The sequence below is a fragment of the Virgibacillus sp. W0181 genome, assembly GCF_051846915.1.
Taxonomy (GTDB): Bacteria; Bacillota; Bacilli; order Bacillales; family Amphibacillaceae; genus JBPYCR01.
Map to the genome: position 1 here is coordinate 57672 of NZ_JBPYCR010000002.1, position 115343 is coordinate 173014.

114 protein-coding genes and 1 other annotated feature (2 of these 115 cut by a window edge) are annotated in these 115343 nt (G+C 37.9%); of the genes, 14 read left to right on the forward strand and 100 right to left on the reverse strand.

The annotated features are described in order from the left end of the window. From sucC to smc, 16 genes are all read right to left on the reverse strand, one after another. Positions 1-894, reverse strand: partial view of an ADP-forming succinate--CoA ligase subunit beta gene (gene sucC, locus ACLIBG_RS01605; protein WP_439310956.1) — the 5' portion only. The gene continues 267 nt to the left of window position 1, outside the view; only the first 894 of its 1161 coding nucleotides appear in the window; its start codon is at positions 892-894; its stop codon lies off the left edge, out of view. Between the two features lie 94 nt (positions 895-988). Continuing rightward, positions 989-1267 (reverse strand): EscU/YscU/HrcU family type III secretion system export apparatus switch protein, encoded by a 279-nt coding sequence (locus ACLIBG_RS01610; protein WP_439310957.1) that lies wholly within the window; start codon positions 1265-1267, stop codon positions 989-991. Next, a complete protein-coding gene (locus ACLIBG_RS01615) occupies positions 1264-3018 on the reverse strand; it encodes a hypothetical protein (protein ID WP_439310958.1) in 1755 nt (584 codons plus the stop codon). Before ACLIBG_RS01615 ends, ACLIBG_RS01610 begins: the two co-directional genes overlap by 4 nt. Before the next feature lie 2 nt (positions 3019-3020). Next, positions 3021-3809, reverse strand: coding sequence for a ribonuclease HII (locus ACLIBG_RS01620; protein ID WP_439310959.1), 789 nt, complete (start codon positions 3807-3809; stop codon positions 3021-3023). 137 nt (positions 3810-3946) lie between these two features. Beyond that, positions 3947-4795, reverse strand: coding sequence for a ribosome biogenesis GTPase YlqF (gene ylqF, locus ACLIBG_RS01625; protein ID WP_439310960.1), 849 nt, complete (start codon positions 4793-4795; stop codon positions 3947-3949). A 9-nt stretch (positions 4796-4804) separates the two neighbouring features. Beyond that, positions 4805-5350, reverse strand: a complete 546-nt coding sequence (gene lepB, locus ACLIBG_RS01630) for a signal peptidase I (protein WP_439310961.1) — start codon at positions 5348-5350, stop codon at positions 4805-4807. Positions 5351-5516: 166 nt separating this feature from the next. Beyond that, entirely contained in the window at positions 5517-5861 is a 345-nt protein-coding gene (gene rplS / locus ACLIBG_RS01635; RefSeq protein ID WP_439310962.1) for a 50S ribosomal protein L19, read from the reverse strand. Between the two features lie 155 nt (positions 5862-6016). Further along, on the reverse strand, positions 6017-6760 hold the full coding sequence (trmD, locus tag ACLIBG_RS01640; protein ID WP_439310963.1) for a tRNA (guanosine(37)-N1)-methyltransferase TrmD: 744 nt from the start codon (positions 6758-6760) through the stop codon (positions 6017-6019). Beyond that, positions 6760-7263, reverse strand: a complete 504-nt coding sequence (gene rimM / locus ACLIBG_RS01645; protein WP_439310964.1) for a ribosome maturation factor RimM — start codon at positions 7261-7263, stop codon at positions 6760-6762. The genes trmD and rimM overlap by 1 nt, the downstream gene beginning before the upstream one ends. An 11-nt stretch (positions 7264-7274) precedes the next feature. After that, entirely contained in the window at positions 7275-7664 is a 390-nt protein-coding gene (locus ACLIBG_RS01650) for a YlqD family protein (protein WP_439310965.1), read from the reverse strand. Positions 7665-7800: 136 nt separating this feature from the next. Then, positions 7801-8028: a KH domain-containing protein gene (locus ACLIBG_RS01655; RefSeq protein WP_439310966.1), complete on the reverse strand. Its 228-nt coding sequence runs from the start codon at positions 8026-8028 to the stop codon at positions 7801-7803. A 14-nt stretch (positions 8029-8042) separates the two neighbouring features. After that, positions 8043-8315: a 30S ribosomal protein S16 gene (gene rpsP / locus ACLIBG_RS01660; protein ID WP_439310967.1), complete on the reverse strand. Its 273-nt coding sequence runs from the start codon at positions 8313-8315 to the stop codon at positions 8043-8045. Between the two features lie 79 nt (positions 8316-8394). Then, positions 8395-9738: a signal recognition particle protein gene (ffh, locus tag ACLIBG_RS01665; protein WP_439310968.1), complete on the reverse strand. Its 1344-nt coding sequence runs from the start codon at positions 9736-9738 to the stop codon at positions 8395-8397. A 13-nt stretch (positions 9739-9751) separates the two neighbouring features. Continuing rightward, positions 9752-10084 (reverse strand): putative DNA-binding protein, encoded by a 333-nt coding sequence (locus ACLIBG_RS01670; RefSeq protein WP_439311077.1) that lies wholly within the window; start codon positions 10082-10084, stop codon positions 9752-9754. 81 nt (positions 10085-10165) lie between these two features. Further along, entirely contained in the window at positions 10166-11164 is a 999-nt protein-coding gene (gene ftsY / locus ACLIBG_RS01675) for a signal recognition particle-docking protein FtsY (protein ID WP_439310969.1), read from the reverse strand. Positions 11165-11197: 33 nt separating this feature from the next. Then, positions 11198-14758 (reverse strand): chromosome segregation protein SMC, encoded by a 3561-nt coding sequence (gene smc, locus ACLIBG_RS01680; RefSeq protein ID WP_439310970.1) that lies wholly within the window; start codon positions 14756-14758, stop codon positions 11198-11200. Between the two features lie 536 nt (positions 14759-15294). Here smc and ACLIBG_RS01685 point away from each other — a divergent pair. After that, a complete protein-coding gene (locus ACLIBG_RS01685; protein WP_439310971.1) occupies positions 15295-15519 on the forward strand; it encodes a DUF1128 domain-containing protein in 225 nt (74 codons plus the stop codon). A 34-nt stretch (positions 15520-15553) separates the two neighbouring features. On the opposite strand, the gene rnc is transcribed toward ACLIBG_RS01685, so the two are convergent. From rnc to ACLIBG_RS01730, 9 genes are all read right to left on the reverse strand, one after another. Further along, on the reverse strand, positions 15554-16243 hold the full coding sequence (gene rnc / locus ACLIBG_RS01690) for a ribonuclease III (RefSeq protein WP_439310972.1): 690 nt from the start codon (positions 16241-16243) through the stop codon (positions 15554-15556). Positions 16244-16709: 466 nt separating this feature from the next. Then, positions 16710-16943, reverse strand: coding sequence for an acyl carrier protein (locus ACLIBG_RS01695; RefSeq protein WP_439310973.1), 234 nt, complete (start codon positions 16941-16943; stop codon positions 16710-16712). Positions 16944-17294: 351 nt separating this feature from the next. Continuing rightward, entirely contained in the window at positions 17295-18035 is a 741-nt protein-coding gene (gene fabG / locus ACLIBG_RS01700; protein WP_439310974.1) for a 3-oxoacyl-[acyl-carrier-protein] reductase, read from the reverse strand. Then, positions 18035-18970 (reverse strand): ACP S-malonyltransferase, encoded by a 936-nt coding sequence (gene fabD / locus ACLIBG_RS01705; protein ID WP_439310975.1) that lies wholly within the window; start codon positions 18968-18970, stop codon positions 18035-18037. The genes fabG and fabD overlap by 1 nt, the downstream gene beginning before the upstream one ends. 1 nt (position 18971) lies before the next feature. Further along, entirely contained in the window at positions 18972-19973 is a 1002-nt protein-coding gene (plsX, locus tag ACLIBG_RS01710) for a phosphate acyltransferase PlsX (RefSeq protein WP_439310976.1), read from the reverse strand. Positions 19974-19990: 17 nt separating this feature from the next. Further along, complete coding sequence (fapR, locus tag ACLIBG_RS01715; protein WP_439310977.1) at positions 19991-20551, reverse strand: transcription factor FapR; 561 nt, start codon at positions 20549-20551, stop codon at positions 19991-19993. An 82-nt stretch (positions 20552-20633) separates the two neighbouring features. Continuing rightward, positions 20634-22667, reverse strand: coding sequence for an ATP-dependent DNA helicase RecG (recG, locus tag ACLIBG_RS01720; protein ID WP_439310978.1), 2034 nt, complete (start codon positions 22665-22667; stop codon positions 20634-20636). Positions 22668-22827: 160 nt separating this feature from the next. Further along, positions 22828-24495: a DAK2 domain-containing protein gene (locus ACLIBG_RS01725; RefSeq protein WP_439310979.1), complete on the reverse strand. Its 1668-nt coding sequence runs from the start codon at positions 24493-24495 to the stop codon at positions 22828-22830. Between the two features lie 31 nt (positions 24496-24526). Continuing rightward, positions 24527-24889, reverse strand: coding sequence for an Asp23/Gls24 family envelope stress response protein (locus ACLIBG_RS01730; RefSeq protein WP_439310980.1), 363 nt, complete (start codon positions 24887-24889; stop codon positions 24527-24529). Between the two features lie 306 nt (positions 24890-25195). On the opposite strand from ACLIBG_RS01730, the gene rpmB reads away from it, so the two are divergent. Then, positions 25196-25384: a 50S ribosomal protein L28 gene (rpmB, locus tag ACLIBG_RS01735; protein ID WP_439310981.1), complete on the forward strand. Its 189-nt coding sequence runs from the start codon at positions 25196-25198 to the stop codon at positions 25382-25384. Positions 25385-25662: 278 nt separating this feature from the next. Here rpmB and spoVM read toward each other — a convergent pair whose 3' ends face one another. The 15 genes from spoVM to ACLIBG_RS01810 all read right to left on the reverse strand — a co-directional run bounded on the left by spoVM (position 25663) and on the right by ACLIBG_RS01810 (position 41783). Continuing rightward, positions 25663-25746 (reverse strand): stage V sporulation protein SpoVM, encoded by an 84-nt coding sequence (gene spoVM / locus ACLIBG_RS01740; RefSeq protein WP_439311078.1) that lies wholly within the window; start codon positions 25744-25746, stop codon positions 25663-25665. A 45-nt stretch (positions 25747-25791) separates the two neighbouring features. After that, on the reverse strand, positions 25792-26451 hold the full coding sequence (locus ACLIBG_RS01745) for a thiamine diphosphokinase (protein ID WP_439310982.1): 660 nt from the start codon (positions 26449-26451) through the stop codon (positions 25792-25794). Positions 26452-26456: 5 nt separating this feature from the next. Further along, entirely contained in the window at positions 26457-27119 is a 663-nt protein-coding gene (rpe, locus tag ACLIBG_RS01750) for a ribulose-phosphate 3-epimerase (RefSeq protein ID WP_439310983.1), read from the reverse strand. Beyond that, a complete protein-coding gene (gene rsgA, locus ACLIBG_RS01755) occupies positions 27119-28003 on the reverse strand; it encodes a ribosome small subunit-dependent GTPase A (protein WP_439310984.1) in 885 nt (294 codons plus the stop codon). The genes rpe and rsgA overlap by 1 nt, the downstream gene beginning before the upstream one ends. Continuing rightward, a complete protein-coding gene (gene pknB / locus ACLIBG_RS01760) occupies positions 28004-29965 on the reverse strand; it encodes a Stk1 family PASTA domain-containing Ser/Thr kinase (protein ID WP_439310985.1) in 1962 nt (653 codons plus the stop codon). An 11-nt stretch (positions 29966-29976) separates the two neighbouring features. Continuing rightward, the gene (locus ACLIBG_RS01765; protein WP_439310986.1) at positions 29977-30738 is read right to left on the reverse strand and encodes a Stp1/IreP family PP2C-type Ser/Thr phosphatase; all 762 of its coding nucleotides are present in this window, start codon (positions 30736-30738) and stop codon (positions 29977-29979) included. A gap of 82 nt (positions 30739-30820) precedes the next feature. Further along, positions 30821-32176 carry a 16S rRNA (cytosine(967)-C(5))-methyltransferase RsmB gene (gene rsmB / locus ACLIBG_RS01770; protein WP_439310987.1) on the reverse strand — a complete coding sequence of 452 codons (1356 nt, stop codon included), beginning with the start codon at positions 32174-32176 and terminating at the stop codon, positions 30821-30823. Further along, the gene (gene fmt, locus ACLIBG_RS01775; protein ID WP_439310988.1) at positions 32177-33115 is read right to left on the reverse strand and encodes a methionyl-tRNA formyltransferase; all 939 of its coding nucleotides are present in this window, start codon (positions 33113-33115) and stop codon (positions 32177-32179) included. Positions 33116-33129: 14 nt separating this feature from the next. Then, a complete protein-coding gene (gene priA / locus ACLIBG_RS01780) occupies positions 33130-35547 on the reverse strand; it encodes a primosomal protein N' (protein ID WP_439310989.1) in 2418 nt (805 codons plus the stop codon). Next, positions 35547-36755, reverse strand: a complete 1209-nt coding sequence (gene coaBC / locus ACLIBG_RS01785) for a bifunctional phosphopantothenoylcysteine decarboxylase/phosphopantothenate--cysteine ligase CoaBC (RefSeq protein ID WP_439310990.1) — start codon at positions 36753-36755, stop codon at positions 35547-35549. The genes priA and coaBC overlap by 1 nt, the downstream gene beginning before the upstream one ends. Before the next feature lie 189 nt (positions 36756-36944). Beyond that, positions 36945-37142 carry a DNA-directed RNA polymerase subunit omega gene (gene rpoZ, locus ACLIBG_RS01790; protein ID WP_439310991.1) on the reverse strand — a complete coding sequence of 66 codons (198 nt, stop codon included), beginning with the start codon at positions 37140-37142 and terminating at the stop codon, positions 36945-36947. Next, entirely contained in the window at positions 37123-37758 is a 636-nt protein-coding gene (gene gmk / locus ACLIBG_RS01795) for a guanylate kinase (protein ID WP_439310992.1), read from the reverse strand. The genes rpoZ and gmk overlap by 20 nt, the downstream gene beginning before the upstream one ends. A gap of 15 nt (positions 37759-37773) precedes the next feature. Further along, entirely contained in the window at positions 37774-38034 is a 261-nt protein-coding gene (gene remA / locus ACLIBG_RS01800) for an extracellular matrix/biofilm regulator RemA (RefSeq protein ID WP_439310993.1), read from the reverse strand. Between the two features lie 96 nt (positions 38035-38130). Then, positions 38131-39009, reverse strand: coding sequence for a YicC/YloC family endoribonuclease (locus ACLIBG_RS01805; RefSeq protein ID WP_439310994.1), 879 nt, complete (start codon positions 39007-39009; stop codon positions 38131-38133). A 104-nt stretch (positions 39010-39113) separates the two neighbouring features. Next, a complete protein-coding gene (locus ACLIBG_RS01810; RefSeq protein ID WP_439310995.1) occupies positions 39114-41783 on the reverse strand; it encodes a calcium-translocating P-type ATPase, SERCA-type in 2670 nt (889 codons plus the stop codon). Between the two features lie 130 nt (positions 41784-41913). Between ACLIBG_RS01810 and ACLIBG_RS01815 the strand changes: the two genes are divergently transcribed. Beyond that, complete coding sequence (locus ACLIBG_RS01815; protein ID WP_439310996.1) at positions 41914-43614, forward strand: Rqc2 family fibronectin-binding protein; 1701 nt, start codon at positions 41914-41916, stop codon at positions 43612-43614. A gap of 655 nt (positions 43615-44269) precedes the next feature. Here ACLIBG_RS01815 and ACLIBG_RS01820 read toward each other — a convergent pair. After that, entirely contained in the window at positions 44270-45130 is an 861-nt protein-coding gene (locus tag ACLIBG_RS01820; protein WP_439310997.1) for a LysR family transcriptional regulator, read from the reverse strand. 106 nt (positions 45131-45236) lie between these two features. On the opposite strand from ACLIBG_RS01820, the gene ACLIBG_RS01825 reads away from it, so the two are divergent. Next, a complete protein-coding gene (locus tag ACLIBG_RS01825; RefSeq protein WP_439310998.1) occupies positions 45237-46016 on the forward strand; it encodes a class I SAM-dependent methyltransferase in 780 nt (259 codons plus the stop codon). A gap of 28 nt (positions 46017-46044) precedes the next feature. Here ACLIBG_RS01825 and pyrE read toward each other — a convergent pair whose 3' ends face one another. The 35 genes from pyrE to ACLIBG_RS02000 all read right to left on the reverse strand — a co-directional run bounded on the left by pyrE (position 46045) and on the right by ACLIBG_RS02000 (position 83240). Continuing rightward, on the reverse strand, positions 46045-46659 hold the full coding sequence (gene pyrE / locus ACLIBG_RS01830; protein ID WP_439310999.1) for an orotate phosphoribosyltransferase: 615 nt from the start codon (positions 46657-46659) through the stop codon (positions 46045-46047). After that, a complete protein-coding gene (gene pyrF / locus ACLIBG_RS01835; protein WP_439311000.1) occupies positions 46643-47356 on the reverse strand; it encodes an orotidine-5'-phosphate decarboxylase in 714 nt (237 codons plus the stop codon). Before pyrF ends, pyrE begins: the two co-directional genes overlap by 17 nt. Then, positions 47328-48266, reverse strand: a complete 939-nt coding sequence (locus ACLIBG_RS01840; protein WP_439311001.1) for a dihydroorotate dehydrogenase — start codon at positions 48264-48266, stop codon at positions 47328-47330. Before ACLIBG_RS01840 ends, pyrF begins: the two co-directional genes overlap by 29 nt. Next, complete coding sequence (locus tag ACLIBG_RS01845) at positions 48266-49021, reverse strand: dihydroorotate dehydrogenase electron transfer subunit (RefSeq protein ID WP_439311002.1); 756 nt, start codon at positions 49019-49021, stop codon at positions 48266-48268. The genes ACLIBG_RS01840 and ACLIBG_RS01845 overlap by 1 nt, the downstream gene beginning before the upstream one ends. Before the next feature lie 69 nt (positions 49022-49090). After that, entirely contained in the window at positions 49091-50377 is a 1287-nt protein-coding gene (locus ACLIBG_RS01850) for a dihydroorotase (protein WP_439311003.1), read from the reverse strand. After that, entirely contained in the window at positions 50331-51257 is a 927-nt protein-coding gene (locus ACLIBG_RS01855) for an aspartate carbamoyltransferase catalytic subunit (protein ID WP_439311004.1), read from the reverse strand. Before ACLIBG_RS01855 ends, ACLIBG_RS01850 begins: the two co-directional genes overlap by 47 nt. 199 nt (positions 51258-51456) lie before the next feature. Further along, positions 51457-51996, reverse strand: coding sequence for a bifunctional pyr operon transcriptional regulator/uracil phosphoribosyltransferase PyrR (pyrR, locus tag ACLIBG_RS01860; RefSeq protein WP_439311005.1), 540 nt, complete (start codon positions 51994-51996; stop codon positions 51457-51459). A gap of 247 nt (positions 51997-52243) precedes the next feature. After that, positions 52244-53152: an RluA family pseudouridine synthase gene (locus ACLIBG_RS01865; RefSeq protein WP_439311006.1), complete on the reverse strand. Its 909-nt coding sequence runs from the start codon at positions 53150-53152 to the stop codon at positions 52244-52246. Continuing rightward, positions 53149-53616 (reverse strand): signal peptidase II, encoded by a 468-nt coding sequence (lspA, locus tag ACLIBG_RS01870; RefSeq protein WP_439311007.1) that lies wholly within the window; start codon positions 53614-53616, stop codon positions 53149-53151. Before lspA ends, ACLIBG_RS01865 begins: the two co-directional genes overlap by 4 nt. 295 nt (positions 53617-53911) lie before the next feature. Next, positions 53912-56668: an isoleucine--tRNA ligase gene (gene ileS, locus ACLIBG_RS01875; RefSeq protein ID WP_439311008.1), complete on the reverse strand. Its 2757-nt coding sequence runs from the start codon at positions 56666-56668 to the stop codon at positions 53912-53914. A gap of 74 nt (positions 56669-56742) precedes the next feature. Beyond that, positions 56743-56959: a binding site (T-box leader), on the reverse strand. Between the two features lie 108 nt (positions 56960-57067). Then, positions 57068-57571 carry a DivIVA domain-containing protein gene (locus ACLIBG_RS01880; protein WP_439311009.1) on the reverse strand — a complete coding sequence of 168 codons (504 nt, stop codon included), beginning with the start codon at positions 57569-57571 and terminating at the stop codon, positions 57068-57070. Between the two features lie 131 nt (positions 57572-57702). After that, complete coding sequence (locus ACLIBG_RS01885) at positions 57703-58482, reverse strand: RNA-binding protein (RefSeq protein WP_439311010.1); 780 nt, start codon at positions 58480-58482, stop codon at positions 57703-57705. A 12-nt stretch (positions 58483-58494) separates the two neighbouring features. Next, complete coding sequence (locus ACLIBG_RS01890; protein WP_439311011.1) at positions 58495-58758, reverse strand: YggT family protein; 264 nt, start codon at positions 58756-58758, stop codon at positions 58495-58497. A gap of 6 nt (positions 58759-58764) precedes the next feature. Further along, a complete protein-coding gene (locus tag ACLIBG_RS01895) occupies positions 58765-59190 on the reverse strand; it encodes a cell division protein SepF (protein ID WP_439311012.1) in 426 nt (141 codons plus the stop codon). Between the two features lie 15 nt (positions 59191-59205). Then, positions 59206-59880 (reverse strand): YggS family pyridoxal phosphate-dependent enzyme, encoded by a 675-nt coding sequence (locus tag ACLIBG_RS01900; protein ID WP_439311013.1) that lies wholly within the window; start codon positions 59878-59880, stop codon positions 59206-59208. 110 nt (positions 59881-59990) lie between these two features. Beyond that, the gene (locus ACLIBG_RS01905; RefSeq protein ID WP_439311014.1) at positions 59991-60251 is read right to left on the reverse strand and encodes a YlmC/YmxH family sporulation protein; all 261 of its coding nucleotides are present in this window, start codon (positions 60249-60251) and stop codon (positions 59991-59993) included. Positions 60252-60618: 367 nt separating this feature from the next. Continuing rightward, entirely contained in the window at positions 60619-61401 is a 783-nt protein-coding gene (gene sigG / locus ACLIBG_RS01910) for an RNA polymerase sporulation sigma factor SigG (RefSeq protein WP_439311015.1), read from the reverse strand. A gap of 142 nt (positions 61402-61543) precedes the next feature. After that, on the reverse strand, positions 61544-62263 hold the full coding sequence (gene sigE / locus ACLIBG_RS01915) for an RNA polymerase sporulation sigma factor SigE (RefSeq protein WP_439311016.1): 720 nt from the start codon (positions 62261-62263) through the stop codon (positions 61544-61546). Positions 62264-62295: 32 nt separating this feature from the next. Further along, a complete protein-coding gene (spoIIGA, locus tag ACLIBG_RS01920) occupies positions 62296-63204 on the reverse strand; it encodes a sigma-E processing peptidase SpoIIGA (protein ID WP_439311017.1) in 909 nt (302 codons plus the stop codon). 323 nt (positions 63205-63527) lie between these two features. Next, positions 63528-64655 carry a cell division protein FtsZ gene (ftsZ, locus tag ACLIBG_RS01925; protein WP_439311018.1) on the reverse strand — a complete coding sequence of 376 codons (1128 nt, stop codon included), beginning with the start codon at positions 64653-64655 and terminating at the stop codon, positions 63528-63530. Between the two features lie 73 nt (positions 64656-64728). Continuing rightward, positions 64729-66006, reverse strand: coding sequence for a cell division protein FtsA (gene ftsA / locus ACLIBG_RS01930; RefSeq protein ID WP_439311019.1), 1278 nt, complete (start codon positions 66004-66006; stop codon positions 64729-64731). A gap of 135 nt (positions 66007-66141) precedes the next feature. After that, positions 66142-66933, reverse strand: a complete 792-nt coding sequence (locus ACLIBG_RS01935; protein WP_439311020.1) for a cell division protein FtsQ/DivIB — start codon at positions 66931-66933, stop codon at positions 66142-66144. Between the two features lie 237 nt (positions 66934-67170). Next, complete coding sequence (gene spoVE / locus ACLIBG_RS01940; RefSeq protein WP_439311079.1) at positions 67171-68271, reverse strand: stage V sporulation protein E; 1101 nt, start codon at positions 68269-68271, stop codon at positions 67171-67173. An 80-nt stretch (positions 68272-68351) separates the two neighbouring features. Continuing rightward, positions 68352-69698, reverse strand: a complete 1347-nt coding sequence (murD, locus tag ACLIBG_RS01945; RefSeq protein WP_439311021.1) for a UDP-N-acetylmuramoyl-L-alanine--D-glutamate ligase — start codon at positions 69696-69698, stop codon at positions 68352-68354. Further along, positions 69695-70684, reverse strand: coding sequence for a phospho-N-acetylmuramoyl-pentapeptide-transferase (gene mraY, locus ACLIBG_RS01950; protein WP_439311022.1), 990 nt, complete (start codon positions 70682-70684; stop codon positions 69695-69697). Before mraY ends, murD begins: the two co-directional genes overlap by 4 nt. 53 nt (positions 70685-70737) lie before the next feature. Next, a complete protein-coding gene (locus ACLIBG_RS01955) occupies positions 70738-72093 on the reverse strand; it encodes a UDP-N-acetylmuramoyl-tripeptide--D-alanyl-D-alanine ligase (protein ID WP_439311023.1) in 1356 nt (451 codons plus the stop codon). Between the two features lie 2 nt (positions 72094-72095). Beyond that, positions 72096-73565 (reverse strand): UDP-N-acetylmuramoyl-L-alanyl-D-glutamate--2,6-diaminopimelate ligase, encoded by a 1470-nt coding sequence (locus ACLIBG_RS01960; RefSeq protein WP_439311024.1) that lies wholly within the window; start codon positions 73563-73565, stop codon positions 72096-72098. 66 nt (positions 73566-73631) lie between these two features. Further along, positions 73632-75575, reverse strand: coding sequence for a stage V sporulation protein D (locus tag ACLIBG_RS01965; RefSeq protein WP_439311025.1), 1944 nt, complete (start codon positions 75573-75575; stop codon positions 73632-73634). 92 nt (positions 75576-75667) lie between these two features. Continuing rightward, positions 75668-77860: a penicillin-binding transpeptidase domain-containing protein gene (locus ACLIBG_RS01970; RefSeq protein ID WP_439311026.1), complete on the reverse strand. Its 2193-nt coding sequence runs from the start codon at positions 77858-77860 to the stop codon at positions 75668-75670. Positions 77861-77876: 16 nt separating this feature from the next. After that, positions 77877-78251: a cell division protein FtsL gene (gene ftsL, locus ACLIBG_RS01975; protein WP_439311027.1), complete on the reverse strand. Its 375-nt coding sequence runs from the start codon at positions 78249-78251 to the stop codon at positions 77877-77879. After that, positions 78248-79228: a 16S rRNA (cytosine(1402)-N(4))-methyltransferase RsmH gene (gene rsmH, locus ACLIBG_RS01980; RefSeq protein ID WP_439311028.1), complete on the reverse strand. Its 981-nt coding sequence runs from the start codon at positions 79226-79228 to the stop codon at positions 78248-78250. Before rsmH ends, ftsL begins: the two co-directional genes overlap by 4 nt. Positions 79229-79420: 192 nt before the next feature. Then, the gene (mraZ, locus tag ACLIBG_RS01985; protein WP_439311029.1) at positions 79421-79852 is read right to left on the reverse strand and encodes a division/cell wall cluster transcriptional repressor MraZ; all 432 of its coding nucleotides are present in this window, start codon (positions 79850-79852) and stop codon (positions 79421-79423) included. A gap of 418 nt (positions 79853-80270) precedes the next feature. After that, positions 80271-81893 (reverse strand): bacillithiol biosynthesis cysteine-adding enzyme BshC, encoded by a 1623-nt coding sequence (gene bshC, locus ACLIBG_RS01990; RefSeq protein ID WP_439311030.1) that lies wholly within the window; start codon positions 81891-81893, stop codon positions 80271-80273. A gap of 89 nt (positions 81894-81982) precedes the next feature. After that, positions 81983-82363 (reverse strand): DUF3397 family protein, encoded by a 381-nt coding sequence (locus ACLIBG_RS01995; RefSeq protein ID WP_439311031.1) that lies wholly within the window; start codon positions 82361-82363, stop codon positions 81983-81985. Positions 82364-82367: 4 nt separating this feature from the next. Beyond that, positions 82368-83240: a 2-dehydropantoate 2-reductase gene (locus tag ACLIBG_RS02000; RefSeq protein ID WP_439311032.1), complete on the reverse strand. Its 873-nt coding sequence runs from the start codon at positions 83238-83240 to the stop codon at positions 82368-82370. A 328-nt stretch (positions 83241-83568) separates the two neighbouring features. On the opposite strand from ACLIBG_RS02000, the gene ACLIBG_RS02005 reads away from it, so the two are divergent. Beyond that, positions 83569-84042, forward strand: a complete 474-nt coding sequence (locus ACLIBG_RS02005; RefSeq protein ID WP_439311033.1) for an N-acetyltransferase — start codon at positions 83569-83571, stop codon at positions 84040-84042. Between the two features lie 507 nt (positions 84043-84549). Here ACLIBG_RS02005 and ACLIBG_RS02010 read toward each other — a convergent pair. The 3 genes from ACLIBG_RS02010 to ACLIBG_RS02020 all read right to left on the reverse strand — a co-directional run bounded on the left by ACLIBG_RS02010 (position 84550) and on the right by ACLIBG_RS02020 (position 86071). Then, on the reverse strand, positions 84550-85035 hold the full coding sequence (locus ACLIBG_RS02010; RefSeq protein WP_439311034.1) for an RsfA family transcriptional regulator: 486 nt from the start codon (positions 85033-85035) through the stop codon (positions 84550-84552). 271 nt (positions 85036-85306) lie between these two features. Continuing rightward, positions 85307-85483 (reverse strand): 50S ribosomal protein L32, encoded by a 177-nt coding sequence (gene rpmF, locus ACLIBG_RS02015; RefSeq protein ID WP_439311035.1) that lies wholly within the window; start codon positions 85481-85483, stop codon positions 85307-85309. A 36-nt stretch (positions 85484-85519) separates the two neighbouring features. Next, positions 85520-86071: a YceD family protein gene (locus ACLIBG_RS02020; protein ID WP_439311036.1), complete on the reverse strand. Its 552-nt coding sequence runs from the start codon at positions 86069-86071 to the stop codon at positions 85520-85522. A 198-nt stretch (positions 86072-86269) separates the two neighbouring features. Here ACLIBG_RS02020 and ACLIBG_RS02025 point away from each other — a divergent pair, with 198 nt between their 5' ends. Both ACLIBG_RS02025 and ACLIBG_RS02030 read left to right on the forward strand, forming a co-directional pair. Next, on the forward strand, positions 86270-87484 hold the full coding sequence (locus tag ACLIBG_RS02025; RefSeq protein ID WP_439311037.1) for a nucleotidyltransferase: 1215 nt from the start codon (positions 86270-86272) through the stop codon (positions 87482-87484). Positions 87485-87501: 17 nt separating this feature from the next. Next, positions 87502-87936 carry a hypothetical protein gene (locus ACLIBG_RS02030; RefSeq protein ID WP_439311038.1) on the forward strand — a complete coding sequence of 145 codons (435 nt, stop codon included), beginning with the start codon at positions 87502-87504 and terminating at the stop codon, positions 87934-87936. A 152-nt stretch (positions 87937-88088) separates the two neighbouring features. Here ACLIBG_RS02030 and ACLIBG_RS02035 read toward each other — a convergent pair whose 3' ends face one another. Then, a complete protein-coding gene (locus ACLIBG_RS02035; RefSeq protein WP_439311039.1) occupies positions 88089-89105 on the reverse strand; it encodes a SepM family pheromone-processing serine protease in 1017 nt (338 codons plus the stop codon). Positions 89106-89340: 235 nt separating this feature from the next. On the opposite strand from ACLIBG_RS02035, the gene ylbJ reads away from it, so the two are divergent. Further along, positions 89341-90555, forward strand: a complete 1215-nt coding sequence (ylbJ, locus tag ACLIBG_RS02040; protein ID WP_439311040.1) for a sporulation integral membrane protein YlbJ — start codon at positions 89341-89343, stop codon at positions 90553-90555. 67 nt (positions 90556-90622) lie between these two features. Here the strand turns inward: ylbJ and coaD are convergent, their stop codons facing one another. The 7 genes from coaD to ACLIBG_RS02075 form a co-directional block, all read right to left on the reverse strand. Next, on the reverse strand, positions 90623-91102 hold the full coding sequence (gene coaD / locus ACLIBG_RS02045) for a pantetheine-phosphate adenylyltransferase (protein WP_439311041.1): 480 nt from the start codon (positions 91100-91102) through the stop codon (positions 90623-90625). 13 nt (positions 91103-91115) lie between these two features. Then, positions 91116-91679, reverse strand: a complete 564-nt coding sequence (rsmD, locus tag ACLIBG_RS02050) for a 16S rRNA (guanine(966)-N(2))-methyltransferase RsmD (protein ID WP_439311042.1) — start codon at positions 91677-91679, stop codon at positions 91116-91118. A 249-nt stretch (positions 91680-91928) separates the two neighbouring features. Next, entirely contained in the window at positions 91929-92204 is a 276-nt protein-coding gene (locus tag ACLIBG_RS02055) for a YlbG family protein (protein WP_439311043.1), read from the reverse strand. 67 nt (positions 92205-92271) lie between these two features. Next, positions 92272-92721: a YlbF family regulator gene (locus ACLIBG_RS02060; protein WP_439311044.1), complete on the reverse strand. Its 450-nt coding sequence runs from the start codon at positions 92719-92721 to the stop codon at positions 92272-92274. A gap of 61 nt (positions 92722-92782) precedes the next feature. Next, positions 92783-93016, reverse strand: a complete 234-nt coding sequence (locus ACLIBG_RS02065; RefSeq protein ID WP_439311045.1) for a YlbE-like family protein — start codon at positions 93014-93016, stop codon at positions 92783-92785. A gap of 14 nt (positions 93017-93030) precedes the next feature. Beyond that, the gene (gene ylbD / locus ACLIBG_RS02070; RefSeq protein WP_439311046.1) at positions 93031-93423 is read right to left on the reverse strand and encodes a spore coat protein YlbD; all 393 of its coding nucleotides are present in this window, start codon (positions 93421-93423) and stop codon (positions 93031-93033) included. Between the two features lie 636 nt (positions 93424-94059). After that, entirely contained in the window at positions 94060-95127 is a 1068-nt protein-coding gene (locus ACLIBG_RS02075; protein WP_439311047.1) for a CAP domain-containing protein, read from the reverse strand. Between the two features lie 182 nt (positions 95128-95309). Here ACLIBG_RS02075 and ACLIBG_RS02080 point away from each other — a divergent pair, with 182 nt between their 5' ends. Both ACLIBG_RS02080 and ytvI read left to right on the forward strand, forming a co-directional pair. Then, positions 95310-95675 (forward strand): YugN family protein, encoded by a 366-nt coding sequence (locus ACLIBG_RS02080; protein WP_439311048.1) that lies wholly within the window; start codon positions 95310-95312, stop codon positions 95673-95675. Positions 95676-96269: 594 nt separating this feature from the next. Continuing rightward, positions 96270-97328, forward strand: coding sequence for a sporulation integral membrane protein YtvI (gene ytvI, locus ACLIBG_RS02085; RefSeq protein WP_439311049.1), 1059 nt, complete (start codon positions 96270-96272; stop codon positions 97326-97328). 116 nt (positions 97329-97444) lie between these two features. Here ytvI and ACLIBG_RS02090 read toward each other — a convergent pair whose 3' ends face one another. The 7 genes from ACLIBG_RS02090 to cyoE form a co-directional block, all read right to left on the reverse strand. Continuing rightward, positions 97445-97900, reverse strand: a complete 456-nt coding sequence (locus tag ACLIBG_RS02090; RefSeq protein WP_439311050.1) for a DUF420 domain-containing protein — start codon at positions 97898-97900, stop codon at positions 97445-97447. A gap of 142 nt (positions 97901-98042) precedes the next feature. After that, positions 98043-98945 carry a cytochrome c oxidase assembly factor CtaG gene (ctaG, locus tag ACLIBG_RS02095; protein WP_439311051.1) on the reverse strand — a complete coding sequence of 301 codons (903 nt, stop codon included), beginning with the start codon at positions 98943-98945 and terminating at the stop codon, positions 98043-98045. Between the two features lie 295 nt (positions 98946-99240). Beyond that, positions 99241-99561 (reverse strand): cytochrome c oxidase subunit IVB, encoded by a 321-nt coding sequence (gene ctaF, locus ACLIBG_RS02100; protein ID WP_439311052.1) that lies wholly within the window; start codon positions 99559-99561, stop codon positions 99241-99243. 3 nt (positions 99562-99564) lie between these two features. Further along, positions 99565-100185, reverse strand: a complete 621-nt coding sequence (locus tag ACLIBG_RS02105; protein ID WP_439311053.1) for a cytochrome (ubi)quinol oxidase subunit III — start codon at positions 100183-100185, stop codon at positions 99565-99567. 1 nt (position 100186) lies between these two features. After that, the gene (gene ctaD, locus ACLIBG_RS02110; RefSeq protein ID WP_439311054.1) at positions 100187-102052 is read right to left on the reverse strand and encodes a cytochrome c oxidase subunit I; all 1866 of its coding nucleotides are present in this window, start codon (positions 102050-102052) and stop codon (positions 100187-100189) included. Between the two features lie 41 nt (positions 102053-102093). Then, entirely contained in the window at positions 102094-103161 is a 1068-nt protein-coding gene (gene coxB, locus ACLIBG_RS02115; protein WP_439311055.1) for a cytochrome c oxidase subunit II, read from the reverse strand. Positions 103162-103221: 60 nt separating this feature from the next. Next, positions 103222-104157 carry a heme o synthase gene (gene cyoE, locus ACLIBG_RS02120; protein WP_439311056.1) on the reverse strand — a complete coding sequence of 312 codons (936 nt, stop codon included), beginning with the start codon at positions 104155-104157 and terminating at the stop codon, positions 103222-103224. Positions 104158-104895: 738 nt separating this feature from the next. Between cyoE and ACLIBG_RS02125 the strand changes: the two genes are divergently transcribed. Then, positions 104896-105816, forward strand: coding sequence for a COX15/CtaA family protein (locus ACLIBG_RS02125; protein WP_439311057.1), 921 nt, complete (start codon positions 104896-104898; stop codon positions 105814-105816). Between the two features lie 98 nt (positions 105817-105914). Here ACLIBG_RS02125 and ACLIBG_RS02130 read toward each other — a convergent pair whose 3' ends face one another. The 4 genes from ACLIBG_RS02130 to ACLIBG_RS02145 form a co-directional block, all read right to left on the reverse strand. Beyond that, positions 105915-106598, reverse strand: coding sequence for an RluA family pseudouridine synthase (locus tag ACLIBG_RS02130; protein ID WP_439311058.1), 684 nt, complete (start codon positions 106596-106598; stop codon positions 105915-105917). A gap of 189 nt (positions 106599-106787) precedes the next feature. Beyond that, positions 106788-110234, reverse strand: a complete 3447-nt coding sequence (gene pyc, locus ACLIBG_RS02135) for a pyruvate carboxylase (protein ID WP_439311059.1) — start codon at positions 110232-110234, stop codon at positions 106788-106790. After that, entirely contained in the window at positions 110228-111409 is a 1182-nt protein-coding gene (gene ftsW / locus ACLIBG_RS02140) for a putative lipid II flippase FtsW (RefSeq protein ID WP_439311060.1), read from the reverse strand. The genes pyc and ftsW overlap by 7 nt, the downstream gene beginning before the upstream one ends. 416 nt (positions 111410-111825) lie before the next feature. Then, entirely contained in the window at positions 111826-112095 is a 270-nt protein-coding gene (locus ACLIBG_RS02145; RefSeq protein WP_439311080.1) for a DUF1507 family protein, read from the reverse strand. Positions 112096-112318: 223 nt separating this feature from the next. Between ACLIBG_RS02145 and ACLIBG_RS02150 the strand changes: the two genes are divergently transcribed. Both ACLIBG_RS02150 and ACLIBG_RS02155 read left to right on the forward strand, forming a co-directional pair. Next, complete coding sequence (locus tag ACLIBG_RS02150) at positions 112319-112804, forward strand: hypothetical protein (protein WP_439311061.1); 486 nt, start codon at positions 112319-112321, stop codon at positions 112802-112804. 167 nt (positions 112805-112971) lie between these two features. Then, positions 112972-113562 carry a YhcN/YlaJ family sporulation lipoprotein gene (locus ACLIBG_RS02155; protein WP_439311062.1) on the forward strand — a complete coding sequence of 197 codons (591 nt, stop codon included), beginning with the start codon at positions 112972-112974 and terminating at the stop codon, positions 113560-113562. A gap of 102 nt (positions 113563-113664) precedes the next feature. Here the strand turns inward: ACLIBG_RS02155 and arcC are convergent, their stop codons facing one another. Further along, positions 113665-114615 (reverse strand): carbamate kinase, encoded by a 951-nt coding sequence (arcC, locus tag ACLIBG_RS02160; protein ID WP_439311063.1) that lies wholly within the window; start codon positions 114613-114615, stop codon positions 113665-113667. Between the two features lie 238 nt (positions 114616-114853). Next, positions 114854-115099: a hypothetical protein gene (locus tag ACLIBG_RS02165; RefSeq protein ID WP_439311064.1), complete on the reverse strand. Its 246-nt coding sequence runs from the start codon at positions 115097-115099 to the stop codon at positions 114854-114856. A gap of 139 nt (positions 115100-115238) precedes the next feature. On the opposite strand from ACLIBG_RS02165, the gene ACLIBG_RS02170 reads away from it, so the two are divergent. After that, a protein-coding gene (locus ACLIBG_RS02170; protein ID WP_439311065.1) for a YlaI family protein crosses the window boundary here: on the forward strand, positions 115239-115343 show its 5' portion. The gene runs 99 nt beyond the window's last position; the window shows 105 of its 204 coding nt (coding positions 1-105); the start codon lies at positions 115239-115241; its stop codon lies off the right edge, out of view.

Here is a 115343-nt window from a genome sequence, read left to right on the forward strand (position 1 = left end):
TACTTTTTCCGGTGTAGCATCTCCTCCAACATCCAAGAAATTAGAAGGATTACCACCGTGATATTTAATAATATCCATCGTTGCCATAGCGAGACCGGCCCCATTTACCATGCAACCGATATTTCCATCAAGTGAAATATAGCTTAAATCGTATTTAGACGCTTCAATTTCATTTCTATTTTCTTCATCCAAATCACGAAGCTCCAAAATCTCCTTTTGTCTGTGTAAAGCATTATCGTCAAAGTTCAGCTTCGTATCCAATGCGAGTACTTCACCATCACCAGTTGTTACTAGCGGGTTTATTTCTGCAATCATGCAATCTTTTTCGATAAATGCTTGATAAATGCCCATCATAATTTTCACAGCTTTTCCTACCATTTTATAAGGAATATTAATATTAAATGCCATTCTGCGAGCCTGGAACCCGGATAACCCTATTTCCGGATTAATTACTTCTTTAAAAATCTTCTCTGGTGTTGCTGCTGCTACTTCTTCTATTTCAGTTCCGCCTTCTTCTGAACCCATCATAACAATTCGGTTGATTTTACGATCCAGTACAAAACTTAAATAATATTCCTGGTCGATATCGCAGCCTTCTTCAACTAATAAACGTTTTACTTCTTTTCCTTCAGGACCTGTTTGAGGAGTTACTAATACTTTACCTAGAATTTCTTTTGCATACACACGAACTTCTTGCATGTTATTTGCAACTTTAACTCCTCCTGCCTTTCCTCTTCCACCTGCATGAATTTGTGCTTTTACTACGGCCACTGGACTGTTTAGTCCTTTTGCATATTCAACAGCTTCATCAACTGAATAAGCTACATGACCATCGGGAACCCTTACACCATATTCCCGTAGAATGTTCTTGCCTTGATACTCATGAATATTCATCCTTTATCCTCCGATCAAAATTGACTGCAAATTCTATTGTAATAAAAAAAAACAAATATAACAAAGAATAAGTAATAATTATCACTTTATATTACTATTTATTTTCAACTTCCATCGTTTTATCAAGTTGATAGACATAAGCAAAAACTTCTGCAACAGCTTGATAAAGTTCTTCCGGTATCGTTTCATTGATGTTTAATTCACTTAAGAGTTCTGCTAACGAGGGGTCTTCCACCATAGGAATTTTATTTTGTTCTGCCTTGTCCAAAATATTTTCTGCAATTAGTCCCTTTCCGGAAGCTACAACTTTTGGTGCAGCATTCCTTTCTGTGTCATAACGAAGAGCAGCAGCTTTTTTTCTATATTTATTCATATTCTGTAATCAACTCCCTTATAAGAATCCGGAGCACGCGTAACATCTAATGTTTTTTTGCTAGGCCTGTTTAACTCATGCAATGGCTTGACAGTTATATTTGACATTTGATAATCCAAGCTTTCCATTCCTTTTTTCAGTACAGATTGCAAACGTACATCCTCTTGCGTTAAATAATCATTAAAAATGGTCACTGTAACAAATCGCTTTTGGATACTCATATCTATTATTGTATCTTTTATCATATTTAATTCCAAAACAAAGAGAATACGACAGAAATTTGGATCGATTTTACCATCCGGTGTTTTTTTACTTTCAAACTCGAATTGTAAATCTTTATTTAACGAAAATTTTTCACCCGGAAGTAGTAGGCTTGCTTGAATAAAGTGGTTTGTTTCTTGTACAGAATCAATTTGAAGTCCATTTATAAAATGTAACAGCTGATGAGCACGATCATGGACAAGTGAATCGCTGTGCGGCAGCAATTGCATTAATATCGATTTAATCGGTGGATCGATCGCCTGTGTATCTGTTTGTGGTATTGTACGAGTTAAATGTACGACTTGTTTCATTAATGCTAAAAACTGGTCCTTTACAGTATTTGTGTCCATCTGCCCACTGGTTACGGATTGTACGTGTTCAATTTGTTTATATGTTTCTGTATTCGAGTACATTTGCAGCAAAGATAATAAGTTGCTATAGAGTGAAGGCTTGTTTTCGGTTATCGACAGCATGTGTTGCTGCTGGTACTGTGTAAGAATGGGTACAATATTATTTTTTATATTTTGATGCAAAGAAGAAAATTGTTGTTCGGAAATCATATTATTGTCATGCGCTTTACTTTTGAGTGTAACTCCCCATTGGGTGAGAATTTTTTTTGCTTCCTGTATTAATACAACCCTATTTTTATGTAAATGATTAATTTGTTCTAATGCAAAACGGGTGTTAAAAGAATGGGGGTAGGTACGTTCAGTTGAAAGTTGGTCGTTTAAAAACGGCTCCCAACTCGATTTCCAAGTAGAAAAGGTGATTTGCTGATTAATTGCCCCACTTGCCTTTAGTATTCGGAATAGTAACGTTTGACTAGATTCGGCATCTTGCTTTATTTGGTTTATGAATGCACGATCCATTGTGATAGGATCTGTAATTTGTTTAATTCCTTCTTTTAATTGGTTCATAAGTGGGGATGAATGTTGCGCTTTTTCAAGCTGGTGCAATAGACCGAGCAGCTGATCTGTAAAATTAGAGCCAGCTTTTATATGTAATGACTGAAATACAGCTTCTGTCATTGGCAGTTGATTAGCAACCATTTGCTTTAAAATAAAATGAACTTCGCTTCTACTTTTTTGACCCTTTAAGATATCCAACGCATTCATCAGTTGTTCTTTCGTAAATGGTATTCTTTCGTTTAGGAGCAATTGAACAAACTGCATATTAGCTTTTGTTGGCGGCAGATTCAATTGGTGTAGTATGTTTTTGACTGTTTCTTGTCCAACCTTTTTCGCTACTTCATGAAGTACTTTTAAATGAATGACATCATCCACTTTTTCAACTTGGAAAAAATACTTTTTCCCAATGGTCAATGCTGCCTCCAATTGGGCAGTTAATTTCATTGTACCGAGTTGAATACGCGCTTTGTTATTCGGATATAATTTTAAAATATTGCCTTGAATTATTTGTCCGGGACGCAATTTGTTTTGAGTATCATTCAATTTGACAGACTGCTTGTTTATCACATCATTAACACGCACAATTAGTCACCTCCCAAAGAGCGGCTGACAGCATCCCTAACAGGGGCAAAAGATCTACGGTGATAAGGGGTTGCTCCATGCTTTTTTAGCATGTCAATATGCTGTTTTGTCCCATAACCCATGTTAGACGAAAATTGATATTGCGGATACTCTTTACCGATCTTATTCATTAATTGATCGCGAGTTACTTTTGCTAATATACTGGCTGCTGCAATAGATATACTTTTTTGATCTCCCTTTATAATTGACTTGGATGGATATTGTAGCTTTTCCAGCTGAATTGCATCGAGTAAAACATAATCCGGTTGCGGATGAAGCTGTTTCAGTGCATGGTACATCGCATGCTTTGTCGCTTGAAGTATGTTCAGTTCATCAATTTTTTCATTACTGACCAATGATATACCATAACTGATCGCACGCTGTTTTATTTGTTTATAAAACGTAACGCGTTCTGAATGTTTTAATAACTTTGAATCGGTCAGTCCAATTAATTTAAAATCGCTTGGTAAAATAACAGCGGCAGCTACTACTGGTCCTGCAAGCGGGCCGCGACCAGCTTCATCAACCCCAGCAATCAATTCATAATTTTGTGCATAGCCTGATTGCTCATAACGAGTCATCGATACAAACATTTTCTCTGCTTCCTGTCGTGCTCGTTGCTTTTTTAAATATGTACGAACCAGTTGCTGCACACCTTTACGCTTGTCAGAACTCAATGTGTTCAGCATCTCCTCGGTTATTTCGGAGGTTTCAAATAATTCCTTCACTTGTGCGATCGACTTATGTTCCATCGTTTCACCTTACCTTCACTCTTTATATCGGTAATAAATGTGCTTTATCAATAATTTCATAGTTTATATGGGCGATTATATCAACCTTGAATAAAAAACAAAATAAAATAAGGGTATGCTTGGAATAAGCATACCTTTTAATTTGTTGTCGATTCTAATGTAATTCGGTCCAATTTTCCTGAGCGCAGATCACGGAGAATAATTTCAGCTACTTTATCCATATTGACATGCCCCCCACTTTCGAGCGCACCGCGTTGTTTTCCTATAGTGTTAAAAATTTCCCACATATCATCCATGTCATCCGCTACATGATAGCGATTATACAAATTTTGCGGATAATGCTCTTTCATATACTGAATGACAAAGGCAGCTATATCTTGAAGTGATAAGAGTTGATCTTTAATTGTTCCGATGGCTGCCAAACGCATTGCCACCTTTTGATCTTCAAATTTAGGCCATAAAATACCCGGGGTATCGAGTAATTCAAAATCTTTTTTTACTTTTATCCACGTCTGGTGTTTCGTAATCCCAGGACGGTCACCGATTTTCGCAATTTTTTTATTGACAAGCCGATTGATTAATGTTGACTTACCAACATTCGGAATTCCAACAATCATCGCTCGGATTGGACGCTGTAATATGCCTTTTCTATGGAGTTTTTCCATTTTTTCCTGCCCAATTTCCTTTACTTGCTGGATGATTTTCTGAATATCATTTTTATTATTCACATCTACTGCAATCGCCCGTTCGTTCCTCTTTCTAAAATAACTCAACCATTTTGTTGTTTCACTATTGTCAGCCAAATCATTTTTCATCAGAACAACCAGCTTGGGCTTATTTTGAGTGGCCTGTTGAAGCATTGGATTCTGTGATGAAAACGGTACACGAGCGTCAACAAGCTCCATCACCAAATCAACCAGCTTTAGTTTTTCTTCAACTTCCCTTTTCGCTTTTGCCATATGTCCGGGAAACCATTGTATCTTCATCATTTCACCCTATTCTTTTACCAGTTGGATTCGATCAAACGGCCAGTAAATCAGACTGGCTTTTCCTACAATTTGATCAATAGGAACAAGTCCTACACTCTCTCTCCTACTGTCAGTTGAGTTATTCCGATTATCCCCAAGGACGAAGACGTAACCATCTGGTATCGATTCATGTTGTCCAGGTAATAATTCCAATGTAAAATCATCTGTATGGATATTATTGTCTTCTATAAATTGTTCCTCTATCTCTTCCCCATTAATATATAACACATTATCCTTCATCATTACATGCTCTCCGGGGAGCCCGATGACCCGTTTAATAAAATCTTTTTCATCAGAAGCGTGAAAAACAACTACATCAAATCGTTCGGGTTCATTAAAGCGATAAATAAATTTATTCACAATGATTTGATCATGATCGTGTAATGTAGGCAGCATGGAAGGTCCATCTACAATGATTGGTGAAAATATAAACATCCGAATAATAAACGCTATGCCAAAAGCAATTAATAACGCTTTCAGCCAATCAATCCATTCTCTCTTCCGCATAGCCATCCATACTCCCTTGAAAGCTTTATCTTTGTACACTATTATCGTGGTTAATAACAGATAAAAATATAATAGGCTATTACCTTTTCCATATCAATTGAAACAAAAGAGCTTTGCATATGTATGCGAAGCTCTTAGTAAACGTCTTATAATCAAAATGTGTGTTGATGTATTAGCGGCGCTCTTTAATACGGGCAGCTTTACCGCGTAAGTTACGAAGGTAATACAATTTCGCACGACGAACAATACCGCGTCTTACTACTTCTATTTTTGCAACACGAGGTGAATGTATAGGGAATGTACGCTCCACACCTACACCGTAAGAAAGCTTTCTTACTGTAAATGTTTCACTGATTCCGCCATTTTGTCTCTTAATGACAACACCTTCAAAAACCTGAATTCTTTCACGTGATCCTTCAACAATTTTAGCGTGAACTTTTACCGTGTCACCGGCACGAAATTCAGGGTGATCGGTACGCAATTGGTCTTTTGTGATATCTGCAATTAATTTTTGCATTCGTTATTCCACTCCTTCCAAACCAATGTTCATATCATTTATGCGAAAGCGGAACATCGTTTATCCAGCTTAAACGAACTGTTTAAGCACAACAATAAATATATCATATTATATTCCAGAGCACAACTATAATTATTACTTCTGCCATGTATTTATTAATGGGTTTTCTTATCATTCATGAGTCCGTTCAGAAAATCCCTTTCCTTGTCAGATAAAGATACATTATTTAATAAATCTTTTCTCCGTTCCAATGTTCGTTTCAATGAAGCGGTTCTGCGCCAATCTCGTATTTTTGCATGGTCGCCCGACAATAGTACTTCTGGTACTTTCATTCCTCGAAAATCGGCTGGACGCGTATAATGTGGATGCTCCAGTAGTCCAGTGGAAAAAGAATCCGCCTGTGCCGAATCTGCATTACCAAGTGCTTCTGGCAACAGTCTTACTACACTATCTATGACAACCATAGCGCCCAGTTCTCCACCTGTTAAAATATAATCGCCAATCGAAATTTCATCCGTAACAATATGTTCACGAATACGTTCATCATACCCTTCATAGTGTCCGCATATAAAGATCAAATGCTCTTCTTTTTTCAGCTCTTCAGCTATTTTTTGTGTATATGTTTTCCCCTGTGGACACATTAAAATAACGCGTGGTTTTGTCTGACGCTTTTTTTTAATAGACTCTACGGCATCAAAAATCGGTTGTGGAGTTAAAACCATACCTGCCCCACCGCCATAAGGATAATCATCCACTTTATGGTGTTTATTCAACGTATAATCACGGAAGTTTGTCAACTCATAGCTAAATAATTCTTTTTCTTGTGCTCTTTTTAAAATAGACGTATTTAACGGATGTGCAAATACTTCCGGAAAAAGTGTAAGTATATCGACATGCATTACTCCAGCAATCCTTCCATCAATTCAATGGTTACTTTCTTATTGTCTACATCAACATGTTTAACGACATCTTCAATATAAGGAATTAACATTTCTTTTCCATCTTCTCCCTTTACGACCCATACATCATTTGCACCTGGTGAGAGAATGGAATCAATTTCTCCTAGTCTATCGCCACTTGTTGTCATTACTTGGCAGCCTATAATTTCATGGTAATAATACTCATTTTTTCCCAATTCATTTAATTGATCTGCTTTAACGTTTAAATAAAGCCCTTTAAACTGTTCGACATCGTTAATATTGTACAGGCCTTTAAATTGAAGTAAATCAAATTGTTTATGTGTACGATGCGTATCAATCGTGAGCGGGAATGTTTGTCCATCTTCTTTAAGGATATAAACAGTTTCCCCAGCAGCAAATCGTTCTTCAAAGTCAGTAATTCGTTTTACTTTTACTTCTCCTTTTATACCATGTGTATTTACTATTTTTCCTACTTTAAACATAGATTCACCTACTATTTGTCAATTCGGATAACGACGCCATCTTTTAGAATGATAGCTTTTTCACCCATCATTTCATCCCAATGTGATCCTATATTCACATCAACAATTGCTTCAACTTCTTTTTCAACAATTTCACTTCCTGATTCCAGCATATCCAATTGCTCGATCTTAAAGTCCAGCAATTTCATCTTTTCTTTTCGTTTTTTCACTTCTTGACGAAACCGATGGGCAACCTCTTGTTTTGATATGCCGTGTTTATTCTGGAGTTTACGTTGTTCAAACAATAGTTGCTGGCACTCTTGATCAAGTTGCATTTTAGTATCATAAAAATGCTTGTGCAGCTTTTGTTTGCTGTTTTCCGTTATAATTTGCTTAATCAATACTTTTTGAATGATTTTCACAAATAAGATTCACTCCCTGGTATGCATTTAATGAATATTACATGGATAGACGAAAAGGCGGAGGAATGGATCAGTAGATTTAAAATGAAGCAATTTTATTTGCAGAAAAAAATGAATAGGGGAACTAATCATTCCCCTACATGATGTCCAAAAACACGCGTTTGTTCGTAGTCGTTTTTGCAGCATATACTACCGTACGAACAGCTTTGGCAATGCGGCCATTTTTGCCAATGACCTTGCCTACATCATTTGGATTAACAGTAAGATGATAAACAATTTTTGTTTCTTCTTCTGTTTCTTTTATTTGAATATCTTCCGGATGATCAACAAGTGGTGTAATGATTGATTCAATAAGATCTTTCATATTATCACACTACTTTACTTTTGATTTTTTTCATCGTGGAATTTTTTCATGATGCCTTCTGTTGAAAAAAGATTACGAACAGTATCACTTGGTTTTGCACCCTTGGACATCCAGTTCAGTGCTTTTTCCTCATCTATTTTCACTTCTACCGGATTAACTACCGGATTATATGTCCCGATTTGTTCAATAGCACGTCCGTTACGAGGAAAACGCGAATCAGCAACAACGATGCGGTAAAAAGGGTTTCTTTTGGACCCCATACGTTTTAAGCGAATTTTAACAGCCATATTTCTTACACCTCCATCAATAAGATTACACAATTAAAAAGTTTAGCAGAAATTAATCTGCCTGTAAAGTATTTTTACATTACATGAATGGGAGTTTCATCCCTTTTCCTTTTTTGCCTTTTTGCATATTCGTCATTTGTTTCATCATTTTTTTCATATCGTCAAATTGTTTAAGCAATCTGTTTACTTTTGATACGGTTGTCCCGGAACCTTTGGCAATTCTTTTTTTACGACTGGCATTGATAATCGAAGGGTCCTGTCGTTCTTTTTTTGTCATGGACTGAATGATTGCTTCGACGTAAACAAGCTGACTTTCGTCAATTTGGGCATTTTTCAGCCCTTTCATTTTATTCGCACCGGGAATCATCCCCATTAAATCCTCTAGCGGACCCATGTTTTTAACTTGATCCATCTGCTCCAAAAAGTCATCAAATGTAAAGGACATCGTGCGCATCTTTTCTTCTAGTTCTTTTGCCTGTTTTTCATCCACGTTCGTCTGTGCTTTTTCAATAAGAGTTAACACATCACCCATCCCAAGTATTCTGGAGGCCATTCGTTCAGGATGGAAGGTTTCTAATTCATCCAGTTTCTCCCCCATACCGGCAAACTTGATAGGTGTGTCTGTCACAGATTTAATGGAAAGTGCTGCGCCTCCACGCGTATCTCCATCCAGCTTTGTCAAAACGACTCCGGATAATTCCAATTGTTCATTAAAGTTTTCGGCAACATTGACCGCATCCTGACCAGTCATCGCATCGACGACCAAATAGATTTCATCAGGATTAACTTTCCCCTTGATTTGCTGCAATTCATCCATCAATTCATCATCAACATGCAGACGCCCAGCTGTATCGACAATTACGTAATCGTGATGATCCTCTTTTGCTTTTTCAATTGCTTTTGCGGCGATTTCAACGGGACTTACATCAGTGCCCATGGAAAAAACAGGCATATCCAATTGCTCGCCAAGTGTCTCCAGCTGGTTTACTGCAGCAGGACGATATACATCACATGCGACAAGCAGAGGTGATCGATTATGTTGTTTCCTAAGCAAATTGGCCAGTTTTCCGGTCGTTGTTGTTTTCCCGGCCCCTTGTAAACCAACCATCATTATAACCGTTGGTGGACGAGAGGCAACGGCAATTTTACTTTGCTCCCCACCCATTAATTCGGTCAGTTCTTCTTTCACTATTTTTATTACTTGCTGCCCGGGTGTTAAGCTTTCTAATACATCCTGACCTACTGCTCTTTCTTTTATTTGCTTAATAAACTTTTTAACGACTTTAAAGTTGACATCAGCCTCAAGTAAGGCAAGTCGCACTTCACGTGCCATTGCATTAACATCTTGTTCATTCACTTTTCCTTTTCCGGTTATCTTTTTCATCGTATCTTGCAAACGATTGGAAAGTCCTTCAAACGCCATGGAAGATGTCCTCCTAACCCAGTTCTTTTAATTGTTCAATCCATTCAAGCATACGTTCATCTACGTTTTCATGAGATGCTCGTTTTTCCAGTTTATTTATAATTTCCAAACGTTGTTGAAACTTTTCGTATAAATGCAGGTTTTTTTCATAAGCTTCCAATATTTGTTCCGTACGTTTAATATTATCATATACTGCTTGTCTGGACACTTCCGAAACCTCTGAAATTTCACCGAGGGAATAGTCTTCAATATAATACAGTTCCATGTATTCCTTTTGTTTGGAAGTTAACAACTTTTCGTAAAAATCAAATAAGTAATTCATTCGATTCGTTTTCTCCAGCAATATGCCCACCTCTTGTTAAGGAAATTCCCTTTACAAATGATCATAACGAACGTACATTCAGATTGTCAAGAAAGGAATGAATCGTTAATTCTCTTCCAACATATCGGCAAATAATCCATACACGAACGCATGGGCATCAAATTTTTGTAAGTCGTTCACCTGCTCTCCAAGCCCGACAAGTTTAACCGGTATATTCAGCTCATTTCGAATCGCTAAAACGATCCCACCTTTTGCAGTCCCATCCAACTTCGTCAGTACGATTCCAGACACATCGGTAGCATCCCGGAATGTTTTCGCCTGATTAAGAGCGTTTTGTCCGGTAGTTGCATCCAAAACGAGTAGTACTTCATGTGGAGCTCCAGGCACTTCTCGTTCAATGATTCGGTTTATTTTAGCCAATTCATTCATTAAATTGACTTTGTTTTGCAATCTTCCGGCTGTATCACATATTAATACATCGGCATTTCGGGAACGTGCGGATTTAATACCATCAAAAATAACGGCGGCAGGGTCACTCCCCGCGCTTTGTTTAATCACTTCTACATCAGCACGTTTTCCCCATTCCTCCAACTGCTCAATAGCACCGGCACGGAATGTATCTCCGGCAGCAAGAACAACATGTTTCCCTTCTTCTTTTAACTGGTGTGCCAATTTACCAATAGACGTTGTCTTGCCGACCCCGTTCACTCCGACAACCAAAATAACAGTCAAGTCTTTTTCTTGAATATTCAACCCTTCCATCTGTTCGTCATCATCACCATAATATATTTCAACCAGCTTCTCGGATATTACATCTTTTATTTGTTCAGAATCTTTAATGTTTTGTCTTTTAACTTCCATTTTCAATTCGTCAATTAAATCCATTACAGTCATGACCCCAACATCACCTGCAATAAGCACTTCTTCCAGTTCTTCAAAAAAATCTTCGTCCACTTTACGGTAACGCGCAATCAAATCATTAATTTTACCGGAAAAAGAAGAGCGGGATTTTGTCATTCCATCTTTATATTTTTCAATCGTTGGGCTTTCATCTGCTGTTTCTTCACGAGAAAATTTATTTTTTAACTTTGCCAAAAAGCTCATCTTTCATAACTTCCTTTCATTCGCGCAATTGTTTTAAACGTTTATTAACTCTTCCGTTTCTTCCAATCGGACGGATACGAGACGAGAAACCCCCGATTCCTGCATCGTAACCCCGTATAATACATCGGCACTTTCCATCGTACCTTTACGGTGGGTGATGACAATGAATTGTGTTTTGTCACTATAAAGTTGGACATACTTTGCAAAGCGAACAACATTGGCTTCGTCAAGCGCAGCCTCTACTTCATCCAATATACAAAACGGTACAGGCCTCACACGTAATATGGCAAATAGTAATGCGATTGCTGTTAAGGCTCTTTCTCCACCTGATAAGAGACCGAGGGATTGCAGCTTTTTACCTGGTGGACGGGCAACAATTTCGACACCTGTATCCAGTATATTGCTCGGATCAGTCAATGTTAATTCTGCATGTCCTCCACCAAATAATTGATTAAATACAGTTGTGAACTCCGCTTTTATTTTTGTAAATGTAGCTGAAAATAGCTGCTCCATTTCTTCATCCATTTCGGAAATAACTGTAAATAATGTTTGTTTTGCCTCCATTAAGTCCTGCTGTTGGGTTGTTAAAAAAGTATAACGTTCGGAAATCCGATCGTATTCATCAATGGCTCCCAAATTTACCGTGCCCAATCTCTCAATAGACTTCTTCAATTGCTGAACATACTCTTTTTCCTCTTCAGGATTGGACGCTTTTGTAAATGTTTGCTGTGCTTTTTCATAAGTCATTTCATATTCCATCTGCAAATGAGATAATCGATTTTCCAATGCAACATCCAGTCGGTTTGCTCTCACTTCCTGCTGTTGTCTTGTTTGGAGTATCTGTTGATGTTGTTTACCGATAACTTTTAATTCGCTTTCTTTATCATGGATCCAGTCATTTCTTTTCGTTTGTTCTTCTCTTTGTAATTGAATTTGTTTTGTAAGACTGTCTTTTTCTAGCTTTCGATTGTCTATATTTTCATTGAGTTCTTCTTCAGTCTTTTCAGATTGATGCATGTTAATTAAATCGTTTAGATCTTTCGTATATGATTCGTGCTGCTCTTTTAATGCTGTTAACTGTTTTTCTAAAGCTATTGTCTTTTCATGTTGATGTCGGACACGTTCTTCTTGCTCAGCCAGCTCTATTCGTTTCATCTGATAAGTTTCCTGCAATTGTTCATGACTTTCTTTGAACTTCTCTTCCTGTTCTATTAAAGTATTAATCGTACTTTGGGTTGAAGTGAGCTTCTGTTCAATCGATTGCAATTCCGCCGCCAGCTCGTTTTCACGTTCAATCATTTTTTTGAAATTGCGTTCGAACTGCTGATGTTCCAAGTCAAAAACAGACAGACTATCATTCAAAGAAGCAATCTTTAATTCCATTTCTCTATAATTCGATTGAACTTGTTGCACCTTTTGCTGCATGTTGGAAAGGGTTTGTTCCTCTGCCTCAATTATTTCTTCTAATTTCTGAATATCTTCCTTTTCATCCTGGACAGCTGCTTCAAACTGTTTTGCCCTTTTTTCATAATCCATTAGCTTAGTCGTTAACTGCTGCAATTCTTTATCTCTTGTAAACAATGACTGGTTAGCTTTTTTTTGAGCACCTCCGGACATGGAGCCTCCAGGATTTACGACATCCCCATCCATTGTAACAATTCGATATTTTCGATTCGTTAAAGCGGCAACCTCATTGGCATCCTTCAATGTTTTAGCAACAATAATATGCCCCATTAAGTGCTCAACTAATTTTTCATATGCTGAAGATACAAGGTCAGATGCTATTCCAACTATTCCTTTATGCTCTTTTATCTTCATAGCCACATTCATGGGGAGAGACCGTTGTTTAATCGATGCAAGCGGTAAAAAGGTGGCACGTCCTTTTTTTTCCTTCTTTAACCATTGAATCGCCTTACGGGCAGCCTGATCATTTGTTACGACAATATGCTGTGATTGTGCGCCAAGTGCTGTGTCAATAGCTATTATGTACTGTTCAGGTACGTCAATCAGTTCAATGACCGCTCCATGAATATTTGTTAACCTTTGTGTTCTTCGTGCCTGGAGCACTTCTTTTACTCCGAAGAAAAATCCTTGAAAATCTGTTTTCATCTCTTCAAGCATTTCTTTTTTGGATTTGATTCTAGCGATTTGTTCATTTCCTTCGTGCAGCTTCGTTTGTGATTGTTGATAGTACACGCGTTTATTCGCTAAGTCGTTTTTAAAGTTCGTTATTTCAGTTTCTTTATCGATGAAATCTTTTTGAAGTATATCCAGTTCCGCTTTTAAATCCTTTTTAAACGCTTCTTTTCGTTCTATTTCAACTTCCAAATCATATGATTGCTTCCCTTGACCGGATTTTTTCATGTTCGATTGCTCTATTTCTTTCTGAAGGGAATGCTTCTCATTCCGTTTTACTGCTTGTTCATTCAAATACTCAATATAATCTGATTTCATATCTTCTATTTTATCTTTAATATTTTCTTGTTCTGTAGTTAATTTTAATTCCAGCTCGGCAATCGCTGATTTTGTGTCTTTCGTTTCGGTTCGCAATTTTTCGAGTTTAGCTTTTTCACTGTTCCATTCGCCTTCAACTTCCTCAATTCTTGTACGCGCATGACTTTGTTGAGTTTGGAGTTTTGCTTTATTTTCGGAATAATGCTTCAACCGCTCATGCAGCAACTTTTTATTTCCTTCCATTTGTTCGAGTTGTTGAGTTGTAATTAAGAGCGAAGATTGAAGTTCCGCTATATGTTCATCCTTTGCTTTTAATTTTTGACGTTCGTTTTCTACTTTCGCCTCCATTTTTTGGATGCTAGTTTTTAAATCGATTTCTTTCCATTTGTTCTCTTCCAATTCTTTTAATAAATTTTGCCATTCACTATGGAGTTGTTCGATTTCTGTAATCAAAAGACCTATTTCTTTTTGTTTTAACTGCTCTTTAAATCTTTTATATTCTTTTGCTGTAGATGCCTGTCTCTTCAGCGGCTCAATTTGCTTCTCTATTTCGTGCACGATATCCTCGATACGATGTAAATTTTCTTCTGTTTCTGCCAGCTTATATGTTGCTTTCTTTTTCCGCTGCTTATATTTCAAAACACCAGCCGCTTCTTCGAAAATAACGCGTCGTTCCTCTGCCTTGGAACTTAGTATCTCTTCCACTTTTCCTTGACTAATTATCGAAAATGCTTCCCTACCAAGCCCTGAGTCCAGGAATAAGTCAACAATGTCTTTTAATCGGCATGATTGTTTATTTATATAAAACTCGCTGTCTCCTGATCGATAGACTCTTCTTGTAACAGACACTTCTTTATAATCAAGCGGCAGCTGTTCATCCTGATTATCGAGAACGAGCGTCACTTCAGCATAGTTCAACGGTTTTCTAGTATCGCTCCCTTGGAAAATAATGTCTTCCATTTTTGCTCCACGCAAAGATTTCACTGATTGCTCTCCAAGCACCCAGCGGACAGCATCCGTTATGTTACTTTTACCACTTCCATTCGGACCTACGATCGCTGTAACGCCCGGAACAAACTCAACCCGAATCCGTTCGGCAAAAGATTTAAAACCTATACTTTCCAACCGTTTTAAATACATCATCATTCTCCTTAGAAAAGTGCAAGCGCCCATTTAGCAACATACAAACTTGAGCATTCCGAAATGAGATAAAGAAAACATGCCTCTGAAAAGGGGATACGTGAGTTGGGCGCAAAACCCGCTTTTAGTCGGCCCTTCTCAGGTACGAGCTGATGTTGACTTTCACCCAAGGGCATAAAGGGGACTAAGCCTTTCTCTAAAGTCAATCGGCAAGTCTTCTTTAAAACAGGGGAGGAATATGAAGTTTGGGACTGCGCTAAATGCTCGCCCACCAAAACCTATGCTAGTTGCTGGGCGATGGAGCTAGACAGCTACGCACCAAAAGTTTATACTTTCTTATCTCCTGAAAAAAGTGTATTTCGACCACGACCGCATAGTAGAAACTAAAATATACGACAGTAACTCTCTGAAAACACTTGGATTATTAACGAATCTATTTTATCATAAAGAGAGGTAAATGATAATATTCTGCCAATGCAAAAGGTATGCTTTTTGTGGAAGTCTTTACTGCAATAACTAAAGAAGAGGTGTAAAAGATGAATTTAGAAAACCCTAATTATGAAAACATGAAGTTTATTTTAGACGAATTATCAAACAGATTGGACGTAGCCAATCGTTCATTAATGGATCCACAAGATTACGATATGGATAAATATGAGGATCTAAAATATATGTATGAAATTATTTCTAAAAAAGGAAGCTTGAGCCCTGCAGAGACACAAGCTTTTATAAGCGAATTACGCGCCGTTCGTAAGGGATAGCAATTGTAGTACTTTTGGATCGAATACATAATTCTTATGATTCATCGCTATAACTGTCCAGCATTTTTTTTGCAGCCCTCTGTTCGGCCTCTTTTTTGGACCTTCCTCTTCCTTCTTTGAATGGATGATCTTTCACCTTTACACGAGAGATGAATTCTTTTTTGTGGGAAGGTCCACTTTCTTCAACAATCTCATATTCAATCGCGTAATCTTTCTGTTTTTGAACCAATTCTTGCAGTTGACTTTTGTAATCCATCGCATGCGAAAAAGCACCAGTATGAATGAGTGGAAAAACATGTGATTCGAGAAATTTTTGTGCTTGTTCATAGCCTTGATCCAAGTATAATGCACCAAGAAATGATTCAAACACATCTGCAAGCAGTGCGGGTCTTGTTCGTCCGCCTGTTTGCTCCTCTCCTTTTCCAAGCAGTATATAATCTCCAAAGTTTAAATGGACCGCAAAACCTACTAGCGATTCTTCACATACGATGGACGCTCGCAGTTTGGTCATTTCACCTTCCGACATCTTTTCATATTTTCGAAATAAATATTGCGATACAGCCAATTCCAGCACTGCATCTCCTAAAAATTCAAGTCGCTCATTATCAGAAAATATTTTGCCTCGATGCTCATTCACATAAGATGAATGTGTAAAAGCCTCTTCTAACAGCGTTTCATTTTTAAATGATAAATTCAGTTGTTGTTCTAATTGTTGAACATCCATAATCATGCCACCTTTTTTTCAACTCCTATATTAAAGAAAAGCGCAAGCGCCATGCCTAGAAACGTAGCGACTGGACTGAAGCAACTAAGATAAAGGAATCACGATGAGCACCGCGAATCGATGATGACTTATCGCAAGGCGCTGCAGGAAGTCGCCTAGTTTCTGGCGCTTAAGCTAGACAGCTATGCACAAAATTATATACATTCTTATCTTTTAAGAAAAGCGCAAGCGCCATGCCTAGAAACGTAGCGACTGCGCCAGCTCAAAGCTGGTGGTTCGATGTCGCCACGCAAAGTGGCGGTTTTAATCGAACATTCAAAAATACCTTGAGATAAAATTTTATGCTTTATGACCTTGTAAATGAAAAGTCTCGCTCGTGCGAGACTCTAGTCTATAGACAGTTGTCTAATTACATATTTTATGATTGACATGTTTAGCATCTTCGCTAAACGCTTACTTTATTAAATCAGGAGTTACTGTTTATGTACTCAACAGCATCACCAACTGTTTTAATTTGCTCAGCTTCTTCATCAGCAATTTCCATATCGAATTCATCTTCAAATTCCATTACAAGTTCCACAACATCTAATGAATCTGCGTCCAAATCTTCTGTGAATGACGCTTCCATTGTTACTTGAGACTCTTCTACATCAAGCTGTTCTACGATGATATTTTTTACTCGATCAAACACATCTGCCATAGTCGTTCACCTCCCTTCAAATAGTATAGAAGAATATGTTTTAAATTTCTAGCTATAACTTATAGTACGTGTTCAAAAAGGAGTATAAAAAGGACCAAGAAGTTCGAGACGGCGTAGTTTTGAGCATAAGGAAAGCTTCCTTGAATCCGCATCGCACGCAGGAAAAGTGTCTTCTTTTCCAAGGTACGAAATGTATGTATTTATATACAAGAGTGGCGAAAAAACAAGCCAACGAGATTCAACAGAGTGTGGTGATTTCGACGTTCGACATAGGACGTGTCGGTACTTAGTCGAAATTCCCCTTCATCAAGGTCAATTTTTTACCGGACTTTCTGAACACATCTTTTTATATTACATCACCATGCCGCCGTCAATATGGATCGTTTGTCCTGTAATATAATCAGAATCATTTGATGCAAGAAAACGAACAGCTTTTGCAATATCCTCTGCCGTTCCGAGCTTTTCAAGTGGAATAGCAGATAATATGGCTTCCTTTTGCTCAGTCGTTAACGCATCGGTCATATCGGTTGCAATAAACCCGGGCGCTACCGCATTTACTAAGATATTACGTGAAGCAAGTTCTTTTGCAGTAGATTTCGTTAATCCGATGACACCTGCTTTAGCAGCTACGTAATTAGCTTGTCCTGGGTTTCCACTTACCCCGACAATGGAGGCGACGTTAATAATTTTACCGCTTTTTTGTTTCATCATTTGCCGAGTAACGTTTTTAACGCAGAGAAAAACGCCTTTTAAATTCGTATTAATAACTTGATCAAATTCTTCTTCTTTCATTCGCATTAATAAGTTATCTTTCGTAATTCCAGCATTATTCACTAAAATATCGAGACTCCCAAATTGTTTGACTACTTCTTTCATCATTGCTTTTACGCTTGCTTCATCCGCAACATCTGCTTGTATGGCAAAAGCTTTACCGCCTAGTTGTTTGATTTCTTCTGCAACAGCTTCTGCTTTCTCTCTGTTGCCGGAATAGTTTACGGCAACATTTGCACCATTATCCGCTAACTCAAGCGCAATCGCTCTGCCAATTCCTCTGGAAGCCCCTGTTACAAGGGCATTTTTTCCTTGCAGCATTATTGATTATCCCCCTCATACCAAGAAATAAAATCTTGCATTGATTGCTCATCCTGTACTGCAAAGGTTTTTACTTTGCGATCAATTTTTTTCACAAGTCCACTTAATACTTTCCCGTTACCTACTTCAACGAATGCATCGATATCGGCATCCATCATTTTCCGTATCGACTCCTCAAATCGAACCGGTGAATACAGTTGCTTAATAAGTAAATCTTTGATTTCATCGCTATCCTTTACCGGAGCAGCAGTAACATTCGCATAAACAGGGATCGATGCATGGTGAAATGAAACATCTTGCAAATAAGCGAAAAACTTTTCACTCGCTTGTTTCATTAGACGGGAATGAAATGGCCCGCTTACGTTCAGAGGCAATACTCTTTTTGCGCCTGCTTCTTTTAATAGCTTTCTAGCCTCTTCAATTCCTTCTGTTGTGCCCGAAATAACAATTTGCCCAGGACAGTTCAAATTTGCTACATCAACGATTTCATCCGATTCTTTCAACGCAGCTTCGATTGCTTGCTGCGACAATCCCAATACCGCAGCCATCGTTCCTTTCCCTTTTGGAAAAGCTTTTTCCATAAGCTCGCCTCTGGTCGCCACTAATGGCAATGCTTCATCCAAAGAAATTGCATTCGCTGACACTAGCGCACTATACTCACCAAGGCTGTGCCCGAGCGTCATGACTGGTTTGACATATTGCTTAAGCAATAGATCTACCCCCATACTCGATAGCAGAAGAGCAGGCTGTGTATTGACTGTTTCGGTTAAAAGCTCTTTAGGACCTTCAAACATAATCTTTGTAAGATCCTTATTCAGTATTTCGTTTGCTTTTTCATACAGAGACCTAATTTCACTGTTTGTGTCATACAATTTTTTTGTCATCCCTACTGCCTGTGACCCTTGACCCGGGTACATAAATGCAACTCGTTTCATTTTACTCCTCCTTGTCCACGTCCATTGTCGCTATAGTCGATTCAATTGTTTCAGTCACTTTAAATTCAACCATATGTCGTGCTTGTTTAATCGCATTCTGAATCGCTCTTCGTTTCGAAGATCCATGCGCTTTAATGACCGGTGCCGATAATCCAAACAGGCCGGCTCCTCCATATTCTGAGTAATCTAATTGATTTTTTAACCCGATTAAATCATTTTTTACAAGACTAGCTGCAATTTTTGTTTTTACTGAATGCATAAATGTCTTTTTTAAGAGTGAAAAAACGTTCATTGCTGTTCCTTCGATTGTTTTCAGTGTAATATTACCGCTGAATCCATCAGTTACCACAACATCAGCTGCACCATTTAATAAATCTCTCGCCTCTACATTGCCGATAAAATTAATTGGTGCATTGTTTAATTGAATAAATGCTTTTTTTGTCAGTTGGTTCCCTTTCCCATCTTCTGTCCCTACGTTTAATAAGCCTACAGTCGGATTAGGGATAGACCGAACTTTTTCTGTATAAATTGAGCCCATGACGGCATATTGCACCAGGTGATGCGCATTCGCATCCACATTAGCGCCAACATCGAGTAATAAAAATCCTGTACCGTCAATTGTCGGTAATGTTGGACTGAGTGCTGGGCGATCAATACCTGGCGTTCTGCCAACTACAAATAAACCTGCACTCATTAATGCTCCTGTATTTCCGGCTGAAATACATGCGTCCGCACGGTTTTCTTTTACTTCTCTCGCCATTATGACGAGGGAAGCATTTTTTTTGCGACGTACCGCGCGAACCGGTTCGTCCTCTGCAGTAATTCGCTCATCCGTATGAATAATCGTTATATTGTTATCATTGGTTAAATAGGACTTGATTTGTTTTTCATCGCCGATCAGTGTAATCTTTATATCGTTAAATTGAGAAATGGCATCCATTGCACCTCGTACAACTTCCTTTGGTGCATGATCTCCTCCCATTGCATCAATTGCAATTCTCATTTGAACACTTCTCCTTTTCATTCGGTAGATCGGTACATTTGAAATAGTCCGGTAAATACGAGTTCGTGCTGAACAAAACTATTCACACGCACTTTCGTTAATCCTTTATCCGTTTTCCCTTCAACAACTGCTTTGGCAACAACCTGTTCCGATTCTTTCACTTGCCGCGTAAATTTGATGTCTACTTTGGCAGTAAGGGCCAATTCATCATTGATAACGGCTACAGCAAGTGAATTCGCCTGTGCAAACAGATGATGTCCCCGCGCAATTTTATTTCGAGAAAATACGTGTTCCGATTTGATCATCATGATGGAGATTGCTCGTTTATCCAACTCCAGATCAATAATTTCACCGATAACATCATCAATCGTCAATGCTCTTACCGTTTCATTCCAATGATTAGAAGCTACAGAACGAATCCGCGCCCGTAACTCAGGAATTGAAAGCTCCATTCGGTCTAATCGGATCGTCTGGATACTTACATTAAATTTTTTGGCCAAGTCATCATCTGTTATAAAAGGGGTTTGTTCAATGGTTTCTTGTAATAGTTGTTGACGTTCTTGTTTCGTTCTTTTCAACGCACGCACCATCCAAAAGTTTATGTTATGACTAGGTACTAATAGTAATATATATGAGTAAATTTCGATATGCAAGTATTTTTTAATCAAGCTTTTCAAAAATAGCTGGGTCATTTCTAAGCAAATTTAACAGTGGGATAAATTCTTCGTTTGCTTCCAGCAAGTTATTGCTTATAATTTCTTCTGCATCTTTTCGAGCTACTTCGAGCGCACGATAATCATGGATCATATCCGCAACTTTAAATTCCGGCAGTCCACTTTGCTTTTTCCCAAAGAAATCTCCCGGACCTCGTAATTGCAAGTCCTGTTCGGCCAACTCAAAACCATTAGCTGTTTCCGTCATAATCTTCATTCTTTCTTTACCAATTTCACCTTTAGGATCAGCAATTAGAATGCAATAGCTTTGTTTGTTGCCTCTCCCCACTCTTCCACGTAATTGGTGCAGTTGTGACAGTCCAAACCGTTCAGCATCATAAACAACCATAATCGTCGCATTCGGCACATTTACGCCAACTTCAATGACAGTCGTCGAAACAAGTATGTGAACTTCGTTATGCATAAATTGCTCCATTATCCGTTCTTTTTCTGCGGTTGGTAATCGACCGTGCATTAAACCTATTTTTATAGTAGAAGAATAATAGGCTTGGAGCTTTTCATATAATTCAACAGCATTTTGAATATCCATTTTGTCTGATTCTTCAATAAGCGGACAAACAACATAAGCCTGTTCCCCTTGTAGTATCTGTCTTTTTATAAACTCCAGCACCCGCTCCAACGTATTTTCTTTTGTCCAATACGTTTCAATCTTTTTTCTTCCGGAAGGCATTTCGTCAATGACTGACACATCCATATCCCCAAAAGCAGTAATTGCCAATGTTCGTGGAATTGGTGTTGCTGTCATAAATAACACATCCGGATACAACCCTTTATTTCGCAATACGCGTCGTTGCTCTACACCAAAGCGATGCTGCTCGTCTACAATGACAAAACCAAGATCAGCAAAAATGACATCATCCTGTATTAATGCATGCGTTCCAATTACTATATCGATTTCATGATTTTTAATAGCTGTTACAATTTCTTTTCTTTTCTTTCCTTTTATTGAGCCTGTCAATAAAACAATATTAGTACTTTCACCAAACGTTTCTGTAAGTGAATGAAAATGCTGTTCGGCCAAAATTTCTGTCGGAACCATTAAGGCACCCTGCTTTTTAGCCGTAACAGCCGCATAAAGGCATATGGCAGCAACAGCTGTCTTTCCTGATCCCACATCACCTTGCAGTAATCGATTCATACGTAAAGGGGAAATCATATCATCCAAAATTTGCTCTAATGCATTTTTCTGAGCGTTTGTTAACGTAAAAGGCAAGCGCTGAATAAATACATTTAACCTTTTTTCGTCGTAGTAGTGTGCATTTCCAGTTGATGCTTCCCGGTTTATTTTTCTTAATAATTGCATTTTCAATTGGAAAATTAAAAATTCTTCATATGTAAACCTTCTTCTGGCATGCTTCAACATACGTTTGTTTTCAGGCATGTGCATTGATTTTAAAGCGCTTTTTCGGTTTGGTAATTTGTATGCTTGTAAATAGTGAGTCGGAATAATTTCTTTAACTTGATCTACATATTGCTGCAAAGCTGTTTGTATTACTTTTCTTAACCGTTTGTTTGTAATCTTTCCCTTTAGGGAGTACACCGATTGAATCGCTTCATCACTTTTTGGTAATCCTTTACGATAGTAATTTATCGTTATTTGCAGCCGGTTCATATCCCACTTACCGCTTAACGTAACTGTATCTCCCTGATTTATGTGCTTTTTCGCAAAACTTCGATTAAACATTACTGCCTTAATAGCCACTTTTTCAACTTCAACCATGAACGTGAGTCGTGATTTTCTTTTTCCATAAAATTGAAGAGAAGGAGCATGAATGACTTTCCCTGCGATAGTTACTTGATCATCATGAATCAATTCACGAAGTGGCTTTATTTCATATGTATCATAACGAGATGGGAAATAAAACAGCAAATCATCAATTGTATATATATTTATCGCTTCTAGTTCTTCACTAAACTTTTCACCTACACCGGTTAACGTGTGGACAGGAGCATCTAACACTTTGCGTCACTCTCTCTTCTTCAACAATGTTTGCTTTCATTTAGTGTAGCATAAGGAAATTCGCAGAACAAAAACCATGGCACCAAATAAATAAAAGCAAATAAAGTAATGATCCATCGAAAATAAAAAAGCAATGATCGCCAGACCACCGCTTTTATACTTATTCAACTGATAAAATATAGGAATATATTGGTTGATTGCCATGATGAATTTCTATTTCAATCTCTTCAAAAGTTTCTTCCACATATTTTTTCAGTAATTCTAATTCTTCTGCTGTCACATCTTCTCCATATAAAACGGTTAGTATCTCATCTTCTTCACCAATCATGTCTTGTAGCAATAATTTCATTGTTTCCATTCTGTCCGGATCAGATGCTTTAATTTCCGAATCAGCTATTCCCATAAAATTCCCATTTTCAATCGTAATATCGCCGATTTTTGTATCCCGAATTGCGTATGTGACTTGTCCCGTTTTTACTAATTTTCCGGCGGCTTCCATTTCCTCCTTATTATCAGAAATATTCAGATCCGGATGAAAGGCTAATAGTGCACTAATGCCTTGAGGAATCGACTGCGTAGGTACAACTACAGCGTTCGTTTCAGCTAGATCGACTGCTTGTTCGGCTGCCATAACGATATTTTTATTGTTCGGTAAAACAATGACGTTTTCAGCATGAGCGTCTTTAATGGCATCCGCGATATCTTGCGTGCTCGGATTCATTGTCTGACCACCCTCGAGTACGATGGTTGCACCAATACTTTCAAACAATTCTTTAATGCCTGATCCTAGAGCAATTGTCACAATCCCATAATTTGCTTTCTCTACCGGCGCTTGCGCTTTTTTATGGTTATCTCCTACAATTGACGTGTGCTGTTCACGCATATTTTCAATGTCCATATTAATTAAACTTCCATAGCGCTGTCCAAGTGTCATGACATTTCCGGGATATTCAGTATGTATATGAACCTTTACTACTTCTTCATCTGACACAACTAATAAAGAATCGCCATGTTCACTTAATTCATTTCGAAACTGATTCTCATTAAAAGGATTATTATCTATTTTTTCTTCTTCAAATTTAACCATAAATTCTGTACAATACCCATACGTAATATCAGCTGTCTCCATAAAGTCCTGTGCTACTTTATGATGCTCTGCCTGAACGAGACTTTCCATTTCGACTGTATCCATCGCTTCTTTTGGTAATTCCTCGCCTTTTAAAACAGCTAGAAATCCTTCATATATCGTTACTAGGCCTTGTCCACCAGAATCAACGACCCCTACTTCTTTTAATACCGGTAGAAGCTCAGGTGTCCGTTTTAATGATTCTTTTGCTTCCATTACTATCTTATCCATTAACTGAACAAGATCTGTTTCGGTCTTGGCCACTTTGGAGGCTGTACTAGCTGCATCCTTTGCAACCGTCAGTATCGTTCCCTCTACAGGTTTCATAACCGCTTTATATGCTGTTTTCACGCCGGACTCAAATGCGTCTGCAAACTCTTTTGCATTAACAGCCTTCTTTCCTTCCAGCCCTTTAGCAAATCCACGAAAAATCTGTGACAAAATAACTCCTGAATTCCCTCGTGCACCCATCAATAATCCTTTACTGAAAGCTTGGGAAACGTCAGCGACATTGTTGCTATCCGCCTTTTTTACTTCATTCACACCGGATGTCATCGATAAGTTCATATTTGTACCTGTATCACCATCAGGCACGGGGAATACGTTTAATGCATCTATTTTCTTTGAATTATTTGATAAATGATGAGCACCTAATAATATCATTTGTATTAACTCCTGCCCATCCAACATACGTTTTGTCACTATACTTCCTCCTCATTGTCAACATAAATAGTTAATCATTTTCTACTCGGACTCCTTGAACATAAATGTTAACAGAATCAATTGTTAACCCGAGCGATTGCTTCAGCGTGTACTTCACTTGAGTTTGAACGTTATGAGCTACTTCAGAAATTCTGGTGCCATAGCTTACGATAATGTACATATCAATATGAAGTGTTGTTTCTTCCTGTCTTACGATAATCCCGCGTGAAAAATTTTCTTTTCTTAGTATTTCGGCAATACCATCCTTTATTTGACTTTTAGAAGCCATTCCTACAATACCGTAGCATTCTACAGCTGCTCCGCCGGCAATAGTAGCAATTACTTCATTCGTAATAGTTACTCGGCCGTCTTCTGTATAAAGTTCAATGGACATAAATATCCTCCTTTTATTCAAGAAATGGTTGTCGAACTATATTGTAATCGTAAAAATTTTGCCAATTAATAAGACACCAACAATTAGTGAATGCTTTTGATTTCTTCTGATCTTTGCTTAACAAACATTTTACTATATACATTTCATTTTTAAAAGCAGTCATATTATATCATTAATACAGACCATATAATACACTTCATATCAATATTTCTTTCCTTTCACTGCAGAAGTTATTGCAATCTGTGTATACGTATGATAAATTATATAAGTATTATATTGACACATGTTGGATTAGGAGGGATTTACATGGCTAGAAAATGTGTTATTACTGGACGCAAAACTGGAACTGGAAACCATCGTTCACACGCTATGAATTCCAATAAACGTAAATGGAAAGCAAATGTTCAAAAAGTTAGAATTATGGTTGACGGTAAGCCGAAGCGTGTTTATGTTTCTGCTCGAGCGCTTAAAAAAGGAAATATCGAACGCGTATAAACTTTTTGTAGACCAAAGACGGATGTGACTTTGGTCTTCATTTGTAAATAAGAACAGTCTTATATACGAATAAATCATGCTTTGACCATGTCATTTTGGAATTTAATTTGCCATACATGCAGCACATAACTGCACCGCAGAAATAGACGTCATTGGATGATGATGGAATCCAAATATAAAAAGCACCCTTTACTTTGGGGTGCCTTTTATATTATCGGGACATACGGATAAGCAAAAAGAATAATAACGATCATGAGTCCACTATGAATTACGTGCATTTATTTTTCCTTTTTAAAAACACCGATCACTACACGTACAAATCCGCCAATAAATCTTGGGAGTTTTATCGTATAAAATTTCATGAGTTCCCCCTCCTCTGCATACAAACAGCACAGTATTGGAATCGCTTATAAGGAAAAACCTGCATCACGACTCTTTATTACCAATAATATGCCTGCTTCATAATAAAAAGTACCACTTTTTGCAAGAAGCTTATTTGAAATGCAGCGGGTAGAGCCCCAGGAAATGTTTTTATTCTCTAATGGGTAATAAAAATCAGTTAATGTCAAGCCTTCTACAGATGATGAAAATGGCACAAATGATACATTTGGATACATTTCGCTCTGTACAACCGTATGCTCGCCCGGAAAAGTTAATTCGAGTTCATTAAATTTATCAACAATAATGCCTCTTACACCTTTGTTTACCAAGAAGTAAAGCAATTGTATATTAATAAGTTCATGATCGATTCGCCCGCCAGTTACACCGAACAAATAAATATTTTTCGGCTTTAAGTTCATAGCCTGGTCAATAGCGAGTTCCAAATCCGTTTTATCTTTTTCCACCGGATATAAACAAAAATCAGCAACTGCTTTTTTTATTTGCTGTTTTTCCTGTTCGTTAATGGAATCGAAGTCACCTATTGCATAATCGGCGTTTATGCCGTTTTCCACCAACGTTAATGCTCCACGATCTGCCCCAATCCATACGTCGACTTTATTTAAATATAAATCAATATTAGGCAATAATTGTTCCGGGCCATTGCCAACTACACCGATATTTACCATACCATCTACTCCATGTTTTTAGTTGCTGCTAAGATTTTACGAAGTGCTTGTTCGCGATTGGGTTGATTGAAAATCGCGCTGCCCGCAACGAGCACGTCTGCACCGGCTTCCGTACAAACCTTAGCCGTTTTTTCGTTAACACCGCCATCAACTTGTATTTCATATGAGTAATCATTCTCTTTTCTCAAATGGCTAAGCTCTTTTATTTTATGAATGGTTTCCTTTATAAACGATTGTCCACCAAATCCAGGGTTTACAGTCATTACTAAAACTAGATCAGCGGCAAATAATACTTCCTTAATCAAATGTACAGGTGTAGCAGGATTAATTACAATTCCTGCTTTTACGTCATGGCTTTTAATTAACTGAACAGTCCGGTGCAAATGAGGACATGTTTCTTGATGGACTGAAATAATGGAAGCCCCTGCATCAGCAAACATTGAAATGTACCGATCGGGATTTTCTATCATTAAATGAACATCCAGTGGTAAACTCGTTACCGGTTTAACAGCTTCTACAATAAGTGGACCAATCGTTATATTTGGTACAAAATGACCATCCATTACATCAATATGGATATAGTCAGCTCCAGCCCTTTCCACTTCTTTTATTTCCTCTCCCAGCCTGGAAAAATCAGCTGAAAGAATCGATGGGGCAATTTTAGTCATTATGAATACCTCGGCTTTCTTGATTGTATTTCTTTTAAAAAGTTTATATAGTGCTTATAACGTTCATTACTTATTCCCTCATCTTCGACAGCTTGCTTTACTGCACATTTTGGCTCTTTATCGTGCAGACAGCCTCTAAATTGGCACATTGGTGCTCTAGTTTCAATTTCGGGAAAACACATACCTAGTTCATTTGCTTCCACCTCTTTAAAATCCAATGAACTAAAACCTGGTGTATCAGCTACAAGTCCTCCATTAATCTCCACTAATTCGACATGGCGAGTTGTATGTTTCCCTCTTCCAAGACTTTTGGATATTTCGCCTGTTTTTATTAATAATGACGGTTTTAATGCATTCAGCAGCGATGATTTTCCAACACCAGATTGACCCGCAAATACAGTCACTTGGTCTAATAAAATTTCTTGCAGTATGGAAAGATTCTCTCTCTCCTTCGTCGATACAAGCTTAACCGTATAACCAATTTTTTCGTAAATATTTATATACTCTTTAACTCGGTTCAATTGATCTTCATTTGCTAAATCTTTTTTCGAAATTAGAATAATAGGCTTTAACTGCTTCGCTTCAATCAGGACAAGAAAACGGTCCAAAAGAATTGTACTAAAGTCCGGTTCCACTACAGAGGTGACGATGATTGCTTGGGTAATATTAGCAATAGGAGGCCGGATAAGTTCATTCGTTCTTGGCTCGATCTTAATAATATAACCTTCCTGCTCATTCGTTTGATCAAAGTGCACAAAATCGCCGACAAGAGGAGTAATCTTTTGCTTTCGAAATACTCCTCTACCTCTACATGTGAAAATTTGACCTTCACTTTTAACATCATAAAAGCCACTCAGCGCTCGGACTATTCTTCCTTCCTGCATTTATTCACCCTCTTCATAGGATACAGTATCATGAAGAAATACTTCATCATCCCGTATAACCTTATATTCTGCCTTTTTATTCTGTTCTATCGTTAACGTAATCGAATAATCTTTATCATTCGTAATTTCATCTTCTTTATAAACTTCTGTTACTTGATTATTCATGTCACCAATGTAAATAATTACCGTCTGTGGCACTTTTTCAGTACCGGATTCCTCATCTGTTTGACCATCATATGGGACGGTGAAGGAAACAGTATGTGATACAGGCGGTTTTTTCTCAGGCCCACTTGAAATATAAACATCAACAGAGGTACCTTCTTTCAACTGCGCATTAGCATCAGGAGAGTGCCTGATTACTTGTCCTTTTGGTACATCCTCCGAGTTTTCCTCATGCTTAGTCATTTTCAGCCCATGACTCGTTAAATAATCTTTAGCTTCACTTTCACTTAATCCTTTTAGATTATTTAATTGTATTAGCTCCGGCCCAGCACTTACCTCAAAAATAGCCTTCGTATCCCTTGGTACTACCTCTTTACCGGCAACGGGTTCAATTTGCGAAATAATCGTTCCTATTGGTTCATCAGAATACTTGTCGTAATCTATTACTTCAAAACCTTCGTCTGAAAGCATGCGTTCTACTTGTTTAAAGTCTTGTCCAGTATAGTCTTCAAAAGTAACGGTTTCTTCTCCTTCGCTTACAAACAAAGTAACCGTGGCCCCTTCTTTCACTGTTCGTCCAGCTTGGGGATTCGATTTCACGACGAGCCCTTCTTCCAGTTCTTCAGAAAAAATGGATTCTTGTTCTGTTTTTAGCTTTAATTTACTCAGTTCAGCAACGGCTTCTTCGTATTCCATTTCCACAACATCCGGTATTGTCACATCTTTTGGAGTTGTCATGATTAGTATAGAAATGGCAACAATCAATAATACTAATAGTGCTGCAAGCATAATAAGCCATTTTTTCCTTTTTCGTTTTTTCTTTTTTGGTTTATTATTTGTTTTATTTGCATCCGGCACTTTTTTTGTGTCATCATTTTGCTGAATAATAGTATCCTGTTGTTCGTCTGTCTGCAAAGATTGATTCGTAATGATAGGTATTGCTTTTGTTTCTTCTCCTTCTTCCACAGGAGGGGTAAAAACTTCTTCGTTCATACGGATTGGATCAAGTGCTGTAACTAACGCATTCTCCATTTCATATACATTGTTAAAACGATGAAAAGGGTCTTTCGTCGTTGCTTTCAAAACAATATTTTCGATGCTTTGAGGTATATTGGGATTGACCTGTCGAACAGAAGGCGTATCATTTTGCAAATGTTTTAAGGCAATCGATATCGGAGATTGTCCTGAAAAAGGTAGCCTTCCTGTAAGCAGTTCAAACAATACAATTCCGAGCGAATAAATATCCGATTTTTTCGTTGCGATACCACCCCTTGCTTGCTCAGGTGATAAATAATGCACAGAACCTAAAATGGCATTTGTTTGCGTAAGAGAGGTAGCACTTAACGCAACCGCAATCCCAAAATCGGTTACTTTAACGTTTCCAAAAGAATCCATTAATATATTTTGCGGTTTAATATCACGGTGCACAAGATCATTCGCATGCGCATGGGCAATTGCGGCCGTTATTTGTTTCATAATATCAATTGCTTCTTCTACATCAATTGCTCCGAAGCGTTGAATGTATTCCTTTAACGTTAGGCCATCGACATATTCCATCACCATATACAATATATGATCCTCTTCGCCGACATCATATATGTTCACTATATTAGGGTGGGACAAACTTGTCGCTGCCTGCGCCTCTCGGTCAAACCGCTGGATGAACTCTTCATCATTAGCATACTCTAGACGAAGAGCTTTTATAGCCACATCTCGGTCCAAAATGATGTCCCTGGCTAAATAAACGTTGGCCATCCCGCCTCCGCCTATTTTGGCTTTTATTCGATACCTTTCACTCAACAGGTGGCCTTCTAACATGAAGGTTCACCTGCTTCCTGTGCAGGCTGTCGAACGATAATAGCTAATGATATATTATCTTCTCCACCTCTTTCATTTGCCATATCGATCATGCTCTTCCCGACTTGTTCCATATTTTCCCCTGAAAGAATGAACTGGCACAATTCTTCATCATCTATTTTATTTGACAATCCATCTGAACATAACAACACTTTATTTTCTTCTTCCCAGCTAATTGTTTGAATATCAGCATCAACAATCTCTTCTGTTCCAAGCGCTTTCATTAATACATTTTTACGCGGATGTACTTCCGCATCATCTTTCGAGAGCTGTCCTGCACGTATCAATTCATTTACAAGGGAATGATCTTCGGTAATTTGATTAAAACCATGTTCGTTAAAAAGATAACAGCGGCTGTCCCCAATATGGGCAATTGTAATAAATTCATCAGTACAAATAGCGATAACAATTGTAGTGCCCATTCCTTCATATTCTTTTTTTTGAGCGGCACAATCAAAAATGGCATGATTTATTTCTTTAACCATATTTTGTAGCCATTCTTCGGCCAGTCCGGCGGAAGTTATTTCCTCAACTTTACCCCATTGCTCCTGAATCATGGAAATAGCCATCTTGCTAGCTACATCACCCGCCTGATGACCGCCCATCCCATCTGCAATTGTAGCGATAATTTGTTTGGTTCTATTATAAAAAATACCGCCCGCATCTTCGTTATGCTTCCGAACTCTTCCGCGATCCGTTAAAAATTGCCCCTGCATCTTTTCACCCCTTTAATATCCGAAACTTCTAAACCATTAGATAAGCGAACTACTCAATCATTTATAAAAATTTTATAATACTTCAGCAGTCGTGTTTATACTTAAGACGGGTAAGAAAAAAACCGTCTGACTGAAATGTTTGCGGGAAGAGTTGCAATCCATATTCACTCTGTCCTTCTGTATTTTTCAATGTATCAGGAAGATGATTAAAAAAAGCATTATCTACTTCAAAAGTAATATATCGCTTTAAAAAACGCTTCACTATTTGTTCATTTTCCTCCCGATCAACTGTACAGGTACTATAAATTAATCGTCCATCTTTTTTTAGTAATGGAGCGACAGCTTCTAATATTTCCAGTTGTATGATTGCTAGACGAGCAATATCCTGTTCACTTTTATTATACTTTACATCCGGTTTCCCCTGAATAACACCTAATCCCGAACAAGGCGCGTCTACAATAATACGATCAAAACTTTCTTTATCATGAATCGATTGTAACTGTCTGGCGTCACCTTGTTTTACGTTAATAATGGTTAATTCAAGTTTTGCTGCTCGTTCTTTGATGAGCTTCAATTTATTCTTATGTAAATCATACGCTTGGATCGTTCCCTCGTTCTCCATTATTTCAGCTGCATGAGTTGCTTTACCGCCCGGTGCACTGCATGCATCAAGCACGTTCATCCCTGGTTTTACATCAAGCATCTCGGCAACAAGCATGGAAGCTTGATCCTGAATTGTTAACAAACCATCCATAAACAATTGTGATTTTAATATATTTCCTCGTTCAATTATTATACCATGATTTGATAGTATGGAAGGTTTTATTTGATAACCTTCGTTTCTTAACGTTTCCATTGCTTGATCCCGGGAAATCCTTAGCTGCTGAACTCGCACGGCAGTCGGTTTATGCTGCAAATTTGCTTCACACATATTCTTTGTTGTATCAAAACCATAATACTGAATCCAGCGATTAACAAGCCATTCCGGGTGGCTAGTTTCGATGGAAAGTCGCTTCACCTTATCAGTTATTGTTGCAGGATCCGACACGCCTTTACGCTGCAGACTGCGCAACACACCATTTACCAGTGATGCGACACCTTTGTGCCCGCGTTGTTTGGCAATTTCAACTGATTCATTAATCACTGCATAATCAGGCACTTTATCCAAATAGACAATTTGATAAACAGACATTCTTAAAAGCATCCGCACCCAAGGTTCTAACTTTTTATTTTTTTGGACAAATGGTTCCAGATAAAAATCCAAAGTTAACTTTCTCTCCATCGTACCGTAAACAATCTCCGTAAATAGACCTTCATCCTTTGTAGCGATCTGTTTATTTTTAATTTCGTTACTAATCAAAAGATGGCTGTAGCCACCACCTTCTTCCATTCTTAAAAGCAAGTCCAGTATACTTTTTCTCAAATGATAATTACTCATTTAATCACCCAAAACCATTCCTATATGAATATAGTCGCCGTTTATAAATTCTGCAGCTGTCATCTTACTTTTTCCTTCCGGCTGTATTTCCGTTAGCCGTATTCCTTTATTATCTCCGCAGACGACAACAAAAGCTTGTTTATCAATAATTTCAACGATTTCTCCAGGCCTTTTTTGCGGATAGGTTGCCTCAGAGGGCTCGCCTTGCCATAATTTCAGACGTTTTCCCTGAAAGGTTGTAAACGCAACTGGCCATGGTCGCAAGCCTCTTATATGGTTATATATGTCCTCATTGCTTTGTGTCCAGTCTATTTTTTCTTTTTCACGCGTAATATTTGGAGCAAAAGTCACTTTTGCCTCATCTTGCTTCACCGGGGTTAATTGATTGGAAAATAATAAAGGAATCGTTTTATCCAGTAAAGCCGCACCGATTTTTGCAAGTTTATCATGTAGTGAAGATACATCGTCTGTCTTCTCAATTATTACCTTTTCTTGTGTTAATATATCCCCTGCATCTAATTTTTCTGCCATATACATAATTGTAATGCCTGTTTCTGTTTTCCCCTCTAAAATTGCATAATGAATTGGGGCACCTCCACGTAATTCTGGGAGCAAAGAAGCGTGAACATTAATACAACCAAATGTTGGGGCCTCAAGCAATGCACTTGGCAATAACTGACCATACGCCGCGGTTACTATGAGGTCAGCATCCAAAGCTTTTATTTTTTCATAATTGTCTTTTAACCGTTCTGGCTGAAAAACAGGAAGACCATGTTTTTCTGCCTCTACTTTTACCGGTGGTGGTGTTAGCGTTCTTTTTCTACCCTTTGGCCGATCTGGTTGAGTAACGACAAGCACAATTTCATATTCAGAACGGATAAGTGTTTGTAAAACGGGGACGGAAAAATCAGGTGTTCCCATAAAAATAATTCTTTTCATTTCTCCATTCCTTCCTACATCAGTTGATACGGTTGTACATCAACTGTAATTTGCAAATCATTTTTCCGAATCTCTTCTGCATAATGTTCCATAATTTTTTTAATAAAGGCTTTTAATCTAGGTTCATTTCGATACTTAATCATAAGCTGATAGCGATATTTATCTTTTATACGAGCTATCGGTGAAGGGGTTGGCCCTAAAATAACTGTATCTTTTTGTATGTGTTTCATCAATAATTTTGCAATTTCCTGTGCAGTCTGTATTACATAAACTTTATTCTCCTGCGCGATTGTGATTAATGTCAAAAATACGTATGGCGGATATCGGAACAGCTTTCTTGTCGCCATTTCCTTAAAGTAAAATGTATCATAATCATATTGACTTGCAAGTTGAACACTATAGTGATCTGGTGTATATGTTTGAATAACAACTTCTCCCACTAATTCATGCCTACCGGCTCGACCGCTTACTTGAGTAAGCAATTGAAACGTTTTTTCTGAAGAACGAAAATCAGGTAAATGAAGCATCGAATCAGCAGTCAGCACGCCAACTAGCGTAACATTTTCAAAATCGAGCCCTTTGGCAATCATTTGTGTACCAAGTAGAATGTTTCCTTTTTTGTTACCAAAATCACTCAGTAATCGTTCATGCGATCCTTTTCTTCGTGTTGTATCCACATCCATGCGGATCACTGTTGCTTCTGGGATGACGCTGGAGAGTGCTTCTTCCACACGTTGTGTTCCCGTTCCAAAAAAACGAATTAAATTACTCTCGCAGTTCGGGCATAATGATGGCATTGGCTCTTCATAAGCGCAATAGTGGCATTTTAATTGATGGTTATTTTTATGATAGGTTAACGCAATATCACAATGAGGACATTCTTGCACATGACCACAATCACGGCAAAGTGCAAATGTTGAATAGCCGCGCCGGTTTAACAATAAAACAATTTGTTCCCCATGACTAATCCGTTCCTTCATTTTCTCAACAAGTGTTCGTGAAAACATCGTGCGATTACCCGCATGAAGTTCTTGGCGCATATCGATCACTTCCACATGTGGCATTTCTTGTTGATTCGTTCGTTCGGACAATGTCACCAATTTATAAACACCTTTTCGCGCCCGAGCATTCGACTCCAAGGTCGGCGTCGCGCTGCCCAGAACAATAGGGCAATGGTGACTTTCCGCACGCTTTATCGCCACATCCCGAGCATGGTAGCGTGGGTTGTCTTCCTGTTTATAGGAAGTTTCATGTTCTTCATCCATAATAATGATACCGAGGTTTTCAAAAGGAGCAAAAATTGCAGACCTCGCTCCTACAACGACCTGTACTTCCTTTCTATGAATTCGCCGCCATTCATCATATTTTTCCCCCGGTGAAAGTGCGCTGTGCATGACAGCAACATTTGACCCAAACCTTCCTTTGAATCGCTTTACCATCTGTGGGGTTAACGATATTTCCGGCACAAGCACAATTGCTTCCTTACCTTTATTCAATACATCTTCAATGGATTGTAAATATACTTCCGTTTTACCGCTACCTGTTACACCGTGGAGCAAAAAAATATGGTGTTCATCTTTTGCTATACTGTCTTTTATTGGAGCAATAGCAATTGATTGCTCTTTGGTCAGTGACAGTTTCTCCGTTTTTGTAAATTCCCGGCCTTCATACGGATTGCGGTAAACCTCCTTTTTTTCTTTCGTAAGTAAAGACTTGTCCAAAAGGGATTTGATAACTGATTGGGATATATCCAATGTTTTCATTAACTGGCTTTGTTCGATGGAGACCGGATGAGTGATAAAAAACGAAAGTAGTTGTTTTTGCTTTGTTGCCTGGATTGCTAAATTCGCATATGCTTCTTCCAAAATGTGCATTTCTTTTGCAGGCTTGATCATTGTCAGATATTTTTTTGCAGCTCGCGATTTTACGAGGTAATTAATATAAATATCTCCATCCTGAATTGCTTGTTGCAGATGGCGATACTGATCATTTGCATCCGGTGCATCCGTCAACTCGTGATAATCAAGAACATCTCTGCCCGCAAATAGCTGTTCCAATTCATCGGATAACCGAGAATCTTTTAGTCGAACGATTTCTTTTTTATAAGAGGATTTCAGTGCTTGGGGAAGCATTGCTTGATATGCGGTTATATACAAACTGATCGTGTCATCAGCAAGCCATTTCCCTAGCTTTAATAATTCCGGCGTTAAAACAGGAGTTAAATCGAGTACTTCCAAAATTTCTTTTAAATTCTTATAGTCGGAATGATCTGTTGTTCCGATGACAAATCCGGTAATTTTTCTCGGACCAAAAGGAATGACAACACGCATTCCTGCTTTTAAAACGCCCCTGTATTCTAGTGGTATGGAATAATCATATGTTTGGTTCACCTGACTTGCAGGAACATCCACAATTACATTGGCAATGGTCATCAAGCATCACCTTGTTTTAAATCACGTACGATTAACTTCAACACTTGTTCGGCAACATCCTTTTTTGACGCTAAAGGGATTTCTGTATGATCTAGTGTTTTGTTAATGTAAGTTACAGCATTCGTGTCACCTGCAAAACCGACGCCATCCATTTTTACATTATTAACAATAATTGCATCCAAATTCTTTTTTTCTAGTTTTCCTATCGCACTTTCGATATGATTTTCGGTCTCAGCAGCAAAGCCTGCAAGAAATTGATGTTGTTTTTCTTCTCCTAGTGATTGCAGTATATCTTTTGTACGTATCATTTCTAAATGCATATCACCTGGCTGTTTTTTCATTTTTTCATCATATACGTTTTTTGGCCGATAATCAGCTACCGCTGCTGTTTTTACAACAATATCCGTTTTCGGAAAATAGTGATGCATCGCTTGATACATTTCTTCCGCAGTTGTAACATCGATTCTTTGTACGTTTGGGTGATGTATCACTAAATCAACTGGGCCGGATACTAACGTTACCTCAGCTCCAAGTTGTGCAGCCGCTTCAGCAAATGCGTATCCCATTTTCCCTGATGAACGATTCGTGAAGAACCGGACTGGATCCACTTTCTCTCGTGTAGGGCCTGCAGAAATTAATATTTTTTTTCCTACTAATAAAGAAGCCTGCTGTAAATGTTTTGAAACAGAGTCAATAATTGATTGCGGTTCTTCTAGCCGGCCTTTGCCAATCCAGCCACAAGCTAGATAACCTGCCTGTGGTTCAATAAAATAATTCCCTCGTTCGGTCAGTGTATTCATATTTTGTTTTACTGCCGGATGGTCATACATATTCACATTCATGGCTGGTGCAATATAAATCGGTGCTTTTGTTGCCAGTAATGTGGTTGTAAGCATATCATTTCCAATACCGTTGGCAAGCTTACCAATAAAGTTAGCCGTTGCTGGTGCGATCATGACAATATGTGCCCAATCGGCAAGTTCAATATGTGCAATATTTTCAGGATCCTTTTCATCAAATGTATCAGTGTAAACCGGGTTTCTCGATAATGCCTGGAACGTTAGGGGAGATACGAATTCCATCGCACTGTTCGTCATGATTACTTTTACATGAGCACCTTGCTGTACAAGCTTACTAGTTAAATCACAAGCTTTATAAGCAGCGATTCCACCGGTAACTCCTAAAACGACATTTTTATTATCTAGCATTTCATTTGCCCCTTTCCGGCTCTGCACCTAGATTTTGTTTAACTAATTTACGTTTTTTTGTTCCCTCGACAGAAAACCCTCGCGAAAACTACAACTGGCGAGGGTTTTTCCACACGTTTGGAAATTATAAAATTATTAACTTTATACAGAAAGGCAAGTCTAATAAAGCAATTGACTTTTTCCTTCTACTTATTCAGTTTCATCAACATACAATTTCCCAGCTAAAACTTCCTCAAGTGCCTTTCCAACAAATTTCAAAGAAGAAGAATCTTCAACTAACAAATTATCTTCTTCAAGCAATTGTCTTGCACGCTTTGCCGATAAGGTAACCAGTGTATATTTTGATTTAATTTTCTCCTGTAATGCATCAATCGAAGGTTCCAGCATTTAGTTCATCCTCCATTATTTTTTTATATTGTTTTTCTATACGTGCCCGCTTGCAATGTTCACTTTGAATAATTGATTGTACTTTTGTAACCGCCCGATCGACTTGGTCGTTAACGACGACATAGTCATAGGCACTCATCATGTCAATTTCTTTTTTAGCCTCTTTTAATCGGTTCAGTACTAATGTATTTGATTCCGTACCGCGATTAATAATGCGGTTTTTTAACTCATCTAGACTAGGTGGAAATAAAAAAATATATACCCCATCAGGGAAATTATCTTTTACTTGCAACGCTCCTTGTACTTCAATTTCCAGAAACACATCATTTCCTTGGGCAAGCTGCTGCTCAACATATGATCTGGGGGTCCCGTAATAATTATTGACATATTGTGCATATTCCAACAATTGATTCTGTTTGATTAAGTTTTTAAACTCCGTCTCGGTTTTATAGAAATAATCTACTCCATCCACCTCGCCAGGTCTTTTCTGTCTCGTTGTCATGGAAATGGAATATTTTAAATTTGTATCTTGTTCAAACAACTTCTGCCGCACTGTTCCTTTTCCAACACCGGACGGGCCGGAAAGAACGAACAAAATTCCTTTCTCATCAAACAAATTGTTTCCTCCTAATTATTCATCCGATATTTCTTCATGACTCATCACGCGTTGTCCGACTGTTTCCGGCTGAACGGCTGATAATACAACATGTCCGCTGTCAGTTATGATAACAGCCCTAGTCCGTCGTCCATATGTTGCATCGACTAATTTATTATCGTCTCTTGCTACGGTTATAATACGTTTGATCGGTGCTGATTCTGGTGAAACGATTGAAATAATACGATTTGCCGAAACAACATTTCCGAATCCTATATTGATTAATTGTAAACCCAAGCTGGTTCCCCCTTATTTTTTCTTTCTATAATTATTAATGTAATACGTCATTCATTATGTACATTATAGAGAATGTTTCATAGTAAATTCAAATATCTACTCAAGATTTTGGATTTGTTCTTTTATTTTTTCAATATTGCTCTTAATGGAAACAACTAAGTGACTTATTTTTGTATCTGTTGATTTGGCTCCAATCGTGTTCGTTTCACGTAACATTTCCTGCATAATAAAGTCAAGCTTTCTTCCGATTGGTTCTTCCCTTTCAATAATTTCCCAAAAATGTTCCAAGTGACCGAACAGTCTCGTCATTTCTTCAGTAATATCTCCTTTTTCAGATAAAACTGCAATTTCGTGCAGTAAAGACGTCTGGTCCATTGTAATCGTATTTTCAGCATAGTCATCGATTCGCTGCCTAACACGGTGTCGGTAGGCTTCTGCTGCATATATACGTCGTTCTTTAAGTAGTTCCCATTCTTTGTTGATCGAATTGGCCTGTGCTTTTATATCTTCTAAAAGAAACAAACCTTCTTTTTTTCTGGTAGTAATAACTTGCTCGCATGCTTGCTCAACACATTCAATTATCCTTTCTTCCACTATATCATATCGCTCTTCTGATTCTTTGATAGTCATTACTTCGGGAATTGATAGAAGCGATGCAATGGGAATATCGTCGGTTAATCCATACCGGTGTTTTACTTCTTCTAATTGTTCCATATACTGTGCCAGCAGATCCCAATCCGTTTGCACTGTCTTTTTAGTAAAGTTACTGTCTGTTCCAATATATACTTCAACTCGCCCTCTTTGAAAATAGCGCATAATCGTTTCTTTAATACGCGATTCCAAAAATAAAAATGCACGCGGCATTTTCGGTGCAAAGTCTAAATAGCGGTTATTTACAGTTTTTATTTCTACTGTAATTGCCGAGTGTTCAAAGAATGCAGATGAAAATCCGTATCCTGTCATACTCATTACCATTCCAATCACTCCATTAAAAATAATTATACCTTTAATAACAAAATATCTCTACAAAATAATACAGCTTTTCTCAAATTGGAGAAAAGCTGTGTTGATTAAACGAATCATTTGGATTTTCGTTGCTTTTTGTTCATGGGCCTTCCAAACACTACTGTCGGTAATGCAGCAAGTGCAAGAATAAAAATCCAATCCCACACATTGATGGCTGTTGTATGAAATACTGGTTGCAACGGTTCCCAATAAAGGACAACCAGCAGCAACACTAAGGAGGACAAAACGGCCATCACTAAATATATATTTTCAAAAGGATTACGGGAAAACACCCCATTTTCACTTCGGCAATCAAAAACATGAATTAATTGCGCCATTACAAGAGTTGAAAATGCCATTGTCTGTCCATACACTAAATTATCGGGATTGTCGTTATAGGCAACGACAAAAGCAATTAATGCTACGATTCCAATCAAAATACCTCGGGTTATAATTTTGACTCCCAACCCTCTCGCAAAAACACCTTCTTTTGGATTGCGCGGCCGGCGTTCCATTACGTCAGCTTCCGGTTTATCAAGCCCAAGAGCCATTGCTGGCAGACCGTCAGTGACGAGATTGACCCAAAGGATTTGTACAGGTACTAGCGGAAGGGGCATGGCCAAAATCATTGCAAACAACATAACGAGTATTTCTCCAACATTGGATGCCAATAGATAACGAATAAATTTACGGATATTGTCGTAAATATTTCTTCCCTCTTTAATAGCTGCCTTAATCGTCGCAAAATTATCATCCATTAATATTAAGGAAGATGCTTCTTTTGTAACGTCTGTGCCGCTTATACCCATACTTATTCCAATATCACTTGCTTTTATTGCAGGGGCATCATTTACTCCGTCACCAGTCATCGCTACCACATGTCCTTTGCTTTGTAATGACTGTACAATTTTCAATTTATGCTCCGGTGTTACACGCGCAAAAACATATACATCATCAATCACGTGATCAAGTTCCTGCCTGGTCATTTCATTCAAATCATTCCCAGCCAGAACGAGCCCTTTTTCCGGAAGTAAATTAATCTGCCTGGCAATCGCTCTTGCTGTTTCCTCATGATCACCGGTAATCATTACTGTTTTAATCCCTGCCTGCATACACTCCTTAATCGCAGATTTCACTTCTTTTCTCGGTGGGTCCATCATCCCATATAGTCCGACAAAGGTAAGATCTTTCTCCAAAAAAGCTGCATCGAGGGATTCCTCTTTGGAGACTGGCTTCATTGTAATCGCTATTGTACGATATGCCTTTTCCGCCATTCGTTTTACTGCACCTTCAATGGGACGTTTATCTGTTAATCGTGTTCTACCTTCTTCGTTTAATGCATATACACATCGCGGTAAAATAATTTCTGGTGCACCTTTTGTAATTAAAAAGCGCATATGATTTTCATCTTCTACTACAACACTCATTCGTTTTCGATTAGAATCAAAGGGGATTTCCTTAATTATTTTAAATTGCTGTTTAATTGCATGGGTGAATCCGATCTTCCGGCTTGCCACAAGCAATGCTCCATCAGTTGGATCCCCGTCTACTGAGTACTTGCCTTTTTTTACCTGTAAAGAGGCATGGTTGCACAGTTCACCGTACAACAACATTGTTTCTAAATTCGGATAACTTTTATTCAATGATTTATTGTTTAAATAAAATTCACCTTGTGTCGTATAACCTTCGCCAGTAACATGAATGTTTTTCCCATTCAAATAGATTTCTTTGACCGTCATTTGATTTTCCGTAATCGTTCCCGTCTTATCTGAACAAATTACCGAAGCACAGCCTAGCGTCTCTACTGCGGAAAGCTGTCTTACAATTGCTTTTCTCCTGATCATCCGTTGCACACCAAGGGAGAGTGCAACCGTAACAATTGCCGGAAGACCTTCTGGAATAGCAGCAACGGCCAATGAAACACCTGCCAAAAACATATTGTAAACAGGATGTCCTTGATAAACCCCTATTCCAACGACAAGTGCTGTTAGCAGCAATACAGCGACAATTAAAATTTTCCCAAGTTCCGCGAGTTTATTTTCCAGGGGGGTAGGTGACTTCTTTGTATTGGCCATTAGTGATGCAATTTGACCCATCATTGTATTCATTCCAGTACCAACGACGATTCCGGTACCTGAACCTTTTGTCACCAATGTGCCCATAAAGCCCATATTAACTTGATCCTGTGCAGCCAAATTATCGCGCTGGATTGATGTCGCATGCTTTGGAACAGGTACAGATTCACCGGTTAGTGCAGATTCTTCCGTTTCCAAATAATTGGCTTGAACAATCCGAACATCTGCAGCTATTCGGTCACCGCTATTTATTCGAACAACATCCCCAACAACTGCTTCTTTGGAAGGCAATCTTTTCCATTCACCATTTCGTATAACATGGATCATGGGGGCAGATAATTCTTTTAATTTTTCCATTGATTTTTCAGCCTTTTGTTCTTGGAAAAATCCAATTACCCCATTTACCAATACAATCACCATAATAGCAATCGCATCAACATATTCTCCCAGCATACCTGCAATTAATGTTGCTGCGAGCAATACAACAACCATGAAATCCTGAAATTGCTTTAAAAACAGCAGCCAACGAGGTTGTTTCTTTTGAGTATCCAACTCATTATACCCAAATTTCTTTTGACGCTGTCTTACTTGTGCATCATTTAATCCTTTATTTGTTACAACATGCAATTTCTGTTCAACACGTTCAATGTCAAGCTGATACCATTTCACATCGCATTCCTCCAACATGGATTACAGTAAGATACTATTGTAATTTTTACCTTTTGTTGTTCATCCCTTTTACGAATATGTATGCAGACTTGTCCGAAATAATGCTATAATTGCACGTGAGGTGAAAAAGATGCCATTTGATGGAGTCGTAACGAAATCAGTAGTTGAAGAATTACAAACCCAAATTGTTCCCGGTCGTATATCAAAAATTCACCAGCCGACATCGACCGAAGTTGTTTTTACCGTCCGAAGCAATCGGAAAAATCATAGCCTGTTATTATCGATTCATCCGGCTTATGCTCGCTTTCATGTTACGAAAGATACGTATCAAAATCCGGACGAACCTCCGATGTTTTGCATGGTACTTAGAAAACATATTCTAGGCGCCGTAGTGGAACAAATTGAGCAAGATGGATTGGAAAGAATTATTACATTCCACTTAAAAACTAGAGATGAAATTGGAGACATATCCTACAAATTCCTTACCATTGAATTAATGGGAAAACATAGCAACATTATATTGCTTGATCATCATAAAGAACATATTATAGATAGTTTAAAACACGTGCCACCATATCAGAATCGGTATCGAACCATTCTTCCGGGCTCACCGTATAAACGCCCGCCAATTCAAAACAAACAAAATCCATTAGCGATAACAAGTGTTGATTTTATCAAACAACTGGATTTTAATGCGGGTAAAATTGACAAACAAATCGTACAGTCATTGGATGGTATTTCCCCTTTATTAGCACAGGAAATGGTGCACCGAGCTCATCTAGGCTCGGAAAAAAAGTACATGGAGGTCTTTTCCGATATACAGACGCTCATGAAAGAAAAAAGGTATTCCCCGACCATCTATCAAAATGAAAAGGAAGCGTTTCATGTAGTTCCCATAACGTCATTTCAAGGGGAAAAAAAGGCTTATTCTACAACAAATGAAATGCTTGATACGTTTTATTCAGGTAAGGCAGAAAGAGATCGAGTCAAACAGCAAACGAGAGATCTTTATCGATTTATAAAAAATGAATTCGAAAAAAATAAACGGAAACTCATTATTCACGAAAAGACAATTAAGAAAGCTGACAAAGCTCAAACTTATCAAAAGATGGGGGAGCTCTTAACAGCAAATATGCATTTAGTCAGTCAGGGCGACACGTTTGTACAAGTAATTGATTATTATGATCCAGAGCAAAAAGAGTTAACGATCGAATTGCTGCCTGACAAAACACCAAGTGAAAATGCGCAACATTTTTTTACGAAATACCGTAAGCTAAATACTTCAAAACAGAAGGTACAACGTGAAATAAATAAAACAAAAGAGGAATTAAATTATTTAGAACTTTTACTGCAGCAGCTAGAACGTGCAAAAGAGGCAGATATTGAAGAAATTCGAGAGGAACTCCGAGAAGAGGGCTATTTAAAACGTCAAAAGCACGTTAAAAAACGCAAAAAAGCTCTTCCGACACCGGAAAAATATACAGCAACGGATGGAACGACGATTTATGTAGGGAAAAACAATAAACAAAACGAATATGTCACCCACCGGCTCGCACATCGTGATGATACATGGCTGCATGCGCTCGATAGTCCTGGTTCCCACGTCATAATTCGCGGTAAAGAGCCAAGTGAAGAAACACTAATGGAAGCAGCTCAATTAGCGGCGTACTATAGCAAAGCCCATCAATCCGCCTCCGTCCCTATTGATTATACAAAAGTCAGAAACGTTAAAAAACCAAAGGGCGCGAAACTTGGATTTGTCACTTACGACAAACAAAAGACAATTTTTATAACACCGGATAAACAGATGATTAAAAAACTGCAGAAATAAGTCGCCCGGTATTAAATGTAACTAAAAATAATCCGAATGAAGATTCAACTTGCATAGATGAATCTCCGTTCGGATTTTCCTTTCGCAGTTTGCGTAAGTGTCGCTACTAAATATCCATAAACTACGACGTAATTTTGAATTGTGATTTCTTACCGCTCCAAAAATACATTTCGCTTTCCGCGGGCTCTCGATAAGCCTCCTCATTCGTAAAGAACGCTCATTGCGGTGTCTTATCGTCTACGCTTTCCCGCAGGAGTCTACATGTATTTTCTGCGCTAGTATGGTGACTGATAACCCTATAGTTGAAATGCACTATTAATGATGGTTGTTTGGAGCGGAAGACAGTTGAACTTTGGTCTGCTTCCTGTAAGCAACTGAAAAACTAAAGTCTTGAGATTAATGATCAACATATCATGTTGATTGGAACGTAAGGTGGCGACTCCTGCGGGAAAGCGAGACAGATGAGACCCTGCAGGAGCGTAGCGACGAAGCGGCTCAGCGCTCGCCCGCGGAAAGCGTCCGCCTTAAGTGGAAATCAACTGAAGCTACGTGACAGTTTACAACAACTATTTGAGAATAATTATTTGATCTTCTCTATCTTGTAATCGTTCCTCTTGGAAATAAGGCGTTTTTTACCTTGGTGCAGTTTCACTGTTTAAATAAACGTTTTATTCAGTAACAGATTAATAAAACGGTCTACTTGTGGTAAATCTCTGATCCCTTCCTGGTAACTCAGCCATGTATTACGAACAACACTTTTATTATTTACTTGCAACGGAATATGTGCATAATGATCCATTAATGAATCAGACACACTTTTGGGCAGTACTGCCATACCTATCCCCTGTTTCATAAACTGCTTGCATGTTTCAATCTGGTCCACGCGAATCGTCTTGAGCGGGCTTTTCTTTCCTTGTTGGTCATAAAACCAATGGTCAGCAAGCTCATTCAAGCTATCGTTTGTTTTAAAAGAAATTAACGGACGTTCTTTAACTTCGCCTTTGATAAATGGTTCGATATCAAAAATATAGAGTGGATCTTCAAATAAATGAATACTCGTGCTTTCTTCCAACTTTTCTCCTCGAATAATACAGACATGATAGTTTTTATGATCCTTTTTTATATTTTCACTTAAACCGGTTACCAGATCAATAGAAACAAGCGGGTATTCCTTTGTATAATGAGCGAGAATGTTCGGCAGGAACCGTTGACTGATTAACGAGGAACAAGCAATGGATAACGTGCCACGAACCTCTTCGCTTGATTGTGCGAGGTTGTCTTTAAGCTTTCGTTCTTGTTGAACAACTTTTTTTGCATGATGGAGTATTATTTCTCCGCTGGGAGTTACAACAAGTCGTTTGGGCGTACGTATAAAGATCGCTTCCCCAAAATAATCTTCTATATATTTTAGCCTTTGTGATACAGCCGGTTGTGAAATTAAAACAGCTTTTGCCGTCCCGCGTACCGTGCCAATTTCATTCAGTTTAATGAGTAGCTCGTAATCATCAATTTTCATAATAATCTTCCTATCCTATAAGTAATTGTGATTACATGTTATTATATACCATTATTAAACCTCGTGCATTAATAAGTTTATAATAGATAATGAAGGAGGGTATTTGATGGAGCGAAAAGAAAAAGTACAGGCGATGTTTTCAAAAAATAAACAAGGTTACATTACGAGTAGTACGCATTCCAAAGTTGACGACTTTTTGACTGAATGGTTACAACCACATCAATCAATGATTGCATTGGATGTTGCAACTGGGGGCGGACATGTTGCAAAAATGTTGTCCAATAAAGTTGATGCGGTTTTTGCAACCGATATTACAGAGGCGATGTTAGAAAATACGAGAAATCATTTGAAAGATATTAAAAACATCCATTACTTAATAGCCGATGCAGAACAATTGCCTTTTCTTGATGAAACGTTTGATATCGTTACATGCAGAATTGCAGCGCATCATTTTCCAAATCCCGAACTCTTCATATATGATGTTCAGCGCGTATTAAAGAAAAATGGTACATTTCTGTTTATTGACAATGTTTCACCCAATGATTATTATTTGGCCCAATATATTAACACGCTTGAAAAAATGCGTGATCACAGCCATGTTGAATCACGTTCAATTACTACGTGGAAAAAGTATTTTCAAACTGCTCATTTTGATATTACAAAGGAACATTTAAGAAAAAAAGTATTACCCTTTGATGAGTGGGTTCGACGAACTTTGGACGATCAAGCTACAATTGATCAGGTCAAAATGCATTTATTAAATGCACCGTCATATATCAAATCCTACTTTCAATTAAAAACAAACAATACAAAGATTGATTCGTTCGCCATTGATGAATGGATATGCCTTGTTAAAAAGAAAAACAAAACGAGCCAGCGTTTTTAAACGGTGGCTTGTACAATTTGATTGAAACCTATAATTTATCACGCCAGCCCAGTAACTGCTTTTTTTCTTCTAACGTAATTTCCTTATCTTCCACTAATGCGTCAATTAACAATTCAAAACTTGTAATCGTTTGAAAGGGAATATTTTCTTGTCTGAATCGTCTTCTTGATTCATCCAGTCCGTACGTAAAGATGGCCAGGACCCCGACAACTTCCACTCCTTCATCGATCAGTACTTTGGCTGCTTCGATGGATGAACCGCCGGTAGAGATCAAATCTTCAATGACAAGCACTTTTTGTCCTTTGTCTACTTTTCCTTCTATTTGATTTCCTTTTCCATGTCCTTTTGGTTTGGATCGTACATAAACCATCGGCAAATCTAATTGATCGGCAATCCATGCCGCGTGTGGGATACCGGCCGTTGCACACCCGGCAATAACGTCAGGCTTGATTTCCATTAATTCGATTTGTTGAATAAAAGCTTTTATAATCTTTTTACGAATTTCCGGATACGACATTGTCAATCGATTATCACAATAAATAGGCGATTTGATGCCTGATGTCCAAGTAAAATAGTTATTTGTTCTAATTTGCACGGCTTTAATTGCCAGTAAATCTCTTGCTATTTCAATGTTTAAGTCCATTTTCCCACTCCTTGACTGCCTGTTCATATGCTTTTAGCGAATCGTTTGCTCTCGTAACACTCCTCCCGATAACGATCATATCTGCATTATTTCTACGAGCGAATGCAGGAGTAGCGATCCGTTTTTGATCGTTATGATTTGTTTCATGAAGACGTATCCCAGGTGTTACAGTTAAAAAGGGGGATTTACAAGCCGATTTAATTGCACTTGCTTCATGAACCGAACAAACGACTCCGTCAGCTCCACTTCGTTCAGCAAGTGTTGCGAAATGTGATACATTTTCCCTCAGGTTATGCGGTAAAGTCAATTCCTCACTCATTATCTGCTCATCCATGGACGTTAATATCGTTACCGCTATCAGTTTTGTTTCATGATGACCGCCATGAGCAAGTAAGCCCTCTTTTGCTTGTTTAATCATTTCACTGCCACCAAGTGCATGGACATTGACGATATCGACTTCCAATTTGGCCAAATTTTGCATTGCTCGATTCACAGTAGTTGGAATATCGTGGAGCTTTAAATCTAAAAATATCGGATGACCATTTTCTTTTAACTTTTCAATGACCGATACCCCTTCTTTGTAAAATAACTCCATCCCAACTTTTACCGGGATGCCATGTAATTCATGATTGTCAATAAATGCTCCAGTTGTTTGCCAATCAGGGAAATCAAGGGCAAGATAAATGGAATTGCTCATGTTCATGTACTCCTTTTTGTGTTACTTCCTGTATGGATGTAAATCCGTATTTCACCAATGTTGATGGAAGGTCTTCGATAATTTCCGGGCATATAAATGGATTTTGAAAATTAGCCGTACCTATTGCGACTGCGTTAGCACCTGCCAATAAAAACTCCAAAACGTCTTCTGCATTCGAGATGCCTCCCATCCCAATAATGGGAATTGAAACGTGACGACGCACCTCATAAACCATGCGAATAGCAATTGGTTTAATGGCACTTCCTGATAAGCCACCTATCTTATTCGCAAGAAGCGGTTTTTTGGTTGGCAAATGAATCTGCATCCCTGTCAATGTGTTGATCATTGATATCCCATCCGCTCCTGCTGCTTCTACTGCTTTTGCTACCGCTGCTATGTCCGTTACATTTGGAGATAGCTTCACATAAACAGGATGATTACTAATCTTTTTAACTTTTTCTGTTACGTGAGCGGCCATCTTTGGGTCTGTACCAAACTGAATTCCGCCTTCTTTTACATTGGGACACGATATATTTAATTCTAGTGCATCTACCGCATCAGTTTCATTGAAGGATTTCGTTACATATTCATATTCTTCAAGCGTACTTCCGGCAATATTGGCAATTAGTGGAACCCCGTAGCTTTTCAGAAACGGAATCTCTGTGCTTATTATCTTTTTAACACCGGGATTTTGCAAACCGATTGCATTCAGCATCCCTGACGGAGTTTCTGCCACACGAGGAGTATCATTTCCAAACCGTTCTTCCCCTGTTGCCGATTTCATAATAACTGCACCGAGCTTGTTTAAATCATAAAAATCACTATATTCACGGCCGAACCCGAAACATCCAGATGCAGGCATAATCGGATTTTTTAATTGTAAACCAGGCATTTTAACTGATAAATCCATTATATAACCACCTCGTTCGCTGAAAAAACAGGACCGTCTTTACAGATTTTTTTATAACCGGCAGCATCGTTTGTTTTCACTACACAAGCAAAGCATGCACCAACACCGCAGCCCATCCGTTCTTCAAATGATAAATACCCCTCTTGTTTTTCAAGTTTTGTCGAAACTGCCTGAAGCATCGGTAGAGGGCCGCATGAATAGTATTGATCAAAATCACCTACTTGTGCAATCACATCTGTGACCAATCCCTTAATCCCGTAAGAGCCGTCATCTGTAACAATATACGTGTCTCCTAATGCTTGAAAATGGCTTTCATAAAACACGCTTGCTTTTGTTTGAAATCCAAGTATGGAAATGACCCGTATATTTTGCTTCAAGAATTCTTTTGCCAAGTAGTGAAGTGGCGGTATGCCAATTCCTCCACCGATAAGCAAAACGGTTGAATCCTTTGGCTGTTCCATACTGAACCCGTTCCCACTGGGGCCCAAAGCATCAATGAACATTCCTTGTGTATAATTTGCTAGTTCTGCAGTGCCTGAACCGACGATTTTAAACAGAATCGTAATGGTTTCTGCATTGCGATCGATATCTGCGATGGAGATGGGTCTGCGCAATGTATAACCCTTTATCAACAAATGTACAAATTGACCTGGTGTTGCATGTAAACTGACATATTTATTTTTCAAAGTCATTTCAACTGTATTCATAGCGATCTCCGATACGGAGACAATCTCCATCTTCTCTTTTTTAATCATTACGATTGACTCCTTTTATGAAAAGTTAAGTTTATTGCCGGAAACCGTTCCTGCATACATCTTTTACTATTACGCCATATGACGCTCCAATTCGTAGACAACTTTACCTTCAGCAATGGTAAGTACCGGTGAACCGACCACTCGATCATTGTGGAATGGCGTATTTTTTCCTTTCGAATAAAAAGCGTGTTTATCAATAGTGTATTCGTAATTCAAATCGATCAGCGTTATATCAGCGTAACTGCCTTCCTCCAGTTTTCCATAAGGTAGCTGGAATACATTGGCAGGTTTTACTGTTAGGCATTCCACCAATTGATATAAAGACATTTTTCCTTCTTTCACTAACTTTGTGTAAAGCAATGGAAATGCTGTTTCCAAGCCGACAATTCCAAAAGGTGCGCTTAAAAATCCTGTCGCCTTTTCATCTTCAGCATGTGGTGCGTGGTCTGTCGCTATAAAGTCAATCGTACCATCAATCAATCCTTCTAATAATGCCTGCTGATCCTCCTCGCTACGTAACGGTGGATTCATTTTATAATTAGCATCATCACTAATGATCGAATGCTCATTAAGAAGCAAATGATGTGGAGTTACTTCAGCTGTAACATGAATTCCCGCTTTTTTCGCATCGCGAATGACCCGGACGGATTCTTTCGTACTGACATGGCATACGTGGTAATGACAACCAGTCATTTCGGCTAACAGTACATCACGAGCAATTTGTACAGATTCACATGCAGATGAAATACCCGGCAAATTTAACTTCTTGCTAACATCTCCTTCATGCAAGACACCACCATATAAAATAGAGTTGTCTTCACAATGGGCAACGATTGCTTTATTCACAGCAGCCGCTTCTTTCATTGCGGCCAACATCATATGTGCTGTCTGAATACCTACCCCATCATCTGTAAATGCAAAAATCGGTTCTTTGGCGATTTCTTTTATATTTGTCAGTTCTTTTCCAGCCAAGTTCTTTGTAATCGATGCATATGGTAACACACGCACAACTGCATCTTTATTTATTTTATCAAGCAAATTACGAACGGTTTCGACACGGTCAGGAACCGGGTTTGTATTCGGCATTGCACATACCGTTGTAAACCCGCCACGCGCTGCTGCCTTTGCACCGGATTCAATTGTCTCTTTATGCTCTCCACCCGGTTCACGTAAATGGATATGAACATCAATAAAACCAGGTAACAATAAATTCCCTCCACAATCAATCACTTGATCAGCCATTTCTGTGATCGTATTGTTTATTTTTTTTATTTTTTTATCCTCAATTAAAACGTCACACGTTTGGAATTCATTTTGCGACAGCAAGCGTTTGGTGTTTTTCAAAATAATTTTCACAATTTTTCCCCCGTTCACTTAATAATTTTGTCATAATCGCCATTCTTGTATAAACTCCATTGGACATTTGTTTGAAAATTCTTGACCGTTCACATTCTACTAGATCGGAATCGATTTCCACTCCTCTGTTGATTGGAGCTGGATGCAGAATAATTGCAGATTTTTTCATTCTTTTTTCTCGTTCTTTTGTCAATCCGAATTCATTATGGTAATTCAGCACATTGGAAAACCGTTCATGACGCTCATGCTGTATTCTCAATAACATTAACGCATCGCACATTTCAACCGCTTCATCCATCGTGATATAAGGAAATTCCAGCGTTTCGTCAATAAAGTCAGGTGCTGCACATAAATAAACATTTGCACCCATCCTATTTAGTGTATGTGCATTCGATCGCGCCACTCTGCTATGTTTAATATCACCGACAATAACAATATTTAAATTATCCAATCGTCCGAACTCCTGATAAATTGTATTCAGGTCAAGCATGCTTTGAGTCGGATGTTCTTTTTTCCCTGCACCGCCATTTACTATAGGAATCGATAAGGAATTACATATTTCCCTTGGCCATTCGTCTTCCTCATGGCGAACGACTAGTAAATCTGCGCCAATCGCTTCAAATGTTTTAGCGGTATCGTAAAGTGATTCACCTTTTTTCATACTCGATGTTTCAGTATGAAAATCAAGCGGTTCGATTCCTAATTTCCGTTGGGCAACGATAAAACTCATCTTTGTGCGAGTGCTTGGCTCAAAGAACAAATTTGCAGCAAACATTTGCTGGTTCAGTTTAAAGTTATTCCGACGATAATGATCGGCCATTTCCAAAACTTCCAAGACTTCTTTTGGTTTTAAATCGTTCACGGAAATAAAATGCTTCATCAGGCTCTCTCCCTTTTTTAAATAAAGTTTTGATGAACAGAAGTACAAATGCGTCGTGGCAGAGGGACAAGTTTCATGCTTTTCACTTGAAAAAATATGCCTCTTTGCGAAAAGGTCGCAAAGAGGCATACGTGAATAGTAACACGCTACTTTAAGCAACCTTTTAAATCTCACTGGATTTAGTTAAAGGTTCATCTATTTACTTTTCATAAATACTAACTTCGTCATCCTGCTGATCAGATTCAGACATTTTAACGACAATTACTTCCTTGTCAGACGTAGGAATGTTTTTCCCTACATAATCGGCTCGAATCGGCAATTCACGATGCCCACGATCGATCAGTACAGCCAATTGAATTTGACCAGGTCTGCCCAGATCAATGACAGCATCCATGGCTGCTCTTACTGTTCTTCCCGTATAAAGTACATCATCGATTAATATAATTGTTTTACCTGCAATATCAACTTCAATATTTGTTTCTTTTAGTTGTGGGTCAGCCATTTCTTTTTTTAAATCATCCCGATAGAGCGTAATATCCAACTCACCGATCGGTACATTTACGTTCTCAATTTGCCTTATTTTTTCTTGCAGTCGTTTCGCCAACGGTATCCCTCGCGTCTTAATCCCGACTAATACAAGATTTTCCCCGCCTTTATTTCGTTCAACGATTTCATGGGCAATTCTAGTTAATGCTCGCATCATCGACGACTGATCTAATACTGCTGTTTTCTTATTCACAATTTCACTCCTGACCACAATATCCATCGTATTAACTAAAAGACAATCTACTTGAATGAAAAAGGTTAACTTAATCTTTAATTAGCAAAATCCTTTATAATGTAAAAATCCCTTTTTCCGCATGAGGAGAAAGGGATTGGACAGACGTATAACAATAGAATTCCGCCGTTACCTTATTAGCCTCACAGGACTAGATTAAAGGATTCATTATTAATTTCATTTATTATTTCAAACATCGTACCTTTTGTCAAGTTGTTTTTTCCAAACGGTGAAGAATTTCCTGAAATTCTGTTGGCTTGTTTACTTCAAATTCCATCCATTCATTCTTGACTGGATGATTAAAAGCGAGTTTTTTTGCAAATAACACCTGTCCTTTTATATCACCTTTTTTAGAGCCATATTTCGAATCGCCAAGCAGCGGATGTCCGATATAATTCATATGCACTCTAATTTGATGTGTTCGGCCCGTTTCTAGACGGCATTCAACATGTGTGTGGTCCTTGTAACGTGAAACAACTTGAAAATGGGTAATTGCATGTCTGCCATTTTCTACAACACCCATCCTTAATCTATTTTTCGGATCCCTAGCAATGGGGGCTTCGATTGTACCCGCATCATGATCTAGCACACCGTGTATAATAGCTTCGTATACTCTCTTGATTTTTTTATTGACAAGATCTTTCGCCAATTGTTCGTGTGCGGCATTACTTTTAGCAATAACAATTAAACCGCTTGTATCCTTATCAATACGATGCACTATTCCCGGTCGGTGGGAGCCAGCGATGTTGGATAACCTCCTACAATGGAACAGGAGTGCATTAACGAGCGTACCACTGTCTGTTTGTTCATTTGGATGAATAACCATACCTTTAGGTTTATTGACAACCAGTACATCATCATCTTCGTACACCATTTCAATCGGTATATCTTCCGGAGCAATATCTCGTTTAATTTCGTCGGGAAATGACCACTGAATGATATCATTTCGTTCACATTTATAATTAGACTTTACAGTTGTACCATTAACTGTAACCAATTGTTGTGCGATCAATGATTGGATTTTCGAACGTGATTGGTAGGGGTTAATCGTAACTAAAAGCTTATCAATGCGCATTGCTTCTTCTGCTTCGGAAACAACATGTTCTATTAGCTTCATTTTTTTGTTCCTTTCTTCTTTTCGTCTAACAGAGTCGCGAAAATCATAAGTATAACACCGACAACTAGAGAGGAATCAGCTATATTAAAAATCGGATAATCATATGTGAATATAATAAAGTCAAAAAAATCAACTACTTCTTTACGAAAAAGCCGATCAATAAAGTTACCGATTGCTCCACCTAAAATCAGACTAAGTGAAATTGCCAACAACTTACTTTCCCGTGCATGTTTTTCCATGTAATAAATAATTCCAATAACAACTACAATCGTAATGATGTAAAAAAACATCATCTGATCCTGCAAAATACCCCACGCAGCACCTTTGTTACGATGGGATGTTAAGTAAAAAAAATTGTCTATGACCGGAATTTGTTCATATAAATCCATTTTCTTAACAACGACCCATTTTGTAATCTGGTCAAAAATAATAACAAATACCGCAATAATATAATATATGAGCATATATGTTCCTCCGATTTTAGGACCATTTACTTCAGTTTTAATATAAACTACAAGTCATATTCATAGGTTAAAACTTTTCAAGAAAAAGTGCAATAAGAAAAGCACAAGCGCCACCGCAGGCTAAAATCGCAACATCCTGGGACTGCGCGTGAATGCTCGTCCCACCGAAATATTGTACGTCGAAGCTAGTCAGCTATGCACAAATTTTTATAGTTTCTTACCTATTGAACAAAAAACCCCTCTTCCAGAGGGATTTTCTGTTACATAAACTTTCCAACAAAGTCATTCTGTTTTATTAAGCGTAATGTTCTTCTACAATATGTGCACATCGTGTACAAAGCTCTTCATATTTCTCGTTCTCTCCAACCGTATGGGAAGACATCCAGCATCGTTCACACTTTTCGCCAGCGTGCTTTTCGACTGAAACGAGAACATGCTTGTATTCTTTTGCACCTGTATCATTTTCTGAAACTATAGCTTCAGATACAATTAAAAGCTGGTGCAAATTCGGGATCATGTCAAGTACCTGCTTCGTTTCGTTATCTTTTGGCGTAATTTTGATTTTAGCTTCCAACGACTTACCAATTACTTTGTCGTTTCTTGCTTCTTCCAAAGCTTTTAATACATCGTTACGTACATTCATGAAGTGATCCCACTTTTGTTGTTCGCTTTGACCAAACTGTTCAACTTTTCTTGATTTTGGCATGTCGGTAAGCTGAACACTTTCTTCCTCAACACCAGGAATATACTCCCAAACTTCATCTGTCGTATGCGGAATAATTGGCGTCAACAATTTCACAATACTTGTTAAGATTTCATAATATGCTGTCTGAATGCTGCGACGACTGTTACTGTTTTTTTCTTCGATATATAAAATATCTTTAGCGAAATCTAGATAGAATGAACTGAGATCTACTGCACAAAAGTTATGAACTTGATGGAAGATTGATGAAAATTCATATTGGTCATATTCTTCCCTTACATCAGCAATAAGCGCCTGCAGACGATAGACCATATATCTGTCAATTGGCTCCATATCCGCTTCATCAACAGCATCGATATTCGGATCAAAGTCAGCCAAATTAGCTAACATAAAACGAAAGGTATTCCTTATTTTTCGATAGCTTTCGGATACTTGTTTTAAAATATCCTGAGAGATACGTACATCTGCTTGATAATCAACAGATGAAACCCACAATCGAAGAATATCTGCCCCGAGCTGCTTTAATACTTTAGATGGTACCATCACGTTTCCTAGCGATTTACTCATTTTGCGACCGTCACCATCCAACACAAACCCATGACTGACAATTGTTTTATATGGTGCTTTACCGGTCACAGCAACAGATGTGGATAATGAAGAGTTAAACCAGCCTCGATATTGATCGCTTCCTTCCAAATAAACATCTGCTGGTCTTACATGGTCTTCTCGATTCATTAAAACAGCCTCATGAGAGGATCCAGAATCAAACCATACATCCATAATATCGTTCTCTTTTGTGAATATTCCGTTCGGACTATGCTCAGATGAAAAACCTTCCGGAAGCAGTTTCTCAGCTTCCCAATCAAACCAAATATTTGAGCCATGCTCTTTAAATAAATGAGAGACATGTTCAATTGTTTCGTCGGTAATGATTGGCGTTTTATCTTCGCCGTAAAAGACTGGAATTGGAACACCCCATGTACGTTGACGGGAAATACACCAGTCTTCCCTGTCCCGTACCATATTATATAGTCGAGTTTCTCCCCAATGAGGATACCAATTTACTTCTTTAATTTCTTGTAAAATATCCTGACGGAAATCTTTAATTGATGCAAACCATTGAGAAGTTGCCCTGAAAATGGTCGGTTTTTTTGTACGCCAGTCATGTGGATACGAATGCGTAATAAATTTTAATAAAAGAAGCGCCCCTACTTCGTCTAATTTATCTGTCACAGCTTTGTTTCCATTATCATAAAACATCCCGGCAAACCCTGGTGCTTCTTCTGTAAAGTATCCTTTTTCATCTATTGGACATAAAGCATCAATACCATATTCTCTTGCAACATAAAAGTCATCTTCCCCATGTCCTGGCGCTGTATGAACACAACCGGTTCCCGCTTCAGTCGTTACATGATCCCCGAGCATGATAATCGATTCACGATCGTAAAAAGGATGCTTCGTAACAATTTTATCCGCTTCTTGACCTTTAAATGTCTTTATTACTTTTACTTCTTCCCATTCTAGTTCTTCCGCCAATTGGTCCAACAAGTCATGGGCAACGACATACTTTTCATCGTTTACAGCTGCAACAACGTACTCTAAATTCGGATGCAGACTTATCCCTAGATTGGCAGGAATTGTCCACGGAGTCGTTGTCCAAATGATGAATTTCTCGCCACCTTCGAGCAGGCCCTTTCCATCGGACGTTTCAAAAGTTACATAAATAGATGGTGAGCGTTTATCCTGATATTCGATCTCGGCTTCTGCCAGCGCAGATTCGGAGGAAGGTGACCAATAAACAGGTTTTAACCCTTTATAAATATACCCTTTTTTCGCCATTTCCCCGAAAACTTTAATTTGTGCCGCTTCATATTCTTTTGTAAGGGTAATATAAGGATTATCCCATTCACCACGCACACCTAATTGTTTAAACTGATCTCGTTGATTGTCAATTTGTTCCATTGCATAATCAGCACACATTTGACGAAATTCGGCAACTGGTATTTTTTTGCGGTCAATTTTTTTCTTTTTTGTTAATGCGGTTTCGATCGGCAAACCATGTGTGTCCCACCCCGGAACATATGGCGCATGAAATCCTGCCATTGATTTATAACGTGTAATAAAATCTTTTAAAATTTTGTTCAATGCATGCCCGATATGAAGATCTCCATTCGCGTACGGCGGGCCATCATGCAAAATAAATAATGGTCTTCCTTTCGTTCGTTCCAAATTCTTTTCATATAAGTTTCTTTCTTCCCAATCCTGTCTGCGGATCGGTTCTTTATTCGGCAAATTCCCACGCATAGGAAACGCTGTTTTCGGCATAAGCAGTGTGTCTTTATAATTCATCTATTTATCCTCCCGGCATCAAATTCATTATTGTAATTTAATTCCATAAAATAAAAAAAGCCCTCAAATCCCACAAAAGGGACGAGAAGACCCGCGGTACCACCCTCATAAATTTATAATTATAATAAATTCACTTTGACATTCGTAACGGGAATGATCCGTCCAATTCTACTCTTATTCAAATGGCTACTCCGGGATGATATAATAAAAGCCTTCTGTACCGGGCTTGCACCGTCCCCGATTCGCTGGACAGAATACTTGCTTTTATTCAGTTCCCATCATCGTATTTAATACTTATTCATTCGCACAATGATCTTACATTTATTAAACTTATATGAAATGAATTATATGTAAAATTTCAACTAACGTCAAGGTAGATGCCATGTTTAAAAAACATTATCATTCAGCTTTTTCGGTATACGCATGTTCTTTTTCAAGCTCCGCATCAAATAAATCTTCCCAATCATCTGTTCCAACCATTTCCAGTTGGGCTTCAATTAACATTCTCAAGCGGGTTCGAAATACTTTCGCCTGTTTTTTTAAGTCTTCTACATCCATTGAGATCCTTCGTGATTCGTTTAAAGCTTCATTTATTATGCGATCAGCATTTTTTTCTGCCTCTTTGATTATTAACTTTGACTCTTTACGTGCATTTCCCTTCACTTCTTCAGCTGTTTCTTGGGCAATTATAATAGATTTATTGAGTGTCTCCTCGATGCTTGTAAAGTGTCCGATCTTTTCATTTAATTCTTGTACTTGGGCTGCTAGCTCTTTCTTTTCTCTAATCGTAAGTTCATAGTCTTTAATTATTTGATCTAAAAATTCATTTACTTCATCTTCATCATATCCACGAAAACCTCGGGTAAACTCCTTATTATGAATATCCAGCGGTGATAACGACAACTAAGCCACCTCCTTATAAATCGATTCATTTCATTCTATTATAATACAAATTTCCAATAACTACACTTATTTTCGACAAGAACTTACCATTTCAAAGAAAAACTTGAACATATTCACGTATGTTCATACGTTTAAAACTTTAACACTGCTGTTGTAATACGCCATTTTTCTTTTTTTGTCTGTCCATGAACTTTAATAAGCTTGCTTCTTCCTTTTCCACGAACAGATATCAAATCGCCTTCCATGAATTGAAAGGCACAATCCTCTACTTGTTTATAATTAACTTTCACTGCTTTTTTTTGAATAAATTCAACTGCATTTTTTCTTGAAATTCGATAAATTTCCTTGATGACAACGTCAAGACGCATAGATGATACGGTTTGAATAGACTCCTTCCACTCCAGTTTTTTTTCGAGTCTATTTGAAAGAGAAGTCTGTTCCAATTGAATGGTAGCATTTTTTATCCTCGTTAAATTCATCAAGACAAATGGGGCAATCTCTTCCGCTGCGATGATTTGAATAATTCCATCATCTACAACGATATCTCCAAGCTTCTTCCGATCAATTCCGAGAGAAAGGAAAGCTCCCATAATATCGCGATGTGTTAAAACATTGAATTTACGTTGATAATCAGCTTGCAGTAGCACTAGCTGAAAATCACTTTCTTTTACTTCTTCATAGAAAGGTGCAATAATAACACGCTTTCTTTCCGTATCTTTAACACCGCCAAAAAGAGCGAGTTGTATTTCTTCATTTACTGTACCTACAATGCTAGTTACGATTTGCTGCTCTCTTGGATCCAGAAAATCAGTTAAATGTACCCGATACGATTGTTCCACAGCTTCCTTCCATGATATAACTTTATCAATAAAAGCGTGCTCGTCCGCTCGAAAATGCTGATAAATACTCATTTTTTCCTGCTATCATCCTATCATTTGAAATAAAGCAAGCAAACCATTTCTTGCTAAAAACAGAACAAAGATTGCAACGATCGGAGAAATGTCAATCATTCCAATTGGTGGAATGAATTTTCTAAACTGCTCCAAATAAGGTTCACAAATTCTTCCTAAGAAGTTACCAAAAGCAGATTCTCTTGCTCCCGGAAACCATGACATTAAAATGTAAATAAGTAATGCAAAGCTATAAATTTCCAAGGCAATGCTAAGTATATTATATAACTGCCACATCAGCGTCTACCATCCTTTATCAAATTCACTCTCACCAGTGAATGCCTCTGTTATAGAACCTGTAACATCGACATTATCCGGGGTGCATAAAAATGTTTCGGAACCAAGCTTTTGGATATCTCCTTTGACGGCGTAAACGGTGCCACTTAAAAAATCAACAATTCGCTTCGCCTGCACATGGTCGACACGCTGCAAATTGATAACGACCGCGCGACGGTTAACTATATTATCCGCTATTTCCTGTGCTTCATCATATGATCTCGGTTCACAAAGAACGACTCTCGATGAAGGTTGTTGTATTTTCGATAAGTTAACCACATTTTTACCTTCTTGTTTCTCATTTAAACCTGTTGAAGCCATGTCTGTTTCTTCCACGTATTCATACTCCTCATCAACGGTGAAAAAATTTTTCAATTTATTTTTAATACTCATCATATCTCCCCACTTTTAATTTGCTCCGACTAATTTGGAACCGATACGAATATGTGTAGCACCTTCCTCGATTGCAATTTCATAGTCATTGCTCATTCCCATTGATAAATAAGCACACGGTGCATGAGACAACTGTTCATGTTGAATCATATCTCGCAATGCAGCCAAATCCTTAAACGTACGTCTTAATAATGATTCATCTTCTACATGCGGAGCCATTGTCATTAGTCCGACGATACGAACGTTTTTATACGGTTCAAGTTCTTTTATGAAAGGAAGTACTTCATTCGGTGCTAGGCCATGCTTTGCTTCCTCGCCGCTTACATTTACTTGAATGAAACAATCAATTGGACTTGAAGCTCGTTTATCAATTTGCTTAGCGACAGACATGCGATCCAACGAATGAATAACATCGACTTTATCAATGACGTCTTTTACTTTTCGTGATTGCAGTGTACCGATAAAATGCCATGTTGCCTTATCTTGAATTTGACTGTATTTCTTTGTCAGTTCTTCTGCGCGATTTTCGCCAATATTCGTAATTCCAGAACGGATTGCTTCTTCTGTTCGTTCTATTGTAACATATTTCGTTACTCCGATTATGGTTATTTCATCTGTTTTTCGATTTACCTTTTCGCAAGCTTCTTGGACCTTTGTTTCGATATTTGCTAGATTTGTTATAACATCCATTCCTGCATACTCTCCTGTTCAAATAATGATCACTTATGAAGTTAGTATATATAAATTCCACATGTTTTACATGCTTCACCATTATTTTACCATATTTTCTGTTTTCTTCATTAGTTGCGTAAAAAATCGTTTGGATTTTGTCCATCATTTACGAGTATAACATCCGAGCCAATCGTCGCAATTTGCTCCCAGTAGATAAGACGCTCCTCTGTCTTTTTAAACATCGTTCCTTTTGCCCCTCGTTCTGCAACAATAAGCGCAATAATAAAACCGCGATCTGGATCGATTTCTAAGTCAAAAATATAACCGAGTCGCTTGCCGCTGTTAACGACAATAATTTCTTTCAATTGTAATTCAGACAATTTAATCAAGCTGATCACCACCTTACCATATATATATGCAAGAGGTGAATAATTTTTCATATAGAAACGAAAACACATTATAAATAGTATTTTTCGAAAACATTAAAAGTGTGTGTTCAAAAAGAGCCGTATTAGGAGCAAGAAGGTCGAGGAGGCGTAGTTTCAAGCATAAGGAAATCTTCCCTGAATCCGCATCGCACGCAGGAAAAGTCTTCTTCTTTTCCAAGGAGCGGAATGTATACATGTAGATACATGAGCAACGGAGAAACAAGCCAACGAAGAGATTCGCCGCTAATAATTGGGTGACTTTTCGAACAACCTCTAAAACCCAAAAAAAGAACAGGTGGTTATTCCTGTCCTATTTTTTGGGGAGAGATTATTTAAACATATCACTATTCATTTGTTCAATCGCACCTTTTTCTAAACGGGAAACCTGCGCTTGCGAAATTCCAATTTCTTCAGCAACTTCCATTTGTGTTTTTCCTTGGTAAAAACGTTTGTTCAAAATCATCTTTTCCCGATCTCCTAATAAATGCATACCTTCCTTTAATGATAATTTATCATCCCAAGTTCCTTCCGAATCTTTATCATCACTTATTTGGTCCATTACATAAATAGGATCTCCGCCGTCATTGTAAATCGGTTCAAATAAAGAGACGGGATCCTGAATTGCATCCATTGCAAAAACAATGTCTGCATGAGGAACACCCATTTCTTCCGCAATTTCCATTGGTGTTGGCTCTTGCTGTGTTTTACTAATTAGTTTTTCCCTTATTTGTAGTGCTTTATAAGCAGTGTCGCGTAATGATCTGGAAACCCTGATCGGATTATTGTCTCGCAAATATCTGCGAATTTCACCGATAATCATCGGTACAGCATATGTTGAAAAACGAACGTTGTGGCTTAAATCAAAATTATCAATTGATTTCATGAGACCAATACAACCTACTTGAAATAAATCATCTACATATTCCCCTCGATTATTAAATCGTTTAATAACACTTAATACTAGCCGTAAATTGCCGTTTACCAGCTCTTCACGTGCGGTTAAGTCACCCTCTGTTTGCATTCTTTTAAATAACTTTCTCATTTCCTCATTTTTTAAAACTGGCAGCTTTGATGTATCAACACCACATATTTCAACCTTATGTCTAAGCATGCTTTTTCTACCTCCCAGTTGGTGATGCTGTATGAGGACAGTATCTCCTCCCGGAAGTTTTTTTATGCAAGCTAGCAAAGTAAAAAAATGGTTGAAATATTTTGGATTTATGGAAAACAAACGTGGATACAGGGTTTAACCCCTATACCATTTTATTAAATTCTTTTTGCAGTCTTTTAATAATTTTCTTTTCCAACCGGGAAATATAGGATTGAGATATTCCAAGCATATCTGCTACATCTTTTTGCGTTTTTTCTTCGACGCCAATTAAACCGAATCGCAATTCCATAATTTGTTTTTCCCGATCATTAAGCTGAGATAAAGCGTTTTTCAGTAATTGTTTATCTACTTTCGTTTCCAGATTTTGCGTTATAATATCAATTTCCGTTCCGAGGACGTCTGACAATAATAATTCGTTCCCATCCCAGTCAACATTCAATGGTTCGTCAAAGGAGACTTCAGATCTCAGTTTATTATTTCTCCTTAAGTACATTAATATTTCATTTTCAATACATCGGGATGCATAAGTTGCCAACTTGATTTTCCGTTCCGGATTGAATGTATTAATTGCTTTAATCAGACCAATCGTCCCTATGCTTATTAGGTCTTCAATATTGATTCCTGTATTTTCAAATTTTCGTGCAATATAAACTACCAAGCGTAAGTTTCGCTCAATTAGAACGGCACGTGCGGATTTGTCTCCTTCTGGCAATAACTGCAGCAATTCTCTTTCTTCTTCTTTATCCAATGGTGGAGGGAGTGCTGTTTTTCCTCCAATATAATAAATTTCATCCGACTTAATCTTTAATTTAATTAACACTTTGTACCAGAACATACGCAAACGCAGTTTCCAACCTGTCAACAGTCATCGCTCCTTCTGTAAATATAGTAAGTTTAGGCTGCCATCTTAATCAATTGTGGTTGCAGTAAACAATGATAGCTGGCATCTTTCGATAAGCTTGCAAATTGAATACCAATTAAACATTGACTTGTTGTTATTATTTCTCCATTATATTCAATAATCAGTTTTTCCGGCTTCAATGCTAATAAAAACTGGCTACTTCCATCGACGCCTTGATATGGCACAAAACAGATATCTTTTTCCCACCCGCTTGGAAATTCATCCATGTTAAGCGTTTTAAACGCAACATTCAACAGTTCCCATTCTTTTTTTGTGAACCATTGCAACAAAAACTGTTCGTCACAAATAATAACAGGTTTTTTTGTCAAGGGGTCTACTAATTGGTTCCCGCTATCAATGTATCCTACCGTTTGAAAGGATTTACCTTTCATTTGAATAGTGACGGGGCATAGCTGATCATAGCGGATTTTTTCAATTGCGTGCTTGTCCATGCGAGTTTTTGTAAATAGCCAAATGAAAGGAAACCCTATAATAACGAACATCCAACTAATCGGATCTCCATACCCTCCTTGAAAAGTTAAAAATCCATTTTCCGATAACTGATATGTATCTTGCAGTAAAAAGTGTACCCCGATTAATCCACCCCCAATAGCAAATGAAGTAAAGTAAAAAAGAAACAGGAGCTTCAACACTTTATTAACGGAAATGAACTGGAAAGCACTCAAAATAATGATGACAGAGTAAACGATTTTCCCGAAAAAGGTTGTAAAAAAAGTGCCTGGAAAATAAATAGAAATTGGTACCAGGAGGGAAGCAATAAAAGATCCAATTATAATTCGTATCTTTTTTGTATTATCTTTTGCCAATGCTTGTGTCAGCATTAAAAGCATCATGTCAATTAAAAAATTTAAGAGCCAGACCGCATCCAAATATATTGTCACGTCGCTCTTCCTCTCTGCACCAGCATCAACAAGAATCAGTCCAACAACATAATGGCCCGTTCAATATATGAAGTATAACTGAGCTACAATAAAAAGTCTGTCATATCCTGTATGCAGATCACGACTAATTTAAGCTAGTTTTCGGCAAGTTTGTCGGGTGCTGAAAAAGAAACATATACTTTCGTACATACTCGTATATATACGTCTACTTTTACCTGTTTATTTGTTTATTGATAGCAAGTACAGACTAATCTTTTCCATATAAAAAAGCTCAACACTCGGATATTATTCCGAGCGTTGAGCTAAGTAAGTAATTTTTATATTTATCGGCGATTTCGATTACGATTTCTAAGGAATGTTGGGATATCTAACGTGCCTTCCTGCTGAACAGAAGAATGATCCATTTCTTCCTCATGATCCGGTTCCGTTGTTTTTGCAGCTGCATGCTGATGGTGATGGGTAACCGGTCGTTTACTTTGCTGATTATCCATGCGTTTGGATTCATCAAAGCCAGTAGCGATGACCGTAACAATAATTTCTTCTTTTAAGTTTTCATTAATGACCGAACCGAAAATAACATTAACTTCTTCGTCGGCAGCTGATGTAACTAAATCCGCCGCTTCCTGTACTTCATAAAGACTTAAGTTTGTCCCACCAGATATATTCATTAAAATACCGTGTGCTCCATCGATGGAAGTTTCCAATAATGGAGAGGAAATCGCTTTTTTTGCGGCTTCTGTTGCGCGAGTTTCTCCGGTTGCAACACCAATCCCCATTAAAGCTGACCCTTTATCAAACATAATCGTTTTTACGTCTGCAAAGTCGACATTAATTAAGCCAGGCTTCGCAATTAAGTCTGAAATACCTTGTACCCCTTGACGTAGGACATTATCTGCCTCTCTAAACGCCTCTAACATCGGCGTGTTCTTATCAACAATTTCCAAGAGTCGATCATTCGGAATAACAATTAACGTATCTACACTGCTTTTTAATGTATCTGTCCCGCTAATTGCTTGTGTCGAACGTCTTCTTCCTTCAAACGTAAACGGGCGAGTAACAACCCCGACAGTTAATGCACCAAGGTCTTTGGCAACCTGAGCAATGATAGGGGCAGCACCTGTGCCGGTTCCACCGCCCATACCTGCTGTGACAAAGATCATGTCGGCACCTTGCAAGGCTTCTTCTATTTGTTCTTTACTCTCTTCAGCAGCTTTTTTTCCAACTTCTGGATTAGCACCAGCACCCAGTCCTCGCGTAAGTTTTCCTCCGATTTGTAGCTTTACTTCAGCTTTTGACAAATTCAACGCTTGGGAGTCTGTATTAACTGCAATAAACTCAACGCCTTCCACGCCATGTTCAATCATTCGATTTACAGCATTGTTTCCGCCGCCACCAACACCAATTACTTTTATAGTGGCTAGCTGGTCCATATTCGTATCAAAATCTAACATAATTTGTTCCTCCTAATATGTAAAATCACAGGATTTAAAAAGCAGTTAAAAATAAAATATATACAACATGTTATTAATCAAAAAAATACTTGAATAAATTAGCCATGCCTGATTCTTTCTTTTCTTTTTTTCCTTCTGTGCTGTTTCGCTGCTTTTTAGGACGTTTAACAGGCTGTTCATTCGACATCATAACGACAGAAGGAAATAATTCTTTTCCTTGTATTTTCGCATTACGGTAAGCAAATTGCAAGGTTCCAACTCCTACCGTAAACTGCGGTTCTCTAACACCAATGTAATCCGGTATGGCAATCCGTGCATTAGATCTTAGAATATCCTGTGCAAGGTCGAGTACGCCAGGCATTTTCATCGTACCGCCTGTTAAGACATAACCTCCCGGCAAGTCCTTGTATCCCATTCTTCTAATTTCCCTTATCGCATATGCATAGATCTCTTCAAGTCTTGCCTCGATCATATCTGCAATATCCAGTTGATTATAAGTTTCTTTCTTATTACTGCCAATAATAAATGCTTCAAATGTTTCTGATTCCTGAGCCATATCATAAAAAGCATGACCGTAGTTAACCTTAATATCTTCAGCTGCCTCTGTTGATGTTCGCAGCCCGATGGATAGATCCTTTGTAATATTATCTCCACCGAGTGGCACCATGCTTGTAGAAACAAGATGATCATGTTCAAAAACTGACACCGTTGTACAGCCACCACCAATATCAATCAAAGCTACACCAAGATTTTTTTCATCTTTTGATAAGGCGATGGTTCCAGCAGCAAGTGGCTGCAAACAAATATCGAGCACTTCCAGATTAGCACGCTCAACACATTTTAATATATTATGTAAAAATGTTTTGGAACAAGTAATAATTGTGCCTTCCATTTCTAACCGAACACCGATCATCCCTCTAGGATCCGTTATTTCATCCAATCCATCAACTATAAACTGTTTCGGGATAACATCTATAATTTCTCTTTCCGGCGGGATCGATATTACTTGTGCTCCATCAATCACTCTCGTTATATCCTCGTCACTAATCTCCCTGCTATCGCTCTGCACGGCAACAACACCGTGGCAAGGTTGGAGTTGTATATGGTTCCCATTGATCCCGACAACAACTCGTTCGATTTGCATGCCAACCATATGTTCCGCCTGATCTACTGCATTTCGGATTGATTGGACTGTTTCGTCAATATCTACGATGGCACCTTTTTTCATACCGTTCGATTTTGCTGTCCCTACTCCAATAATATTTAAAGAATCGTTTAGTACTTCACCAATAATAATTTTTATTTCTGCTGTACCTATATCAAGACTTACTAAAATTTCACTATTATTCATGTAAAGGCACCTCCTAATATCAGTCAAACTTCATTATCCATTAGCTTTATAATATATTAAACTACTATTTTAAATCAATGTGAATCAAAAAGAAGTTTTAAAGAAATAAAATGGGCATCGTATTCCTCATTGTAATTAGGAAGACTCGTCCAATGCTTCTTCCGTTTCTTTCTTTTTTTCTTCAGAACCTGTTTTTTCAAAGTACGAACCAACACCAATGTGAATGATTCCCTCTTCTCCGGGTTCTAGCTGGGCTACAATAGAAGGATATGCTTTCATTTTATTGGCAAAATCCCTAATCGTGCCATCTACTGTATACCCATCATTCATATATAAAATAATCTTATTTTTGTTTTTTTCTGTCGGTTGCCACGAAATTTCCGATATTAAACGAATAATACTATCAGGCAATTGATTCAGTTCCTTGGCAAGCTGAAGCAAAAACTTTTTATCATTAAAATCGGATAATAAAGGTGCATCACCGATGACAGACTTGCTAGTAGACTTTAATGCTTCACCATTTTCCAATACCGGATGATATAGTCCCTTTTCCTTAATATACCCGATATGACCATGTTCATGAAGTTGAATTTCCACGGTCCATGGTAGCTTGCGCATAACTTCGACTGATTTTATTACATCGTTTTGTCCAATTTCTTTCTCAATTTTAGATCTGTCAATCGTCCAAATATTCGTTTTCGTCGTCAGTTTGCTTGATGCAATTACTTCATCTTTTGATACAAATTCATTACCTTTCACTTGAATTTGTTTAATATGACTCAATGGGGACTGCAAATAAACAATGATGGAAATTAAAATGAAAAAAATAGATAGATAAAAGATCAAACGTCGATTCGCTTTCTTTTTTCTAGCTTGTTTCAACTTTGGTATCCGATCCTCAATGGAAACGACTTTCTTCTCTTTCATATTTTTTCTTCCTTCATTATTTTTTAATGCTACTGAATGTGTATTTCACTATAATTATGTTATGGCAGTATAGCTTTAAATTTTTTTATTGTCTAAAAAATAAAACGGTATTTAATAGAATATACCGTTTCTTGTAATATATGAATTATAGCATATTATTCGAGTAAACATATAGTAGACACTGAATTTTTATTCGTACAAATTTTTACCATAGTGAATCTTCTGTATAATTCAGGTCTAAAGTCTCACATACCTGCTAATATTTAATAAAATTCCTACCGAACAGAGCGTTAACGTTAAACTCGATCCACCATAACTTAAAAATGGAAGCGTGATACCTGTTACAGGTATGAGCCCAATAACTACACTAATATTAATCATCATTTGAATGGTAAGCATCGAAACAATTCCCAATGCCAAGTATCGACCAAAAGCATCCGGAGCTTCTAGTGCGATTTTAATTCCGCGCCAAAACAGAAGAACAAACAAGAAAATAACAAACGTCCCGCCAATAAACCCTAGTTCCTCAGCCAATATAGCAAAAATAAAATCAGTTTGAGGTTCAGGCAAGTAAAAATATTTTTGCAACCCTTTCCCGAAACCTACACCCATTAAACCGCCTGGCCCAATAGCATATAGAGATTGTATAATTTGAAACCCATCCCCTAAAGGATCCTCCCATGGATTTAAAAATGCAGTTATTCTGCTAATTCGATATGGTGCTGATAATATAAGAAATACAAAACCGGCCAATCCCAGTAGTGCCAGACCGGCAAAGTGAGAAAGTCGTGCTCCTGCAACAAAAATGAGCATCATGCATGTTAAGACGAGAACAACCCCCGTCCCCAAATCAGGCTGCAGCATAATGAATCCAAATGCGGTGAATACGAGTAAAATAACAGGCAAAAAACCTTTTTTTAATGAAGTAATGTGTTTTTGATAGCCTGCCAAGTACGCCGATAAATAAACAATTAAACCGAGTTTCATAAATTCAGAAGGTTGAATACTGAACGCTCCTACACCAATCCAGCTTTGAGCGCCTCCGCGAACAATACCTATACCAGGGATTAATACAGCTAATAATAATATAAAACAAATAAATAGAAGAGCGGGTGCATGTTTTTTCCACGTTCCATAAGGAATAAGTAATGTTAAGAACATAGCAACAATTCCAACTCCTGCAAATAATGCTTGTCTTTTCAAAAAAAATAACGTGTCAGCATATTTGTAGTCTGCCCAGATAAAGGATGAACTATATACCATGACAACACCTATGAGAAGGAGTAGTATAATAACTCCCAACAACGTATAATCAGGTGCGTTCCGATAGTGAAACATTTTTTTAAACAAAATAAACACCCCTTTAATTAGCTTTTAAAAGGGGGTGTTTGTCTTCTCAGTATGAAGGAAACAAGCCCCTATGCTAGTCTATGCACAGCATGGATAAACATGTCTCCTCTTTCTTCAAATGTTCGGTATTGATCCCAACTCGCGCAGGCTGGCGATAGCAATATTACATCTCCTTCAACGGATGAAGCAAATGCTTGATCTACTGCCTCCATCACATCTTTCGTCATAATTGACGGTATACCTGCTTCATTTGCCAGCTCTTCCAGCTTTTTTGCTGTTTCCCCAAAAAGAATCATTTCTTTCACATAGGTTAAATCAGGAATTAATGGGGTGAAGCCGTTCCCACGATCAAGTCCTCCTGCAAGTAAAATTACCGGCTGTCGAAATGCTCGCAATGCCTTCTGAGTTGCCAGCAAATTTGTTGCCTTGGAGTCATTATAAAACAGCCGCTCTTGCACATTGGCAACGAATTGCAACCGGTGTCTTACCCCGGTGAACGTCGTTAGCACATGTTTTATTGCCGTATTTGTTGCGCCACTTAACTTAGCAATACTGACCGCAGCCAATACATTTGCCAAGTTATGTTCCCCTACTAGGACAATATCTTCTACTTTAATAATGGATTCATTCTTAAAATAAATGAATCCGTCAGACACGCAAGCTCCTTGATCTTGGTAACCTGTTACAGAAAAGGGAACAAGTTGCGCATTTGCTTGTTCAACTAGCTGGACTAATGTTGGATCATCCGCATTATAAACGAGAAAATCTTCTTTTATTTGGTTTTTAAAAATATTGCATTTCGCCTGTTGGTAATTTTCTAATGTCTTATGATAATCTAGATGTGCTTCGTAAATGTTTAATATAGCACTAATTTTCGGTCGAAACATTTGAACACCGAGTAACTGAAATGAAGATAGCTCAAGCAGTAATCGTTCTTCATGGTCCGTCTTTTCGGCTACTTCAACTGCTGCTGTGCCAATGTTCCCGGCTACTTGGACAGGAAGGTTGCTTTGCTCGAGCATTTGGGCCGTCATCGACGTTGTTGTTGTTTTCCCATTGGAACCGGTAATGCCGATAATTGGGCCACGAGCAAGTTGAGCTGCCAGTTCGATTTCAGTAACAATTGGAATGTCCCTATTTTGTGCTTCCTTAATTAATGGGTGATCATAGGGGATGCCTGGATTTTTAACGATCATCGATATATCTTCCAGTACAGCGATGGGATGTGAGCCGGTAATCACTTCCGCACCGAGGGATTCCAAGTCTTTTACAACCTCTTCATTATCTACTTCACTTCCATCGTTGACGCGCACGTTAATTTCATTTGCTAATAGAACTTTGGCTGCAGCCGTTCCGCTTTTTGCCAAACCCAATACGAGCACATGCTCATACGGAAATGTGGTTAATTTATTCAAGTTAAGCCCACCTCAATATATACTCCGAGAACAGCAAAAATAAGTCCAATAAGCCAAAATGTTGTTACAACCCGCCATTCGGACCAACCTAACAACTCGTAATGATGATGTAATGGACTCATTTTGAACACTCGTTTTCCTGTTGTTTTAAATGAAATCACTTGAATTATAACAGAAAGTGTTTCCAGAACAAATACTCCGCCAATAATAATGAGAACAAATTCCATTTTCGTCAAAATTGCTACAGCTGCAATTGCAGCACCTAATGCCAATGATCCAGTGTCTCCCATAAAAACCTTGGCAGGATGGGCATTAAAAACAAGGAAGCCTAAAAGCGATCCAACAACAGCTAATGAAAATATCGTTGCTACTTCGTTTTCAACAAAAGCGTAAGAAGTAAGAAGGGCAAATGCCCCAAAGGCGATCGTTGCCGTTCCTGCCAGCAGCCCATCAAGTCCATCTGTTAAATTCACCGCATTGGAAGAACCTACAAGCATAAAAATAATTAGCAATGCGTAACCCCATCCCAGTTCCCATTGGACATCTGTTCCGGGAATTTCAACATACGTTGGAAAACCTGCATAGCGCAAAGTAATGTAAAATATAAGTGCAATAACCAATTGCCCAAGCATTTTTTGTTTGGAAGTTAGCCCTAAGTTACGCTTCTTTGCAATTTTAATAAAATCGTCTAAAAACCCGAGCAATCCATAGGAAGCAATAACAAACAACAATAGCCAAAATTTGTAGCTAATAGGATAGATACCAAATTTATTTACAATGATTACTGATGTGATTACAACGCTGAATACAATCATTAATCCACCCATTGTTGGGGTTCCTGTCTTTTTAAGATGGGACTCCGGGCCTTCCTCTCGAATACTTTGTCCAAATTTTAAACGTCTTAAAAAAGGAATGAAAATCGGGGATAGGAGGACGGTAATTAAAAATGAAATAGCGATTGTCATAGTTAAAACATATATACTCATGTAATTCTCCTCCTTTTTAACCATCCATACGTTCACATAAAAATTATAATTACTTACAATACATTTTCAATCAGTTTTTCAAATTTCATCCCTCGGGACGCCTTGAATAAAACGATTGTATCTTTATTCAAAAGTGGTTTCAACTCTTCAAGCAATGGGCCGATCGAATTAAAATGAATACTCTTCGTATGATTATTCATCTGTTGCACTTGTTTTGTAATTTCTTGTGCCGCCTCCCCATACGTAAACAAAGCGGTAATTTGCTCATCGATGTGAGGCGCAACCGATTGGTGCAATGCAATCGACTGATCGCCTAGTTCAAAAATATCGCCTAGTACAAGTATTTTATGGTTAAAACCTTTCGTCTGTTTAATTACGTCGATGGCAGCAATCATCGAAGTGGGCGAAGCATTATATGCGTCGTTAATAATCGTTGTTCCGTTATTTCCTTGTAATCGTTCAAAGCGCATCCCGGTAATATTTATTTTAGATAAGCCATCTTTAATAGTTGACGATGATATCCCAAGTTTCTCAGCCAGGACGATCCCGTACGTACTATTTTTGGCATGATGATCTCCCAATAATGAAATAGCGTAGTGCTCGCCATTGGACAATTCAAATACAGTTTCTTCTAGGTCAATTCCAACTATATTTATCCTCACATCATTATTATGCTCAAAACCACAGCGGATTTGCTGATGGACGTTACTGATCGATAATAAAGGTTCATCCCCATCCAAAATAAGGTGTCCGGTATCTTTTAAGCCTGCTGTAATTTCCAGCTTTGCCTTAGCAATGCCTTGCCGTGAGCCGAGGTATTCAATATGTGATTCCCCGATATTTGTTATAACTGCATAATCCGGGCAGGCAATTTTCGATAATTGCTCAATTTCACCAAAAGCATTCATCCCCATTTCAAGAACGAGTACTTCTGTCGACCGCGGCATCCTTAATATGGTCAACGGCAAGCCAATATGATTATTAAAGTTCCCTTCCGTAGCATGGGTATTGTAAGTTGTTTTCATAATAGATGCAATAATGTCCTTCGTTGTTGTCTTTCCATTTGAACCGGTAATGCCGATAACGAGAGGGTTTATTTCATTCCGATATGCTTTGGCAAGTTTTTGTAAAGCATTTAGCGTGTTTGACGTAAAAAAAACCGGAAAGTCTGCCGGCAAGAAAGACGGTAGCTGTTTATTCTCATCCCATATAACAGCTAAAGCACCATTATTAACCGCTTGTTCTAAATGATCATGACCATCAAAGTGATCGCCAATTAGCGGGATAAATAGCGACTTATGTGATTTTAGACGGCTGTCCGTCGTTACTTCAGCAATAGAATCGTAACCATGCGGATTGCCTTTATATGTTGGAAATAGCTTTGTAAGCCAATTCGTATGAAACAGCATTGTTATATCCCCTTGTGTCTAATTGCTTCACCGGCAACTTTTCGATCATCAAAATCATGTTTAACCCCGTTTGTTTCTTGGTATGTTTCATGTCCTTTACCCGCAATTAATACGATATCATCTTTTTGTGCTAGATTGACAGCATGGTTAATGGCATCTTTACGACTTTCAATGACTTCAAAATGTGTTTCCTTAAGCGAGTTCGTCATATCATCCAAGATTGCAGATGGGTTTTCTGTTCGTGGATTATCAGATGTGAAGATCGCGCGATCAGCATATTTTAACGCCACATTGGCCATAAGCGGTCGTTTTTGGCGATCTCGGTCGCCACCGCAACCGACAACGACATACACTTTCTGTTTCGAAAATTGTTTAACTGTCTGTAACACGTTTTCCAAAGAGTCCGGCGTATGCGCATAATCCACGATGACAGCGAAGCCTTGACCTTTCAACACTTGTTCAAATCGACCATTTACACCTTGCATGCTTTCCAATGCCTCTTTAATAACTGCAAGCGGAATATTCATCGCGATTGCTGCTGCGCCGGCTGCCAGCATGTTATACACATTAAACATGCCTATCAAATTACTTTGAACGGCTATCGTTCCAACCGGGGTTTCAAGAGTAAAGCGGGTTTGCTTAATATCGAGTTTAATATTTGTCGCTTTCACGTCTGCATCTCCATTACATCCATACGTAAGAATAGCTTGTGACGTGCTCTTTTTCAAAAGTGAACTAGAAGGATCATCTTGATTAATAATTGCAAATTTCGCTTGCCCGCTATTATAGCTATTTCCTAGTTGTGAAAATAATAAGCTTTTTGCTCGTAAGTAATCATCCATATTTTTATGATAGTCCAGATGATCTTGTGATAAATTTGTAAAAATAGCTATATCAAAGTCACACCCAAATACTCTGCCTAAATCAAGGGCGTGTGAAGAGACTTCCATAATCGCCGCTTCCACTTGCTCATTTGCCATTCGTTTAAACATTTTTTGTAAAAACAGCGCATCAGGTGTTGTATTTTTCACCGGATAGGTCTCATTCCCTATTTTCATTTGAATCGTGCCAATCAACCCGGTACTCATTTGATGGTGATTAAAAATAGCTTCTAATAAATACGTAATCGTCGTTTTACCATTTGTCCCAGTGATGCCAACAAGCGGCATTTTCTCAGTCGGGAATTGAAAGAATTTAGCTGCAACCATAGCGAGTGCTCTAGTCGTATCCGGAACTACAATTGTCGGAACAGCTACGTCCAGTTCTTTTTCAGCAAGGATGGCGACAGCACCATTTTCTACAGCTAATTGTGCAAAATCATGACCATCAACCGTAAATCCAGGGATGCATATAAATAAACCGCCCGCTTGAATCTTACGGTGATCCGTATCAATATGATTAATTTCCAAATTGTCCATCTCATTTTGCATTGTATAAAATGGTAAAATAGAAATAATATCTTGTAGTTTCATGGAACCGATCCTCTCTCATAATTTGCAGCTCAATTTATAAAATCACTTCATTCAGTATACCAAATTTTAATACGAATCACGATTTTTTTTATCAGATAAATAAATTCTTAATTTTGCACCTTGTTCGATCTTTACTCCGGCTTTCGGAGTTTGGTCGATTATATACTTCCCTTTTCCATTCGTTTCAATAGACAAATTAGTCATGTACTCCATTAAATCTTCTGTAGATTGACCGATTAAATTGGGAACCTCCACTTTTGGTTGATCCGGCCATTGGTACTCTTTTTCAAGCCCTTCTGTGCGCCTCTCTACCCCCATCGCACTTAGGCTATCTTCAATAATTGTTCCTACAATAGGGCCAACCACCGGACCACCGAATTGTACGACGTCTTTAGGATTATCAATAGCCACATATACGAGAATTTCCGGATCATCTGCAGGAGCAAACCCAATAAAAGATACAATATGATTATTTTCTAAATACTTGCCATCCGGACCAACTTTTTGTGCGGTTCCGGTTTTACCTCCAACACGGTACCCATCAACATATGCTGTTCTTCCCGTCCCTTTTGCAACGACACTTTCTAATGCATTTCGTACTTCTGTTGAAGTTTCCTCAGAAATAACACGCTTTTTCATTTTTGGCTTCATGTTTTCAACCGTCTCTTCTGTTATCGGATCCACCCATGCTTTAGCAATGTGAGGCTCATACAGATGTCCGCCATTGATTGAAGCTGCAACAGCCATTACTTGTTGAATTGGTGTTACCGACACACCCTGACCAAAAGAGGTCGTTGCCAGCTCAACCGGGCCAACATTTTCTTCCTTAAAAAGAATGCCGCTACCTTCTCCTTGCAAATCGATGCCTGTTTTCTTCCCAAATCCAAATTGACGAATATACGTAAAAAGTTTTTCCTTTCCTAACTTTTGGCCAAGGCTTACGAAGCCTGGGTTACAGGAATTCTCTACAACTTCTAAATACGACTGGCTACCATGTCCACCGCTTTTCCAACAGCGTAATCTAGCGCTCCCTACTTTAATATGGCCTTTATCGTAGAATTCATCTTCGTGTAAATCAACGATTCCTTCCTCCAAAGCAGAAGCTAACGTAATAATTTTAAATGTAGACCCAGGCTCATACGTGCTCCAAATCGGTAAATTCCGATCAAATATTTTTCCATCTACTTCTTGATAATTCGCCGGGTCAAAATTTGGACGCGAAGACATGCCAAGAATACCCCCGGTTTTCGGATTAACCGCAATAGCTATCGCCCCATCAGGATTGTATTTTGAGACGGCCAAATTTAATTCACGTTCCATAATTGTTTGCACTTTAAGGTCGATCGTCGTCTTCAGATTTAAACCGTCTTGAGGCGCTTTATAGATATCGGCTATTTCCGGAATTTTTCCGCCTTTGGCATCCGAATAATAAGAAAGACTGCCTTCCTTTCCGCTCAGCTTCTTATCATAATAATTTTCAAGTCCCATAAGCCCTTGATTATCAATACCGGTAAACCCGAGCACATGTGATAAAAAGGTATCATTCGGGTAGTGCCGTTGCGAATCTTTCGCTAAGTAAACTCCGTCCATGTTTAGGGCTTGTAATATCGACTCTTGTTTTTCTGTTATTTTTCGACCTTCAGGATGTAACCGGACACTGGATGCATTTTCTGTTACTTTCTTATAGGCCTTTTCCTCTGGCATGTCCAATATTTCAGCGAGTTTTCCCGCTGTTTGATCTGGGTCACTGATTTGTCGCGGAACAACAATAACTGACGGAGCAGAAACGTTTTCGACCAGGACATCGCCATCTTTATCCAGTATTTTCCCTCGTTCCGGTTGGAAAGCAATATCTCTACTCCACGAATCAATCGCATCACCCGTTAGTTCGCTACCAATTACAAATTGTACGTAACCAAGACGCATTGTTATTATACTAAATATGAAAATGCCAAAAAGAAAAACAGTAACTATTCTTTTTCTCGTTGTAACAGCGGATACTCGTTTCATATTCCATCCCCTTTTCCATAGGTAGGCTTGTATCCACTATATGACAATCGAAAAATGAATAGAACACTGTTTTTTATGTCCTCTTTTCATCGCTATTCATCATTATTCTCTTTTGTTTCAACTTTATTTTCAAAAGGCGAGTGTAGTTTTACTTTTAATTTAGCAGACTCTTTCAAGCGAGTCCCTTCTTTTATACTTTGGCTGTTAACAAAACCGTTTCCTTCAACAACCACTTCTATATTCGTTAAGTTTGCCAGTTGATTAACTTCACGATGGGTCCAGCCTATAATATTTGGCATTGTCGGTTGGTCTGTCACAAGCAAAATATGATCTGTCTGAATAATTTCGCCTTTTTCGTCCAGATTTGTGCCAATAATTTCGTTCCCATCACCCACAACTGTATATTCAAGTCCAACTTCCTCAAGCTTCTTGGTTGCAACAGACGTCTTCTCTCCAATGAGATCAGGAGCTGTAATTGTTTCGACGCTTTTCGTTCCACTATCCTTGTCCGGCTCTATATTCAAATAATGCAAGCCAGTTTCCATCACATTATTAAAAATAAATGAAACAGGAGTAGAACCCGATTCAGTCGCATCCAATTGCGGTTGAGTAACAGAAACATGCATCATAAGCTTCGGATCATTTTTTGGAGCCATCCCTAGAAATGAAAAAATATTATTATTTTTACCGGTTAAATAGCCCGGGGCATCCGGATTCGGTATTTGCGCTGTACCGGTTTTGCCAATTACTGAATAGTCATCGAGTCTATATGGTTTTCCTGTCCCTTTATCCGAGTTTACAACTAAATTCAGTAAATCAATCATCTGCCCAGCCGTATCTTCCGATATAGGCTCACCAACAACGTTTGGTGCTTTTTCTTCCACTATTTCATTTGTTTGTGGATCAACAATTTTCTTAATAACATAAGGCTGTAGCATTTTTCCCCCATTTGCAATTGCTGTAGCTGCTTTCATTTGCTGTATTGGAGTCATTGTACTTCCTTGACCAAAAGCTGTTGATATTTTCTCACGCGGGTAATTATATAAAATTTGCCCCGCTACTTCTCCCGGTAAATCAATACCGGTCTTTTCATCAAAATCAAAAGCCTTTAGGTAATCCAAATAAGCTTCGGGTCCTAGTTTCTCCCACACTAACTTTGAAGCTGCCACATTGGAAGACCGTTGCAGTCCTTCGTCAAAAGTAATAGTTCCCCAACCGCGCCCACCGTTGTGATCGCTAACTGGAGTGGTTTTTTCATGAATATTATACCTTCCCGACTTATACAACTCATCTCCATTATAAACACCGGCATCAATAGCCGCAGCCCATGTAAACATTTTCACAGTCGATCCTGGTTCAAATGGAGTCGAAATCACATCGTTATACCAATTTTGTACGTCTGAAGGATTATTTGGATTATAGCTTGGTCGGTTGCTCATGGCAATAATTTCGCCTGTTTTCGGGTTCATTACGATAGCAGTGATTCGCTTCGGATGATATTCATCTTCCACTTGATTCATCACATCTTCAAGCAACGTTTGAATCTTTTGATCGATTGTTAGATAAATATCATTCCCATCAACCGGCTCTTGAATAACTTCATTTGGATCAAGCAGCTTTTTGTTATATTGATCCCTTTCATATGTAATGTGCCCTTTCTTACCACTTAACATATCATCCATCACTTTTTCCATACCAGTAATCCCTTTTATCTCCTCATCGCCTTCTTCTTTTCGAGCGAATCCGATTATATGAGAAGCGAACATTCCGTTCGGATAATAGCGCATGGATTCTTTCGTGAAATGAATACCCGGCAGTTCTAGATCATCTATTTCATCCTTTAATTGCTGGGATAAATCCTTACCGTTCGTTCCGAATTCCACTTGAAACAATTCTTTTTCTTTACCCTCTTCAATACGCTCAATGATTTCCTTTTCGTCCATATCCAATAAAGGAGCCAAGGCAGCTGCAGTTTTTTGGACATCTTTTACATGTTTTGGTTCTTCGTGATTTTCGGAGTATAATTTATCAACAATCGCATAAACCCGAAATGTTGGCCGATCATAAGCTAACGTCATTCCAAGATTATCAAAAATTTTCCCTCGTTCCGCTTCCAATGTGTAGGATGCCGACCGTTTTTGTTTTGCCCATTCTTCCAATGATACGTCATTTATTTCACCAGTTGCCTGAATGTACAAAAATCTGCCTGCCAGAAGGACAAACAAGCCTACAAACAAACAGATCAATAGGGCTGTCATAAAGTGTGTTCGTTTGTTTTTTTTCATTTCGTATCCACCTTGACTAGTTGTTCAAAGCACTTGCTTGTTTCACCTGCGCGTCTTGAATTTTTAATCCGTTTTCTTTTGCAATTTTTGTAATTCTTTCCGGTCTACTCAATTCCTTCACTTGAAATTGTAAGCTTTCATTCTGCACTTGCTTCTTTTGAACAGTTTGTTCGAGAGATTGCATTTCTCTGTTTAACGTGTCTGTGGAGGAAGAGTAGAATACAATATATGCCCCTGCCATAATCAAGCAGAAAGCGACAATAGAATATAAGACTTTTTCACCTTTTGTAACCCAACTTTGTTTCTGAACTTTTATCGTAACTTGTTTCGTTTGCTGTGACGGAGAAGTTTGATATCCTTGCTGCCAATTTCTAGCCTGATTGGTATTCATTTCTTATGCCACCCTTCTTCATATATAAATTCATCATTCCACTGCTTTACCTTTTCGACGATCCGTAGCTTGGAAGAGCGGGAGCGTCGGTTTTCATCGACCTCTTCTTTTTCAGGTATAATCGGCTTTCTCGTTATTAACTTAAAAGGTGCTTCATAGCCTTCGGGTATAACCGGCATTCCACGGGGAATTGCCTTTCTCGTACTCCATTTTTTAAAAGCCTGTTTACACAGCCTGTCCTCTAAAGAATGAAACGTAATAACTACAATCCTACCTTTTAAATTAACAACTTTTGCTGCCTGATGAAGTGCGTCATGAACAGCTGATAGTTCATCATTTACGGCAATGCGCACTGCCTGAAATATACGTTTTGCCGGATGCCCACCTTTTCTCCGTGCCGGAGCCGGAATTGCATCTTTAATAATATCTACTAGTTGATATGTTGTTTCTATCGGTTTTGCTTCCCGATATTTTTCTATTTTACGAGCGATTTGCTTGGAGAACTTTTCTTCTCCATATGTAAAAAAGATCGAAACAAGCTTTTCGTAAGGCCATTCATTGACAATGTCGAAAGCAGTAATTGATTGATTTTGGTTCATTCGCATATCAAGCTTTGCATCGTGTTGATAACTAAATCCCCTATCTCCTTGATCAAGCTGTGGTGAAGAAACTCCTAAATCAAAAAGAATACCGTCGACAGAAGTAATCCCTAAATGTTCAAGCTCAGTTTCTAAATGCCGGAAATTAGCATGTACAAAAGATGTACGATCATGATAATCTTTTAAATTTTCTTTTGCAGCCTGCAAAGCATGAATGTCCTGATCGAATGCGATTAAACGACCCTTGTTACTAAGTTGAGCAGCAATCTCCAGTGAATGTCCCGCGCCCCCGACTGTACAATCAACATATGTACCATCTGGATGGATTGCCATTCCACGAATTGTTTCTTCTTTTAATACGCTGTAATGATCAAACATATTTTTCACCCGCTTTTAGAGGTTGTTCAAAAAGTCCGGTAAAAATGACGCATCGAATTTCGTCGTTAGCTTGCTTTTCCGTTGCTCATGTATTAAAAGCATACATTCCGCTACTCAAAGCCACGCTGCCTTGAACTTCTCGGTCATTTTCATCCTCCTTTTTGAACACGCACTTTTATACACTTTCCATTATTAAATATCAAAGTCCATTAAATTTTCGGCGATCTCTCCAAAAGATTCTTCAGAGTCAGTAAAATAGTCTTCCCAAATCTCCTCCGACCAAACCTCTACACGATTGGATACGCCGATAACTACACATTCCTTATCCAATGAAGCATAGTTTCTTAATGGTTGCGGGATATTAATTCTCCCCTGTTTATCTACTTCACATTCCATTGCACCGGAAAAGAAAAATCGGGTGAAAGCTCGTGCATCTTTTTTTGTTAGTGGAAGTTTTTTTAGCTTTAATTCTAGTTCCTTCCATTCATCCATCGGATAAATAAAAAGACATTTATCCAGTCCACGAGTGATCACAAACTCATCACCAAGTCCGGTCCGAAATTTCGCAGGAACGATCATCCGGCCCTTTGTATCAATATTATGTTGAAATTCACCCATGAACATATGGATCTCCCCACTTAAATGGTCCAACGTTTATATAATGTTACCACAATACCCCACTTTTCACCACTCCATTTTTAAAAAAATTTAACTCTATTTATTTTTAGTTCTTTTGTCCTATATAAAACGAAAAATTTATCCGACTTAAATAACAATAAGCCGGATAAACCAAAAAAATATAATCTAAAAATTGTTTTGACTGATATGAAAAACACCCATTACCCTAGCGCCTTCTTTATCGTGAGACTCGACAGTTGAATGTTTTTATTATAAAGGTTTAAACAAAACATCTTAATATTTCACTTATATTAAATTATAGTGGTAGAAGGTGGTAGGTGTATGATTAAATTAAACTTCTCGTGTTCGTATGTTGGTAAAACCGTAATTGAGATGGAAAATAATCCACCTCATGCATCTTACTCTATAAATAGACAATGTAATGTTCCTGTTTATAGGAATACGTTTCATTGATCAGTTCATTAATAAAATGGGTACCGTGTACATTGGCAAATGAAATAATATTCCAAGTTCTTTCTTGCAGTCCCCCGTTTGGATAAAGAACAGCATTAATTAATTCGAACTCGTTTAGTTCCTCTTCATACCGTTCTTCCAATGCGCGATTCATTTTTCTCTCCATAAAGTCAATATCTTTGTATAAATAATTTAAATTTTTCATCGCAAGGGCACCTATATCTGTGCGAATCTCATTTGCCGCTTCCCGCAATGGAAGGTGCGCTTTATCAATTGATTCTTTTATTTGTTCAACCATTTGCGCGATTGGGGGCTGTTGTTGGGAAGCTAGCCAATTTATTTTCCTGTTATCCACGCCATAATGAATGGCTTTTTCAGCAGGGATAGACCATTTTTTTAATCGTTTTTCCGTTTTGACATCTATGAATGAAAACGACAGACGCGGCAACACCGGTGGCATGTTCATATTAAAACAATGAAACATCGGTCTTAAAGCGGCCCAGTAGCTAATTTCCCCAGGTCCGCCCATGAATGCTAATACAGGGAATAGTAACTCCTGCATTAACGGCCGGGTTACAACGTTGTTGCTAAGTAATTCCGGTTTATTTTTTGCGATTTCAATTATTTCGTTTGTAGTAAATATGACTTCATTCTGCTTCCCTGCCCATTCACCTTTCTCATTTCGTCTCAACAAAATCCGCTCACGATTTTGATGATAAAAAAGGTGGGCATCGTCTTTATCTATTTCCAGAGAAGTATAATATCCAGCTTGATTTAATTTTTGATTTGAATCGAAAACCATGTTGGATATGTGTTGCTGCTTTTCTATGTATTCCACAAAAAATTCACTTTCCAATTGGCGTGCGAGAAAGTGATTCGAATCAAATAAAACAATACCTTCTTCTCTAAAGAGTTGAAACACTAAACGGGCAAAGAAGTCGACATATGTTTTTGATTGTTCCATACAGGTCATTACATTATCTTGAATATGCTTTGTATATTCCGTCTCCGTTAACTGTTCGAGCAGTTCATAAAACCAAGATGTGAATAATTGTTTGTCAATGGACCGATCAGATATAGGAGCTTTCTCATCGTCATATTGACGAAGTATATGTTTGTTCAATTTTTCTTCTTTTTGCATCCATACATGATTAATTTCCTCGAAATCATGATCTTCTCCTGCAATCCAAAAAACAGGAATAACAGGTGTACCCAGTTTGCTTTCTTCAGATTTAGCATACTGGATAATGGAAATTATTTTATTGACTGTATACATTGGGCCGGTTAGTAGCCCTGCCTGCTGTCCACCTATTACAACGACACTATTATACTTTTTTAAGCGTTCGATTTGGTCTAGTGTCGCTTCCGGAGCATCCCATTCTTCATTCATTACCCGTATCTTTTCGGATAATTCCTTACGATTAAACGATCGGCTTTCAAGGTCAAGTATTCGTTTATTTGCAAATGCTTGAAAAGGGGCATAATCAAAATAGTCCATCATTTGCACTGATTCGTTACGATAAGCTTTCATCAATTTATTTTCATTTTTTAATTGTACTGGCTTCATCCGCATCCATGAGAACTCCCTTTAAAATAATAGTGTCCATTATGTATTTTACCTAATTGAATATAATTTTTCATATAATCTGTTTCAACAACAGGTTATATAGCAATTATTGCTTGGATAAGGGTGTATGCGATGGCGGTAACATATAGTACAAAAAACAACAGAAAAGTAATTCTCCACAGCACTTTTATTCCTTTCCAAAGAATGACCTCTGTGTGTTTCTTCCATTGAGAGATTAATATGATAGTTAAAATAAAGAGTAAAACAGCCACTGTTATGCCAATAAATTGCTGGTCAAAAATGCGAATAAGCAATAGATTTACAGCTGTTAAATAAAAGACCGTTGTCGTATTTACAGCGAAATGGAAAGCTTGCCAATCATACTTGTATATCTTGTTCCCCACGCGATAAGCGAGCCATGTCGCAATAATGGGGATGATTATAAAGAATAGAGCAAGATAACTGATATCATTCATGCTATTATAAAATTCCCTTCTTATCTTCTAATGCCATTATACTACGGTAAACAAATGTAGTATATGGAAGTTCAACATTACTTTGCTTTAAAATATATAAGGAGATGGCTTCATTTTCAGTTTTACGATACCGTAGTATATCTTCCAACATAGAAGATGTATTGTTGCCTGTTTTGAACGCAACCTCGGTTACCCGTTTCCACTGCGTACCATAATCCAAGTTCAGAGCCAAGCATGCTTCCTTACATAGTTTTTTCGCCAAGAATTCGATCGATTGATTTTCGATTATGTGACTATTCTTCACATTAAAGAGTGCAGTTAATGGATTAATAACTGCATTTATTAGTAGCTTGTCAGCAAGTAATTTTCCCCAGTCGCTCGAAACTGCAAAAGGGAAGCTTTCTTGGTTCAAGTGGTTTGCCAAAACTTCCATTTGTTTCTTGCTTCCTCGATATACTGCAATGGTAATTATCCCCTTGCCTGAATGAACAACAGATGTATCACTTCTCCGGATTGCACCATGCTCAACTACACCAACATATATCTGTTCGGCAATGTCTTCGACCCCTTCCATATGACCCATACCATTTTGTAAAAACAGCACCCGAACTTTGTCATCCAAGGCGTTAATATATTTAATGACTTCACGTATATGAGACTGTTTCACGCAAACGATCAGTAAATCTTCAGCTTGCAGTTGATTTATTAACTTCGCTTTGACGGGGACCGTACATTGATCAATTAAATTTACCCCTTGATCATTAAGTGAAAACATCTGATCTTTTCTTTTTACATAAATAGTAAGTTCATGATGTACACCTAGATAACTGCTTAATAACAAACCAATGGAGCCGCCTCCAATGATTCCAATTTTCATCGCTGTCTCTCCTAACTTTCATTATTTCAAGTTGTATTTAGGTTGCGAGTAAATTCATACGTGAACGGAATATATTTCGGTTGTACATTCCATTCTAATTTATTTTATATTATAATAGAAGGGTAGATTAAATAATGATGATATTCGCTAAACTTTAATTAAAGAATATTTCGGCATCATTTAGCGTTTTGCATTGTTCTGCTTGCAAATGAATCAACATTCATTGATGATAAGTAGTAATGAATGTTATACCGTAAGTTATTAGCGTATATCTCTATTTCAGAAGTGGGTAAGCGAAAAATACAGTATAGAGGGAGAGTAGGTTGCATTGCAGAGTGTAAAAGTGGAGAGATTATTAATAAACTATAAAACTTTGGAAGAATTTAAACGCTTTAAAGAGTATGGTAATCAGGAGCTATCCATGCTGGAAGATTTACAAAACAATATGGTGGAAAATGATAGCGATTCACCTTTTTATGGTATCTATTACGGCGATACGTTAATTGCACGAATGAGTCTTTATAAGGCAAGCAAAAAATATGACTTTTATTTCGATCCACCCCAGAACTATCTAGTCTTATGGAAGTTGGAAGTACTACCAGCTTTTCGAAATAACGGTTATGGGAAAATACTTGTCGATTATGCTAAAAAATATCAACTTCCCATTAAAACTAACCCGCTCATAAATTCTCACGACTTCTGGGAAAAAATGGGCTTTCAAAAAGCTACCTATGACATGGAACGAGACTTTGGTGAAAATCCATTGATCTGGCTTCCAGAAGGAGTACAAGAAAACAATTAACTAAGTAAAGCACAAGCGGCCGGCTTAGAAATGTAGCGACTGCGCCAGACGGGAGCTGGTGGTTCGATGTTGGGTCTGTAGCTTCACTATCACTATACCTAAAGATTTGCCACACAGAGTGGGGGGTAATCGAACATTCCCATTAATCTGAGATAAAGAAATCATGCTCCTTCAAAAGGGGATACATGAGTTGGTGCGGGAGTGGTCTTCCTTTACCTATCGAATTGATGATGACCTAAGCGCTTAGGCAACTAAGCCTCTCTAAGGTCAATCGGCAAGACTTCTTTATTTTAAGTTGCTTCGGGAAGTCGCCTAGTTTCTGGGCTAGCAGGCTTAGAACGCCACGTCCTGGGACTGCGCGTAAATGCTCGCCCCACCGAAAAGATTTGCACTAGAACATCCTGTACGTCGAAGCTAGACAGCTATGCACAAAATTATACTTTCTGACTTGTACAAAGCGCAGACTCTTCTGCGCTTTTTTACATTTTTTAAAAGAATATTAACTGCTCACTCTTCATTTTTCGATTGAACCCATTCCCATAAGTTAGTCATTTCCTTCCACGCTTCATGGTAACGTGTCAATTGTTTCGTTAATCGTTCATTCTCCTGTTTTAATAATGTAACCGTGTCTTCCCTAGAGTGAAGCAACGACTTGTTTTCTAATGTATAATTACCTTTCATTTTCTCCAGTAATGAAATGGCGGAATCTATCGTATGCGTTTCTTCATCTATGTTTCCGTCACGACTTGCATTCAATCCTTTCTTTTTTCCGTGTTTTCGCTCCTCTTTCGCATTCAAAATAGCATCTTCATACTGTTTGCGAATCGCTGCGTTCCATCTGAATCCACAGGCAGCCGGAGTACGTGATAACCGCCCAGCTACTTCTTTAAATGCCTCAAGCTGTGTTTTCCCTTCCCGTATATAGCGCAATGCGATTTCAGCCAGAACTAAATCTTCTTCTTTTGTCCACGCATCCTGTCTCGTCGAATTCATAACACCCCTCCTAATATATTTGCTATAAATGTATGCAAAAAATAGGAAAGATAGAATAACAGATTTCTTGATTATCTTTTCGTTCAGCTGAACTGTGGGGTTTTTCGCGCGAAAAGAAATCGTTTACGATTTGCTCATGTTCCTAATTATTGGATATATTAGCACAATTCCGTACCTCTTCCGTCATATTTACTTAGATCCTTATTTCATGTGCAAAAATAAAACAGATCACACATCGTGATCTGTTGCTTCCAGCCAGCTAGGCTTTCATCTATTGATTTTCAACTACTTCTTTTCCATCATAATGGCCACAAGCTTTACACACATGGTGTGACTTCGTGAACTCTCCACAATTGGAGCATTCAATCATTCCAGGTACTTGTAACTTTTTATGTGTACGACGTTGTCTCGTAACTTTTTTGGAAGTTCTACTTTTAGGTACTGCCATGTATAACACCTCCTTAAAATGCAATCAGTCAAAAAGTTAAGTTTTGTCCTTATCCTTATCGATCAACAAGCTTAATTTCTCCAAGCGCGGATCAATCGCATCTATATTTTCATCTTTTGTTTCTTCCATTTCTTCATCAGAAACAATCGCCCAACCTTTTCCTTTTGAGGCGGCTTGTTCATGGTCTCTCTTATCATGTGAAAAGACTCGATATGGAATCTCCAATAAAATATTTTCCTTTATTAGAGGCATTAAGTCAAGTACTTCTCCATCAATCGGATGAATTTCATTTTCCGCATCTTCTTCGTCATAATGATCAGCGGTTGTAAATATTTCCGTTGCATGAATTTCAAAGGAAAAAGGTACGTCTGCCAACGTTCGAGCACATGGTAAAATCATGTGGCCACTGATCGTAAGGGAAAATATAATTTGATCGCCTTCCATAAAACAATTCCCATCTACTTGCACAGGATCTATCTTGCGAATATCATTGTTCAGCTTTTCTAAATCGGAAACATGTACAATTTTACTGAAATAAAAAGGCTCATGAACGGTTTTTTTCTTAATTTGACTTACTGTTAACTTCAACAAAATCACCTCAAGGCAACATGAGTATTTTAAAAGGAAAATGAACTTTTGTCAACAAATACTGTAATTAATAACAAGCTCTTTGTTTGTAAGGTTCCCTGTAGATAACAGTCTACTCATCCAAAGTCTCCAAAATCAGTTGTTTGTTCACTCCATTATTTGTTACAATGACTATATTATAACAGAGGAGAGGTTTTATTGAAATCGTGCGGATTAATCGTGGAATATAATCCATTTCATAATGGGCATGACTACCATGTACAAATGGCAAAAAAGCACACAAATGCTGAATGTGCCATAGCGGTAATGAGCGGATCTTTTTTGCAAAGAGGAGAGCCCGCGATTGTTGATAAATTTCACCGCACGAAAGCGGCATTAGCTTCCGGTATTGATGTTGTAATCGAGTTACCTTATGCATATGCTGTACAAAGTAGTGAACTGTTTGCCAAAGGGGCTGTGCAAACGTTATATCAAATAGGGGTCGACAGCATTTGCTTCGGCAGCGAACAAGGGAACATTCACTATTTTCAATCTGCTTACAAGCATTTTAAAAACAATCAAGTCAATTTCAAACAGGAGCAACACCATTACCTGAACAAAGGATACGCCTTTCCGGAAGCGAGCAGGAAAGGGTATGATAAAATTGGGCTAACCGATGCAAAGCTGGATTTAACGAAACCGAACAATATCCTCGGTTTCAGTTATGTAAAAGAAGTTATGGATCATGTTTTACCCATTCACTTGCTCACCATCAAGCGAACTAAAAGTGACTACCATGACGATACGATTAATAGCTCAATTGCCAGTGCAACAAGTATTCGCCGCAACCTCTTCAAACAAAACAGCATGACCTCACATGTAAAGCAATCCTTACCGGAAGTATCCGTACAGCAACTTGAAAATTATAAATCCTTCACAACGATGTGGCATTCCTGGGAAGCATATTTTCCATTACTTCATTACCGAGTCATGACAATGCCGACGGAGGAAATGAAGCAAATACATGGAATGAATGAAGGGTTGGAGCATCGAATAAAACGTACCGCCAAACAAGCATCATCTTTCCGGGAGTGGATGAATCTAGTTAAAACAAAGCGGTACACGTGGACGAGATTACAACGAATTTTTGTACATTTATTAACGAACACGAAACAAACAGATATCGAGCAAATACACCAAAACGCCTCTGTGTCATATGTGCGTTTACTCGGTATTACAAAGACAGGGCAAGCTTATTTAAACAAAAGAAAAAAAGAAATGGATGTTCCTATTACTTCCGGATTAAAAAGAGAATTAAACCCACTCCTTTCCGCAGAAGAACGAGCAAGTCTCGCATATTACAGTATTTTGCCCCCTTTAGCTAGGAAACAATTATTTAAACAGGAATTCATGCCACCAATTAGGCAACAGTAAATTCAGGAGGTATCACTATGTCATTTTGGGCTGAACGAAAAGGCTTCGACCAACAAAAGTATCAAGAGGAGCTCGATAAAATAACGATTGAAAAAATTGAAAAAGGGATGGAAGCGGATGGTTTTTCGGAAAATGTAAAAAAAGAATTACTTTCTTTATTCGAAGAACGAATCCGTCAGCAAGGATTAGGCGAATTCAAAATGTACATTTATAATCTGCACTTTATGGTTCCTCAGGAGATTGAAGACGAAAAAACCGCTACAAAATTATATGAAAACAACGAAGCTTGGTTTGAAAAAGAAATCAGTAATTTGGAGAATGAACTGCAACTATCATATGAAAAACAATCAGAAGACCTTGAACCTATGAATGTAAAAGCAAGAAAGGCACAATTGGTCATCAGACATCGATTCAGTTCTATTATTCTTGATATTTTAAGTAATCCGGTTTAATAATTTGCGCATTCTTGCGAATGCGCTTTTTCATTATGGATCTTGTATTTTTTTACTGTACAACATACGCTTGTTACTAGTTGATATAGTTCCTTGTCCAGCACAAAAACGAGCAAGCATAGTTGACTGCTTACCCGCTTCGTATTAGTTTCCTATTTAAGTTCTTCTAAAAACTGTACTGCTTCTTCAAAAGTATCAACCGGAACAATCTTCATATCCGTACCAATTTCTTCTGCTGTTTTTTTGGCTGTCATGTAATTGGAATCTTTATTCCCTTGCTCATTCGGAGCAAAAAAGATAGCGCAACCTTCCCTGTCCGCAGCAATAACTTTCTTATCGATGCCACCAATTCGCCCAACATTACCGTTGTAATCAACTTTTCCAGTACCCGCTATTTCCAAACCATTTGTTAAGTCTTTTTCTGTTAACTGATCATAGATTTCCAATGAGAACATAAGACCGGCACTAGGCCCACCGATATTGCCACTTTCAAAGTCAATTTTTTTATCCACTTCTACATTGCGATCGGTAACGAGTTGAATACCTACACCAACTTTTTCTTTATCCTCATCAAATGCTTCCAAGCCAATTTCCACTTTCATCTGTTCTTCATCTCTGTTTATTTCCAGTTCAACTATATCTCCGGCTTTTTTTTGGCCAACATAATCAATCAAATCATCCGCTTCGGAAACTTTGTGACCGTCTACTGACGTAATATGATCCCCCATTTGCAATTTACCTTCAGCCGGCATTCCATCAATAACATCAACGACGAAAATTCCATTATATTCAATTGAAATTTTCTCACCTGCTGCTTCATATGCAACAACAATAGAAGCCTCCTGGGAAGACTCCATCATTTGTAATTGAGCTCGCATATACTCTTCATCCGAAATCCCTTCCGGCCGAGCATCTTTTAACGGGACCAAGTCCTGATGAGGCAGTATTTTTGCAAGCATATAATGAATTGGTGTCGCCTGGTTACTGCTCACGGTCACAAGATGCATGTCCCCTTTACTTGTATACCCATCGTTTACAACAACCATTTCATTCAGTGCATCTGCATGACCGGGTTTATATATATAGTATGGCAATTGGTAAGTAGCGAGAACAAAAATAACGACACTGACGAAAAGTAAAAAAAATAGATGTTTTCCGGAAAACTTCATGGCGACATCCTCCTTATTCCTTTCAATTCTAAGCATTATAATCGATATGAAAAGTGTATGGCATAAAAGCAAGATGTATGTGCGTATATTTATAAAGAAGGCTTGACTCAAACTATAAATGAACCAATGCTTATAACCGACATGCCGAACTTGCTATAACATTTCTAAAACTGCATGGATTTTTAACTAATTCAGGGCTATGTATAAGTTAGCAACTGCTCTAGGAGGATGACGATTGAAACAAATCATACAAACATTGCTATTGGCAAGCATGACTATCTTTTTTGCCCTATGTTTAATTCTATTTCCCGAACAAGCTTTAAAAGCAAGTGTCCGCGGATTGGAAATATGGTGGGAAATTGTTTTTCCCTCTTTGCTGCCTTTCTTCATCACTGCTGAATTATTAATTGCTTTTGGCATTGTTTCATTTTTGGGTGTACTGTTTGAACCGATCATGCGCCCAGTATTTAATGTCCCCGGTGTTGGCAGTTTCGCCTGGATTATGGGAATGGCTAGCGGTTATCCCTCCGGAGCAAAGATGTCTGTTCAACTACGGGAAAGAGAACAGCTTACACAAGCCGAAGCAGAACGTCTCGTTTCCTTCACAAATGCTTCCAGTCCCTTATTTATTTTCGGGGCTGTTGCAGTTGGATTTTTTAATGATGCGAAATTAGGTATACTAATCGCTTTAAGTCATTACATCGGAAACGCCTTTGTTGGTGTATGCATGCGTTTTTACGCTCGTGACATGAAGCAGTCCAAACCAGATGACACGCAGAAGCAATCCATGCTTATTCGAGCCTTTAAAAAAATGCATACATCAAGAATGAATGATCTAAGACCATTTGGAGAAATCCTTGGGGATGCCGTCGTAAACTCTGTAAAAACACTAGTAATGATTGGTGGCTTTATTATGCTTTTTTCTGTTTTTACAACCTTACTGTATCTTGTAGGCATTACTCCGTTTATCGCATTATTTATGCAAAATATTCTTTCCTTATTATTTATGCCTGTAGAGCTTGCCCTCCCTCTCTTGTCAGGTTTATTTGAAGTAACAATGGGGGCACAACTCATTTCCGAAAGCACAGTAGATTCCTTGCTTGCTCAAATGATCGTTGTAAGTTTTATTTTAGGGTTTAATGGTTTTTCCATACAAGCACAAGTCGCAAGTATTATTGCAAAAACAGATATACGCTTTGCACCTTATTTCTTTGCTCGTATATTGCATGGTTTGTTTGCAAGCTTGTTGACGATTTTATTATTCAATCCCCTCTATGTAAACAAACAATCATTTTTACACACTATTGTTCCCGCTTCAGGGAGACCTGGACAAAGTTTTTCCGAATCGATGCTACATACTTTCCAACAAATAGGCCCATTGTTGACAATCACTTGCTTAGCAGTAGCGCTAATCCTTATGTATCGAAACGTGCAAAGATCGGATAGATGAAAATGAAGAAACCCTAGTAAAAACAACAACTAAACTAATTATACAATGGCAATTTAGAAAAGTTCAGTTAGCTAAACTTTTCCATTAAGGCTTTTTCAACATCAGGCGGTACCAAATCCGAAATATCTCCTTTATATTTGGCTACTTCCTTTACAATGCTGGAGCTTAAAAAGGAATATTGGTTATTTGTCATCATAAAAAAGGTTTCAATTTTAGGGTCGAGCTTTCTATTCATGGACGTAATCTGCATCTCATATTCAAAATCACTAATAGCCCGTAAGCCACGTAAAATTACACTCGCATTTCTGTGGCGAGCATAGTCAATTAATAGTCCTTCCGATACGTCTACAATTACATTCGGTAAATCTTTTGTTGCTTCTTCCAATAAAGCAATTCTTTCGTTGACGGAAAACAAAGGAGTTTTTGATTGATTATTAAATAATGCAACAACAACTTCATCAAAAATTCCAGAACCACGCCTAATAATATCCAAATGCCCGTTTGTTACCGGATCAAAACTTCCAGGGCAAATCGCTAATTTTTTCATTGAAAAACACCTCTTACTCTTTTTTATAGATTGTGATGCCTATCGTATTGCTATATGTAGATTGCTTTATGACCGTAAAACTTTCACCGAGTGTATCCAATTGTTCTCTTGCTGTGTGTTCACAATAAATAACCCCATCTTTTGCTACAAGATTAAGTTTTTCTATTTTATTCAATAGATGATTGTAATTGAACTTTCCATACGGTGGATCAATTAGAATTAGATCAAATGTAATATGACGTTTTGCAACTGCTTGTAGAGCCCGATACGCATCTGTACAATATACTTCTGTTTGTTGTTCTATTTCCAAATCTTTTCTATTTTTATTAATAGTATGGATGGCTTTGGGGTTTTTATCAATAAAGATTGCTTTATCCATTCCTCTGCTGATTGATTCAATTCCTAACGAACCACTCCCAGCAAACAAATCGAGGCACTCTCCCCCTTCAAAGAAAGGACCAATAATTTGGAATACAGCTTCTTTTACTTTATCGGATGTTGGCCTTGTCTGTTTACCAGGAACTGGTTTAACTTGACGACCTTTCAAATTACCCGCAATGATGCGCAATTGTTTCACCTCTAATTTGAAAATAACAAAAACTAATAGATTACATGTATATTATTTTTTCCTTTGTACATAATATCATAATGTAACAGCGATTACATAATCGAACTGTTACGGTGACAGAGGAAGTATTTTTGCTTCCCCATAAATTCTTCCCTCTGTCACGTATTGATAAAGCAGAAAACAAAAATTGCATAACAGGAAAAATACATCCAATTCAGAGGAAAAGCCATGCACGATATGTAAATATCATGCATGGCTTTAAATTCCCATTTTGTAGTCATATTGCTTCGCTTTATCTGGTATTGCATTTTCAAAGTTTGTTTCAACAAATGGTTTATAGGAACGATCTACCTTGGAAACAAAAGGCAATTTCAGCAGATTGTTCTCTATTACTTCCAGCTGGTCTTGATTAACATAAATCAACGCATATTTCATTTTCTTTGATACGTATATGAGATGGCCATGACGCCTGATCTGTTTAATATTTTTCCTATGTTGAAACCACACAATCATTCCTTGCCGTTTTACTCTCATTCCATATCCTCACTTACATATAAATTTTTAATCAGTATAACAAAGTAAAATTAACTGATCAAATTTTTTATGAAGCTTGACAGCCGCAGCTCCCGCCACTTCCGCAACCTCCACTGGAACATCCACTGTCTGTAAGTAACGCGCCGTCCTTTGGAACCATTATTTGTTCGCTTGCGCTCTTAGCAACAAGATCGCTTATATCATCAAGCAATTTTTGTAAATTACGTTCAGCAATTTTAAACGCTGCAACTTTATCATGCATATCCATCTTTCGCTTGACAGTACGGACATTTTTCATAATTTCATTATAATCAGGGTGATACCGACCGAATCGCTGTACATCCTCGTAGTGGGATTTTATATCTACAAAAGCATTTATGAGTTCTTGCGCTTGTTTATCTTGAAGTAATTCAGTGCGAGCGTCGTTATAAGCTTCCATTACATCAGAACCCAGAATCATACGGCTTACTTTCTCTGAATGATCCAGGACATCTACGTATTCCATCGTAGCTATCATAAAAACTAACACCTCCGACTTCATCATATCATTTTATTTGCTAGTTGGAAATGATAGTTATTTAATCTTTCATCGCCTCGGCAAAAGAAATAAGCATATGTGCCATTTGCAGTTGTTCATTCATTTGTCCAAGTCTCTGGGAAAATGTTTTTCCATAAAAAAGCTTTGCTTCTTTTTCTAATTGATAAATTCGGGTCGGATCTCTCGTAATATACCGATACCATATTGGTTGATAGCGAACGAATTGGAGTAAATGGGGGTTCTCCTTTAAATAGGTGTAGCTGTTTAAATCCATTTTACTCTCTCCTTCTAATCCATAAACCGGCGGAAACGATCATTTTGATAATTCGTTTTCGACTGTTTTGTATCTTGAAATTGTCCTAACACTTCCTGTACGGTATCAATCGTCTTATTTAATTGCTGTACTTGATCCTGTACTTTATTGAAATCAATCTTTTCTGTATATTTCATAAGCTGGCTGAACAGTTCCATTTGTTTTTTTTTCGTGCTACTATTTTCTTCTGACGAGTCGGCTGTATTATCATACTTATCCCAATAAGGGTCGTCATCACCAAGTAATGCCCACTTCTCGTAAATTTCCTGCCAAGAGCCGCCGCTTTTTCGCACTTCTTCAATTAATTTCGGCTTTCTATTAATAAACGTTTTAAACGCACGAACAGTAGGATCTAATTTATCTTCCATTCAAATCACTCCGTATTTCTTAATCGAGAAAAGCCTATATTATAATATGCACGCCAAAAGTGGGTGTGCGTTATACACAGATTTCTCCGACAAAGTAGTGAAAAATAAAACGAACAATAATAAAGAAGAACGATCACTAGATACAACGAGCGAATCTTTTTATACGTAGTTGTTTTAAACTGCGACGTAATATAAATGACCGCTACGAAAAAACACTGCGCTTTCCGTGGGCGGCTGATGTCCTCAGGCTACGCCTTGCGGTGTTTCATCTAGGCCTCTCCTCCCACAGGAGTCTCCGTGTTTTTTCTCCGCTGTGCTGTGCTTATTTACTTCTTATCATTGGAGTTGTTAATACGATAGTTGATTGGAGTGGAGGACAGTTGACTCCTGCGGGAAAAGCAACATCTGAAGACCCCGCAGGAAGTGGTTTTCTTCCGAGGAGGCTGAAGAGTTGCCCGCGGAAAGCAACTGTACGTAACGTAAATCAACGAAGCACTTATGTCGCGGTTTATGCGTAATCAGCACCAAAGCTTTCGAAAACGACAAAAAAGAAATCCAAACAAATTAAACCAAAAAGGTTTCAATCGCTCGGATTACGGTAGATTTATATTTGTTGCTCGTCTTTCACTTTTTTTATTATGGTTTGGCTAAAAAGTTCTGTGTATAATATTGACGATACACCCCTATGCCCAAGTGAGTGTAGGTTTCTTTCAACAGAGCTTCCCGGTGTCCTTTACTATTCAACCAGCCTTCCATTGCAGCTGGTGCATCCGAATATTGTGCAGCAATATTTTCTCCCGCTTCAATGTAATATACTTCTTGCGCTTCTAATCGATCTCTCAACCCATTACCATTTTGGCTATAATGAGAAAAGTAATTGTTTTCAGCCATGTCCTTACTATGTAGAAACGCAACATCACTCGCCTGTTCATCTATACGGAGTGGAGATTGCTGATGCCGTTGTCTGATTACATTTGTTAAATCAAGTATTTGTTTTTCCATTCCATTTTGAACTTTTTCCCATTCCTCACTTGATAATACAGGATGATCCTCCAGTTCACCGCGGTATTCCATTTCATAAAATCGATGCTGAAGCAATGTCTCTCCATCCAATAATCGAACCGATGAAAGTTCATCTGAAAAAGTATCAAAATAAAATTGAACGTATAAATCATCCTCTAATTGAATTAGAGGTTGTAATTTCATATCGTCCGCATTTAAACGAAACGTATAAAACGAGATTCCTTCACGATAGGAAATTTCATTCGAAAAAGTAAACATCTCTTCTATTTCATTATAAGTTTGGCCAATTTCAAGCGGTGCAATCGACAAACCGTTCCCTGTAGCAAAAACAGTTACAATCCGATTATCTTTTACACCAAATTGAATATATTCATCTTCCTGATCCGTATACACCCACCACTTATAGCCGTAAGCACTTTTGTCTTTACGGTCAGGCTTGTCAAATGCTTCTGTCAGCTCACTTGATGATTTACCAACCCACGTGAACAAATCCCCCTCCATTAACCCTTTCGTTTGCTTAGGAGACGGAACCTGTTTTGTTTTTGTTTGCTGCTTATCCAGTGTGGACTGCAGGTGTTCAGCTGAATGTTTAGAGTCATTAGAAAAGTAATCCTGTTGAATTATAAAATAACCGCCGAATAAAAGTAGTGCTACTAGAACGATAAGTTGAATCATCCGCATATAAATTACTCCTTTGCATTCTATATATTTCCATTATATGTACAAGCCAAACGTTACATACTTACTTTTCGCAAAGTGATAACAATCCCTATAATTGATCAAGATTTCTACTCTTATCAATTGCAAACTGGACTAAATTCTAATATGATAGCCTTAGTGAGAATAAAGTTGAGGTGGTTAATATGAAATTAGAAAACATAGGATTGGAAGATACTGTAATAGATATCGTGCCACTAAACCATATTATGGGTAAACATGCTTTTATACTCGGTGAATCGTGGGATTATGAAAGAGTAACTTATGATTATAGAATAGGTTCTCAAGAAAAAAATGTTACATATTACATCCGTATACAAGGTGAAGCAATTGAAGGGGATATTGATAAAAAAGATGCTGTCGTTAAACTAAAGACACCTCTTTTGGGTAAACATTATTATCCTCATGGCGTTGAGTATGGTGAAGATGAAAATTTCCCCGAAAACCTCGTAGAACGCGCAAATAACCTTGTTAAAAAAGTAAAAGAAGAATTGGATAGCCACAAAAAATAGTTACGATACTTCAAAATATGCCAATAACTCTATTACCATAGAGTTATTGGTTTTTTTCAACAGATAAGAATGTATATAATTTTGTGCATAGCTGTCTAGCTTAAGCGCCCAGAAACTAGGCGACTTCCTGCAACGCCTTGCGATAAAGAAGACTTGCCGATTGGCTTAGACAGAGGCTTAGTCGCCCTTATGCCCTTGGGTGAAAGTCATCATCGATTCGGTAAGACAAAGGAGGGCCAACTAAATACGGCCTTTGCGGCCAACGTTGGCATACCCCTTTTGCAGGGGCATGATTCCTTTATCTTAGTTGCTTCAGTCCAGTCGCTACGTTTCTAGGCAGGGCGCTTGCGCTTTTCTTTAACATAAAGGGGTTCTGCGTCTGTTCAAATAATCAAATACGTGCTATATTTTTTATAGGTATTGTTCATAAGGTTAGGGTAAAGGCTCTTTAATCTTCTTTGGTAATTTGCTTCGATTGTTCCTCACCTATAGTAGAACATAAATACCAAGTACGGTGAGCGGAATTCTGATTTTTAACCCCTCTTGAGTACGTATAGGCAATAACCGAGTAAATGAAAGGAGATAATATATACTTTGATTCGAAAACTGACAAAACGCCATTGGACATTTATTTTTTTGATTATTGTACTTGTTTTATTTTTTTATTTTATTTTACCTGTCTCCATCCCCTTAATAACTGCATTTATAACCGCTATTATTCTTAATCCAATAGTCCGTCTGATACAGAGAAGGACGAAGTTTAACAGAAAGATATCCGTTATCATTGTATTTTTATTATTCAGTATAATCGTTGGTTTTACAGGCACAGTAGTTGTAACAAAAGCAATTGCCCAAGTAGTTAATTTCGTAGAAGATGTCCCGTCCCACGTTAATGAAATTAATTTAATTTATACAAAATGGGAAGAAGATTTCCAACAATATACACAAACATTACCACCCGAATTTTTCGAGCAGGTTTCCAACAGTTTGGAAGAAAATATAGACGCACTTGCCACAACGATTAAAAAGGTCATCACGCTTGATAATATTGCACAAATATTTGCTAAAATACCTCAATACTTACTTAGTTTTCTTGTTTACTTAATTGCTTTATTTCTGTTTATGCTTGAACTGCCGATTGTTAAATCTAAAGCATATCATTTATTTACGGAAGAAACGGCCAAAAAAGTATCTTTTATGAATGCACGTCTATCCAGTGTACTACTTGGATTTTTAAAAGCTCAATTTTTAGTAAGTATCATTATTTTCATTGTTTCTTTAATAGGCTTGCTATTTATAGCTCCGGAAATCGCCATTGTCATGGCCATAATTATTTGGTTGGTTGATTTAATCCCAATCATAGGTTCCATTATCATACTGGCTCCATGGGCAGCATTTATGTTTTTATCCGGGAATTCTGCAATGGCTATTCAATTATCCATTCTTGCTATCCTGCTCTTGGCTATCCGACGAATTATCGAACCAAAATTAATGGGACAACATATCGGGCTTTCACCGCTGGCCACGTTAATTGCCATGTTTCTTGGTCTCAAATTAATTGGTATTACCGGGTTTGTTCTAGGTCCATTGCTTGTAATTGCTTTTACTTCGGCAAAAGAAGCTGGGATTATTAAATGGGGCATGAAAATCTAAGCAGATATCCTAGATTTGCGAGTTGCATTGGATAATAATAAATTCATACCTGTATTAACAAAAAAACGAGGCAATAAGCATTTACGCTTTTTCCCTCGTTTTTTTGAATTAATAACCTAATAACCAAGTATTGCTCTAATCAAGCTTGTAGTTTCTCCGCCCCTGAAAACAACATATAGCAGAAAATATACAATTACACCTGTTATGGCACCACCAAACCAGATGACACTTGTTATTGGTCCAATTTTTTCGTGCTTCGTAATATTCCTTTTCCATGCCAACACAAGTGTAGTAACACCAAATACTAACCCAACAGTCGCAAGAATAATATGAAAAAGCAAAAAGACCGTATAATAAACCTTTATGTCTTCAGGTCCGCCGAAACTCGTACTACCGACTACAACTGTTTTCGTAATATACGTGACAAAAAATAAGAGTGCGCTATATGCAGCAAACGTCATTGCTTTTTTATGTGCCGTTTTTTTTCCTTTAATAATTAACCGCCAGCCAATTGCAACAAAAGTAGCGCTTATAATAATGAAAATGGTACTAACCGTTGGTAAAAATGGCATTATTTAATTATTTCCTTTCAAAGAATCTAATATACTTACATTTTAGTTCATAAGACAATAAAAAGCTAAATAGTACGAAGAAATTCATGCTAACGCTGTTCGTCTAAACAAGTTATATCGCACTCTCTTTACCCACTTGTTTTTAATGATTTTGTAAAGCAGCTGGAATAGGGTCGACCTCCATATTCTTTCTCGAAAACCAACGAAAGAAAATGCGCCCGATCAAAATGCCGTAAACGATTTCCTGTATAAACTTCATAATAATACCACCAAGTTGTTGATCATCCAATATACTTAATGGCGAGAACATTTCCGGTCCTGACAGTGTCGTTTGCAGACCGCTCAGAACATCACCTGGAACACATAAACTTAACGCCTGTAACCAAGCTCCCTCTGAAGTATAAGCGGAATAAGCCGGATTACTAGCAAAGATAAGCAGTGCACAAGCAATCGTAATAATTGCTGCACTCGCAACTAAATAACCAATTTTAAGCAACGGATTTAATGTGTCTAGCCTTTTAATAGGAGCCATAATCGGCCACCACATTATAAATGCGAGAACGATTAATACGATGGATATTGAACTATGAGCAAGTTGGGATGTTTTAGAAAAGTCAAACACAACAGGAATATGGTATATAGAGAACAAACCATTAAATAATAACAGTGCAATTAATGGCTTTGATAAGAGGCTAAAAATTGGTTTAACCCATTTAGTATTGACAACCTTTTCCCAAATCCATACTGGCACTCCTTTATATATGAAGATTGGAAATATAAAATAAAATACAGCCATCTGAATCATGTGTGCACTTAACATTATATGAGAAAGTAAATCAACCGGTGACCCTTTCACCGCATAGAGTAAAATAAGTCCAACGTAGAAATTAACATGCTGCTTTGTTGTCGGTTTTTCATTATCGCCAAACTTTTTTCTAAACGTTCCAGTTATTAAATGGTACAGAACTGCAAGGCTAATGATAAACAAAAGGAAATACGGACTCCACAGTGCCCGAAATCCGAATATTTGTAACTCAAGCCACATGATACTTCACCTCAGTATAAACATTATACTTCTATTATAACTTAGTTTAAGAGCTTACACACATTGGTTCTGTGACAATACAACAACATTTTATCATGTTCGACTATCATGGGCTGTTCCATCGGTTAGACTCTAAGCCTAGCTATGGTAAACAGAGAAGTGTTGATTTTTTTGTAGGTCTATAATGTGGATCTTACCAAGTACCAGTTTTACTCTATCTTTCTGGTGTCCTTATTGTTTTTAGAATAGAAAAAGACCAGGAAAACATTGTTCCCCGATCTTCTTCCTTAACCTATTACCACCATGAGATAGCAACTAATCCGGCCAGTGTTAAAAATGCTGCCCAAACACCGCCATAAATTAACGTGGCAGGCATTTCATGTCCTTTCTCTTTCATATGCATGAAATAATAAAACTGAAATGCAACTTGAACTAAAGCCATAAGCAATAGAATTGGTACGATAAACATCTTGTTAATCCCAGATGCTACAGCCGCAAACGCAATGATCGTAAATATAATCATTAAAACAAAAGAAATAACATGACGTTTCATTTCTTCTTTATTTTTTTGTTTGCGAAAATGTTCAGCTTGATTGGTGTTGGTGTTCTCGGACATTAATTAACCCACCTTTCCCATTAAATATACAACTGTAAATACAAATACCCAAATGACATCAATAAAGTGCCAGTACAAGCTAAATGTATTAAATTTCGGAGCGTTGTATAAGCTCAAGCCTCGCTTGGCATTACGAACCATTAGTGTAATCAGCCAACAGATACCAAATGTAACGTGGCCTCCGTGAAAGCCGACCAATGCATAAAATGCAGAACCGAAAGCAGATGAGCGAAAAGTAAATCCATATTCGGATATATAATGAGCAAACTCATATACTTCTCCAACTAGAAAACCAATTCCAAGCAGTGCAGTAATTCCTAGCCACAACTGCATCTGCTTAAAATTATTATTCCGCATATGGTACATTGCATACACACTTGTTAACGAACTCGTTAATAGCAGGATAGTCATGACAAACACAAGTTCCAGTCCGAATATTTCCTGTGAAGTTGGTCCACCTGCTGTAGAGTCTTTCAATGCTAAATACGTACCAAACAAACAAGCGAAAAGTACAACTTCACCGCCAAGGAAAAACCAAAGTCCCATAAACTTGTTTTTTCCTTCCATTGTAGCCTTTTCAGGTTCATGAGGCATTACTTTAGGATATAAGGTATGCTCACTCATATTAGTCTGCCTCCCGTTCGTCAATTGCTTTTTGAAGTTCTTCTTTAGGGATATGATAACCATGATCATCTTTCAGAGACCTTACAACCATACATCCAAGTGCAAAGGCCATTCCGCCATATAGAGCAAGATACCATAAGGCATGATCAACTTGGTAAATAAACCCGAAACCGGCAATAAAGAAGCCGAACGCCATTAGAAACGGCAAGATTGATCCATTTGGCATATGAACATCGTCTAAAGGTTCACCAGGTAATATCTTCCCTTTACCTTCCATTTTTTCAATCCATAGTGGATCGAGTCCGCGAACTAAAGGTAATTGTTCAAAGTTATAAAACGGTGGTGGTGAAGATATTGTCCACTCTAATGTTCTTCCATCCCACGGATCTGCTGGGGCTTTAGCGCCTTTGTACGCTGTATGAATAATATTGTAAAGAAACACAATCACACCTGCAGACATAAAGAATGCCCCGATTGTACTAATCATGTTTCCTAAATCTAATCCTTGATCTTCAAGGAATACCCAATAGCGACGTGGCATACCCATTAAACCTAAGAAGTGCTGAATAAAGAAGGTTAAATGGAAGCCAATAAAGAATAACCAAAAAGTAATTTTACCCATAGTTTCATTCAGAATTCGACCAAACATTTTCGGCCACCAGTAGTGCAGTCCACAGAAAATTCCAAAGATCGTTCCACCAACGATAACGTAGTGGAAATGAGCTACAACGAAATACGTGTCATGGTACTGATAGTCGGCAACAGATGAACCAAGCATAACCCCGGTCATTCCACCAATTGTAAATGTTGGAATAAAACCAAGTGCCCAAAGCATTGCCGAATTAATTGAAACTTGACCGCCCCACATCGTTGCGAGCCAGTTAAAGATCTTAATTCCTGTAGGTACCGCAATTGCCATTGTACCAACCGCGAATATAGAGTTAGCTACAGGTCCCAGACCAACGGTAAACATATGATGCGCCCACACCATGAAACCTAAAAACGCGATTAGCATCGTAGCAAACACCATTGCTGTGTAACCAAATAGTCTTTTCTTTGAAAAAGTGGAAAAGACATCACTAAACAGTCCAAATAAAGGCAAAATCAAAATATATACTTCCGGATGCCCAAAAATCCAGAATAAATGCTGATAAATAATTGTGTTCCCACCTAAAGCGACATCAAAGAATGCTGTACCGAACATACGGTCAAACATTAAAAGGAACAAGTTAATCGTAAGTGCCGGAAAAGCAAATAGGATTAATACACTAGTGATGAATGTTGCCCATGCAAACAAAGGCATACGCATGTATGTCATTCCAGGAGCACGCATAGTAACTATGGTAGCAATAAAGTTGATACCACCCATTAGTGTACCTGCCCCGGCTATTTGCAGTCCTGCAATATAAAAGTCTACTCCATGTCCAGGTGAATTCATTGCAAGTGATGCATATGATGTCCAACCGGCATCAGGTGCGCCACCTAATAGAAAACTCAAGTTCAACAAAAGTCCACCAAACATAAATAACCATAAACCAAGCGAGTTTAAAAATGGAAACGCGACATCACGAGCACCTATTTGCAGTGGCATGGCGGCGTTCATAAGCCCAATTAATATCGGCATCCCTGCCAGAAATATCATTGTTGTACCATGCATTGTGATCATCTCATTGTAAAATCCAGCACTAACAAAGTCGTTTTCCGGGACCATTAGCTGAATACGTATTACAACTGCTTCCAAACCGCCAAGGATAAAGAAAAATCCTCCGCCAAGTAGATACAATATGCCGATTTTTTTGTGGTCGACTGTCGTTAAATAATCCCACAATACGGCACCGAAGCTTCTTTTACCAGCTGCTACGTTCACAAATTATACCTCCTTAATATAATACTTATCATCTTCTTACTTTATTTCTCAGCCGTTTCCGTATTTACTTCGGAAGGCTTCAATTGCATTAAATATTCCGCGATTTTATCCGCTTCATCTCTTGAAACCTCAGGATACATTCCTGTCATTTTATTCCCAGGTTTAATCGATTCCGGATCCACGATCCAATCAACTAAGTTGTCTTTAGTCGGAAGTAAAATTCCGGCAAAACGGGAACGATCTCCAAAGCTAGCTAAGTTAGGTCCAACTGGTACAGATCCTGCTGCATAGCTTTGCATGTCCGTAGCGTGACAACTTAAACAGTTCTTCTCTTCAAATAATTCTTGTCCTTCTTTTGCAACGGCATCCAGTTCCATTTCCTCAGAATTGGAGTTTTTCATATCTGATGCCCACTGATCAAATTCTTCTTGACTTACAACTACAACTTTAAAGTCCATCAATGAGTGAGATGGCCCACATAGTTCCGCACATTTACCATAATAAACCCCTTCTTCATGTGCTTCTAGATACATTGTGTTCACGTTTTCCGGGTTAACGTCTAGCTTACCTGATAAACTTGGAACCCAGAATGAATGTAGTACATCCGAAGCTAGTAAGTGCACGTATACTTTCTCATTAACCGGAATATACATATCTTGACTTGTAGCTATTTCTTCATTTTCATAATCAAAATGCCACCAATATTGTGCTCCACTTACATTAATATTAATGTGGTCTGCTGCATCTGAATCATCAGCTAAGTGGAATGTGGCAAATACAGTAGGGACTGCCATGATAATAACAAGTATGATCGGTATAATTGTCCATACCGTTTCAAGCGTTTTATTACCCTCCACCTGTTTTGGTATAAAATCTTTGTCGCCTTTCTTTTTACGAAAGCGCAATAGTACAATGACGTAAACAATCATTACCGCTATAAACACAAATGTCATTACTACTGTCGTTAAAATAATTAAATACATGGATTGATCAGCACCATAACCTTTTGGCACAAGTGCTGTTAAATTGTCTTTACCACAACCTGACAATATAAGTGCCAGCGAGCCCATTAACAATAAAGCTCTTAATTTTCCCATCCAACCTTTCATGTATGCATACCTCTCTTTCTCATTGTTTCTCCTTATATATTTTGGTTAGTTAAGGGTTATTTAACTAAAAGGGGACTCCATTGTAACTAAAATCATCAATAAAAACATAATAACTAAGTAGTTCAGAGAATAAACAAAAATCATATTGGCCCACTTCAGGTTATCTTTCATAAAAAAACCGCTAAAGCCCATGAGCAACCAACCTACATTCAAAGTAGATGCAATAACGATAAATGTTGCACCAAACTCCCCCAAAAAAAATGGTAATGGAAGAAGGCAAGCAATATAAACCACTATTTGACGCATTGTAAATTCAAAACCATGTACAACAGGAAGCATTGGGATACCTGCCGCTTTATACTCGTGATTCTTTTTCATCGCCAAAGCGAGAAAATGGGGTGTTTGCCAAATGAACATAATGAGAAACAAGGTGATTGGTACGATATGAAGCAAATCGGGACTGACAGCTGCCCACCCGATAATAGGAGGCACTGCACCGGAAATACAACCGATTTCCGTATTCAATGTATACCTTCGTTTAGACCAAACGGTGTACAGTACCACGTATGTAAACCAGCCGATGAAAGCTACAACTGCAGCAGCGACTGTCGTAAACAACAGCATCGTGAATCCAAGCAAGGTTGATACAATTCCTATTAATAAAACGGAGTGCATTGACATCTTGCCTGTCACAGTCGGTCTTTCCCTTGTCCTCTTCATCATTGGATCGATATCAACATCATACCAGTTATTTAGAACACTTGCACCAATTAACACAAGCGAACTACCACCAAGTGTCAATATAAATAATCCGAAATTTGATAAAAAAGGTGTATTTGTAAAGTAAAGAGCCAACCAATAACCAGTAAAAATAGTAATTAAATTTGAATTAACAATACCTGTTTTAAACAATGATTTTATATCTTTTAAAGTTATTCTTTGTTCTTTAGGTACAGAGGCTTTATTCGGTATCGGTGTCAGTTCTGTGTTGCTCAATCATATACCCCCCTTCAAACCCCTAAATAAAAAGAATATAAAAAGATTATATGCCCCTTATCATGTTACGAAATAATCTAATTATACCTTGCAGTATCGGATTTTCCCAATTAAAACCTATCATGGAATTGTATTTAATTGTTTGTACTACATTAATGTACGATTATAACTATAATACGATAATGCAATATTGTACAGATGTAGTTACCTCACAAAAAATAATCAATTACATTACATAATTTGGCTTATTGCCGTTCTTTATGGCAAAAACCGTAAATTTCTTATACAGCTTGATCGTTTAATCTTTTCAAGTCTGCTAAGTAATATAAAAGATTATTTTAACGTGAAAATGCGATTGAAGCAGTTTCCCCTATAACTATTTCTAGCAAATATTATATAGGATTGCAAGGATTTTTCACTTTGTCTTTGGTAAAGCAATAAAATGTGAAAGGTATGTAACAAATTTGTGACACTTTTGTATATTAACGGGTTTTATCTGTATATCAAGTGAAAAAAAAGTATATTTAATTTATGATTATAGATGTGGATATTTCTCATATACTTTAATTTTTCTTAATTTTATTATCGTATAATTGTATAGGTTAATATCTTTAGAATTCTGCACTTGAATTATTTACACTTTATAAGGAAATATTTCAAGACACCGCTACCTTCTCAAAAATTGAAGAAGCACGATTAAGTATAAACACATTTGCAAACATAAAGCGAGGCTATATAATGATTAGAACTTTAAAGTGGCTGTCTGTTGTTTCCACTATAGGCATGTTATTTATTTTATTGGGTGGTGCCCTTGTTACAAAAACGGGGTCAGGTGCCGGATGTGGAGACAGCTGGCCGCTATGTAACGGACAACTTATCCCTTCTGTTATAACACCCGAACTTGTTATCGAATACAGTCATCGACTTGTTTCAAGTACGATGGGGGTTACCATTTTGGCATTAGCTGTATTGTCATGGAAGTTTATAGGACACATCAGAGAAGTTAAATTTTTATCTTTTTTGTCTGTCTTTTTTCTTGTACTGCAAGGACTGATTGGGGCAGCTGCCGTCATATGGGGACAATCTGATTTTGTACTAGCGTCCCATTTTGGGATCTCATTGATATCATTTGCTGCAGTTTTTCTATTAATGTTGCTTATTTTTGAAGTGGATCAAAAATTCGATGCGAAAGCACTGTATATACAAAAAAAGCACCGCGTCGAAATTTATTTATTAACTTTATATACGATCGTAGTTGTCTATACGGGGGCACTTGTGCGTCACGCAAACGCCAATCTAGTTTGTGCCGACTGGCCATTTTGCGATAATGGGTCCGCATTTAATTTCAGCTCCTACTCAATGGAACAATGGATCCAGATGGGGCATCGCGTTATTGCTGGCTTATTATTCATATGGACGCTTATATTTTTTATAAAAATGATGAAACATTATAGACACAGTCGCATTATGCTTTGGGGATGGACAATTACTTTACTGCTCATTATTTCGCAGGTCGTTTTCGGAGCCTTCATCATATTCACGTTATTAAATCTTGGCGTTGCATTGATGCATGCACTAGTCATTACTTGTTTTTTCGGTATGCTTAGTTATTTCATCCTACTTTCTTCCAGAAGCGCTAAATCTGAAAAAGAGCGTTAAAATTGAAATTCTAGTTTAATTACATGCAAACAAAGAACTGCACCCTATCAATGCTTTAAAAATTGAGAGGTGCAGTTTTCTTATTAGCATGTACTACATTAATTTGTATGATGTTTTTTCCAAAGTGTCCATGGATATTGATTCGGGAGTTGGCTTTCAATTTTGATCGTTTCATCTTTTGTCGGATGCTTGAACTCTAAAGTAGCGGCCCTAAGTGCAATTGACTGTCCAATCCGATTTCCTTCTCCGTATTTATGATCACCGATAATCGGACAGCCTATCGCTGCTAATTGTACTCGTATTTGGTGCGGGCGTCCGGTTTGTAATTGGATTTTTAATAAACTAAATGATTCCGTCTCACCAATTATTTCATACTCAAGCAACGCTTTTTTTGCTTTTTTATTAGAAGGTGAAACAACGGCGACTTTATTATTACGATGATTTTTAAATAAATAATGCTCTAAACTTCCACTAATGTTCCGTGGCTTTCCTTTTACAGCAGCAATATATGTGCGATAAAAAACTTGCCTTCGTATCATATCCGATAGACGTGAAGCAGCTTTTGACGTTTTGGCAAACACCATTACCCCGCTAACTGGACGATCAAGCCGATGTACAAGTCCAAGATAGACATTCCCCGGCTTTTTATAACGTATTTTTATATCTTTTTTCAACAATGAAAGTAAATCATCATCTCCACTTCGATCCTCTTGGACAGGTATGTTAATAGGTTTATCTACAATTAACAAATGATTATCTTCATATAGAATAGGTATTTTCATTCAACTAAGGCCTCCACTTTTTACTTTATCTGCAAGAAAAATTAATAAGGTTTTTCTAATTTTCCAATTAAGTGCACGGTAAAAGGATTAATTGAAATTTTTATAAGTAATTTTACCTTAAAAAGTACACGTAAAATGATTATAGGCAGCAGCTAGCTTCTCGGCCAACTGCTACCTATAATACGTTAGTTATTCAAATTCGACGAGTAAGTCGCTTACACCAATTGCTGATCCTTCTTTTACATAAACTTTTTTAATAACTCCTTTAAACGGTGCTTGCACGGTTGTTTCCATTTTCATTGCTTCCGTGATGAGCAAGAAATCTCCTTTATCAACCTTTTCCCCTTCACCTGTTATAACCTTAATGACAGTACCCGGCATAGTTGCACCAATATGTTTAACATTCGACTCATCGACTTTTGGAATCGAAACAACCTGGGATTCGATTGATTGATCCTTAATAATAATTTCACGAGACTGGCCATTTAATTCAAAATAAATGACACGCGTACCATCAGACCTTGCCTCTGAAACCGATACGAGCCTTATAAATAATGTCTTTCCTTGCTCAATCTCCACCTCAATTTCTTCGCCTAGTCTCATTCCGTAAAAGAACGTCGGTGTGTCAAGTACAGAAACATCAGCATATGTTTCACAAAACGAATTAAAGTCTTTGAACACTTCAGGATATAGTGCATAAGCAATTACTTCAAATTCGTTCGCTTCATGCCCGAGAATCTCTTTTAATTCACTCTTTAGTTGACTGAAATCAATCGGATCAAGCAATTCTCCCGGTCGAACTTTTATAGCTTCTTTCCCTTTTAGGATGATTTTCTGAAGTTTTTCTGGAAATCCTTGATATGGTTGTCCAATATATCCTTGAAAAAATTCAATTACAGAAGCCGGAAAATCAATGGACTCTCCCCGTTCATAGATGTCTTTTTCTGTTAAATTATTTTGCACCATAAACAGCGCCATATCTCCAACAATTTTTGAAGAAGGGGTTACTTTCACGATGTCACCGAACATGTCATTAACAGTACGAAACATCGTTTTTACTTCATTCCATCGTTCTCCTAATCCAACTCCTTTAGCCTGTTGCTGTAAATTACTGTATTGACCGCCGGGCATTTCGTGGTAGTATACTTCAGTATGCGGTGCTTTCATCCCGCTTTCAAATGCTTCATAATACTCACGTACGCCTTCCCAATATTGTGAAATTTGTTCGTACGCTTGAACATTTATTTTCGGTTGGCGTTTACTTCCTTCCAAAGCGTATGCTAATGATTGAGCACTTGGCTGTGATGTAGATCCTGCCATTGGTCCTGCTGCAGTATCAACAACATCCACTCCTGCATCGATGGCGCGGGAATACATATGAATCCCATTCCCACTCGTATCATGTGTGTGCAAATGGATTGGTAAATCCACTTTGTCTTTAAGAGTGGTTACTAACTGGTATGCTGCTTCTGGCTTAAGTAACCCAGCCATATCTTTTATCCCTAAAATATGGGCACCTGATTGTTCCAATTCTTTTGCTAAATTAGCATAATAAGTTAGGTTGTATTTCGTTTGACGTGAATCCAATACATCGCTCGTATAACAAATGGATGCTTCGGCAATTTTATTATTGTCTCTTACTGCCTCGATAGCAGGAACCATTCCCTCCAGCCAATTTAGACTGTCAAAAATGCGAAATACATCAATTCCTTCTGTGGCACTCTTCTTTACAAATTCATGGATAACATTATCCGGATAATTTTTATACCCTACTGCATTACTGGCACGGAGCAGCATTTGAAATAACACGTTTGGCATTTTACCCCGTAATTTGGATAAGCGCTCCCAAGGATCCTCTTTCAAGAACCGATAGGCAACATCAAATGTTGCGCCTCCCCACATTTCCACGGAAAACAACTCAGGGAGCAATCGTGCCGTTGGTTCGGCTATTTGAAGCAAGTCTTTCGTCCGTACACGGGTCGCTAATAAAGATTGGTGTGCGTCCCGGAAAGTGGTGTCAGTTAGCAACACTTCTTTTTGATCTTTTAACCAGCTTGCCAAACCTTCAGGACCAGATGTTTCAAGTATTTGTTTCGTGCCTGACTGTATTTTTTCATCTACTGCAATGCTCGGTATTTCTAGATCTGGAAAGAAAGGCTTTTTCTTTTTTGTCGTACCCGGAAACCCATTAACAGTCGTTTCTCCTATGTATGTTAATAGTTTTGTGCCACGATCCTTCCGTTTTGGAAAATCAAATAGCTCAGGCGAATCATCAATAAAACTTGTATTGTATTGACCTGTTAAAAACTTTTCATGCTCAATAACATTTCTTAAAAATGGAATGTTTGTTTTAATTCCGCGAATACGGAATTCTTTAAGATTTCTGACCATTTTTTGCGCAGCTTGTTCAAACGTCAATGCCCATGTTGAAACTTTAACGAGCAAGGAATCGTAATATGGAGATATGACCGAACCTTGAAAGCCATTACCAGCATCAAGTCTTACACCAAATCCGCCTCCCGAACGATAAACCATAATTCGTCCAGTGTCCGGCATAAAATCATTCAACGGATCTTCTGTCGTTACCCGGGACTGAATCGCATATCCGGTAATTGCAATGTCTTTTTGTTTTGGAACACCAATGTCAGTACCGTGCAGTTGTTTACCTTCTGCTACTTTAAGTTGGGTTTGGACGATATCTACTCCGGTAACCATTTCTGTAATCGTATGCTCCACTTGAACTCGAGGATTCACTTCGATAAAGTAAAAATCATCATTCGTTACTAAAAACTCGACCGTTCCGGCGTTTACATAACTTATATTTTCCATTAATTTAATGGCTGCATCACAAATTTTTTCTCGTAAATTGTCTGATAGAGATATACTTGGTGCGATTTCGACCACCTTTTGATGCCTTCGCTGTACAGAGCAATCCCGTTCATAAAGGTGTACAATGTTGCCAAAATGATCTCCAATAATCTGTACTTCAATATGTTTTGGATTATCAATGAATTTTTCAGCGTATACTTCATCATTGCCAAAAGCAGATTTCGCTTCTGATTTCGCACGGTCATAAGCATCTTGCAACTCTGTCTCTTTATTGACGATTCGCATACCGCGACCGCCGCCCCCAAGCGATGCCTTTATAATAATGGGGTATCCATGTTGTTTTCCAAAAGCACGAACCTCTTCCAGTGATGATACTGGACCATCTGTTCCAGGTATAATTGGAAGTCCTGCATTAATTGCTTGCATGCGCGCTTTTACTTTATCGCCAAACATGTTTAAATGCTCACTTGTCGGTCCGATAAAAATAATACCTTCTTCTTCACACCGTTTTGCAAACTCAATATTTTCCGATAAAAAACCGTACCCAGGATGAATCGCATCTACATTCACATTTTTGGCAAGCCTAATGATAGCTTCTATATCTAAGTAAGCATCAATTGGATTTTTCCCCTCACCAATTAAGTAAGATTCATCTGCTTTGTAGCGATGTAGTGCTCCTGAATCTTCCTTGGAATAGACGGCAACTGTACGTTTATTTAATTCTGTACAAGCCCTGAAAATCCGGATAGCTATTTCTCCTCGGTTAGCTACTAAAACCTTTTCAATCTTTTTTGAATCATTTACCATTTTCGCTCTCTCCTATTCATAAATACATTCCTTTCTCCAACATGTTCGGACTGAACACGTACTGGCTCTCTTTCTCTTTTTTTCACTTGCTTAGCTATATTATTTAAAATGCCCATCGAGAGCATTAAAACTAACAAGGATGAACCTCCATAACTGACAAAAGGGAGCGGAACACCGGTAATCGGCAATATACCGCTAATCGAACCAAGGTTTATAAAGGCTTGTATTCCGACCATTGAAGAAATACCAATCGCAAGCAACGCCCCAAAACTGTCCTCGCATTTCCGTGCAATAAAAATACCTCGTACCACAATTGTTACAAGGAGTCCAATAACGATAACAACTCCGATAAAACCTAATTCTTCAGCAATAATAGCCATAATAAAATCAGTATGAGCTCCCCATAAATAGCCCAATTTTTGAACGCTTTGTCCAAGACCTTCACCTGTCAATCCACCTACACCAATGGCCAAATAAGATTGAATTAAATGATATCCATCTGAATCAGGTGTTGCAAAAGGCTGATACGCCCCGGTAAAACGAGCTATTCTCACATCTGTGACCATATTCGGAATCGTTACCGCAAGTAGAACAACGCCAATACCAACTAATAAAAATAAATGTTTAAACTTGATCCCGGAACTGAATATAATTGAACTCGCAATTAAAAAAATAATCGCAGATGTTCCAATATCCGGTTGGGCCATAATTAACGCAAGAATAACCACCATAATGATCAAGGGCGGTAATACACCACGATAAAATTCATTTATGTATGCTTGTTTTTTTGAATAAACAGAAGCCAAATAAAATATCAATCCTAGTTTCACGAATTCTGATGGCTGCACGCTAAAAAACGGCAATACAAACCACGATTTGGAATTGTTTATTGTTTCTCCGAATATGAGTACTCCTACTAACAATCCAAGACAAATAAAAATGATGTGCTGAATATACTTTTGATATTTTTGATAGGGAACCATACTAAAAAAAATAAACCCAATCAATCCGATAATAAACCATCGCAGTTGCCTGAATAAATAATGTGTACTATCTAGTCCGTCCACTACCGCTGTTACCATGCTTGCACTATAAACCATTACAACTCCAAAAGAGGCTAAAAGCAAAGGTGTAATCAACAATGTAAAATCGTAATGCTTTAAAAACCGTATCATCTAACTTCCCCTCAGCATCTGTAAAATAATTTAGCTTTATTAAATTGGTTTCTTATTTGTATTTGACATACTATTTCGAATTATTGATGCATTCGTATAACATAAATCACGCCTGTGCAGGAAAATTATTTAAAAACATGACTATACCACGAGTCGTCAATGGTGAAAAAGACCGTAAGTACAGAACGCTCTCGTACTGGAATTGTCATAATGATTTTGGTAATCGAGCATTTACGCACAACCCCAATCACTACGGTGGGACGAGTGTTTAAGCGCTATCCAGAATGTGGTGATTTTAGCCAATGACCGCGGTTTGTAGGTTTGTAAGTAGTTACAAATAAAAAACCTTGCCATTCTTCATGCCGGCAAAGTTTTAGCGCGTGGTCACACGAATCAAGCATACACGCATTGCTGGATTATAAAGACTTTTGCGCTGCTTCATGTAATATATTTAGCTTACGCTCCAGATTTTCAAGTAATTTTTTACCTTCCGTTTCACTAATCAAGTCTAGACGGACAGCAAAATCAATCTCTCTTGAAAGACCGAACATTTGTGTATCTAATACTTCTTCATATAATGGGCACTGTGGCATCATTAAATTTTCCATCTGGACTTCAATCAGCCGCAATATTTTATCCGCATCAGCCTTAAGAAGGGCATAGGCTTTTTCCCGATGAGTCGTCATCACCTCAGATATCAAATATATCCCCCTCTCACGAAAAACCTATCTATCGTCAAAATGACGTGCAATCCATTGAATGCTCTCTTTCACTGCTTCTTTAATATTATCGTTATAAAGGGCAAATTGCAAATAATAATTATTTCTTTGCGTAAATTAATTTTATATCGTGAAAAAGCGGGCGAACTCTGATATTCTGAATAAAGATCTATTAAAAAAGGGTGATAAAATGATTGTACCAATTTCGGGAAATGTATCCTATCCCATTACACTCGATCCTACCGTATGGATTTTTGATGATAGAAAAATCATGTTAAAAGATGCTTTTTCAAAAGATAGCAATTCAACGGAAAAGGAAGATGAGCTGGAAAAAGCAGCTATAAGATGGGATCAAGAAATATATCAACATGTTAAACCACCAGTAAACAAAAGCATTTCCAAATTCGAACGTGAAAAAATATTAGTAAATACATATGTCATGCCCATTCATGACTTCATTGAACATGCGGAAGTAAAGCCGGATGCCAAAAGAGCCGTCCTACATAATAAAGATGGGGAAGTAGCTATTCCTCTTAAAGATTTAAAAGCTGGATATTTACTTTTCTCTGTTGAAGGTAAACCAATTAAAAAAGATGGCCCCACTCATTTTTATTATCAAGATGGTTCCAATAGTAATAATCCTATCAAGGGAGTCTATAAAATTACGATTGAGTAACACAATCCACACAAGTAAACAGTATAAGTTTTTATGCTTGATTAGCCACCCAAATTAAGAACCATTGCAAATATGCAATGGTTCTTTTGTATAATTTGGCGCATTTAATCCAAAATACCATTAAAAGAAGTAAAGTTCTGCTCATGTATTTTTAGGAGGAGTGCCAAATGTATGTACGACTGAGCTTTTTCATTTTTATTAGTCTTTTCATGATTGTAGGATGTCAGCAGGAACAAGATAACAATACACTTCCGGAACAAAATAAAGAAGATCGCTTTATTAAAGTTAAGAACTCCAATCCTGAGGATAATAATGATCTCGATAATGAACAAATTGCCATACATTTATCAGAGGTTGCCAGTGATGTTCCATATGTTCGAGATGCTGCGGCAGTAGTCGCTGGTCCATATGCCGTCGTAGGAATCGATGTTGATGCAGATATTGACCGCCAGCGTGTAGGTACAATTAAGTTTTCCGTTACAGAAGCTCTACAGGATGACCCTTACGGAAAAACAGCAGTAGTAATAGCGGATGGAGACATAATGACAAGACTTCAGGGGATGGGTGACAAAATCCAGCAAGGCTACCCGGTTCGAGGTGTTATAGATGAACTCGCTGCTATCATTGGAAGATATATGCCTGATTTACCGATAAACGACAAGTTACCCGAAGAATCCGATGAAAATAAAAAGAATATGTCCGATGAAGAAGAAGATCAGCTTGAAGATATTCAAGAAGAGCAGTCTGGGGAACATTAAACAATGCCTCGCTTAATTTTTACAAACTGGGCAATTAAGCTGTAACAGTCTTTTTTGCACACAAAAACAGCAACGATATCTATGTTGCTGTTTTTGTCAAATTTATTTTGTAATATGTGTTCCTGTCTGTTTATGCATCGCTTCTTTTAAGCTTTCCGGATTTGTAATAATAACGTTCGTCCCATTATGTTCTAAGAAGTTTAAGCTTGCTTTTATTTTAGGCAACATGCTACCATCCGGAAATTGTCCATCTTGCATATGTTTTCTTGCTTCATCTGCAGTAATCTGTTTTAACGCTTTTTGATTTACCTTCCCAAAATTAATATACACTTGTGGAACACCTGTTGTAATGATTAATGTTTCAGCATGAATCTGCTCAGCGAGAAGGCTCGTAGCAAAATCTTTATCGATAACCGCATCAACACCAGCATACGTGCTATCTTCCGTTTTTATGACCGGGATACCCCCGCCCCCGGCAGCGATAACGACATAACCGGAATCGATTAACGATTTGATGGCGTCTTTTTCCACAATATTTGTGGGAGTCGGTGACGGAACAACCCGACGATAACCCCGGCCTGAATCCTCAATAACTGTCCATTCCGGATGTTTTTTCAAAAGTTCGGATGTTTGCTCTTCCGTATAAAAAGAGCCTATCGGTTTACTTGGGTGTTTAAATTTTGGATCGTCCGGATTCACTTCCACTTGTGTAATCATACTTGCTACTTTTTTCGTAATTCCTCTTTTAATGAACTCATTTCCTAATGCCTGTTGAATTTGATACCCAATACCACCCTGCGTATCTGCTACACAATTCACAAGAGGTACATTTGCCATGCCTTTTACTTCATTGGCTATTTCGGAACGTCGCAATCCAAAACCTACTTGCGGACCATTTCCATGGGTGACAACTACTTCATAGCCTTCTTCAACCATATCCGCGACTTGGATAACCGTTTCACACACTTTCTCATATTGATCTTGAACGGATTGATGGTTGTTATCTTTTACTAATGCATTCCCGCCGATTGCTACAATAACCAATTTTCTCATTTTGTACCTCCCTCTTTTACACCAGTTCAATTGCTCAGTTAATCACAACAAATTACCTTTTTAAATCGGAGATAATTGTTTCAATTATACGGCAATCACTAATCTATCATTTTATATTTTAAAACAAAATAAATCCACAATAAAGGTTTTTTTATGATTTTTTTTAAAAACATTGAATTAAAAAAAGTACACAATATAAATATGTGTACTTTAAATCTGTATTATCATGATGAGATAATTATTTCAATTTTTTGTGGAGATCTTTTGCCTCTTTCGCTTCATTGTAATATTGAACACCGAATTGAGAGCCTTCGGATACCATTTTTGCATTCTCCAACTGAGCATGATCTTCACTTTCAATTTGATCTGGTTTTCCCGCCTGCTCCAGTGTTGAGCGTTTATTATTATTTTTCCGTTTATTTTTAAGCCATAATCCAGCGGCAACAGATACTGCCCCGATAGATGCGATATGACGTTTCTTCATTGTAAGTGAACACCCTTTCTCCTTTTTATTTTATAATACCCATTAAGCAAGAAATGAAACGTAAATATGTACTACTTCTATAATTAATTGTATTATGTTAACATAAAAATACAGTTTTCTTTATGTTAGGGTGAAACAAATGCATGTAAAATGTGTAATATGCGATAAAATAGAAGACATTAATGACGATTGTTTACAAGCAAAACGATTACGTAATCGACGGCTGCATATGTATCTATGCGCC

Excerpts from the sequence above, each read along its gene's own strand:
- ACLIBG_RS01610 (WP_439310957.1), bottom strand. The coding sequence starts at position 1,267 with ATGAATAAATATAGAAAAAAAGCTGCTGCTCTTCGTTATGACACAGAA.
- ACLIBG_RS01620 (WP_439310959.1), bottom strand. The coding sequence starts at position 3,809 with ATGGAACATAAGTCGATCGCACAAGTGAAGGAATTATTTGAAACCTCC.
- ylqF (WP_439310960.1), bottom strand. The coding sequence starts at position 4,795 with ATGAAGATACAATGGTTTCCCGGACATATGGCAAAAGCGAAAAGGGAA.
- lepB (WP_439310961.1), bottom strand. The coding sequence starts at position 5,350 with ATGGCTATGCGGAAGAGAGAATGGATTGATTGGCTGAAAGCGTTATTA.
- rplS (WP_439310962.1), bottom strand. The coding sequence starts at position 5,861 with ATGCAAAAATTAATTGCAGATATCACAAAAGACCAATTGCGTACCGAT.
- trmD (WP_439310963.1), bottom strand. The coding sequence starts at position 6,760 with ATGCATGTCGATATACTTACACTTTTTCCGGAAGTATTTGCACATCCG.
- rimM (WP_439310964.1), bottom strand. The coding sequence starts at position 7,263 with ATGTTTAAAGTAGGAAAAATAGTAAATACACATGGTATAAAAGGAGAA.
- ACLIBG_RS01655 (WP_439310966.1), bottom strand. The coding sequence starts at position 8,028 with ATGAAAGATCTTATTGAATCAATCATTACACCACTTGTTGATCATCCG.
- rpsP (WP_439310967.1), bottom strand. The coding sequence starts at position 8,315 with ATGGCTGTTAAAATTCGCTTAAAACGTATGGGGTCCAAAAGAAACCCT.
- ffh (WP_439310968.1), bottom strand. The coding sequence starts at position 9,738 with ATGGCGTTTGAAGGACTTTCCAATCGTTTGCAAGATACGATGAAAAAG.
- ftsY (WP_439310969.1), bottom strand. The coding sequence starts at position 11,164 with ATGAGCTTTTTGGCAAAGTTAAAAAATAAATTTTCTCGTGAAGAAACA.
- smc (WP_439310970.1), bottom strand. The coding sequence starts at position 14,758 with ATGTATTTAAAACGGTTGGAAAGTATAGGTTTTAAATCTTTTGCCGAA.
- ACLIBG_RS01685 (WP_439310971.1), top strand. The coding sequence starts at position 15,295 with ATGAATTTAGAAAACCCTAATTATGAAAACATGAAGTTTATTTTAGAC.
- rnc (WP_439310972.1), bottom strand. The coding sequence starts at position 16,243 with ATGGATGTTCAACAATTAGAACAACAACTGAATTTATCATTTAAAAAT.
- ACLIBG_RS01695 (WP_439310973.1), bottom strand. The coding sequence starts at position 16,943 with ATGGCAGATGTGTTTGATCGAGTAAAAAATATCATCGTAGAACAGCTT.
- fabG (WP_439310974.1), bottom strand. The coding sequence starts at position 18,035 with ATGCTGCAAGGAAAAAATGCCCTTGTAACAGGGGCTTCCAGAGGAATT.
- fabD (WP_439310975.1), bottom strand. The coding sequence starts at position 18,970 with ATGAAACGAGTTGCATTTATGTACCCGGGTCAAGGGTCACAGGCAGTA.
- plsX (WP_439310976.1), bottom strand. The coding sequence starts at position 19,973 with ATGAGAATTGCAATTGATGCAATGGGAGGAGATCATGCACCAAAGGAA.
- ACLIBG_RS01730 (WP_439310980.1), bottom strand. The coding sequence starts at position 24,889 with ATGTCCATTGAACTTTATACAGAAGACGGCCGAGTAACTATTACGAAT.
- rpmB (WP_439310981.1), top strand. The coding sequence starts at position 25,196 with ATGGCTAGAAAATGTGTTATTACTGGACGCAAAACTGGAACTGGAAAC.
- spoVM (WP_439311078.1), bottom strand. The coding sequence starts at position 25,746 with ATGAAATTTTATACGATAAAACTCCCAAGATTTATTGGCGGATTTGTA.
- ACLIBG_RS01745 (WP_439310982.1), bottom strand. The coding sequence starts at position 26,451 with ATGGTAAATATCGGTGTAGTTGGCAATGGCCCGGAACAATTATTGCCT.
- rpe (WP_439310983.1), bottom strand. The coding sequence starts at position 27,119 with ATGACTAAAATTGCCCCATCGATTCTTTCAGCTGATTTTTCCAGGCTG.
- rsgA (WP_439310984.1), bottom strand. The coding sequence starts at position 28,003 with ATGCAGGAAGGAAGAATAGTCCGAGCGCTGAGTGGCTTTTATGATGTT.
- ACLIBG_RS01765 (WP_439310986.1), bottom strand. The coding sequence starts at position 30,738 with ATGCAGGGGCAATTTTTAACGGATCGCGGAAGAGTTCGGAAGCATAAC.
- rsmB (WP_439310987.1), bottom strand. The coding sequence starts at position 32,176 with ATGAGTAATTATCATTTGAGAAAAAGTATACTGGACTTGCTTTTAAGA.
- fmt (WP_439310988.1), bottom strand. The coding sequence starts at position 33,115 with ATGAAAAGAATTATTTTTATGGGAACACCTGATTTTTCCGTCCCCGTT.
- priA (WP_439310989.1), bottom strand. The coding sequence starts at position 35,547 with ATGACCATTGCCAATGTAATTGTGGATGTTCCTGCAAGTCAGGTGAAC.
- coaBC (WP_439310990.1), bottom strand. The coding sequence starts at position 36,755 with ATGCTAGATAATAAAAATGTCGTTTTAGGAGTTACCGGTGGAATCGCT.
- rpoZ (WP_439310991.1), bottom strand. The coding sequence starts at position 37,142 with ATGCTGGAACCTTCGATTGATGCATTACAGGAGAAAATTAAATCAAAA.
- ACLIBG_RS01805 (WP_439310994.1), bottom strand. The coding sequence starts at position 39,009 with ATGGTAATGAGTATGACAGGATACGGATTTTCATCTGCATTCTTTGAA.
- ACLIBG_RS01815 (WP_439310996.1), top strand. The coding sequence starts at position 41,914 with ATGCCATTTGATGGAGTCGTAACGAAATCAGTAGTTGAAGAATTACAA.
- ACLIBG_RS01820 (WP_439310997.1), bottom strand. The coding sequence starts at position 45,130 with ATGAAAATTGATGATTACGAGCTACTCATTAAACTGAATGAAATTGGC.
- ACLIBG_RS01825 (WP_439310998.1), top strand. The coding sequence starts at position 45,237 with ATGGAGCGAAAAGAAAAAGTACAGGCGATGTTTTCAAAAAATAAACAA.
- pyrE (WP_439310999.1), bottom strand. The coding sequence starts at position 46,659 with ATGGACTTAAACATTGAAATAGCAAGAGATTTACTGGCAATTAAAGCC.
- pyrF (WP_439311000.1), bottom strand. The coding sequence starts at position 47,356 with ATGAGCAATTCCATTTATCTTGCCCTTGATTTCCCTGATTGGCAAACA.
- ACLIBG_RS01840 (WP_439311001.1), bottom strand. The coding sequence starts at position 48,266 with ATGGATTTATCAGTTAAAATGCCTGGTTTACAATTAAAAAATCCGATT.
- ACLIBG_RS01845 (WP_439311002.1), bottom strand. The coding sequence starts at position 49,021 with ATGATTAAAAAAGAGAAGATGGAGATTGTCTCCGTATCGGAGATCGCT.
- ACLIBG_RS01855 (WP_439311004.1), bottom strand. The coding sequence starts at position 51,257 with ATGAAGCATTTTATTTCCGTGAACGATTTAAAACCAAAAGAAGTCTTG.
- ACLIBG_RS01865 (WP_439311006.1), bottom strand. The coding sequence starts at position 53,152 with ATGAAGCTAATAGAACATGTTGTTTCCGAAGCAGAAGAAGCAATGCGC.
- lspA (WP_439311007.1), bottom strand. The coding sequence starts at position 53,616 with ATGCTCATATATTATATTATTGCGGTATTTGTTATTATTTTTGACCAG.
- ileS (WP_439311008.1), bottom strand. The coding sequence starts at position 56,668 with ATGAATTATAAAGACACACTGCTTATGCCGAAAACAGCGTTTCCTATG.
- ACLIBG_RS01885 (WP_439311010.1), bottom strand. The coding sequence starts at position 58,482 with ATGAGTATTTATCAGCATTTTCGAGCGGACGAGCACGCTTTTATTGAT.
- ACLIBG_RS01890 (WP_439311011.1), bottom strand. The coding sequence starts at position 58,758 with ATGTGGCAGTTATATAATATACTTAGCATTGCCTTGGAAATTTATAGC.
- ACLIBG_RS01895 (WP_439311012.1), bottom strand. The coding sequence starts at position 59,190 with ATGAGTATTAAAAATAAATTGAAAAATTTTTTCACCGTTGATGAGGAG.
- ACLIBG_RS01900 (WP_439311013.1), bottom strand. The coding sequence starts at position 59,880 with ATGGATGTTATAACAAATCTAGCAAATATCGAAACAAAGGTCCAAGAA.
- sigG (WP_439311015.1), bottom strand. The coding sequence starts at position 61,401 with ATGCTTAGACATAAGGTTGAAATATGTGGTGTTGATACATCAAAGCTG.
- ftsZ (WP_439311018.1), bottom strand. The coding sequence starts at position 64,655 with ATGTTAGATTTTGATACGAATATGGACCAGCTAGCCACTATAAAAGTA.
- ftsA (WP_439311019.1), bottom strand. The coding sequence starts at position 66,006 with ATGAATAATAGTGAAATTTTAGTAAGTCTTGATATAGGTACAGCAGAA.
- ACLIBG_RS01935 (WP_439311020.1), bottom strand. The coding sequence starts at position 66,933 with ATGAAAGAGAAGAAAGTCGTTTCCATTGAGGATCGGATACCAAAGTTG.
- spoVE (WP_439311079.1), bottom strand. The coding sequence starts at position 68,271 with ATGTTTCACTATCGGAACGCACCTGATTATACGTTGTTGGGAGTTATT.
- mraY (WP_439311022.1), bottom strand. The coding sequence starts at position 70,684 with ATGAGTATATATGTTTTAACTATGACAATCGCTATTTCATTTTTAATT.
- ACLIBG_RS01955 (WP_439311023.1), bottom strand. The coding sequence starts at position 72,093 with ATGCTGTTTCATACGAATTGGCTTACAAAGCTATTTCCAACATATAAA.
- ACLIBG_RS01960 (WP_439311024.1), bottom strand. The coding sequence starts at position 73,565 with ATGAAACTACAAGATATTATTTCTATTTTACCATTTTATACAATGCAA.
- ACLIBG_RS01965 (WP_439311025.1), bottom strand. The coding sequence starts at position 75,575 with ATGAAACGAGTATCCGCTGTTACAACGAGAAAAAGAATAGTTACTGTT.
- ACLIBG_RS01970 (WP_439311026.1), bottom strand. The coding sequence starts at position 77,860 with ATGAAAAAAAACAAACGAACACACTTTATGACAGCCCTATTGATCTGT.
- ftsL (WP_439311027.1), bottom strand. The coding sequence starts at position 78,251 with ATGAATACCAATCAGGCTAGAAATTGGCAGCAAGGATATCAAACTTCT.
- rsmH (WP_439311028.1), bottom strand. The coding sequence starts at position 79,228 with ATGTTTGATCATTACAGCGTATTAAAAGAAGAAACAATTCGTGGAATG.
- mraZ (WP_439311029.1), bottom strand. The coding sequence starts at position 79,852 with ATGTTCATGGGTGAATTTCAACATAATATTGATACAAAGGGCCGGATG.
- bshC (WP_439311030.1), bottom strand. The coding sequence starts at position 81,893 with ATGCGGATGAAGCCAGTACAATTAAAAAATGAAAATAAATTGATGAAA.
- ACLIBG_RS01995 (WP_439311031.1), bottom strand. The coding sequence starts at position 82,363 with ATGAATGATATCAGTTATCTTGCTCTATTCTTTATAATCATCCCCATT.
- ACLIBG_RS02000 (WP_439311032.1), bottom strand. The coding sequence starts at position 83,240 with ATGAAAATTGGAATCATTGGAGGCGGCTCCATTGGTTTGTTATTAAGC.
- ACLIBG_RS02010 (WP_439311034.1), bottom strand. The coding sequence starts at position 85,035 with ATGAATTCGACGAGACAGGATGCGTGGACAAAAGAAGAAGATTTAGTT.
- rpmF (WP_439311035.1), bottom strand. The coding sequence starts at position 85,483 with ATGGCAGTACCTAAAAGTAGAACTTCCAAAAAAGTTACGAGACAACGT.
- ACLIBG_RS02030 (WP_439311038.1), top strand. The coding sequence starts at position 87,502 with ATGTCATTTTGGGCTGAACGAAAAGGCTTCGACCAACAAAAGTATCAA.
- ACLIBG_RS02035 (WP_439311039.1), bottom strand. The coding sequence starts at position 89,105 with ATGAAGTTTTCCGGAAAACATCTATTTTTTTTACTTTTCGTCAGTGTC.
- coaD (WP_439311041.1), bottom strand. The coding sequence starts at position 91,102 with ATGAAAAAATTAGCGATTTGCCCTGGAAGTTTTGATCCGGTAACAAAC.
- ACLIBG_RS02055 (WP_439311043.1), bottom strand. The coding sequence starts at position 92,204 with ATGAGAGTAAAACGGCAAGGAATGATTGTGTGGTTTCAACATAGGAAA.
- ACLIBG_RS02060 (WP_439311044.1), bottom strand. The coding sequence starts at position 92,721 with ATGATAGCTACGATGGAATACGTAGATGTCCTGGATCATTCAGAGAAA.
- ACLIBG_RS02065 (WP_439311045.1), bottom strand. The coding sequence starts at position 93,016 with ATGGATTTAAACAGCTACACCTATTTAAAGGAGAACCCCCATTTACTC.
- ylbD (WP_439311046.1), bottom strand. The coding sequence starts at position 93,423 with ATGGAAGATAAATTAGATCCTACTGTTCGTGCGTTTAAAACGTTTATT.
- ACLIBG_RS02075 (WP_439311047.1), bottom strand. The coding sequence starts at position 95,127 with ATGCGGATGATTCAACTTATCGTTCTAGTAGCACTACTTTTATTCGGC.
- ACLIBG_RS02080 (WP_439311048.1), top strand. The coding sequence starts at position 95,310 with ATGAAATTAGAAAACATAGGATTGGAAGATACTGTAATAGATATCGTG.
- ACLIBG_RS02090 (WP_439311050.1), bottom strand. The coding sequence starts at position 97,900 with ATGCCATTTTTACCAACGGTTAGTACCATTTTCATTATTATAAGCGCT.
- ctaG (WP_439311051.1), bottom strand. The coding sequence starts at position 98,945 with ATGTGGCTTGAGTTACAAATATTCGGATTTCGGGCACTGTGGAGTCCG.
- ctaF (WP_439311052.1), bottom strand. The coding sequence starts at position 99,561 with ATGTCCGAGAACACCAACACCAATCAAGCTGAACATTTTCGCAAACAA.
- ACLIBG_RS02105 (WP_439311053.1), bottom strand. The coding sequence starts at position 100,185 with ATGAGTGAGCATACCTTATATCCTAAAGTAATGCCTCATGAACCTGAA.
- coxB (WP_439311055.1), bottom strand. The coding sequence starts at position 103,161 with ATGAAAGGTTGGATGGGAAAATTAAGAGCTTTATTGTTAATGGGCTCG.
- ACLIBG_RS02125 (WP_439311057.1), top strand. The coding sequence starts at position 104,896 with ATGATTAGAACTTTAAAGTGGCTGTCTGTTGTTTCCACTATAGGCATG.
- ACLIBG_RS02130 (WP_439311058.1), bottom strand. The coding sequence starts at position 106,598 with ATGAAAATACCTATTCTATATGAAGATAATCATTTGTTAATTGTAGAT.
- pyc (WP_439311059.1), bottom strand. The coding sequence starts at position 110,234 with ATGGTAAATGATTCAAAAAAGATTGAAAAGGTTTTAGTAGCTAACCGA.
- ftsW (WP_439311060.1), bottom strand. The coding sequence starts at position 111,409 with ATGATACGGTTTTTAAAGCATTACGATTTTACATTGTTGATTACACCT.
- ACLIBG_RS02145 (WP_439311080.1), bottom strand. The coding sequence starts at position 112,095 with ATGACGACTCATCGGGAAAAAGCCTATGCCCTTCTTAAGGCTGATGCG.
- ACLIBG_RS02150 (WP_439311061.1), top strand. The coding sequence starts at position 112,319 with ATGATTGTACCAATTTCGGGAAATGTATCCTATCCCATTACACTCGAT.
- ACLIBG_RS02155 (WP_439311062.1), top strand. The coding sequence starts at position 112,972 with ATGTATGTACGACTGAGCTTTTTCATTTTTATTAGTCTTTTCATGATT.
- arcC (WP_439311063.1), bottom strand. The coding sequence starts at position 114,615 with ATGAGAAAATTGGTTATTGTAGCAATCGGCGGGAATGCATTAGTAAAA.
- ACLIBG_RS02165 (WP_439311064.1), bottom strand. The coding sequence starts at position 115,099 with ATGAAGAAACGTCATATCGCATCTATCGGGGCAGTATCTGTTGCCGCT.